The following is a 115,343-nucleotide window of genomic DNA, read 5'->3' as shown; positions in this document are numbered from 1 at the left end:
CCGCTGCAGCTTTATCAGCCGCGGCTTTTTCAGAGGCGGCTTTGGCTGCAGCCGCTTTCTCTGCCGCAGCCTTCTCGGCGGCGGCCTGTTTAGCCGCGTCCTGCTGTGCTTTCTTCTCAGCCTGCTGCTGCGCTTTTTTCGCCGCGTCGGCTTCAGCTTTCTTCTGCGCGTCTGCCGCAGCTTTCGCCTCGGCTTTCTTCTGCGCGTCCGCTGCAGCTTTCGCCGCTTCCGCTTCCGCCTGCTTTTTCGCATCAGCGGCGGCCTTGGCTGCGGCAGCTTCCGCTACTTTAGCCTGAGCATCCGCCTTCGCTTTTGCATCGGCGGCGGCTTTCGCAGCCGCTTCCTGCGCTTCTTTCGCCTGAGCGTCAGCCTTAGCTTTCGCCGCTGAAGCCGCTTTCTCTGCGGCTTCTTCAGCCTGCTTCTGCTGTTCTTTCGCTTCTTTAGCCGCTTCCTGAGCCTGCAGGCGGTCCTGCTCCAGCTGCTTCAGGCGCTCCTGCTCTGCGGCTTGTTTTTCACGCAGCTCTTCGGCCTGCTGCTGAGCCTGCTTTTCGCGTTGCTCTGCGGCGCGGCGCGAACTGGCCTGCTGCTGCTGCTGGCGGTTGTAGTTGTTAACGACCGCCCCAGGATCGACCATCACCGCATCAATAGAAGAGCCTCCTCCTCCACCGGATGAGGTATCCAGATGCTCATCGAACGAACTCCAGATCAGCAGCGCGATCAGAAAGATGTGCAGCACGACTGAAACTATGATGGCTCGTTTAAGCTTGTCGTTTTGTTCGGTTGCCTTTGACACTATCGGTTCCCAAAAACTGTTCGCCTGTTCCCGCTCTTCTCGCAGGCGACGAGCCTGTTTCTCTCGTCGCCTGCGTCCTGCGGGCGCACATATCTGAAGCGATTAAATAGGCTTGGTCATTAAGCCAACCGATTTAACCCCTGCGCTATGCAACAGGTTAAGCGCTTTAATAATTTCATCGTAAGGTACGTCCTTCGCACCGCCGATCAGGAACACCGTTTTCTCATTGGCCTCGAGTCGGCGCTTCGCTTCGGCAATAACCTGCTCCGGCGGCAGCTGCGACAGCGTTTCCTGGCCAACTTTCACGCTGTACTGCCCGACGCCGGAAACTTCAACGATCACCGGCGGTTCGTCGTTGCTTTTAACCGCCTGCGATTCGGTAGCATCCGGCAGGTCGACCTCTACGCTCTGCGTAATGATCGGCGCTGTTGCCATAAAGATCAGCAGCAGCACCAACAAGACATCCAGCAGCGGAACGATGTTGATCTCGGACTTCAGTTCGCGACGTCCGCGTCCACGTGCTCTGGCCATGGCTTACCCCTTATTGCTTTCGCTGCTGGTAAAAGCCTGACGGTGCAGAATCGCGGTGAACTCTTCCATAAAGTTGTCGTAGTTCAGTTCAAGTTTGTTCACCCGCTGGTTCAAACGGTTATAGGCCATTACCGCCGGGATTGCGGCAAACAGACCGATTGCCGTGGCGATAAGCGCTTCGGCGATACCCGGCGCAACCATCTGCAGAGTCGCCTGTTTCACCGCCCCGAGAGCGATAAAGGCGTGCATAATCCCCCAAACGGTACCAAACAGGCCGATATAAGGGCTGATGGAGCCGACTGTTCCCAGGAACGGGATATGCGTTTCCAGGGTTTCCAGTTCGCGGTTCATGGAGATGCGCATAGCGCGCGAGGCCCCTTCGACCACCGCCTCAGGCGCATGGCTGTTGGCGCGATGCAGGCGGGCAAATTCTTTGAAACCACTGTAGAAAATCTGTTCCGAACCGACCAGATTATCGCGACGCCCTTGGCTTTCCTGATACAGGCGAGAAAGCTCAATACCCGACCAGAACTTATCTTCAAAGGCCTCAGCCTCGCGGGTTGCGGTATTGAGGATACGCGTTCTCTGAATAATAATAGCCCAGGAAGCGATAGAAAAACCAATCAAAATCAACATGATAAGTTTAACCAGAAGGCTGGCCTTCAGGAACAAATCAAGGATATTCATGTCAGTCACTGCTTAAACTCCGCGACAATAGACTTGGGAAGCGCACGAGGCTTCATTAAGAGTGGATCAACGCACACAATGAGAACCTCAGCTTCGTTTAACACTGTATTCTCGGCGTTGACGATTCGCTGCGTGAAGACCAATGAGGTGCCTCGCATCGAAGATATTTCCGTCTGGATTTCGAGCATGTCGTCGAGTCTGGCGGGCGCAAAATATTCAAGCGTCATTTTGCGAACCACGAAGGCAACTCGCTCAGCCAACAAAACCTGCTGACTGAAGTGATGGTGACGCAGCATCTCCGTACGTGCTCTTTCATAAAAAGCGACGTAGCTGGCGTGGTAAACCACACCACCGGCATCGGTATCTTCGTAGTAGACCCGAACCGGCCATCGAAACATATACTTATTCATTCCTGCTGCCTCTTTGTTGGCTTCGTCCGCTCACGCCAGTCACTTACTCTTGTAAGCTCCCGGTGAGTTGCGTACCTGCCGCCGCGATGCATTGAGAATGCCGTTGTATATCGCGTTGTGTTCACTTTACATCCCGGTAATGCAAAAAAAGATTAGTGCTTTCAAACTTCGCTACTATACGCGCGGGAATCGTGGTTTGGAATGGGAGAAAGTAAACGGCGAGTAAATTTTTATGGGCTTATGCAAGCCCATGAGGTTACCAGAGTTCTCTTATACTTTTATCGTTCAAAAGAAGAAAAAGAAAAGCCCTGTAATGAGGACAATGTCAGCGATGAGTGGACAGAAAATCCCCTGCCAGAAGACGGCGCGCGGACGAAAGCCCACGCCGTGGATAACGCCGGCGCAAACGGCCCACATCAGCAGGAAACCATGCCAGATTTCAAGCTCGCTGGTTTTCGCCGCAAAGCGCGACGGGTCCCAGAAAATGCAGCCTGCCAGCAGCAGCGCCATCAGCAGAGAAAGCGCCCTGAGCGGGCGCTTATCCATTATCGCATAGATATATTTTATCATTCGTGTTGCCTCCTTGTTGGCTATGCCCGCTCACCCCAGTCGCTTACCACCGTAAGCTCCCGGGGATTCCCTGGCTTGCCGCCTCGATGCAACCCGACTGATTTCGTATATCGCGTTGCGATAACTATCATCAGTGTTCTTCTTTACCTGCTTTGGTGGCTTCCACGTGCTCAAGCGCCAGCGCGGTGATAACCCCAAAAGCACAGGCAAGAAGCGTTCCCAAAATCCATGCGAAATACCACATATATATAGCTCCTTACCTTAGTACAGCGAGTGGGTGTTCTTTTCGATGTCTTCTCTGGTGATGCGGCCAAACATTTTCCAGTAACACCAGCTGGTGTAGCCCAGAATAATCGGCACAAAGACAATCGCCACATAGGTCATCAGGTTCAGCGTCATCTGGCTGGAGGTCGCATCCCACATGGTCAGGCTAACGTTCATCATCGTGCTGGAAGGCATGATGAACGGGAACATAGCGATGCCCGCAGTCAGGATGATACACGCCAGCGTGATGGAGGAAGAAACAAACGCCAGAGCGCCCTTCTCCATACGTGAGGTCAGAATAGTCAGCAGCGGCAGCACGACGCCCAGCGCAGGGATCGCCCACAGCGACGGCATGTTATTGAAGTTGACCATCCACGCGCCGGCCTGACGAGCGACTTCTTTAGTCAGCGGGTTAGACGGCGCTGCGCGATCGATAACCGAGGTCACTACGTAACCATCGATACCGTAGACCACCCAAACGCCTGCCAGCAGGAAGCAGACCAGCGTCACCAGTGCCGCAACCTGTGAGGTTACGCGAGCGCGCAGGTGCAGTTCACCGACGGTACGCATCTGCAGATAGGTCGCGCCCTGGGTCAGGATCATCGCCACGCTAACCACGCCGGCCAGCAGACCAAACGGATTCAGCAGCTGGAAGAAGTTACCCGTGTAGTACAGGCGCATATATTCATCCATGTGGAACGGCACGCCCTGCAGCAGGTTACCGAACGCAACGCCGATCACCAGCGGCGGCACGAAGCTACCGATGAAGATGCCCCAGTCCCACATGTTACGCCAGCGGGTGTCCTCAATCTTCGAGCGGTAGTCGAAACCCACCGGACGGAAGAACAGAGACGCCAGCACCAGAATCATTGCCACATAGAAGCCGGAAAACGCTGCGGCATAGACCGTCGGCCAGGCGGCAAACAGCGCGCCGCCCGCGGTAATCAGCCATACCTGGTTTCCGTCCCAGTGCGGGGCAATGGAGTTGATCATGATTCGACGCTCGGTGTCATTACGACCGAGGAAGCGGGTGAGCATCCCCACCCCCATGTCGAAGCCATCGGTGACGGCAAAACCAATCAGCAGAATGCCGATCAGCAGCCACCAGATTAAACGCAATACTTCATAATCGATCATTTGACGACTCCTGTCTTAGCGTGCCGGCTGAGTAGTCGCGGAAGACTGCTCAAAATGGTAGCGACCGGTTTTCAGGCTGCTTGGGCCACGGCGTGCGAATTTGAACATCAGGTACAGCTCCGCCACCAGGAACAGGGTGTACAGACCGCAAATCAGCAACATCGAGAAGATCAGGTCAGCGGCGGTCAGCGAGGAGTTCGCCACGGCGGTCGGCAACACCTCACCTATCGCCCACGGCTGACGGCCATATTCAGCAACGAACCAGCCGGATTCGATGGCAATCCACGGCAGAGGAATCGCGTAAAGCGCGATGCGCAGCAGCCATTTTTTCTCGCCGACCTGATTGCGGATAACCGTCCAGAACGAGGCCGCAATGATACCCAGCATCAGGATGCCGCAGGCAACCATGATACGGAAGGCAAAGTACAGCGGAGCCACGCGAGGGATCGAGTCCTTCGTTGCCAGCGCAATCTGAGCTTCCGTCGCGTCGGAGACGTTAGGCGTATAGCGTTTCAGCAGCAGACCGTAGCCAAGGTCTTTTTTGATGCTATTGAATTCATCACGAACGGCCTGATCTTTCGAACCGGCACGCAGCTCTTCCAGCAGGGTGTAGGCTTTCATCCCGTTGCGAATACGCGCTTCGTGCTGCACCAACAGCTCTTTCAGACCGGTAACCTGCTTATCCACGGAGCGGGTGGCGATAATCCCCAACGCATACGGGATTTGAATCGCGAAGCGGTTTTGCTGCGCATCCTGATCGGGAATACCAAACAGGGTGAAGGCGGCTGGCGCCGGCTGCGTTTCCCATTCGGCTTCGATAGCCGCGAGTTTAGTCTTCTGCACGTCGCCCATTTCGTAACCGGACTCATCGCCGAGTACGATAACGGAGAGAATAGCGGCCATACCGAAGCTTGCCGCGATGGCGAAGGAGCGTTTAGCAAAGGCGAAGTCACGACCGCGCAGCATATAGTAGGAGCTGATGCCCAGCACGAACATCGCGCCGCAGACGTAACCAGAGGCGACGGTGTGGACAAACTTCACCTGAGCGACAGGGTTCAGGACCAGCTCGGAGAAGCTGACCATCTCCATACGCATGGTTTCGAAGTTGAAGTCCGAGGCGATCGGGTTTTGCATCCAGCCGTTAGCAACAAGGATCCACAATGCGGAAAGGTTGGACCCCAGAGCCACCAGCCAGGTCACCGCCATGTGCTGTACTTTGCCCAGACGATCCCAGCCGAAGAAGAACAGACCGACAAAGGTAGATTCAAGGAAGAAGGCCATCAGCCCTTCAATGGCCAGCGGCGCACCGAAGATATCGCCCACGTAGTGAGAGTAATAAGACCAGTTTGTCCCGAACTGGAACTCCATGGTCAAACCGGTTGCTACACCCAGCGCAAAGTTGATACCAAACAACTTGCCCCAGAATTTGGTCATATCTTTATAAATCTGTTTGCCGGAAAGGACGTAAACCGTCTCCATGATGGCCAGCAGGAACGCCATACCGAGCGTCAGTGGCACAAAAAGGAAGTGGTACATCGCGGTCAAGGCAAACTGTAAGCGCGACAGTTCGACTATATCTAACATCATGACTCCTTGCTCATCGCATGAAGACTCCGAGAGTGAACCCCGTTAGAAAGGGTCACACACATGCCCCAATACAAATTTATTTGCGCCCTTTCGCCGCACCCTTTCTTCCTTTAAGAGGAAACGGTAATGGTGAAAAGTTACAAACATGTTAAAAAAACACCCAAATTGATCCCGTGGTTATATTACGCTGCAAATCCCTTACAATAAATAGGTTTTTATTGAGATAAATTTGCGCTTTTCGACAGCGATCAATTTATAGCGAAAATACTGGTTTTCAGCCAATTTGATCGGCGACAATTTAACTCCATTTCTCATTTTTTTCCAACAGTTAAACATTGATTTAAATCAATTTTCATTTTGAATGTTAATTATGTTTACTATGTACAACGCTAGTAAACGGCAGGTTAAAGATATGTTTTGTGAAGGTGTCATCAGTTACTAAAAAATGATAGTCGATTTATTTAAAGCCGGATCGCCTTTTAAGCCGGGGAAACAGTGCCGGGTTGGCCACTATCGGCAAATAATGTCGCGTAGCTCACGGATTTTTTTTATCAAGTTATTACCCGTTTAATTTCTACTTATTTTATTTATCATTGTTTTTACTTACACTTAACACCGCAGGGAAACTATCGCCAAATCGACAAAATCGGGATACCGCCCCGCCGCCGGCTCCTCAGTTCCGCAAATGCGTAGCGCACCGCCGCTGATGGCGCAAAGAATAATTCCGCGCGTTGGCCTACCCTCTCGCCTTCAGCGCCTGCCAACACAAATGAATATATAACAGACGTTTTCGCTGTTATTACCTACATTAAAAAATGTATCTACCGAAAAACGTAATCCCCTTTGGAAATTTCTTCACGCCGTTTATCACATAATTAAAAAGCAATTCCGCGACGTTATTAAATATTTATTTCACCTCGGCGGTAAAATAACAGCCCGCCTATAAATATAAATTCATGCTTATTTAAAGCGCTGTTCATCGCCCGCACTCCGCAAACAAAAACGGAAGTAACCCTTTGATTAATATTGATTTAACAGGGATTATTCAAGTATAAAGCCATCGTTCTTTTCGATCGTCGGCGATCCCGAGGGTGGCTCAAAAAAACTAATCCGTGTTATTCGTATTATTACCGCTGAGCATCATAGCCGGCGTGATCGAAAAATTCGAGGATAGCAGAGAGGCTGGCGTAAAAAAGGCCACCGGAAGGTGGCCAACCATGTCGAAACTGGACCAGCCCCGGTCTATTCAATAGCAACCATCAAATAGCAGGGGCCGTTTATTACATTTACTTAATGATAGATTTCAGCGCTTCGCCGATATCTGCCAGGCTACGGACGGTTTTCACACCGGCCGCTTCCAGGGCAGCGAACTTCTCGTCAGCCGTACCTTTACCGCCAGCGATGATGGCGCCAGCGTGGCCCATACGCTTGCCTTTCGGCGCGGTCACACCGGCGATGTAACCTACCACCGGCTTGGTCACGTGCTCTTTGATGTAGGCTGCCGCTTCTTCTTCAGCGCTGCCGCCGATCTCACCGATCATCACGATCGCTTCGGTCTGCGGGTCTTCCTGGAACAGCTTCAGGATATCAATGAAGTTAGAACCCGGGATCGGGTCACCGCCGATACCGACGCAGGTAGACTGGCCGAAGCCGTAGTCAGTAGTCTGCTTAACCGCTTCATAGGTCAGCGTACCGGAACGGGAAACGATGCCCACTTTACCCGGCTGATGAATGTGACCCGGCATGATGCCGATTTTGCATGCGCCTGGGGTGATAACGCCCGGGCAGTTAGGGCCGATCATGCGTACGCCAGCTTCATCAAGCTTCACTTTCACGGTCAGCATATCCAGCGTCGGGATACCTTCGGTGATGGTGATGATCAGCTTAATGCCCGCATCAATAGCTTCCAGAATGGAGTCTTTGCAGAACGGAGCCGGTACATAGATAACGGTCGCGGTAGCGCCGGTTGCGTCAACGGCTTCGCGCACGGTGTTGAACACCGGCAGGCCCAGATGCGTGGTGCCGCCTTTGCCCGGCGTAACGCCGCCGACCATTTGCGTACCGTAAGCGATCGCCTGTTCGGAGTGGAAAGTCCCCTGGCTACCGGTGAAGCCCTGGCAGATAACCTTGGTATTTTTATCAATTAAAATGGACATTATTTCCCCTCCACTGCGGCAACAACCTGCTGTGCTGCGTCCGTCAGACTTTTCGCTGCAATAATATTCAGGCCGCTGTCAGCCAGTTTCTTCGCGCCCAGTTCGGCGTTGTTACCTTCCAGACGAACGACCACCGGAACGTTAACGCCAACTTCCTCTACCGCGCCGATGATGCCGTCGGCGATCAGGTCGCAACGAACGATACCGCCGAAGATGTTAACCAGTACGGCCTTAACATTGCTGTCGGAAAGGATGATTTTGAATGCTTCGGTAACGCGCTCTTTGGTTGCGCCGCCGCCAACGTCAAGGAAGTTAGCCGGTTCGCCGCCGTGCAGCTTAACGATGTCCATGGTGCCCATCGCCAGGCCTGCGCCGTTAACCATACAGCCAATGTTGCCGTCCAGAGCAACGTAGTTCAGCTCCCACTGCGCCGCCTGAGCTTCACGCGGGTCTTCCTGAGACTGGTCGCGCATTTCACGCAGATCCGGCTGACGGAACAGGGCATTGCCATCGGCGCCCAGCTTGCCGTCGAGGCAGATCAGGTCGCCCTGCTTAGTGATTACCAGCGGGTTGATTTCGATCAGCGCCAGGTCGCGCTCCAGGAAGATGGTCGCCAGGCCCATGAAGATTTTGGTGAACTGCTGAACCTGCTTACCTTCCAGACCCAGTTTGAACGCCAGCTCACGACCCTGGTAAGGCATCGGGCCCGCCAGCGGGTCGATGGCAATTTTGTGGATCAGGTGCGGAGTTTCTTCCGCCACTTTTTCGATTTCCACGCCGCCTTCGGTGGAAGCCATGAACACTACGCGACGGGAGCTACGGTCAACTACCGCACCAAGATAGAGCTCTTTGGCGATATCGGTCGCAGCTTCAACCAGGATCTGGTTAACCGGCTGGCCGTGCGCATCCGTCTGGTAGGTCACCAGGCGTTTGCCCAGCCAATGTTCAGCAAATGCGCGAATGTCTTCTTTGCTGTTAACTACTTTCACACCGCCCGCTTTACCGCGGCCACCAGCGTGAACCTGACATTTCACTACCCACGGACCCGCACCGATTTTTGAAGCGGCTTCTTCTGCTTCACGCGGAGTAGTACAGGCATAACCCACCGGCGCCGGTAAGCCATAGCGGGCAAACAGTTGTTTCGCCTGATATTCATGTAAGTTCATGTGTTCAGTCCATCCTTCAGGTAATCGTTATCATTTAGTCTGTAAGGCGATAAATCGCGGTTTACAGCGCTGATGATGTTTTTATTGGCCCGGTAAGCTGAACGCTGCCGGGCCATGTTCGCTACACGTCCAGCAGCAGACGAGTCGGGTCTTCCAGCAGCTCTTTAATCGCTACCAGGAAGCCTACCGATTCACGCCCATCGATCAGACGGTGGTCGTAGGAGAGCGCGAGGTACATCATCGGCAGAATTTCCACCTTGCCATTGACCGCCATCGGACGATCTTTAATAGCATGCATACCCAGAATTGCGCTCTGCGGTGGGTTGATGATTGGCGTAGACATCAGAGACCCGAAGACGCCGCCGTTGGTAATGGTGAAGTTACCGCCAATCAGATCTTCTACGGTCAGCTTGCCGTCGCGGCCTTTCACTGCCAGCTCTTTAATATTCTTTTCGATATCCGCCATGCCCAGCAGATCAACATCGCGCAGAACCGGCGTTACCAGGCCACGCGGCGTCGATACGGCCATGCTGACGTCGAAGTAGTTGTGATAAACCACGTCGTCGCCATCGATGGAGGCGTTCACTTCCGGATAGCGCTTCAGCGCTTCCACAACCGCTTTCACGTAGAAGGACATAAAGCCCAGACGGATGCCGTGACGTTTTTCAAACGCGTCGCCGTACTGCTTACGCAGATCCATAATCGGCTTCATGTTGACTTCGTTGAAGGTCGTCAGCATGGCGGTGGAGTTTTTCGCTTCCAGCAGACGCTCGGCTACGCGTTTGCGCAGGCGGGTCATCGGAACGCGTTTTTCAGAACGGTGGCCCAGTTGAGCAACCGGAGCAGCGGCCGCAGCCGGCGCTTTGGTTTCCGCTTTAGCCGGCGCTGCCGCCAGATGTTTTTCAACATCTTCACGGGTCAGACGGCCGCCAACGCCGGAGCCTTTAATCGCGCTCGCATCGAGGTTATGTTCAGCCAGCAGGCGACGGATCGCCGGGCTGAGCGCATCGTTGCTCTGCTCTTCCAGAGAAGCCTGCTGACGCTGAGCCGGGGTGGACTCTTTAGCATCGGCTTTCGCGCCGGACTCTTTGCCCGCGCTGTTGCCTTCGCGCAGACGACCAAGAATTTGACGAGAAAGCACGGTCGCGCCTTCATCTTCCAGCACTGCTTCCAGAATGCCGTCCGCTGATGCCGGTACTTCCAGTACCACTTTGTCAGTTTCGATTTCCACCAGCACTTCATCACGCTGGACGCTATCGCCCGGTTTTTTATGCCAGGTTGCAACGGTCGCGTCAGCTACGGACTCAGGCAGATCGGGAACCAGAATATCTACGCTACTCATTATGTATCCTTTAATTAATCGACGTTCAGCGCGTCATTGACCAGATCTTGTTGCTGTTTCTGGTGAACGGACATATATCCTACCGCCGGAGAGGCGGAGGCCGGGCGGCCTGCATAGCGCAGAGAGGCCCCAAATGGAATCACTTCGCGGAAGTGATGCTGGCTGCAGTACCACGCGCCCTGGTTGAGCGGTTCTTCCTGACACCAGACAAAATCATGCACCTGCGCATAAGGCTTCAGCGCTTCCTGTACCGCCTGATGCGGGAACGGATAGAGCTGCTCTACGCGCACGATAGCGACATCTTTTTGGTCGTTTTTACGACGCTGCTCCAGCAGGTCGTAATAAACTTTACCAGAGCACAGCACCACGCGCTTCACGGCTTTCGGGTCAAGATCGTCCACTTCGCCGATCGCCGGCAGGAAGGTGCCGTTTGCCAGCTCATCGAGGCTGGAAACCGCCAGCGGGTGACGCAGCAGCGATTTCGGTGACATCACCACCAGCGGACGGCGCATACCGCGCAGCGCCTGACGACGCAGCATGTGGTAAACCTGAGCCGGGGTCGACGGTACGCAGACCTGCATATTCTGCTCGGCGCAGAGCTGCAGATAGCGTTCCAGACGCGCGGAGGAGTGCTCCGGGCCCTGGCCTTCGTAGCCGTGCGGCAGCAGCATCACCAGGCCACACATCCGGCCCCATTTCTGCTCGCCGGAGCTGATGAACTGGTCAATAACAACCTGGGCGCCGTTGGCGAAGTCGCCGAACTGGGCTTCCCAGATGGTCAGAGTGCGCGGTTCAGCGGTGGCATAGCCGTATTCAAACGCCAGAACCGCTTCTTCAGAGAGCACGGAGTCCCAGACTTTAAAATGCTCCTGGCCGTTATGCACGTGCTGCAGCGGAATATAGGTTGAGCCGTTCACCTGGTTATGAATAACCGAGTGGCGGTGGAAGAAGGTACCGCGACCGGAGTCTTCACCGGACAGACGAATCGGAATACCCTCATCGACCAGCGTCGCATAAGCCAGGTTTTCCGCACCGCCCCAGTCAAACAGCTTCTCGCCGGCAGCCATCGCCTGACGATCGCCGTAGATTTTGGCGACGCGAGACTGCATTTCAATGCTTTCAGGCACGGTGCTGATACGCTTAGCCAGCTCCTGCAGGCGCTTCATCTCCACCTTGCTCGGGTAGCTCTCATCCCACTCGTGGTTGAGGTACGGCGACCAGGTAAAGGAGTGCAGGTTCATCGGACGCCACTCTTCTACCACGCATTCGCCGGCATCCAGCGCATCACGGTAGAGGTTAACCTGCTCGGTGGCGTCTTCCAGCGTCGACACTTTGTCCTGCTCCAGCTTGTCCGCATAGATTTTGCGTGGAGTCGGATGTTTTTTGATTTTCTGGTACATCAGCGGCTGGGTTGCGCTCGGCTCGTCGGCTTCGTTATGGCCGTGACGGCGGTAGCACACCAGGTCGATCAGAACATCGCGTTTGAAGGTATTGCGGAAATCCAGCGCCAGGCGGGTAACAAAAGCCACGGCTTCCGGGTCATCCGCGTTAACGTGGAAGATCGGCGCCTGAACCATTTTACCGATATCGGTGCAATACGGCGTAGAGCGCGCGTCCAGCGGGTTCGAGGTGGTGAAGCCCACCTGGTTGTTGATAACAATACGTACGGTACCGCCCACTTCGTAACCGCGGGCTTTCGACATGTTCAGCGTTTCCTGAACCACGCCCTGACCGGTTATCGCGGCGTCGCCGTGAATGGTAATCGGCAGCACTTTATTGCTGCTTGGCTCGTCCAGACGATCCAGACGGGCGCGCACGGAACCGATAACCACCGGGCTGACGATTTCAAGGTGCGACGGGTTAAACGCCAGCGCAAGGTGTACCAGACCGCCTTCGGTTTCCATATCGGAAGAGAAGCCCATGTGGTACTTCACGTCGCCGGTGCCGAGATGTTCTTTATGCTTGCCGGCGAACTCATCAAACAGATCCTGCGGCTTTTTACCGAGGACGTTGACCAGCACGTTCAGACGGCCGCGGTGCGCCATGCCCAGCACCACTTCGCGGGTGCCGCTTTTGCCAGCGTGGCGGATCATCTCTTTCAGCATCGGGATCAGCGCATCGCCGCCTTCCAGCGAGAAGCGTTTCGCGCCCGGGAATTTCGCGCCAAGGTAGCGTTCCAGACCTTCAGCGGCGGTCAGTTCGCTTAAGAAGCGTTTTTTCTCTTCAGCGGTAAAGCTGGCTTTCCCTGCTACCGATTCAATACGCTGCTGGATCCAGCGCTTCTCTTCAGTAGAGGTGATATGCATGTATTCCGCGCCGATAGCGCCGCAGTAGGTCTGTTTGAGCGCTGACAGCAGCTCGCCCAGCTTCATCGTATCTTTGCCGATGGCAAAAGAACCTACGTTATAACTTTCCTGGAAGTCGGCCTCGGTCAAATCGTGGTATGCCGGGTCTAAATCCGCCACTCTATCCTGTTTCCACAGTCCCAGCGGATCGAGATTCGCGTGCTGGTGACCGCGGAAGCGATAGGCGTTGATGAGCTGCAGGACTTTAACCTGCTTCACATTGGTGTCAGGGTCGGAAATCGAAGAAGTGTAACGTGAGGCATCCTTCGCCAATCGACGGAAATAATCACGCGTTTTGGAATGAAATTGATCCGGTTTGACTCCGGTGCCAGGTAACTGCTGGAACATAGAACGCCAGTTGGCGTCAACAGAGTCAGGATCGGTTAAGAAGTCTTCATAGAGCTGTTCTATCCAGCTCTGGTTCGAACCAGAGAGGTAAGAAGAGTCCAGCCAGGCTTTCATTGCGCCGTTCTGCATCGTGATCCCTTAAGCATTTATATGCTTATTTCGCCGTAGAAACTACCACGCACATGGATTGTACGTGCCGGGGTTCACTTGTTGCGGACGAGTTGTGGCTTCTGCATCCGCGAAGGAACCTTTAAAAACTGCCATTAATCTTCGGCGTTCAGGCTGCGGTTGCGTTAGCTGCCTTCACTTACCCCGGTCACATAGTTCACTATGCTCCCGGGGATGCGTTCAGTTGCCGCCTTACCTCGCTCTGAACGCCTTGATTACTGGTACATATTTGGCGGTTTTTAAAGATTTCCTGCCATCCCCTTCATACTTCAAGTTACATGTGCGTTGGCTTTCCTCACTCACCCCAGTCACTTACTTGAGTAAGCTCCTGGGGATTCGCGGCGTCGCCGCCTTCCTGTAACTCGAATTATTTAGGGTATTCATTTCCCGGCGGCACAAACGCTGCCGGGGCTACTGCTTCGGGTAGCCCGGATAAGCGATAGCGCCATCCGGGACAGACCGGGTTACTTACGCACTGCGCTGCAGCAGCATCGACTTGATATGGCCGATGGCGCGCGTCGGGTTCAGCCCCTTAGGACAAACACTGACGCAGTTCATAATGCTATGACAGCGGAATACGCTGAAAGCATCGCTCAACCCTTCCAGGCGGCTGTCGGTTTCGGTATCGCGGCTATCGATCAGGAAGCGATACGCCGCCAGTAAGCCTGCCGGGCCGACAAATTTGTCCGGGTTCCACCAGAAGGACGGGCAGGACGTTGAACAACATGCGCACAGAATACATTCGTACAGCCCGTCGAGTTTCTCACGCTGCTCTGGCATCTGCAGATGCTCACGAGCCGGAGGATTTTGCCCATTATTCAACAAGTAAGGCTTAATCTTCTCATATTGTGCATAGAATTGCCCCATGTCTACAACCAAATCGCGGATAACCGGTAAACCTGGCAGCGGACGGATAACAATTTTCTTACCCGGCTTATTCAGCGCGGAGATCGGCGTGATGCACGCCAGACCGTTTTTACCGTTCATGTTCAGACCGTCGGAGCCACAGACCCCTTCACGGCAGGAACGACGAAATGAGAGCGACGGGTCTTTTTCCTTCAGCTGCATCAGGGCGTCCAGCAGCATCATGTCGCGACCGTCTTCCGCTTCCAGGCTGTAATCCTGCATATGCGGAGCATCGTCAACGTCCGGGTTATAACGATAAATTGAAAACTCGAGTTTCATTTTCCTGTCTCCGCATTAATAAGTACGAATCTTCGGCGGGAATGCCGGGCGCAGCTTCGGTTCCATGTTGACGCTACGACGCGTCATGGCTTCCGACTCTGGCAGATACAGGGAATGGCACAGCCAGTTTTCATCGTCACGTTCCGGGAAGTCGAAGCGGCTATGCGCGCCACGGCTTTCGGTACGGAAGTTGGCAGAGACCGCCGTTGCGTATGCGGTTTCCATCAGGTTATCCAGCTCCAGGCACTCGACGCGCTGGGTGTTGAACTCGCTGGAGGTATCGTCAAGACGCGCATTTTTCAGACGCTCGCGGATCGCCTTCAGCTGCTCAAGCCCTTTCGCCATCGCATCGCCTTCGCGGAATACCGAGAAGTTGTGCTGCATACATTCCTGCAGCGCTTTGCGGATTTCGGCCGGGTCTTCGCCGTTACGGTTGCCGTTCCAACGGTTCAGGCGCGCCAGAGAAGCATCAACTTCTTCTTCCGTCGCGTCGCGAAGCTCGCCCTGCTCGGCGATAGATTCCTGCAGATGCACGCCGACCGCGCGGCCGAACACCACCAGGTCAAGCAGCGAGTTGCCGCCCAGACGGTTAGCGCCGTGGACCGATACGCAGGCAATTTCGCCGACGGCGAACAGCCCAGGGATAACGACATCTTCGCCCTGCTCGTTAACGGTCAGCGCCTGGCCGCTTACTCTGGTCGGAATACCGCCCATCATATAGTGGCAGGTTGGGATAACCGGAATCGGCTCTTTAACCGGGTCAACGTGCGCAAAGGTACGCGACAGTTCGAGGATACCCGGCAGGCGGGATTCGAGAACTTCTTTGCCCAGATGATCAAGCTTCAGCTTGGCGTGCGGGCCCCACGGACCATCGCAGCCGCGGCCTTCACGGATTTCGATCATGATGGAACGCGCCACCACGTCACGACCCGCCAGGTCTTTCGCATTTGGAGCATAGCGCTCCATGAAGCGTTCGCCGTGTTTATTCAGCAGATAGCCGCCTTCACCGCGGCAGCCTTCGGTGACCAGCACCCCGGCTCCGGCAATACCGGTCGGGTGGAACTGCCACATTTCCATATCCTGCACCGGAACGCCGGCGCGGATAGCCATCCCAACGCCGTCGCCGGTGTTGATGTGGGCGTTAGTGGTTGATTGATAAATACGACCTGCACCACCGGTAGCCAGCACGGTCGCACGGGCCTTGAAGTAGACCACTTCACCGGTTTCGATACACAGCGCGGTACAGCCAACGATCGCGCCGTCGGCGTTTTTCACCAGATCCAGCGCGTACCATTCGGAGAAGATAGTAGTGTGGTTTTTCAGGTTTTGCTGATACAGGGTATGCAGCAGGGCGTGGCCGGTACGGTCAGCCGCCGCCGCGGTACGTGCCGCCTGCTCGCCGCCGAAGTTTTTCGACTGGCCGCCAAACGGACGTTGATAAATGGTGCCATCTTCGAGACGCGAGAACGGCAGGCCCATATGATCCAGTTCGAGAATCGCTTCCGGACCGGTTTTGCACATATATTCAATGGCGTCCTGGTCACCAATATAGTCCGACCCTTTTACGGTGTCGTACATGTGCCATTCCCAGTTATCTTCATGGGTATTACCGAGCGCAACGGTGATGCCACCCTGCGCGGAAACGGTATGGGAACGAGTAGGGAACACTTTGGAGAGCAGCGCACAGGACTGGCCGCTCTGGGAAATTTGCAGCGCCGCGCGCATACCTGCGCCACCGGCACCAATCACAACAGCATCAAATTCTCTGACAGGCAATTTCATTACACACCCCACACCACAACAAATCCATAAAGAACGTAAGCCACCAGCGCAACAACGATAAGCAGTTGCAGAACCAGGCGCACAGCCAGTGGTTTAACGTAGTCCGTCAGTACCTGCCACATACCGATCCAGGCGTGGATCAGGATGGAGACGAGGGCCAACAGGGTGAAGACTTTAGTGAACGCGGAGGAGAAAAAACCCGTCCAGACTTCCCATGAAATTTCACCCGTGGTGGCAAAAAAGCCGACCATATAGATGATGTAGAGGGTCAGAACGATAGCGGTGGCACGAACCAGAATGAAGTCATGTACGCCGTTGCGTCCCAGTGCTGAGGCGTTGCTTACCATACGAGGACTCCTGCGAGAAGTGAAAGCACGACAGTAATAACAAAAGAAATCTTGGCGGAGCGTGTCCCTACTTCGAGGGTTTCTTCCAGGTAGCCAAAGTCCATCATCAGGTGGCGGATACCAACCACAGCGTGATAAGCCAATGCGGTCAGAATGCCCCACATAATGAATTTCACGAAGAAGCTATCCATAATGGATGCTGCAGTGAGGAAACCTTCGGGAGAGGAAAGACTGGTGCCCAGCAGCCAAAGCAGAATCCCGACCGCCACGAAGGTGATCACACCGGATACGCGATGGAGAATGGACGCTATCGCCGTGATTGGGAACCGGATCGTTTGCAGATCCAGATTGACAGGTCTTTGTTTTTTCACATTTCTTACCATGAATAACGCCCACATGCTGTTCTTATTGTTTCCTTCCTCCGGTCTGCTTGCGGGTCAGACAGCGTCCTTTCTATAACCTGTAGTCATGAATAACCCCCTTTCCAGGAGCGAAAACGTGACCAAACAACGCTGGGTGGCTCGGGATTGCAGGGTGTTCCGGAGACCTGGCGGCAGTATAGGCCGTTCACAAAATCATTACAATTAACCTACATATAGTTTGTCGGGTTTTGTCCCGAACAGTGATCAATATCACGATAACAACATTATTTTAAAATTTAATCACCTGATTTGACAAATATTAAACATTCTTGTTACAACCATCACCAGATAAATGCAATAATGCTCAAAAGTTATGGGGTCACTCTTTCACCTGAGAATAAGTTATGCAACAGTGTGACGGTATTGACCAATGTAATCAGGACGGTTATTAGTGGTATAACGATTTTCAAATTCGGGCTGCTAAAACGCTGATTTGCTGTTATTTCGTCGTAAACTGAAAACGTTCCATCAAGCGCCTTTGCTCTGTACCCTGCCAATTCCGCTGTCGCAGAGCTGTGTGCAACATAACAAACTGGTAACGTAATCAGGCACGAGCCGAAGGCAAATCCCCCCCGGCAGTCTTAAGCAATAAAGGCGCTAAGGAGACCATAAATGTCTGATGCAAAAGCAAAAATCACCCTAGGTGGTGATACTGCTATCGAACTGGATGTGCTAAAAGGCACGCTCGGCCAGGATGTTATTGATATTCGTAGTCTTGGTTCAAAAGGCGTATTTACCTTTGACCCTGGTTTCACTTCAACCGCATCGTGTGAATCTAAAATCACTTTTATCGACGGTGATGAAGGTATTCTGCTCCACCGTGGTTTCCCGATCGATCAGCTAGCGACCGAGTCCAACTACCTCGAAGTATGCTACATCCTGCTGAACGGTGAAAAGCCGGATCAGGCCCAGTACGAAGAGTTCAAAACCACCGTTACCCGCCACACCATGATCCACGAGCAGATTACCCGTCTGTTCCATGCGTTTCGTCGCGACTCGCATCCGATGGCGGTGATGTGCGGTATTACCGGCGCGCTGGCGGCGTTTTATCACGACTCCCTGGACGTTAATAATCCGCGCCACCGTGATATCGCAGCGTTCCGTCTGCTGTCCAAAATGCCGACAATGGCAGCCATGTGTTACAAATATTCAATCGGCCAGCCTTTTGTTTATCCGCGCAACGACCTCTCCTACGCGGGTAACTTCCTCAACATGATGTTCTCCACGCCGTGTGAAACCTATGAGGTAAATCCGGTACTGGAACGCGCAATGGACCGTATTCTGATCCTCCACGCTGACCACGAACAGAACGCCTCGACCTCAACCGTCCGTACCGCAGGCTCCTCAGGCGCGAACCCGTTCGCCTGTATCGCTGCGGGCATCGCCTCCCTGTGGGGACCTGCGCACGGCGGCGCAAACGAAGCGGCGCTGAAGATGCTGGAAGAGATCAGCTCCGTTGAACACATTCCGGAATTTGTTCGTCGCGCGAAAGATAAAAATGACTCTTTCCGCCTGATGGGCTTCGGCCACCGCGTGTACAAAAACTACGACCCGCGCGCCACCGTAATGCGTGAAACCTGCCATGAAGTGCTGAAAGAGCTGGGCACCAAAGACGATCTGCTGGAAGTGGCGATGGAGCTTGAGCATATTGCGCTCAACGACCCGTACTTCATCGAGAAGAAACTCTATCCGAACGTCGATTTCTACTCCGGTATCATCCTGAAAGCGATGGGTATTCCGTCCTCCATGTTTACCGTTATCTTCGCGATGGCGCGTACCGTAGGCTGGATTGCCCACTGGAACGAAATGCACAGCGACGGCATGAAAATTGCCCGTCCGCGTCAGCTGTACACCGGCTACGACAAACGCGATTTCAAGTGCGACATCAAGCACTAAGCCGAATACCGGCAACAAAAAACGCGCCTCAGGGCGCGTTTTTTTATGGCTGCGATATAGCCGCTATCTGAGCACCATTCAGGGCAGACGAAACGCCAGCTGAACGTCATTGAGGCTATCAAACGCCTGAGATGATTGCTGCTGCAGGCGCGGAAGATCGAGCTGATGCAGCAGTTGGGCAACGGGAGAGGACGAGCGGACCACCAGCACCGCGCTGGAAATCTCTTTGGCCAGCGCCTGCGCGGACGGATTATCCAGCGGACAAATGTTCAGCCCAACCTTATCCAGCGGAATCAGCGATGCTTGCTGATGCCAGACGCCGGTATCAATTTCGCCGAGAAAAACGGAGCGCGGCAGCAGGGTAAAATCCACCTCCACATACTCATAATCCGCCTCCGGGAACTGAGCTCGCGTCAGCCGCTGATGATCGCTGGAATGAAAATCGATGCCGACGCGCGGGCACCGGGCTAACGCCGCATCGGTTTTCTCCACCACCACCAGGCTACCCGGTCGATAGTAGCTTCCGTAGCCGACGTCAAAGAGTTCGAAACCCTGTCCGGCGGCATCCGCCATAAGCATTTGTGCGGAACCGGAAGAGAGCAGAACAATATCCACCGCATGGTGCTCAAAAGCAGCCAGGCGCGAACGCGCGCCGCGCAGGTAGCCGACGGTGGTGACCACTCCCCAGCATTCGGACTGCTGTACAAACGCGGAGGCCACCTGCGTCGCTTCGAGGGAGCCTCGCGGCGGCAGCAGGATATGCACCGGCGGCATGCGCGCGGCGTCCCAGAGCGTCGGGAAATCCCATGAGACGACAAAAGTCCCCTGGTGCCCGCGAGAGACGAGATTGACCGCGCCGTCTTTTTTCAGCTCCTGCAGCGCCTTTTGCACCGTACCAGAACCGATATCCAGCACCTCCTGAAACCAGGAGGTGGTCGGCAGACGGCCGGATAGCCCAAGCGAGATAATCGTGCGGGCAATAAATGCGACCGGAGAAAGCTGTTTCGCATCGTGCGCAATAACCGTCATTGTTTCCGTCAACTCTTACTGTTCCAGAAGCCGCAACGCCCGTTCGACGCTGTGGTTTTCATGCACCACGGCATTCAGCGCGCGAAGCACGCCGGCCGGCCGCTGCGCGCGGAAAATACGTCGTCCAAACATGACCCCTTTCGCCCCCGCCTGCATGGCATCGGCCGCCAACTGCAGCGTTGACTGCGGATCTTCGCCGCCCGCGCCTCCAGCCAGCAGCACCGGAGTATAGCAGGTGCTTGTTACCGCAGCAAAATCCTCCACCGAACCGGGCCAAAGCGCTTTCACCAGATCCGCGCCGATATCGGCGGCAATGCGGCAGTACATACTCATCACCCCGACACTAAGCGCGTCGGGATCGATGCCCTCCAGCGCCGAGCGGGGTTCGATAATCACCGCGATACCATATCGTTCACATTCGCGAACAATACGCGCGTTGCGCGCAATTTCCGCCTGTTCCAGCGCCGTATCCTTCTGACCGAGGTACATATAGGTCATCACTGCATCAATACCGCTGGCGGCCACCTCGCTAATTTCCGCTAGCTGCACCAGTACGCCTTCGCTACGGCCATCTTTTCCCGGCGTATAAATCGAACGCGCGTGGTTTTTCCAGTCGAGGTGCAGCACAAACCCCGGCCTGTCGCGCCCCATAAACGTCTTATCCACCAGCGGGATCATCCCCGGCGATACCATCACCCCATCCGCGCCGCGCAGCTGGGCAAATACGCTTTCAATATCCCCACGGGTTTTCAGCCCTGACGGTGGACCGGACATCACCCCGTGGGAGGCGGCCACTACCACCGCGTGCCCTGTTTCCGGGCGCAAAATACGACTTAAACGAACTGCCTTGCCGGTACGGGAATCCATCTTGCTCTCCTTCACAAAGTTGACTAAAAAAATAAAATGCAATTTGCAGCTTTCTGCAAATTGATCGTATATTAGCCACCAACACGATGTCAATGAATTATCCCTGAGCGCGTTCTCTCCGCCAGACCGCCAGGATGTTCTCTACAATTGTCAATGCAGGAGTCGGTATGCCGGACATTTCTCATCTCATTAGCGCCTTGAAAAATATATTGCCAGAACAGCAGGTACTGAGCGACCGCGAAACCCTTCAGGCCTCAAGCCACGATACCTGGCCACTGTCGACAAAGCTCAAGCGCTTAGGGTGCCATGATTACCAGGCGGACGTTGTGGTGAAGGTCACCGATGAGCAACAGATCCAGCAGGTGCTCGCGCTGGCGACGGCTAACGATACGCCGGTCACCCCTCGGGCCCTGGCTTCTTCGGTAACCGGACAGCCGCTACCCACGCGCGGCGGTATCGTTCTCGATCTCACCGGTATGACACATCAGCGTGCAATCAATACGACCAACCTGACCGTTGAGGTCTCCGCCGGATACAACGGCGGTCAGTTGGAAGATGAACTGCAGCAGATGGGCTGGACGCTGGGCCACTCGCCGCAATCGCTGTACCAGTCCAGCGTCGGTGGCTGGCTATCAACGCTGGCGACCGGCCAGTTCTCCTCTTACTACGGCGGGATTGAAGATCTCATCACCGCCTATACGGTTATCCTCGCAACGGGTGAAAAGGTGCGGCTGAAAGCCTCGCCGCGCGCGGCGATGGGGCCGGATCTACGCCAGCTATTTATCGGCGCCGAAGGAACGCTGGGCGTAGTAACCTCAGTGCAGCTCAAGATATTCCCGCTGCCGCAAACGCGTCTTTACGACACCCTGGAGCTGCCCTCCGTAGAAGCCGGACTGCAGATCATGCGCGAACAGGCGATGGCCGGGCTGCGCCCTTTCCTCCTCCGGCTGTACGATCCCACCGAAGCCCGCCACGCTATGCAAAATCCGGCTCAGGAAAAGCCGGTGATGTTTCTCGGCACTCAGGGCGTTGAGGCCGTTGCCCGTGCGGAAATGGACGCATTTATGACCCTTGTCCAGCGTCACGGCGGCAAATCGCTCGGTACTCAGGGCGTACTCCAGTGGATGGATCGCCGCTTCGACTTCTCAACGGTCGAAAAGCTGCTGGATTGCAGCGGCGGCTTTGCCGAAACCATCGAAGTCGCCCATACCTGGGATGGTATTGCCAGCCTGTATCACGACCTGAATCAAGCGCTGACGCCGCTGGCCGGCGAAGTTCTCTCGCATTTCTCCCACGTCTACCCGCAGGGGACCTCCATGTACATGATCCTTCTCGGACACGAAACCAACGACGCCGAGGCGGTAGACAAGCTTCGCACTATATGGCGGGAAGCGATGCGCGTCTGCCTGGCGCACAACGCCGAGCTCTCGCACCACCACGGCGGCGGACTGGTACGCTCACCCTATGCCCGAGAATCGCTTGGTTCGGCGCATATACTGCTGCGACGCGTCAAGCAGGCGCTCGATCCAAATGGCATTCTCAACCCTGGCAAACTGGGGCTATAACGCTTAATTGAGGGTCATCACCATGTGGTTTCTCGGCATTGATATTGGCACCACGCATATAAAAATTATCGGCATCGACGAAGAAGGTCAGCCGCTGGCGGTGAAGAAGTGCCGCACGCCCGTCCTCCAGCGCAACGGGCTGACCTTCCACGATGCGCAGTCGGTTTGGCAAACCGTGGCTGCGCTTATCATCGATTATTCCCGCAGCGAGGCCTGCGCCTGCGGCCCGCTGGCGGCGATATCCATCGGCACCTTCGGGCAGGAGGAGTCGGTGGCGGTCAATCGCTATGGTGACGTTATCTATCCATCGCTGGCGTGGTGGGAGAACTATCCTGTCACTGCGCTGCCCGACGACGTTCATCTCTGGCTGGATAGCCAGGAGCATTACGCTATTTCCGGGATGCGATCGCGCCCAAACCAGAGTCCGGAACGGCTGAGCTGGATACGCCAGCAGCATCCCGATCTCTGGAGGCAAACCGACCAGTGGGTAGATTTCGGCAGCTACACCATGTGGCGTCTAACCGGTGAATGGCGCTCCTGCACGTCGCAAATAACCCACTCGCAGTGCGTCGATTTACAATCGATGTACCTACATGAACCCACGCTGGATAAGCTCGGACTGCGCCCCGAAATTTTCCCGACTACGGTTAACACCGGCGAGCATTGCGGGGAGATCAGGCCTCAGGCTCTCCCCGGGGTGGCGCTGCATCCCGCGGCCTGCGTTTTTGCCGGCGGGCACGATCAAATTATTGCCGCCTGGGCTGTTCAGAGTCGCCAGCCCACTCACGTTTTCGATTCGATCGGCACCTCGGAATATCTGATGGTGCTGACGCCCCACTTCCCGGATACGCCCATCGCCTGGCAGCTTGGCGTGGATATCGAACGAACCTGGCAGCCGGGAGAATTTGTCATGGGCTGTGCGACTCCGTCGGGGAAAATCATTCAGACGCTGGCGGAACTGCTCTATCAGGGGGATTACGACCCGCTGTTTCGCGAGCTGCTCGAGGAGGCGCGCACGCCTGGCGTGTCGGTCTCGGTTAATGAAGACGAATCTCTGGGCCTGTTTTCACTGCACCATTTGCCTGCCGGTATTCAGCCGGCAAGCATCGTGCAGGCAACCTTGAACCATATCGCCGATCGCGCATTTCGACTGCTGACCATGATGTGCGAGATTGGCGCAATCCGCCCTCAGGATGCCGTGCTGATGGGCTCGCTATTCCAGCGCAAGGAGATGCTTGAGCACCGCAAACGCCGTTGGAAAATGCCGCTGTTCGTCAGCGAGCTCGCTGAACCGGTTGCCACGGGCGCCGCCATGATCGCTCGCGAAAGCTGGCTCATTACCACTCACCGGGAGAACCGCCTGTGAACGTGCTTATCGCCTCGCTGAATACGGCTATTGAACGTCTGCTGCTGGTCGACCAACAGCGTCCCGGAACGGTCCATCGCCTGCTGAACGATAAAACCCTGGCCGGCGGGAAAGGGGTAAACGTGGCGCGCGTTTTACGCCAACTTCAGCTACAGCTGGAAAACGCGCCGGAGCCCCTGCTGCTCGGTTTTCTTGGCGGCGCGACGGGTCGGCTATGCCGCGAGCTGCTGGCCGAGGAAGGGCTGGAGGGACGCTGGTGCGAGATTGCCGCGAGCACCCGCATCTGTGAGGTGGTGACGGAGCAAAAAGCACCGGACAAAGCCAGCGTCTACAACGCCGTTGGCCCGGCTATTCAGCCCGAGGAATACCGTCGTTTGTGGAGCATGCTGGCGACGGAGCTTCCTCGCGCCAGCGCCGTTGTCTGCACCGGTTCTCTGGCGCAGAACCTGACACCGGACGAGTACGGGCGCTGGATATCCCTGGCCCGCGAACATGGCGTCCTTTCGCTGCTCGATACTCACGGAGCAGCACTGCTGCAATCCGCCGCCGCGCTGCCCGACATCATCAAAATCAACCGCGATGAGCTGCGGCAGGCCAACGCAGAGACGGCGGACGACTTACCCAACCACTGGCTCGCACAGGGCGTGCGCTGCGTGATTATTACCGATGGACAGCAGCCAACCCAGGCGCTTACGCCGGACGGAAATTTTACAGTCGCCGCCCCCGCAGTGGCGACGCTCAGCGCGGTTGGCTCTGGCGATGCGTACTGCGCCGGGCTCATCGCCAGCCTGCTGGCCCGACCGCAGTCGGGCTGGGCGGCGCACCTGACGCTCGCGGCGGCCTGCGGCGCGGCCAATGCGGCCAGCTCAACGGCAGGCCTGGCCGCCGATGTCAGCCTTCATGTATTACAACAACGCTGCGCGGTACGCGCGGTACGCTCACCCGCTTAATAACGGAGTGTATTATGGTCAATCATGCCTCTATCTCAGCAAAAAACGCCTGGATGCGTAACGTTCTGTTGATCTCCATAGTGACCGCCGTCGGCGGGTTTCTGTTTGGTTTTGATAACGGCAGTATTTCCGGATCCGTAGGTTTTTTACAAAGTAAATTCACCCTTGATGCGAACGGTATCGGCTGGGTGACGTCGTCGATTATCGTGGGCTGTATCATCGGCGTAGCGCTGGCGGGACCGCTTTCCGATGCGGTAGGACGAAAAAAAGTTCTGCTGCTGACGGCGCTGATTTTTATTTTTGGCGTACTCGGTCAGGCCATAGCGACCTCGGCGGAGATGCTGGTGTGGTTTCGCATCCTCGTGGGGGTTGGTATTGGCGTGGAAACAACCATCGCGCCGCTCTACATCGCCGAGGTTTCTCCAGCGCACATTCGCGGTCGGCTGGTCTCGTTAAATCAGCTTTTTAACTGCGTGGGCAATCTGGCTATTTTTTCGATTGCGGCAATCATCGCCAGCAGCGCCAGCGAAGCGTGGAATATCGAATACGGCTGGCGGGTTATCTTCGCGACCGGCATCGCCCCGGCGGCGATCTTTCTGATCCTGCTGGCATGGGTGCCGGAAAGCCCACGCTGGCTGCTGCGCAAGGGGCATGATGCGAAAGGGCTCGATGTACTGCGGAAAATTAATCCGGATGAGGCAACGGCCAGGCAGCAGCTGGCGGCGATCAAATCCGCGTTACAAAACGAAAGCCAGTCCCGGCTGAGCGAGCTATTTACCCCGCGCCTGCGTAAAGCGCTGATCGTCGGCTTTTGCGTGGCGCTGTTTCAACAAATTACCGGGATTAACGCCATTTTTTACTACGCCCCGGAAATCTTTAAAACAGCGGGTGTGGATGTCAGCGGCGCGATGTCTTTTACCGTACTGATTGGCCTGACGCTGGTTATTTCGACCCTGCTCTCCATGTGGATCATTGATAGAGTCGGACGCCGTTCGCTGCTGATTTTCGGCTCTATCGGTATGACGATTGCGTTAACCTGTATTGGGATGCTGTTCCGCGCCAGCGAAGCGCACACCACCCTGCTACTGCTGAGTATTCTCGCCTATGTGGCTATTTTCGCCGTCTCTTATGGCACCGTGGCCTACGTCATCATCGCAGAAATATTCCCTATTCACATCCGCGGCGTGGCGGTTTCTATCGCAACGTTTGCCCTTTGGGGAGGCAACTTCTTCGTGTCGCGCTTTTTCCCGGTCCTCGTAGAAAATATCAGTGCGGCAGGTACATTCTTTATTTTTGCCGCAACATCGGCGGTCGCGCTAATTTTTGTCCTGACCATGGTTCCTGAAACTAAAGGCAAGACGCTGGAAGAAATAGAGCTCGAATTACACCGTAAATAGTCCTTAGCCCACGGCGGGAGCGTTTCACCGCCTGACACCCTGTACCGTATTTTACTTATATAAATAACACTATCCGGAGAACATTATGAGACCTGGAAAAATCCTACATCCGCAAATCGCCTCAGCGTTAGCCAGTTTAGGGCATGGCGACATTATATTAGTTACCGATGCCGGCGCGCCGATTCCCGCTAGCGCGAATCGCATCGATCTAGCCTTTTATTCCGGGAGCGTCAATCTTCTTGAAATTCTCGCCGTTCTGCGCAACGAAATTTTCATCGAAGAAGTTATTTTTGCCGATGAGGTCCCGGATAATAATCCAAAACTACTCACCCGTGTAACCGAGATATTTACCGGCAGCAGTGCGGACTTCACCTTGATTCCGCACAGAAATCTCGTTACCGATATTTATCCGCGGGCTAAAGTGACTATTCGTTCAGGTTCACTGATGCCCTGGGGAAACTTTGCGCTGGTCGCCAGCACCGATCCTGATGCCTGGTTCGATGACTCCATGAAAATCATCCCTGAATATATTGAACGCTCCCGGCGCATTATCGACAAGGCCGTACCCAAAATAAAAAAAATTTACTGATGGATGCCTGCACATGAATACAACACATCATATGAGTTATAAACTGTCCCTCATTGCCTCATTAGCGGGGTTGTTGTATGGTTTTGATTCCGCAGTTATCGCCGGGGCAATTTCTCATCTCAGTAAATATTTTTCACTCGATGCTATCGGTACCGGATGGGCGGTTTCTTCGGTCGTTTTAGGGTTTATGATAGGCGCGCTGAGCGGGCAGTTTATCAATAACTCTTTGGGGCGGAAAAAAGCATTACTGATCTCCGGGTTACTGGTTTTTTTAGCGGGGATATTCACCGCATTCCCCTATAACTTTACCCTGTTTATCCTGTTCAGAATCCTTGGTGGCGTCGGAGTGGGCCTGGGTTCGGCAACCGCCCCCGTGTATATCGGCGAAATATCGGCACAAGAAATACGCGGTAAAACGCTGGGTTTTTACCAGATGATGATCGCTTTCGGCATCCTGCTGGTCTATCTGGTAAATGCGCTGGTCGCCGCACAGGCGCCAGACCAGGCATGGGCGACCCAATATTCATGGCGCCTTATGTTAGGCGCGATGGCGCTTCCCGGCTGTTTGTTTATGATCCTTGTCTGCTTTTTGCCAGAATCCCCGCGTTGGCTAATGGGTAAAAACAGGGATGCCGAAGCAAATAAGATAATGAAATATATTAATGGCGAGGACTATGACTGTACCACTGCATTATCGGAAATTAAACGCTCATTTTCCGCTAGCGGGGCCGGTAGCTCAGGGGTAACCACCTCACTATTATCGAAAAAATACCGCCGGGTATCATTTACGATCCTCGCCATGGCGCTGCTGGCAAATCTTTGCGGCATTAACGCCGTCCTGTATTATGGCAACGTATTACTTGAAAATATTGGAATCGCGAACGAACGCACCGCCTATTATCAGCAAATTATTATCGGCAGCGCATTTTTTGCCGCTGCAGTATGGGCCGTATACCGGGTGGATAAATATGGTCGGCGTAAGCTCTTGATCGTGGGATCGTTTGTCTGCTTTGTATCGCTTATGCTGCTCGGAATTTTAATATGGATGGGCATCACCAGCATCTTTATGCTGGTTATTATGATTATCTATATTTTATTTTTTGGCGGAACCGTCGGACCTATTCTATGGATAATTATCCCGGAGCTATCACCAAACATTATTCGCGGTAAGCTGATGTCGTGGGCGACATTTTTAATCTGGAGCGGTAGCTTTATTGTCTCCCAGACCTTCCCGATGCTGATGGATAGCCGCGTGCTCAACGAGTGGTTCAACGGCAGTTTCCCTTTCCTGCTCTACGGATTGTGCTGCCTGCTATGGTTTTTACTCAATCTCTTCTGCGTAACGGAGACCAAAGATAAATCCCTTGAGCAAATCAGCGCCGAGATGAGCGCGGCCTGAATACGGCACGGCCAGCCCTCAAAAAACACGCTAACCCTGCCCGTCTACGCGCAGGGTTAGCAAGCGCTTTAAAGCTGGCAGCCGGGGCACCAGTAGAACGGTCGGGATGAGAGCATGGTTCTCTCGATAAGCGTGCCGCAGCGTTCGCAGGGCTCGCCGTCGCGGTGGAAAACCTTAAAACGAAACAGCGCCCCATGATGCAGATTGTCATCCACCTGGCCGCGGGTACTGTAGGATAAACGCGGGATCTCCAGCAGCGCCTGCGCCAGAGCATCAAGCTGCCCGTCCGTCAGCTCCGAGGCCTTGTGCCGCCCGGTCAACCCCACCTGCCAGAGGATTTCGACGCGCAGATAGTTGCCCAGCCCGGCGAGGAATGCCTGGTCCAGCAGCAGGCCGGAAAACTGACGCTGACGGAATTTTGCCGATAGCAGACGGGCCTTTACCTCTTCAGGCGTCAGGGTCATATCCAGCACGTCGGGGCCGACCCGGAGTAAGAAAGGGTGTACTGCCAACTGCGCCGGGGTCAATATTTCAATATCCGAAGCGCTGTAGAGCAGCACCGCCTTCTCCGCCGTCTGTAGCCTGACGCGCAAAATGCGGTTGGTCGACGGCTGCTCTCCTGCCGCCGCCACGCGCCACACGCCGTACAGCTGATTGTGGCTGTACAGCGTCAGCCCGCCGGAGAAATGCGTCAGCAGCGCTTTGCCGCGCGTCTCAATATGCGTCACCCGCTGGCCCACCAGCTCAGGCTGCCAGGGCTGCAGCTGCGGGAAGGCAAACCACACTTCGGTCAGGGGCTCGCCTTTAATCGCCAATTCCAGGCTGTCCGCCGCGCGGCGGATTTCCGGACCTTCCGGCATAATGTCGTCCTTCTGTTAGTGCGTCGCGCCGCCGGTAAGGCTGAGATCGTCGTCGTGGGTCAGAGCCACGGCAATCGCCGTTTCCAGCGCCGCTCGTATCGTTTCCAGCGCCATACTCGCCTCGCCGGGATGGGCCGCAGCCTGCTCCGGCAGATACGGAATATGAATAAAGCCGCCTTTTGCGCCAGCTTTACCCTGCAGCCGGTGCAGCAAACCGTACATCACGTGATTGCACACGAACGTCCCCGCCGTTTGTGATACCGATGCGGGAATGCCCTGCTGGCGCAGCGCGGCGACGATCGCTTTGATCGGCACGCTGCTAAACCAGGCGGTCGGACCGCCGGCCACGATCGGCAGATCGATCGGCTGCTGGCCCTTGTTATCCGGGATCCGCGCATCGTCGATGTTTATCGCCACGCGTTCAACGGTAATATCAGCCCGCCCTCCCGCCTGGCCAACGGCAAGGGTCAACGCGGGGTTGAGCTCATCCAGCGCGGCGTGAAGCACCGTCAGCGCCTCGTTAAAAACGCAGGGCAGCCGTCGCGCCACGACGCGCTCTCCGGCAATAATAGCGCCATCAAGTCGCTTTACCACTTCCCATGAAGGGTTAAGCGCTTCGCCGTCAAATGGCTCGAAACCGGTAATCAATACGCCAGCCATGCTCCCTTCTCCTCTCCCTGCATCGTCATCGTAGGTTGTCACTATCTGGCTACTCTTCCAACGCCGCGCTGACCTGAATGTTGCGTCCGGCAAACGCCGCGCGTAAACGGCGGGCAAACTCCAGCGCGTGCTCCCCGTCTCCGTGCAGACAAACGGTTTCAGCCATGACGTGCGCCCACTCGCCGGTCACGCTGCGCACCCGCTGGTGCTGCACCATCTCCAGCGTTTGCGCCAGCGCCTGCTCCTCGTCGGCAATCAACGCGCCGGGCTGTGAACGCGGCACCAGGCTGCCGTCGGCCAGATATCCCCGATCGGCGAAAACCTCCTGGCGGGTGGATAGCCGGTAATGCTGGCCTGCCCGAATCAGCTCGCTCCCCGCCAGCCCAATCAGCACCAGCCCGGGGTTAAAATCGCGAACGGCTCTGGCAATCGCATCCGCCAGCGGTGCCTCTTTTGCCGCCTGGTTGTACAGCATCCCGTGCGGCTTGACGTGCTGCAGATCGACGCCCTCGGCGCGGGCAATCGCGGCCAGGGCGCCAATCTGGTACAGCGTCTGGACGTAAACCGTCTCCGGCGGTAGCTGCATCGCGGTACGGCCAAAGTTTTGTCGGTCCGGATAACCCGGATGCGCGCCAATCGCAACGCCGTTTTTTAGCGCCTCGCGCACGCACTGATGCATCAGCAGCGCATCGCCGGCGTGAAAGCCGCAGGCGATATTGGCGGAAGAGATCAGCTGCAAAAGAGCGCTATCGTTGGCGCAGCCTTCGCCAAGATCGGCATTAAGGTCAATCTTCATCGTTAAGCCTCCACGCCAGCTGGTCCAGGTAACGCTGGCGGTCGGCGCGCGCTTTCAGCGCCTCCTCCAGCGAACAGGAAACAAAGTGAATCGGCTGACCCAACTGAATTTGCGCCAGCTGGTACATATCCGCCTCAATGATGCTCGCGATACGCGGATAGCCGCCGGTGGTTTGCGCATCGTTCATCAGCACAATCGGCTGGCCGCTATGCGGCACCTGCACCACGCCGGGCAGCAGGCCGTGAGAGAGCATTTCGCGATCGGTCGTGCGCGTAAGCGGCTGTCCCTGCAGGCGGTAGCCCATCCGGTTGCTCTGCGCGCTCAGCTGCCACGGCGAACGCCAGAAAGAGGCCTGCGAGGTACTGTCGAACTCATGATATTCCGGCCCGGGCAGCGCGCGAATGCGGTTGCCGATGGGCAGCTGTTTGACGCCCTGCGGGCCGCTGAAATGGCGGGACGGCTTGCCCGACGTCAGCCGATCGCCGTCCTTCAGGCGCCGCCCCTCCAGCCCGCCGATCCCGACCTTCAGGTCCGTGCTGCGAGAACCGAGCACCAGCGGCACGTCGATGCCCCCGGCCACCGCCAGATAGCTGCGGATGCCGTGCTGAGGGTTCTTTAGCACCAGATGCTGGCCGGCTTGCGCCGCCGTCCGCCAGCCGATCCAAACCGGCCTGCCGCCCACCGTCGCCTCACAGGCGGCGCCGGTCAGCGCAAACCAGCAGTCCTGTTCAAACTCAATATCCACCTGCCCAAGAGTGATCTCCAGAGCGGCCGCGTTGGCGTCATTCCCCACCAGCAGGTTAGCGATCGTCAGCGCCGGCTTATCCAGCGCGCCGCAGCGGCTGATGGCCGACCGACGCTGCCCTTCCCGGCCGCCATCCTGCACCGAGGTGTACATCCCTGCGCGAATCATCTTCAACATAGGCCCTCCTTTTGCGGCACGAAGCGTACTCTGTCCCCAGACCGCAGCAGCGCCGGCTCCTTGCGCTGCGCATCAAATAGCGCCAGCGGCGTCCGCCCCAGCAGCTGCCAGCCGCCGGGCGTCGCCAGCGGATAGATGCCGGTTTGCGCGCCGCCGATACCGACTGAACCCGCCGCGACCTGCAGACGCGGCTCCGCGCGGCGCGGCATTGCCAGCCGTTCCGGCAGGCCGCCGAGATAGGGAAAACCCGGCTGGAAGCCGAGGAACCACACCACATACTCCACCGACGAGTGCAGCTCGACCACCTGCTTCTCCGTCAGCCCGCAGTGGCGCGCCACCTCGGCGAGGTCAGGCCCCGCGTCTCCGCCGTAGATAACCGGGATCGCAATCTCCCGCGACTCAGGCTCAAGGGCTTCGCTCTCTTCCCACCAGCGCTGCAAACGTTCAATCGCATCCCACGCCATGAGCTGCGGGTGGCGCAGCACCACGGTGATATTATTCATGCCCGGTATAACGTCCACCGCATCTTCATGATCCACCAGCCGCTGGGCCAGGCGCCAGATGCGCTTTTGACTTTCCAGCGTAACCGGGGGCTCCAGCTCCAGAACTACCGCCGTTTCGCCTAGCAGATAACAACGCGCTCGCTGCACTTTTCTCTCTCCCTTCAGGCCGGGTTAGGGATATCAATAAACGTGACGTCCAGATCGGTATTTTCCGTCAGCCATTCGCTAAGGGCGCGAATGCCGCCGCGCTCGGTTGCATGGTGCCCGGCGGCATAAAAATGCAGCGACTGCTCGCGCGCCGAGTGAATGGTTTGTTCCGAAACTTCGCCGGTAATAAAGGCATCGACGCCAAAGCGCGCCGCGCTGTCGATAAAGCCCTGACCGCCGCCGGTGCACCACGCCACCCGCGAGACTTTTTCCGGCCCGGTATCGCCACACCACAGCGGTTTACGTCCCAGACGCGCTTCAACCCACGAGGCCAGCTCCAGGCCGGAGACCGGCATCGACAGTTCGCCCCACGGCACCAGGGGCTCAATCTCCCCCATAATGGTGATACCCAGCAGCTGGGCCAGCTGCGCGTTATTGCCCAGTTCAGGATGAGCATCCAGCGGCAGGTGCCAGCCGTAGAGGTTGATATCGTTGGCCAGCAGGGTTTTCAGGCGCTGGCGCTTTATGCCGCGGATAGCCGGCGCCTCTCCCTTCCAGAAATAGCCATGATGGACAATCACCGCATCCGCCTGCAGGCGCACGGCCTCATCCAGCAGCGCCTGGCTGGCGGTCACGCCGGTGACAATTTTTTGCACCGTCTCGCGTCCTTCCACCTGCAGGCCGTTCGGCGCATAGTCGCTGAACGTCGCGCTGTTAAGCTTTTCGTTAATGAGTTGTTCCAGTTCGCTATTTTTCATTGCCGCTCCATCAGGTCGTCAGGTTATCTGCGAAGATAACATAACGATAACCGCGCTGACCGTCGATAGCACGCTCGCGACGCCCTCTATTTTGACTTTTAGCTTAAAGCCGCAATTTGTCTACCCTCCCCATCGCGCATTCGTGTATATTTATGCACCATTACAGCATATTAAATAATCAGAAAGCCTTTAAGACCATGAATTCCACTACTAAAGCGCTATTCATGCAGGAAGATCGACTTTCGCTTTACGGCAGGAACTGAGCGTTACATGAATACACAATCATCGCAGCCACGCGCCATCTACTACGTCGTCGCGCTGCAAATCTGGGAATATTTCAGTTTTTACGGTATGCGGGCGCTGCTGATTTTGTATCTCACCAATCAGCTTAAGTATGATGATAACCACGCCTACGCCCTCTTCAGCGCCTACTGTTCCCTGGTTTACGTTACGCCGATCCTCGGCGGTTTTCTGGCTGATAAGCTGTTAGGCAACCGCATGGCGGTGATGATCGGCGCGCTGCTGATGGCTATTGGCCACCTGGTGCTCGGCGCCAGCGAAATCGCCCCCACCTTCCTCTACCTGTCGCTGGCCATTATCGTTTGCGGCTACGGACTGTTTAAGTCCAACGTCAGCTGCCTGCTCGGCGAGCTATACGAGCCGACCGATCCGCGTCGCGACGGCGGTTTCTCGCTGATGTACGCCGCGGGCAACATCGGCTCCATTATCGCGCCTATCGCCTGCGGATACGTGCAGGAAGAGTACAGCTGGGCGATGGGCTTCGCGCTGGCGGCCATCGGCATGATCGCCGGGCTGGTGATTTTCCTCTGCGGCAGCCGTCATTTTCGCCATACCTCCGGCGTCAACCGTCAGGCGCTGCGCGCCCGCCGCTTTATGCTGCCGAACTGGGGCTGGCTGCTGGTGCTGCTGGTGGCCGCCCCGCTGCTGATTACCGTGCTGTTCTGGCAGGAGTGGTCGGTCTATGCGCTGATTGTCGCCACCGTCATTGGCCTGGCGGTGCTGGCAAGAATCTATCTGCGGGCGGAAACCGCCAAACAGCGCCGGGATCTGCGGCTGATTATCATCCTGACCGGCTTCAGCCTGCTGTTCTGGGCCTTTGCCCAGCAGGGCGGCAGCTCCATCAGCCTGTACATCGACCGCTTCGTTAACCGCCATGTTATGCGCTACGAAGTCCCGACCGCGATGTTCCAGTCGGTGAACGCCTTTGCGGTGATGCTCTGCGGGATGGTTCTGGCGTGGCTGGTCAAAGAGAATATCAGCGGCAACCGCACCGTGCGCATCTGGGGCAAATTTGCGCTGGGCCTTGGCCTGATGAGCGCCGGTTTTTGTATCCTGACGCTGAGCGCCCGCTGGTCGGCAACCTACGGCCACTCCTCAATGCCGCTGATGGTGCTCGGGCTGGCGGTCATGGGCTTTGCCGAGCTATTTATCGATCCGGTGGCGATGTCGCAGATTACGCGGATTGAAATACCCGGCGTCACCGGCGTGCTGACCGGCATCTACATGCTGCTCTCCGGCGCCATCGCCAACTATCTGGCGGGGGTTATCGCCGACCAGACGTCGCAGGGTTCGTTCGATTCAGCCGGGGCGGCGCACTACGCGATTGAGGCCTACATCGACGTGTTCAGCCAGATTACCTGGGGCTCGCTGGCCTGCGTCGGCCTGGTGCTGGCAATCTGGCTCTATCACTCGCTGCGGGTCAGGACCCGCCGCCTGGCGCTGGAGTAGCGCCTTTGCTGGCGGCCTCCCAGGCGGCCAGCGTCTCCAGCCGCGCCTGCTTGTGATCGACCCGCGGGCGCGGATACGCCAGGGTTACGCCCTGCTTATCGGCCCAGACCCACGGCTGGTGCAGGGCCTTTTCCGGCACCGCTGCCAGCTCCGGCAGCCATTGGCGAATAAACTTTCCCGCTTTATCGAACTTCTCGCCCTGGGTCGTGGGGTTGAAGATGCGGAAATAGGGCGCCGCATCGGTCCCGGTAGACGCCGCCCATTGCCAGCCGCCGTTATTGGCGGCTAAATCGCCGTCGATCAGCTGGCTGATGAAATAGCGCTCGCCGGCGCGCCAGTCGACGCGCAGATCCTTCACCAGAAAGCTGGCAACAATCATCCGCAGTCGGTTGTGCATCCAGCCCGTTGCGTTGAGCTGACGCATAGCGGCATCGACAATCGGAAAGCCGGTGCGCCCCTCCTGCCATGCCTCCAGCCCCGGCTCATCGTCGAGCCACGCCACCCTGTCGGTCCAGGCGATAAACGGCCGCCCCTTGCACAGCGCCGGGTAGTAAACCATCAGGTGGCGATAGAACTCGCGCCAGATAAGCTCGTTGAGCCATACCGCCCCGCCCTCGCCGTCCAGCGCGCCGGGCTGCTCCGCCAGCAGACGATGCAGGCACTGGCGCGGCGAGAGCGCGCCAATCGCCAGGCACGGCGAAAGCCGGCTGGTGCCCTCCAGCGCCGGAAAGTCGCGCTGCTGGTCATAATCGGCGGCCTTCTGCTGGCAAAAAGCGCGCAGGCTGGCGATGGCCGCTTTTTCATCGCCGGCAAACAGCAGCGGGTCGAACGCCGTCTGCGGGTAGTCAATCTCCGGCAGGGCAGCCGGCGTCAGCGGCCCGTTTTTACGCACCTTCGGCGCCGCCACGCACTCCGGCAGCATCTCGCGCAGACGGCGGATAAAGGCATTTTTGAACGGCGTGAACACCTTATACATTTCACGACTGCCGGTCAGCACGCTGCCAGGCGCCAGCAGCAGGCTGTCGTCAAATCCCTGGCACACCACGCGGCCCAGCGTTTTCTCCACCGCCGCGTCGCGCTGGCGCTCATTGATTTCATACTGATAGTTGTAAAACAGATGGCTGACCTGCTGCTCCTCGCAGAACCTGGCCAGCAGCGCGACGCTGGCGGCAAAATCGGTCGCCTGCGCCACCTGCAGCGCGATACCGCGCTCGGCCAGCGCGACCTGCAGGCTGCGCAAATGGCTGACCATAAACGCCGCCTGACGCGGCGCCATCCCGTGCTGACGCCACTGTTCGGGCGTCGCGATAAATAGCGCCAGAACGTTGGCGTCGGGATCGCGGCAGGCCGCAGCCAGCGCCAGATTATCGTGAATGCGCAGATCCGCGCGAAACCAGACCAGATGGGTGGCCATAAAACTCCTGCTCTTAATAGCGTCTCGTTAGTCCTGCAACTCAGGCCAGGGGTTGAAATAGCGCTGGCCGGCGAGCCAGGGATCGGGAAATTCGCTCATATAGTGTTGGAGGAGGCTCACCGGCGCAAGCAGCGGCTGCTGGCCGCGGCGATATTCGTCAATCAGCGACGTCAGCTCCTGCTTCTGCTGTGCAGTCAAATGTTCGCGGAAGTAGCCCTGAACGTGCATCAGCACGTTGGTGTGATTGGCGCGAGTGGACGGATGGGCCAGCAGCTTCACCAGCCGCTCGCGATAGGCAACAAAAAACTCCTCCAGCGACGGCCAGCGGGCGATCTCCGCCACGAAGGGACCAATCTGGCGGTATTCAGGCTGTGAATGGGCCAGCAGCAACAGCTTATAGCGGCTGTGAAAATCCATCAGCCGGCCCCGGGTCAGCCCATCGCGGCGCAGATTATCCAGCTCGCGCAGGGTGTAAAGACGGGTTTTGTCATCATCCTCTAGCCAGTTATCGTTCATGACGGCTCCTTTATCGTTAAAGAGCTATCAGTGTAAGCCACAACGGGCGAAAAAAAACCGCCGGAAAACCGGCGGTTGCTTTGTCAGTCGACGGGATGGCGATCAGTAAAAATCAGCGGCGGCCTTTTCGGCCTGCGCCATCCATACCGGCTGTTCGCTGGTCTTCGCCCATACGCGGTGCAGCCAGCTGTAATAGCGGGCTCTGTCTTTCCAGAACAGCATCACCGGAAATGCCGCAACGCCGGCCACGACGGCGAAAGCGCGACGTAAGAAGACTACGTGAGCAGGATAAGTTTTGTATAACGCCATAATTTCTCTCCCTTATGTCAGGCCGGCAATTAACGCCGGTAAATTATCAATGTCTCTCTGCGCAAAATAATAGCGCTTTGGTTGTAATTTTACTACTCATCCGACCACTAAAAGCGGCTTATTTAGCCTTTATTTACATTCATCCGGTAATTGAGTTACAGAAAAGTTAAATTAATACTAACCATTAGTTAAATAATGGTCTTTGGCATTTTTATACTTTTTTTACACCGCCCCCGCCGATTTTTGCAAAATCTTTGCGCCGTAATTCCTATCCTGCGGGTAAATCGTAAATACACCCGGAGGTGGATTGTGAGTGCAGGCGTAATCGCTGGCGTGGCGCTGGTGTTCCTGTTGCTGGCTTATTTGGTTTATGCCCTGATCAACGCGGAGGCATTCTGATGGCCGCTCAAGGATTTTTACTTATCGCCAGCTTTATTGGGCTGGTGATGGTTCTGGCCCGCCCGCTGGGAACGGTGCTTGCCAGAATGATCGCCGATACCCCGCTGCCCGGCCTGGCCGGGATCGAACGCGGGATCTGGCGCGTCGCAGGTATTCGTTCACAGGAGATGAACTGGTATCAGTATCTCTTCGCCATTCTGCTGTTTAACGCCCTCGGGATGGCGGCGCTGTTTACGCTGCTGATGCTGCAGGGATCGCTGCCGCTTAACCCTCAGCATCTGCCCGGCCTCTCCTGGGACCTGGCGCTGAACACGGCGGTTAGCTTTGTCAGTAACACCAACTGGCAGGCCTACGCCGGTGAAACCACCATGAGCTATCTCAGCCAGATGGTGGGCCTGGCGGTGCAGAACTTCCTCTCAGCGGCAACCGGTATCGCGGTGATCTTCGCCTTCACCCGCGCCTGGTCACGCCAGCAGGTGAACACCCTCGGCAACGCCTGGGTCGACCTCACCCGCATCACGCTCTGGCTGCTGCTGCCGATCTCGCTGCTGCTCGCCCTGTTCTTTATTCAGCAGGGCGTGCCGCAAAATCTGCTGCCGTACCAGGCTTTCACCTCCCTGGAAGGCGTACGCCAGACGCTGCCGATGGGGCCGGTGGCGTCGCAGGAAGCCATTAAAATGCTGGGGACTAACGGCGGCGGATTCTTTAACGCCAACTCGGCGCATCCGTTCGAAAACCCGACGGCGCTAAGCAATATGGTGCAGATGCTGGCGATCTTCCTGATCCCGGCGGCGCTGTGCTTTGCCTTCGGTGAAGCGGTGGGCGATCGCCGTCAGGGCCGGGCAATTTTGTGGGCCATGACGCTTATCTTCATCGTCTGCGCGGCGGTAGTGATGTGGGCGGAAACCCACGGCAACCCGCATCTGCTGGCGCTTGGCGCCGATAGCAGCGCGAATATGGAAGGCAAAGAGAGCCGCTTTGGCATTTTAGCCAGCAGCCTGTTTGCGGTGGTGACCACCGCCGCCTCCTGCGGCGCGGTGAACGCCATGCATGACTCCTTTACCGCTCTGGGCGGCATGGTGCCGATGTGGCTGATGCAGATCGGCGAGGTGGTCTTCGGCGGCGTCGGATCGGGGCTGTACGGCATGCTGCTGTTCGTCATGCTGGCGGTGTTTATCGCCGGACTGATGATCGGCCGGACGCCGGAGTATCTGGGTAAAAAGATCGACGTGCGCGAGATGAAAATGATCGCCCTGGCGATCCTCGTTACCCCGACCCTGGTTCTGCTCGGCACCGCGCTGGCGATGATGACCGATGCCGGACGGGCAGCGATGTTTAACCCCGGTCCGCACGGCTTTAGCGAAGTGCTGTACGCCGTCACTTCGGCGGCCAATAACAACGGCAGCGCCTTCGGCGGCCTGAGCGCGGCCACCCCGTTCTGGAACCTGCTGCTGGCGTTCTGCATGCTGGTCGGTCGTTTCGCGGTCATCGTTCCGGTGATGGCGATTGCCGGCTCGCTGGTAGGCAAGAAAATTCAGCCCGCCAGCACCGGCACGCTCGCCACCCATGACGTGCTGTTTATCGGCCTGCTGATCGGGACCGTGCTGCTGGTTGGCGCCCTGACCTTTATCCCCGCGCTGGCGCTCGGCCCGCTGGCGGAACACTTCTCCTTACTTTAAGCGATGCGGAGCAACCTGTTATGAGTCGCAAACAATTAGCCCTGCTGGAGCCGACGCTGGTGCGCCAGGCGCTGCTGGACGCGGTGAAAAAGCTGAACCCTTCGGTGCAGTGGCGTAACCCGGTGATGTTCATTGTCTGGATCGGCAGCCTGGTCACCACCCTGCTCGCCATCGGCATGACCAGCGGACATATTGCCGGCAGCGCCGGTTTTACCGCCGCCGTGAGCATCTGGCTGTGGTTTACCGTGCTGTTCGCTAACTTTGCCGAAGCGATGGCGGAGGGGCGCAGTAAAGCCCAGGCCAACAGCCTGAAAGGCGTCAAAAAGACCTCATTCGCCCGTAAACTACGCGCCCCGCAGCACGATGCCCGGATCGACCATATTCCGGCCGAGGATTTGCGCAAAGGCGACGTGGTGCTGGTGGAAGCCGGCGATATCATTCCCTGCGATGGCGAAGTGATTGAAGGCGGCGCTTCGGTAGATGAGAGCGCCATTACCGGGGAATCGGCGCCGGTGATCCGCGAATCCGGCGGCGACTTCGCGTCGGTCACCGGCGGGACGCGCATTCTCTCCGACTGGCTGGTGATCCGCTGCAGCGTTAATCCCGGCGAAACCTTCCTTGACCGGATGATCGCGATGGTGGAAGGCGCCCAGCGGCGCAAAACGCCGAACGAGATCGCGCTGACGATCCTGCTGATCGCCCTGACGCTGGTGTTCCTGCTGGCCACCGCCACTATCTGGCCCTTCTCCGCATGGAGCGGCAATGCGGTCAGCGTAACGGTACTGGTGGCGCTACTGGTATGCCTGATCCCCACCACCATCGGCGGCCTGCTGTCGGCCATCGGCGTCGCCGGGATGAGCCGCATGCTGGGCGCGAACGTTATCGCTACCAGCGGGCGCGCGGTTGAAGCCGCCGGCGACGTTGACGTTCTGCTGCTGGATAAAACCGGCACCATCACCCTCGGCAACCGTCAGGCCTCGGCCTTCCTGCCGGCCCGCGGCGTGGAGGAGCGAACCCTCGCCGACGCGGCGCAGCTCTCCTCCCTGGCGGATGAGACGCCCGAAGGCCGCAGCATCGTGGTGCTGGCTAAACAGCGGTTCAATCTCCGCGAACGCGACCTGCAGTCGCTGCAGGCGACCTTCGTTCCGTTCACCGCCCAAACGCGGATGAGCGGCATCAACATCGATCAGCGCATGATCCGCAAAGGCTCGGTCGATGCCATTCGTCGCCACGTCGAGGCCAACGGCGGCCACTTCCCGGCGGACGTCGACAAACAGGTGGAAGAGGTCGCCCGCCTGGGCGCCACGCCGCTGGTGGTGGCCGAAGGCGAGCGCGTGCTGGGGGTTATTTCGCTGAAAGACATCGTCAAAGGCGGGATCAAGGAGCGCTTTGCCCAGCTGCGCAAGATGGGCATCAAAACGGTGATGATCACCGGCGATAACCGCCTGACCGCGGCGGCGATTGCCGCCGAAGCGGGGGTCGATGATTTTCTCGCCGAAGCCACGCCGGAAGCCAAGCTGGCGCTGATTCGCCAGTACCAGTCCGAAGGTCGGCTGGTGGCGATGACCGGCGACGGTACCAACGATGCCCCGGCGCTGGCCCAGGCCGACGTCGCGGTGGCGATGAACTCCGGTACCCAGGCGGCAAAAGAGGCCGGAAATATGGTCGACCTCGACTCCAACCCGACCAAATTAATTGAGGTGGTGCATATCGGTAAGCAGATGCTGATGACCCGGGGTTCGTTAACCACCTTCAGTATCGCCAACGACGTGGCGAAATATTTTGCCATTATTCCGGCCGCCTTTGCCGCCGTCTACCCGCAGCTCGCCATGCTCAACGTGATGCGCCTGCACTCGCCGTCATCGGCGATCCTCAGCGCGGTTATCTTTAACGCGCTGATTATCGTCTTCCTGATCCCGCTGGCGCTGAAGGGCGTGAGCTATCGCCCGCTGTCGGCATCGGCCATGCTGCGCCGTAACCTGTGGGTCTACGGTCTTGGCGGGCTGCTGGTGCCGTTTATCGGCATCAAAATCATCGATCTGCTGCTGACCCTGACCGGGTTGGTGTGAGGAAAATACCATGTCATTCATTCGTCCGGCCGTTGTGCTATTTATCCTGTTAACGCTGCTCACCGGCGGGCTCTATCCGCTGCTCACCACCGCTCTGGGGCAGTGGTGGTTCCCCCAGCAGGCGAACGGTTCGCCGATCCTCCTCAATGGCGAAGTGCGCGGCTCCAGCCTGATTGGGCAAAATTTTACCGCCGCAGGCTATTTCCAGGGACGTCCTTCGGCTATCGCCCAGACGGCGGACAGTCCGCTGGCGTCCGGCGGAAGCAACCTCGCCGCCAGCAACCCGGCGCTGGATAAAGCCATCAGCGAACGAGTCGCGGCGCTACGCCGCGCCAACCCGGACGCCAGCCCACGGGTGCCGGTGGAGCTGGTCACCGCCTCGGCGAGCGGGCTGGATAACGGCCTGACTCCGGCGGCGGCGCTGTGGCAGGTTCCGCGCATCGCCAAAGCCCGCAGTCTGAGCGCGGAGCAGGTCACCCGGCTGGTGAATGAGGCGACGCAAAAACCGCTGGTCAGTTTTCTCGGCCAACCTGTGGTAAATATACTGCAGCTGAATATGGCGCTGGATGCCCTGAAGGATAACTAAAAATGAGTGACGAGCCGCTGCGCCCGGACCCTGACCGTCTGTTGCAACACGCCGCCGACCCGCATCGCGGGAAGCTGAAGGTGTTCTTTGGCGCCTGCGCGGGCGTCGGTAAAACCTGGGCGATGCTGGCGGAGGCGCAGCGGCTGCGTGCCCAGGGGCTCGATATTCTGATTGGCGTGGCGGAAACCCACGGGCGTAAAGAGACGGCGGCGATGCTGGAGGGGCTGAGCACCCTCCCCCCGCGCCGTTTCTCCCACCGCGGGCGCTACGTTCAAGAATTCGATCTCGACGCCGCCCTGGCCCGCCGCCCGGCGCTGATTCTGGTCGATGAGCTGGCGCACAGCAACGCCCCCGGCTCACGCCACCCCAAACGCTGGCAGGACGTCGAAGAGCTTCTTGAAGCCGGAATCGACGTCTTTACCACCGTTAACGTCCAGCATCTGGAAAGCCTGAACGACGTGGTCAGCGGCATCACCGGCGTGCAGGTCCGCGAAACCGTCCCCGACCCGTTCTTTGATGCCGCCGATGACGTGGTGCTGGTCGATCTCCCGCCCGACGATCTTCGCCAGCGCCTCAACGAGGGGAAGGTTTATATCGGCGGCCAGGCCGAACGCGCCATCGAAAACTTCTTTCGCAAAGGTAACCTGATTGCCCTGCGCGAGCTGGCGCTGCGCCGCACCGCCGACCGGGTCGATGAGCAGATGCGCGCCTGGCGCGACCGCCAGGGTCAGGAGAAGGTCTGGCACACCCGCGACGCCATCCTGCTGTGCATTGGCCACAATACCGGCAGCGAGAAGCTGGTACGCGCCGCCGCCCGCCTGGCGGCCAGGCTCGGCAGCGTCTGGCACGCGGTCTACGTTGAAACCCCCTCGCTGCATCGCCTGCCGGAAGCCAGGCGGCGGGCGATCCTCGCGGCGCTCAGGCTCGCCCAGGAGCTGGGCGCGGAGACCGCCACCTTGTCCGATCCTTCGGAAGAGAAAGCGGTTTTGCACTACGCGCGGGAACATAACCTCGGCAAGATCGTTATTGGCCGTCAGCGTCAGCGCCGCTGGTGGGATCGGCAGGGTTTTGCCGACCGCCTGGCCCGCCACGCGCCGGACCTCGATCTGGTGGTTATCGCCCTTGATGAAAAGAGCGCTCCCCTGCCCGCTCGCGCCGGCGATAGCCGCACCACGATGGATAAGTGGCGTCTGCAGCTGCAGGGCTGCTGCGTCGCGGTGGCAATATGCGCGGTAATTACGCTCGTCGCCATGCAGTGGCTGGTGGCCTTTGAGGCCGCTAACCTGGTGATGATCTACCTGCTCGGGGTGGTGGTTATCGCCCTGCTGTACGGCCGCTGGCCGTCGGTGCTGGCGACGGTTATCAACGTCGTCAGCTTCGATCTGTTCTTTATCGCCCCGCGCGGGACGCTGGCGGTTTCCGACGTCCAGTATCTCCTGACCTTCGGAGTCATGCTCACCGTTGGCCTGGTGATCGGCAACCTTACCGCCGGCGTGCGCTACCAGGCCCGCGTGGCCCGCTACCGCGAGCAGCGCACCCGCCACCTGTATGAGATGTCAAAAGCGCTGGCGGTCGGGCGCAGCCGGGAAGATATTGCGCTGACCAGCGAGCGCTTTATCGCCTCTACTTTCCAGGCCCGCGGCCAGCTCCTGCTGCCCGACGATAGCGGAGCTCTACGCCCGCTGACCCAGCAGACGGGGCTCACCTCGTGGGATGATGCGATTGCGCGCTGGAGTTTCGATAAAGGCCAGCCCGCCGGCGCGGGTACCGATACGCTGCCCGGCGTTCCCTATCAGATTCTGCCGCTGAAAAGCGCCGCCCGCAGCTGGGGGCTGCTGGTGGTTGAGCCGGATAACCTGCGCCAGCTGATGATCCCCGAGCAGCAGCGCCTGCTGGAGACCTTTACCCTGCTGGTCGCCAGCGCCCTTGAGCGGCTGACGCTCACCGCCAGCGAAGAGCAGGCCCGGCTTAACAGCGAACGCGAAAGCCTGCGTAACTCCCTGCTGGCGGCGCTGTCGCATGATTTACGCACCCCGCTGACGATCCTCTTCGGTCAGGCGGAGATTCTGACCCTCGACCTGGCGAGCGAAGGATCGAAGCACGCGCCGCAGGCCAACGAAATTCGCCAGCACGTGCTCAACACCACCCGGCTGGTGAATAATCTGCTGGATATGGCGCGGATCCAGTCCGGCGGCTTTAATTTACACAAAGAGTGGCTCACCCTCGAAGAGGTGGTCGGCAGCGCGCTGCGGATGCTGGAGCCGGGTCTCGGCGGCCAGCATATTCAGCTGGCGCTACCCGACCCGCTGCTGCTGGTTCACGTTGACGGGCCGCTGTTTGAGCGGGTGCTGATCAATCTGCTGGAGAATGCGCTGAAGTACGCCGGACCGCAGGCGCAAATCGGCATTACGGCGCAGGCCGACGATCGCCAGCTGCTGCTCAACGTGTGGGATAATGGCCCGGGGATCCCCTTGGGCCAGGAGCAGGCTATCTTTGATAAGTTCGCCCGCGGTCATAAAGAGTCCGCGATCCCAGGCGTAGGGCTGGGGCTGGCAATCTGCCAGGCGATCGTCGAGGTCCACGGCGGCACCATCGCCGCGCAAACGCGCCCTGAGGGCGGCGCCTGCTTCCGTGTTACACTGCCGCGAGAAGCGCCACCGGAGCTGGATGAGTGGTGCGGCGACGCCTGACCTGACTGCAAGCACTAGCCGAGGAACCGTGATCAACGTTCTTATTATTGAAGATGAACATGCTATTCGTCGCTTTCTGCGCACCGCGCTGGAAGCCGACGGCATGCGCGTATTTGAAGCCGAAACGCTGCAGCGCGGTCTTCTCGAAGCCGCAACCCGCAAGCCTGACCTGACGATCCTTGACCTTGGCCTCCCCGATGGCGACGGCAGCGATTTTATTCGCGAAGTGCGCCAGTGGAGCCAGATGCCGATTATCGTGCTGTCGGCACGTACGGAAGAACAGGATAAGATTGCCGCGCTGGATGCCGGCGCCGATGACTATCTGAGTAAGCCGTTTGGCATTGGCGAGCTGCAGGCGCGGCTGCGGGTCGCGCTGCGCCGCCACGCCGGCGCCCAGGCCGATGAGCCCATCGTCCGCTTTTCCACTATCCAGGTTGATATCCCGGCGCGGCGTATCCTTCGCGGCGAGGAGGAAGTGCATCTGACTCCGATTGAGTTCCGCCTGCTGGCTGCGCTGCTGAATAATGCCGGCAAAGTGCTGACCCAGCGCCATCTGCTGAATCACGTCTGGGGGCCGAACGCGGTGGAGCACAGCCACTATCTGCGAATTTATATGGGGCATCTGCGGCAAAAGCTGGAGGTTGATCCCGCGCGGCCGCAGCATCTGCTGACCGAGACCGGCATTGGCTACCGGTTTATGCCGTAAATTCTTTTTCATTTATTTTTAATAAAAATAATTTTATTTGCAGAAAAAATCTCATTGCTGAGGAAATAATATTTCCCCGGCAACGAATCATTTCACCCTCATAATGTAACAAAAAATCAACTTAACAAGAACAACAAAGACAATCATAACAAGAACGCAACAAAAACCAGTCAAATATATTGCCATTGATCTGTTTTATTGATAAACTTCACGGAAACTATCAGTTTTACAAATAAAATGACTGCACTTTCAACAGAAAATGAAAGGAACGTTAAAAATGGAAAACAATAACCGACTAATGCCTCATATAAGGCGTACAACGCATATTATGATGTTCTCTCACCGCAATAGCTTCGATTTTCATTTCTTTAATGCCCGATAGTCTTCTGACTTCGGGCACTCAGTATGCAGGTCTTCCCGATCCCTTGTGATACGGGGGAATTCCTGCACTCCGCGTGGTGCTCACCCACATAAACCCTGAATTAACCATGACCGGATACGGTAGGGTTTATTGTATCTAAAAAAAGCAATTTACTGATTTTATTATCAGCGAGACGGTTTTGCTTTTTTTCCGGAGATATCAATTTCTCATGCGAGAAGTTGAGGGCCAGCCATTACCAAAAATAAAGAGTTAAAAAATGTCAAAATTAAAAATAGCCGTAAGTCGTCTCTGCCCGGATAGTTTTTCGACGCAGCGCAGCATCATTAATGTTAATGAAACAAGTTTTATTGATATTGCTGCAGTGGTACTTTCCATCAATGATATTGAAGAAGGAAAACTCGACGAAATCGATGCAACAGGCTACGGCATCCCGGTCTTCGTTACGACGCATGGCGAAGAGCGGGTGCCGGCGGAATATTTACCGCGTATATCGGGTGTTTTCGAACACAACGAAGCGCGCAGCGCATTCTACGGCCGCCAGCTGGAAACCGCAGCCAGTCACTATGAAACCCAGCTGCGTCCGCCTTTCTTCCGCGCCCTGGTCGACTATGTCAATCAGGGTAACAGCGCTTTTGATTGTCCCGGTCATCAAGGAGGCGAGTTTTTCCGGCGCCACCCGGCGGGAAATCAGTTCGTTGAGTACTTTGGAGAGACGCTTTTCCGCGCCGACCTGTGCAACGCCGATGTAGCCATGGGGGATCTGCTTATCCATGAAGGCGCGCCCTGCATCGCCCAGCAGCACGCGGCGAAAGTCTTTAACGCGGATAAAACCTATTTTGTCCTCAACGGGACGTCATCATCCAACAAGGTTGTGCTTAATGCCCTGCTAACGCCGGGTGACCTGGTGCTCTTTGACCGTAATAACCATAAATCCAACCATCACGGCGCCTTGCTACAGGCCGGCGCCACGCCGGTCTACCTGGAGACAGCGCGTAACCCCTATGGTTTTATCGGCGGGATTGACGCCCATTGCTTTGAAGAGGGCTACCTGCGCGAGCTTATTTGCGAAGTCGCGCCGCAGCGGGCCACGGACGCGCGCCCCTTCCGCCTGGCGGTCATTCAGCTTGGAACCTATGACGGTACTGTTTATAACGCCCGTCAGGTCGTTGATAAGATTGGCCATCTATGCGACTACATTCTGTTTGACTCCGCCTGGGTGGGTTATGAACAGTTCATTCCGATGATGGCCGATTGCTCTCCGCTGTTATTAGAACTGAATGAGAACGATCCGGGTATTTTGGTCACCCAGTCCGTGCACAAGCAACAGGCCGGCTTCTCCCAGACCTCGCAGATCCATAAAAAAGATAGCCATATCAAAGGACAGCCGCGCTACGTGCCGCATAAACGCATGAATAACGCCTTCATGATGCACGCCTCCACCAGCCCGTTCTACCCGCTCTTCGCGGCACTTGATATCAACGCCAAAATGCATGAGGGGATCGGCGGGCGTAACATGTGGATGAATTGTGTGGCGAACGGCATTGATGCGCGCAAGCTGATCCTCGATAACTGTCAGCATATTCGACCGTTTGTACCGGAAACGGTCGATGGAAAACCCTGGGCATCTTACCCCACCGCGCAAATCGCCAACGATCTGCGTTTCTTCCACTTTGTCCCCGGCGAACAGTGGCATGCATTCGAGGGCTACGCGGAACAGCAATATTTCGTTGATCCCTGCAAACTTCTGCTCACCACCCCAGGTATCAATGCACGCAGCGGCGAATATGATGACTTTGGCGTACCGGCAACCATTCTCGCCAACTTTCTGCGTGAAAACGGCATTGTCCCGGAGAAATGCGACCTCAACTCGATCCTTTTTCTGCTGACGCCTGCGGAAGATATGGCCAAGCTGCAGCAGCTCGTTGCCCTGCTGGTGCGTTTCGAAAGCCTGCTGGCGTCCGACGTGCCGCTGGCCGACGTTCTGCCATCAATCTACCGGCAACATGAAGCGCGTTATGCCGGTTACACCCTGCGCCAGCTGTGCCAGGAGATGCACGATCTGTATTCCCGCAACAATGTGAAACAGCTGCAAAAAGAGATGTTCCGCAAAACGCACTTTCCCCGCGTCAGTATGAATCCTCAACAGGCCAACTACGCCTATCTGCGCGGAGAGGTTGAGCTGGTTCGCCTTGGGGATGCGGAAGGAAGAATTGCGGCGGAAGGCGCACTTCCTTACCCACCGGGCGTTCTTTGCGTTGTCCCCGGCGAAGTCTGGGGCGGCTCAGCGCTGCGTTATTTCAGCGCGCTGGAAGAAGGGATCAATCTGTTGCCAGGTTTTGCACCTGAGTTGCAGGGTGTGTATATCGAAGAACTGGACGGCCGTAAGCAGGTATGGTGCTACGTCATTCAGCAATGCGCCCCCAGGCACGCTCTGCTGAAAGGGGAAAAACTATGAGCAAGCCTAAGTCCAACAAAATGGGCGTTGTCCAGCTCACTATTCTGACCATCGTGAATATGATGGGCTCCGGGATCATTATGCTGCCGACCAAGCTTGCGGAGGTGGGTACCATCTCGATCATTTCATGGTTGGTGACCGCCGTCGGTTCAATGGCGCTGGCATGGGCATTCGCTAAGTGCGGGATGTTCAGCCGTAAATCCGGTGGGATGGGCGGCTACGCCGAGTATGCGTTCGGTAAATCCGGCAACTTTATGGCCAACTATACCTATGGCGTTTCGCTGCTGATTGCCAACGTCGCAATCGCGATCTCCGCCGTCGGCTACGGCACCGAGCTGTTCGGCGCCGCGCTGTCGCCGGTACAGATCGGTCTCGCAACCATCGGCGTGCTGTGGCTGTGCACCGTCGCCAACTTTGGCGGCGCGCGCATTACCGGACAGATCAGTAGTATCACCGTCTGGGGGGTGATCATTCCGGTTGTCGGCCTGTGCGTCATCGGCTGGTTCTGGTTTAGTCCAACCCTCTACGCCAGCTCATGGAATCCGCACCACGTACCGTTCTTCTCGGCCGTTGGTTCTTCCATTGCGATGACGCTGTGGGCCTTCCTCGGGCTGGAGTCGGCCTGCGCCAACGCCGAAGTCGTGGAAAATCCGGAACGCAACGTGCCCATTGCGGTGCTGGGAGGTACGCTGGGTGCGGCGGTAATTTATATCATCTCAACCAACGTGATTGCCGGGATTGTGCCAAATATGGATTTAGCTAACTCCACGGCACCGTTCGGGCTGGCCTTCGCGCAGATGTTTACTCCGGAAGCAGGCAAGGTCATCATGGCCCTGATGGTGATGTCCTGCTGCGGTTCGCTGCTCGGCTGGCAGTTCACTATCGCCCAGGTCTTTAAATCATCGGCCGATGAAGGCTATTTCCCGAAAATCTTCTCTCGGGTCACAAAAGTGGACGCTCCGGTTCAGGGTATGCTGACCATCGTGATCATCCAGAGCGGACTCGCGCTGATGACTATCAGTCCGTCGCTGAACAGCCAGTTCAATGTACTGGTAAACCTGGCGGTAGTGACCAATATCATCCCGTATATTCTGTCGATGGCCGCGTTGGTGATTATTCAGAAAATGGCGAACGTCAATCCGGCGAAAGCCAAATCCGCCAACGTTGTGGCCTTTATCGGCGCACTGTATAGCTTTTACGCGCTCTACTCCTCCGGCGAAGAAGCCATGCTGTACGGCTCGATCGTCACCTTCCTCGGTTGGACGCTTTATGGTCTGGTATCGCCACGTTTTGAGCTGAAAAACAAACACGGCTGATACCTGGCGAACCCGGATTATCGGCGATGCGCAGGAGCGGCTGGTGAGGTAATCTGAGTACAGTGATATAAAAAAGGAGCCCTGCGGCTCCTTTTTCGTTTAGGCGTTTTTCAGCACTTCGCTGACAATTTCTACCGCCTCTTTCTCAATCTGCTTGCGATGCTCTTCGCCGAGGAAGCTTTCGCAGTAGATCTTGTAGGCGTCTTCCGTGCCTGACGGACGGGCGGCAAACCAGCCGTTATCGGTCATCACTTTCAGACCGCCGATCGACGCGCCGTTGCCAGGCGCGGCGGTCAGGCGAGCGGTGATTGGATCGCCCGCCAGCGTACTTGCGCTGACCATCTCCGGCGACAGCTTCGACAGCGCCGCTTTTTGCGCGGAAGTTGCCGATGCCTGCAGGCGGTTATAGCTCGGCGCGCCGAAGCGTGCGGCCAGCTCATCATAGTGCTGCTGCGGGTTTTTACCAGTGACGGCGGTGATTTCCGCGGCCAGCAGGCACATGATGATACCGTCTTTGTCGGTGGACCACGGCGTGCCGTCAAAACGCAGGAACGAAGCGCCCGCGCTCTCTTCACCGCCGAAGCCAAAGCTGCCGTCAAACAGGCCGTCAACGAACCATTTAAAGCCTACCGGCACTTCCACCAGCTTACGGCCAAGGTCACCGACCACGCGGTCGATCATCGCCGAGGAGACCAGCGTTTTGCCGACGGCAACCTCTTTGCCCCACTGCGGACGGTGCTGGAACAGATAGTTGATCGCCACCGCCAGATAGTGGTTCGGGTTCATCAGACCGGCCGGGGTAACGATGCCGTGACGGTCGTAATCCGGATCGTTGGCGAAGGCCAGATCAAACTTGTCGCGCAGCGCCAGCAGGCCGGCCATCGCACACTCGGACGAGCAGTCCATGCGGATGGCGCCGTCTTTATCCAGATGCATAAAGCGGAAAGTTTGATCGACATGATCGTTAACGATGGTCAGATTCAGCTTGTAGTACTCTGCGATGCGCTTCCAGTATTCAATACCGGAACCGCCCAGCGGATCGACGCCAAGCTTGAGGCCCGCTTTTTGAATCGCCGCCATATCGACGATATCCGCCAGCCCTTCAATAAACGGCTGAACCAGATCCTGCTCTTTCACGTGGCCGGAGGCCAGAGCAGCATCGAGGGAGATGCGCTTCACGCCCTGCAGGCCGGAAGCCAGCAGTTCGTTAGCCCGGTTCTCCACCACCTTGGTGACGTTGGTATCAGCCGGACCACCGTTCGGCGGGTTGTACTTGATACCGCCATCTTCCGGCGGGTTATGCGACGGCGTAATCACGATGCCATCCGCCAGCGGACCACCATTTTTGTTGTGCACCAGAATAGCGTTGGAAATCGCCGGCGTCGGGGTGAAGCCGTTGTTTTCCTGCACGATCACATCAACACCGTTAGCTGCCAGTACTTCCAGTACGGAAATAAAGGCCGGCTCGGAGAGCGCATGGGTATCCTTACCGACGTAGCATGGACCGGTAATACCGTTCTTCGCGCGATCTTCCGCAATTGCCTGAGCAATCGCCAGAATATGCTGCTCGTTGAAGTTATGGCGACCTGCGCTGCCGCGATGGCCAGAGGTCCCGAACTTCACCGCATGCTCCGCATTGCCTGCTTCCGGCTTCAGTACATAGTACTGGGCAGTCAGCTGGGCGACGTTAATCAAATCACTCTGTTGTGCAGGCTGCCCCGCACGCTTATCGATTGCCATTGCCTGATCCTTCTGATGCAAGGGTGAATAAAGCTAGATCGTGCCGCAAACCTTCTCAATCAACTCCGCGGGGAATTGCATTGACTGCATGATATGTTCAATCATGCTGCATTTACGGCCAGTATTGGTATTGGTAATCACCCACCACGGCGTGCCGGGGACCTGCTTAGGTTTGGTCTGATTGCCGCTTTTCAGCAGGATGCGGGCGTCTTCAGCGAAATAGGTACGCGTACGTCCGTGCAGAGACTCGGTGGCCGCAGCAAACGCTTTGCCGTCCAGCGAGTAAAGCGTCGTCAGTACCAGCATAAAACGGTTTACCGCGCGCTTTTGTTCGGCATATTCATCAGATAACAGCAGCTCGCGCACGGCGCGGACCTTATCCTTCACCGGATTCGCGGGCCTGGCCTCAACAACAGCGGTCGGAGCCGGAGCCGGCGCGGCTTTCGCGACGGAGGTGGCAGTCTGGGAAGCGGCGGAAAATTTCAGCATGCGCCGTAAAATGTCGGATGCACTCTCACCAATATGCTGGGTGTGGCTGGCAATATAGCGATAGAGATCATCATCAACTTCAATTGTTTTCATCTTAATCCAGTGCGATATCTTATTCTGAATACAAGTTGTCAGGATTATAAGGACAAATCCTAACCGCGGATAGCGTCAAACCAGGATGGCGGTAAAACTCAGATAGCTCTGGGTCTTGCAGCCGGATGGCAGAATGTCCAACATAATACCCTAACCCGACGGAGCGAAAAAAAGAACTTTGCCATGAAATTAAATAGCCGCGCGCAATCTGCACAAAATCCGCACAATAATTCCCCTGTGGTCCTGGTTCACGGTCTGTTTGGCAGCCTTGATAACCTCGGTATCCTCGCACGCGACCTGGTCGCCGACTACGATATTTTGCAGGTCGATATGCGCAATCACGGTCTTTCCCCGCGCGATCCGCAGATGACCTACGCCGCTATGGCTCAGGATCTGCTCGACACCCTTGACGATCTTCAGCTGGAAAAAGCGACCTTTATCGGCCACTCAATGGGCGGTAAAGCGGTGATGGCGCTGAGCGCCCTGGCCCCGGAACGCATCGACGGCCTGGTGGCTATTGATATCGCGCCGGTGGATTATCACGTCCGTCGCCATGACGAAATCTTTGCCGCCATTAACGCCGTGACCGCTGCCGGCGCCGCAACCCGTCAGCAGGCGGCGGCAATTATGCGCGAGCATCTGCAGGAAGAGGGAGTCATTCAGTTTCTGCTGAAATCCTTCGTTGACGGCCAGTGGCGTTTTAACGTGCCGGTCCTGTGGGATCAATATAGCCATATCGTCGGCTGGCAGCCGGTTCCCGCGTGGCCGCATCCGGCCCTGTTTATCCCAGGCGGCAACTCTCCCTACATGACCGATGAATATCGCGACGCGCTGCTGGCTCAGTTCCCTCAGGCCCGCGCGCACGTGATTGCCGGCGCAGGCCATTGGGTCCATGCGGAGAAACCGGAAGCGGTATTGCGCGCAATTCGCCGATATCTCTCCTCTTTAGCGGCATAACTGGCTAAAAACTGCCCGACCGCGCCGCAGAATGCCCGCGGTCGTTGGCGCAGCGGTTCGCCTGATGTATTATGGCGCGCTATCTGTGTCGGCAATGGCCCGACAACTCGTTTCCCCGAAGTCACTCTGAATCATGGCAAAAGAACAAACGGACCGTACGACATTAGATTTGTTCGCAACCGAGCGTCGCCCGGGTAGACCAAAGACCAATCCGCTTTCGCGCGACGAGCAGCTGCGCATCAATAAACGCAACCAGCTTAAACGCGACAAAGTTCGCGGCTTAAGGCGCGTGGAGCTCAAGCTCAACGCTGAAGCGGTTGATGCGCTCAACGAGTTAGCTGATGCCCGTAATATGAACCGTAGCGATCTGATTGAAGAGATGTTGATGAACCAGCTGGCAGCCCTGCATAGCCAGGGTAAAGTCTGAGAAACCTCAAAAACAACACTTTCATGTAGCAGAGTGTGCAGTCGGGTGTGATTGCTGTTTCCGCGCCCTTCCCTGTTCTGCTATGATTGCCGTTATCTGCGGGCATTACGCCACTACCACATCATTAAGTTTCAAGAGGTTATTTTACTCATGGCAATCATCGGCATCTTTTTTGGCAGCGACACCGGCAACACCGAAAATATTGCAAAAATGATCCAAAAGCAGCTTGGTAAAGATGTTGCTGATGTTCACGACATTGCCAAAAGCAGCAAAGAAGACCTGCAAGGTCATGATATTCTGCTGCTGGGCATCCCAACCTGGTACTACGGTGAAGCGCAGTGTGACTGGGATGATTTCTTCCCGACGCTGGAAGAGGTCGATTTCAACGGTAAGCTGGTAGCCCTGTTTGGCTGCGGCGACCAGGAAGACTACGCTGAATACTTCTGTGACGCGCTGGGTACCATTCGCGACATCATCGAACCGCGCGGCGCAACCATCGTCGGCCACTGGCCGACTGCAGGCTACCATTTTGAAGCCTCTAAAGGTCTCGCCGATGACGACCATTTCGTCGGTCTGGCTATCGATGAAGACCGTCAGCCTGAGCTGACCAACGAGCGCGTAGAGAAGTGGGTTAAACAGATTTCTGAAGAACTGCATCTCGAAGAAATCAAAAACGCCTGATCGTTAAACGGCGCTACCTTCGGGTATCGCCGTATTGATAGGTAAAAGCAATAAAACTAATAGCTACAAGTTTTTAACTTTTAATCACATATCTGTACAATGTCCTCTGATTTAACGAGGAGACGTGACACAGTTTGTAGCGTGTGCCTCGTTTTTGACAGCATACAAGGCTCGATGCTTGCGGTTTTCATTTCATCATGGCAGTTCTATAATGAGACGCATTACATCGGGTGATTCTCTGTATTACTTCCGCTAATGGAAGTAGATCGTTTAGCAACAGGACAGATTCCGCATGACTGACAACAATACCGCATTGAAGAAGGCTGGCCTGAAAGTCACACTTCCACGATTAAAAATTTTGGAAGTGCTGCAGGGGCCGGATAACCATCACGTCAGCGCGGAAGATTTATACAAACGCCTGATCGACATGGGTGAAGAGATCGGTCTGGCTACCGTTTATCGCGTACTGAACCAGTTTGATGATGCCGGCATTGTTACCCGCCATAATTTTGAAGGCGGTAAATCCGTTTTCGAACTGACGCAGCAGCATCATCACGATCACCTGATTTGCCTCGATTGTGGCAAAGTGATCGAATTCAGCGATGACTCCATCGAAGCGCGTCAGCGTGAAATTGCCCACCGTCACGGTATCCGCCTGACCAACCACAGCCTGTACCTGTACGGCCACTGTGCAGAAGGCGATTGCCGCGAAGATGAACACGCGCACGACGCGGTGGAAAAATAGTTTCCCGCAGCGTAAGCAGCAAAAAGCCAACCCGCAGGTTGGCTTTTTTTATGCCCGCAAATACGGAGTACGAGGGAAATCAGGGCCGGGTATTGTTGCTGCGGATCTCTTTCCAGATCTGGTCGCAGCGGGCTTTCACCGCCTGATCGTTGCCGGTGCGGGTCGCCAGGATACACTGCTGATAATCCAGCACGCGCACGCTTTCCTGATTAGCGAACTGCTGATGCTGCTTATCCTCTTTAAGAACGTTCAGCACGCTCTGGCACGCCTGAACTTTATCCGGATTCCCTTCTGCCGTATTGATGCAGGCGCTGTAGGCATCCTTCAATTTAGTATCTTCTTTTGGCGCCGGTGACTGCGTACAGGCCACCAGACCCGATGCCATGATGGCGATGAGCAATAGCTTCTTCATAATCAACCTCACGGGCTGGCGGCAGGCTTACGCCCGCCGCTGCGGCATCAGAAAATAGTGAACGGGGCAATAACCATAAACTTCACGTCGCGCTCATCCTGGAAGATGTTGCCGTAACCGCCGCTCCAGCTTGGAATATCGGAGTGGTTGTCGTACTGAGTGAAGTGGAGTTTGAACAGCGTTCCTTTCGCCCGGCCGTCCTGCACGGTATACATAGCATCGAGGCTGTAGGCCGACTCTTCCAGACGTTTGTCCGCGTTGTAGTACGCATCGGGCGTCGCCATTTTGCCTGGTTTCGCATCCCACGCGTAAACGTAAGACGCGCCAAACGCCCAGCCCGGCATATTCCAGTTTTTCATGTCGTACATGGCGCCGAAGAACACGGCTTTTTCGCCGTTGGCGTTGAAGTCTGAGCGGTTATCCCACCACACGTCCAGGCGACCGTTAGAGGATGCGTAGGTTGGAGTCATACGCTGCAGGAAGTAGCCCTGCTGACCTTCAGCCTTCACCCAGGTGCCTTCCAGACGCAGGTCCAGCACGTCGGCAACCTTGTAGCCAAAGGTTAGCGCCTGCAGCCAGGCGGTGCCGTCATAAATATCATTCGCGCCGCCGTTGCTGACCTTATCGCGGGTACCGTAGAACTGATAGCTGGTGCTTAACGGAGCGCCGGCGACGTCAAATTTATAGCTGGCCTTAGCAAAATACTGGTCGATATAGCCTTGAGCCTGGCCAAACGCGGCTTCCAGCACGAGGTCATTTTTAAAATCATATTTGGCTCCCAGAGAGTGCAGATAATCGACTTTCGTCTTCTTATCGTTCTGATAGAACTCATCCATCTCAATGTGCCACGGCGCTTTGTATTCGTTCGTCCACATGTAGGAGAAACTCAGCGCGCCAGAGTCGCCGTAATCAAAGTTGGCTCCGGCTTCGGCACCTTGATAAGTGCCCGGCATAAAGCTCCAGTGCGGAGCCAGCAGCGTTTGCCCGGTTGGCTGAATATAGCCAGCGCGCGCCCACGCCGGGCCATACTTAAATTTTGCCGCCGCTTTATAGAGGCTAATCCCGCTCTTGTCGCCGGAGTAATCTTCGTCGTAGGCTTTGTTTCTTGAGGAGAAGGCAATTTCGTTCGGGTGACCGCTTTCGCTGCTTTCCGCCATTTCAATTGCGGTAAAGGCAGCCACGTCAATACCAAACATATCGGCAGCATAGCCGGACTGGAAATCCAGGTTGGCGTTCCAGGTTGAATGCGAAAGGTTGGTTTTGTACTTATCGCCGTCGGTGACGTCTTTACGGTCGCGCTCACGCTGCCAGTAATAGATACCGCCGGTTAACGTGGAATCATCAATAAAACCTGCTGCGCTGGCCTGCGGAACAACGATCCAGCACGACATCGCGGTGACGGCGGCAATAGCCAGCGCCAGCGTACTACGTTTGCCACTAAACGTACGCATGTGCATATCCTCTTTGACGTTTTAAAACGCGGAGCCAAAGGCAAGCCGCGAAAATAAATAAGACTGCTAAAAAGCGGTGCGGTAAAAATCCGCATACCCACTCTGGATAGACTATTTTTCGTGACGCGAATTATCAATCTCTTTCGCCGACCAAATCTTAAGATTATGACAAAGCGCACATAATCTATGTCTTTTTGTTACAGCCTGGGATTTCGTACATTTAGCACGGAAGTATTTGCAAAATCAGGATAAAAGATGAGATGGAAACGCTTACAGCGGTTTTTTACACAAAAATAACAGACGGGCCAGGCGGGATATATTACAAGCTGTAAACAAGATTAATTCGCATCGCGAAAATAACCAAATGAGTCAGCTAAATGCGGAAATAAAAAAACGCCGCGCGATGCGGCGTTTTTGATGACGATGCGGCGACGCGGGTTTATGCGCCGATCTTCGCCCAGGTATCACGCAGGCCAACGGTGCGGTTGAACACCAGACGGTCGGCGCTTGCATAGCGGCTGTCGAGGCAGAAGTAGCCTTCACGCTCGAACTGCAGGGCCTTACCGGCCTGCGCCTGCGCCAGGCTCGGCTCGGCGAAGCCGTGCTTGATAACCAGCGATTCAGGGTTCATTACGGCAAGGAAGTCCTCTTCTGCGCCCGGATTCGGCACGCTGAACAGACGGTCGTACAGGCGAATTTCTACCGGCAGCGCGTGCGCCGCGCTCACCCAGTGGATAACGCCCTTCACCTTGCGGCCGTCCGCCGGATCTTTGCTCAGCGTATCGGCATCATAGGTGCAGAAGATAGTGGTGATATTGCCCTCTGCATCCTTCTCTACGCGCTCGGCTTTGATCACGTAGGCATTGCGCAGGCGAACCTCTTTGCCCAGCACCAGACGCTTGTACTGCTTGTTGGCTTCCTCACGGAAGTCAGCGCGATCGATCCAGATCTCACCGCTGAACGGCACGTCGCGGCTGCCCATCTCCGGCTTGCTCGGGTGGTTCGGCATGGTCACATTTTCACTGCCGCCCTGCGGATAGTTTTCGATAACCAGTTTTACCGGATCGATAACGGCCATTGCGCGCGGGGCGTTTTCGTTCAGATCTTCGCGAATGCAGGACTCCAGCGACGCCATTTCAATGGTGTTGTCCTGTTTGGTCACGCCGATGCGCTTACAGAACTCGCGAATCGATTCGGCGGTATAGCCGCGACGACGCAGGCCGGAAATGGTCGGCATACGCGGATCGTCCCAGCCCTCCACATGCTTCTCGGTCACCAGCTGGTTCAGCTTGCGCTTGGACATCACGGTATATTCGAGATTCAGGCGCGAGAATTCGTACTGGCGCGGGTGAACCGGGATGCTGATGTTATCCAGCACCCAATCGTACAGGCGACGGTTGTCCTGGAACTCCAGCGTACACAGAGAGTGCGTGATGCCTTCCAGCGCATCGCTGATGCAGTGGGTAAAGTCGTACATCGGGTAGATGCACCACTTGCTGCCGGTCTGATGGTGATCGGCGAATTTAATGCGGTACAGCACCGGGTCGCGCATAACGATAAACGGCGAGGCCATATCGATTTTCGCACGCAGGCAGGCTTTACCTTCCGCAAAACCACCGGCGCGCATTTTTTCAAACAGCGCCAGGTTCTCTTCTACGCTGCGATCGCGGTACGGGCTGTTTTTGCCCGGCGCTTTCAGCGAACCGCGGTATTCGCGAATTTCTTCCGCCGACAGTTCGTCAACGTATGCCAGGCCTTTATTAATCAGTTCAACGGCGTAGCTGTGCAGCTGGTCGAAATAATCAGACGAGTAGCAAACTTTCCCGGACCAGTGGAAACCTAACCACTGCACGTCGTTTTTAATCGACTCAACGTATTCGATATCTTCCTTCACCGGGTTGGTGTCATCGAAGCGCAGGTTGCATTGGCCTTGATAATCCTGAGCAATGCCGAAGTTCAGGCAAATCGATTTCGCGTGGCCAATGTGCAGATAACCGTTCGGCTCCGGCGGGAAGCGCGTATGAACGGTGGTGTGCTTACCAGTAGCCAGATCTTCATCAATGATCTGACGAATAAAGTTAGTTGGGCGGGCTTCTGCCTCACTCATCGTGGGTTCCTCAAAGCGTAAACAACGTATAACGGGACATGATCTTACAAGCAGGACGTGGAGACAACTATTAGTTACTGAAAATACGTATCTGAAGGAGATTATGGGGTCATTTGCTGCAAAAAAAAGCGGCGGAGGTTTCCCCCCGCCGCACAGGCATAAACTCTACTCAGGAGCCTTACTTGCCTTTAATCTCATACAGCGGCGTCTGGCCGGCGATAACTTTACCGGTCGCCAGAATCACCAGCGCGCTGTAATCATCGCTGTTGCTGCAGACTACCGGGCTAATCATCGAACGGGCGTTCGCGTTAAGGAAGTCCAGATCCATTTCCAGAATCGGCTGACCGGCCTTCACTTCCGCGCCCTCTTCCACCAGGCGTTTGAAGCCCTGGCCGTTCAGCGCGACGGTATCAATGCCCATATGGACGACGATTTCCGCACCGTTTTCCGTTTCCAGACAGAACGCGTGGTTGGTATTGAAGATCTTAACGATGGTACCCGCAGCCGGGGAGACAACGATCTTATCGGTCGGTTTCACCGCCACGCCGTCACCGACGGCCTTGCTGGCGAACGCTTCGTCCGGGACCTGCTCCAGCGCCACGATATCACCGGTAACGGGTGAAACCAGCGCGGCGATAGTTTTCGCGTTAGCCACAGCCTGCGGTTTCGCAGCCGCGGCGGCGACAGGCGCGCTGTCGGTTGCGGCGGCAGTAGCGGCTACCGGGCCACGTGCTACCACTTTTTTCATCTCATCACCGACGGACTCTGCTTTCGCACCGACGATAACCTGGATGGTTTGTTTGTTCAGTTTAACCACGCCGGAAGCGCCGAGGCGTTTACAGGCTGCATCGTTAACGCGCGCGGAATCCACAACGCTCAGACGCAGACGGGTAATACAGGCATCAATCGCCTTCAGGTTGTCAGTCCCGCCGACGGCCGCAATGTACTGCGTAGCCAGCTGAGTCAAACCTTCCTCGGTGTTGCTGTTGGCTTCCGAAGTCACCACGTCGTCAGTTTTATCTTCACGACCCGGCGTTTTCAGGTTGAACATGCGGATAACCGCGCTGAACAGCAGGAAGTAGATGAAGAAGAACACCACGCCCATGACAATCAGCATCCAGACGTTTTTGCTGGCTGCCGGCAGGCTGTACATCAGAACATAGTCAATGGCCCCTGCGGAGAAGGAGAAGCCCGCGTGGATACCCAGCGACGTTGCCACAAACAGGCTGATGCCGGTCAGGATGGCGTGCAGGAGGTACAGGAGCGGAGCCAGGAACATGAACAGGAATTCCAGCGGCTCGGTAACACCGGTCAGGAACGCGGTGATAGCGACCGACAGCAGCATACCGCCAACCATCGGACGACGCTCTTTCGGCGCAGCGAAGTACATCGCCAGCGCCGCACCCGGCAGACCGAACATCATGATCGGGAAGAAGCCGGACATGAACATCCCCGCGGTGCCGTCGCCGGCGTAGAAGCGGTTGATGTCGCCGTGGAACACCGCGCCTGCCGCGTTGGTGAACTCACCAATCTGGAACCAGGCAATGGTATTCAGCACCTGATGCAGACCGGTTGGGATCAGCAGACGGTTGATGAAACCGAAGATACCGGAACCCACCGCGCCCTCAGCCACGATCCACTCGCCGCCGGCGTGAATAGCGTGCTGTACCGGAGGCCAGACGTAGCCAAAGATGGCCGCCAGCACCAGGCAGAAGAAGCCGGTAGCGATAGGAACAAAACGTTTCCCACCGAAGAAGCTCAGGAAATCAGGCAGCTTAATGCCAGCCCAGCGGTTATAAACGGCACCGCCGACCAGACCGGTAATGATACCCGCCAGCACGCCCATGTTGATTTCAGGGTTGATGGTGACCATTGCTTTTGTTAATACGAAATAACCTACCGCACCGGCCAATGCCGCGGCGCCGGCGCTGTCTTTAGACCAGCTGGACGCCACGCCGATCGCAAAAATCAGCGCCAGGTTATCAAAGATCGCCCCGCCTGCCTGCGCGATGAACGCCACGTTAAGCAGATCGGGTTGACCGAATCGCAGCAGCAGCGCCGCGACGGGCAGCACCGCGATAGGGAGCTGTAACGCCCTACCGAGCCGCTGAAAGAAACCTAAAATATTCATCTTATTCCCCCTATGAGACCCCGATGAGGCTCACTCAAAGCCATTTTTTTATTGTGTAAAAAGGTCAGTTTTTTAACTTACCCGCAAAGTGTGTGAAAATTTAATTCGTATCGCAAATTAAACGCGTATTTTTTGTGACTATAATCACCAAATATCGTATTAACCCCTCCCCTGGACTGGCTAACAACGAAAACTTATTTTATCATTCAAAAAATCAACACGGATTGACCCGGTCGGCGTAGTTACTGCAATACTCTTCATAGAGTACTGGCGCCAATCCGCCAGGTTATAATTTAACTATAGAGGTGAAGAATGAGACTGATTCCCCTGGTAACAGCTGAACAAGTAGGCAAATGGGCTGCTCGCCACATCGTTAACCGCATTAATGCGTTCAAACCGACTGCGGACCGTCCGTTTGTACTGGGTCTGCCTACCGGTGGTACACCTCTTACCGCCTACAAAGCTCTGGTTGAGATGCACAAAGCGGGCCAGGTCAGCTTCGAACACGTTGTTACTTTCAACATGGATGAGTACGTTGGCCTGCCGAAGGAGCACCCGGAAAGCTATCATAGCTTTATGCACCGCAACTTCTTTGATCACGTTGATATTCAGGCAGAAAACATTAACCTGCTCAACGGTAATGCGCCAGACATCGATGCAGAATGTCGTCGCTATGAAGAAAAAATCCGCTCCTACGGCAAAATTAATCTGTTTATGGGCGGCGTAGGTAACGATGGTCACATCGCGTTCAACGAGCCGGCTTCTTCTCTGGCTTCCCGTACCCGTATTAAAACCCTGACCCATGACACCCGCGTGGCGAACTCCCGCTTCTTCGACGGCGACGTTGACCTGGTACCGAAATATGCGCTGACCGTTGGCGTTGGCACCCTGCTGGATGCCGAAGAAGTGATGATTCTGGTGCTGGGCCATCAGAAAGCGCTGGCGCTGCAGGCGGCGGTAGAAGGCAACGTCAACCACATGTGGACCATTACCTGTCTGCAGCTGCACCCGAAAGCAGTGATCGTTTGCGACGAGCCGTCCACCATGGAACTGAAAGTGAAGACGCTGAAATACTTCAACGAATTAGAAGCCGAAAACGTCAAAGGGCTGTAATCTGGTCCCGTCCTGCGGCTACCCCCGCGGGACATTTCTTTTTTTCTGATGCACAAAATCATTCAGGCGGCAGTAAAACGGTCAATTAACGGTCTGCTAAAGAGGCTGGCTTGAAGGATAGCGTGCGTAAACCGGGGGTCGTATGTATGCATTAACCCAAGGCCGGATCTATACCGGTCATGAAATTCTGGATGACCATGCGATAGTTATCGCTGATGGCCTTATCGAACGAATCTGTTCCCTGGCTGATTTACCGTCCGAGATTGAGCAACGCTCGGTCAACGGCGCCATTCTCGCCCCCGGTTTTATCGACGTCCAGCTGAACGGCTGCGGCGGCGTGCAGTTTAACGACAGCCCGGATGCGGTGACCGTCGAAACGCTGGAAATCATGCAGAAGGCCAACGAACGATCCGGCTGCACCAGCTATCTGCCAACGCTGATTACCTCCAGCGACGATCTGATGAAACAGGGCGTGCGCGTCATGCGCGAGTACCTGCAAAAATATCCTAACCAGGCGCTGGGCCTGCACCTTGAAGGCCCGTGGCTGAACATCGTAAAAAAAGGGACTCACAACCCGGACTACGTGCGTAAACCGGACGCCGCGCTGGTGGACTTCCTGTGCGAAAATGCCGATGTCATCACCAAGGTGACCCTTGCTCCGGAGCGCGTCGGGCCAGAAGTGATTCGCCAGCTGGTCAACGCCGGGATTGTCGTCTCCGCAGGGCACTCCAACGCCACCCTTAAGGAAGCCAAAATCGGTTTCCGCGCGGGCATCACTTTTGCGACCCATCTGTATAACGCCATGCCGTATATTACCGGTCGCGAGCCGGGCCTGGCGGGCGCTATTTTTGACGAGCCGGACGTTTACTGCGGTATTATCGTCGACGGTATGCACGTTGATTATGCTAACGTACGCAATGCGAAGCGCCTGAAGGGCGACAAGCTGTGCCTCGTAACCGATGCGACCGCGCCGGCGGGTGCCAATATTGAGCAGTTCATTTTTGCTGGTAAAACAATATACTACCGTAACGGACTGTGCGTAGATGAAAACGGTACCCTCAGTGGTTCTTCGCTGACCATGATTGAAGGCGTGCGTAATCTCGTTGAACATTGCGGTATCGCGCTGGAAGAAGTGTTGCGGATGGCAACCCTCTACCCTGCGCGTGCCATTGGCGTGGAAAAGCAGCTCGGCAGCATTGCGCCGGGAATGGTCGCTAACCTGACCGCCTTTACCCGCGACTATAAAATCATCAAGACCATCGTTAATGGTAACGAGGTCGTCACTGAGTAAGTAAAAGTATGACAGCAGGCGGACATGCTCAAATTGGTAACGTTGATCTCGTAAAACAGCTGAACAGCGCGGCCGTATACCGCCTGATTGACCAGCATGGCCCTATCTCGCGCATTCAGATCGCGGAACAAAGCCAGCTTGCCCCTGCCAGCGTGACTAAAATCACGCGTCAACTGATTGAACGCGGGCTGATCAAAGAAGTCGATCAGCAGGCCTCCACCGGAGGCCGCCGCGCCATCTCCATCATTGCGGAGACCCGCAGCTTCCAGGCCATCGGCATACGCCTCGGCCGCTACGACGCCACGCTGACCCTGTACGATTTAAGCAGCAAGACGCTGGAAGAGGAGCACTTCCCGCTGCCGGAACGCACCCAGGAAACCCTCGAACACGCGCTGCTGAACATCATCGCCGCCTTTAGCGAACGCTGCCAGCGCAAGATCCGCGAACTCATCGCCATCTCGGTGATTTTACCCGGCCTTGTCGATCCGGAAAGCGGCGTCATCCGCTACATGCCGCACATTCAGGTAGAGAACTGGGGTCTGGTAGAGGCGCTGGAAAAACGCTTTAAAGTCACCTGTTTTGTCGGCCATGATATCCGCAGTCTGGCGCTGGCTGAGCACTACTTTGGGGCAAGTCAGGACTGCGAGGACTCTATTCTGGTGCGCGTCCACCGCGGCACCGGGGCGGGAATCATCTCCAACGGACGCATTTTTATCGGCCGCAACGGTAACGTGGGCGAGATCGGCCATATCCAGGTCGACCCGCTCGGCGAACGCTGCCACTGCGGCAACTTCGGCTGCCTGGAGACCGTTGCCGCGAATGCGGCCATCGAACAGCGGGTGCGCCACCTGCTGGAACAGGGCTATCAGAGTCGCCTTAGCGTCGATGAGTGCAATATAAAAGCCATCTGCAAAGCCGCCAATAAGGGCGATACCCTGGCCTGCGAGGTTATCGAACACGTCGGTCGCCACCTGGGGAAAACCATCGCCATCGCCATTAACCTGTTCAACCCGCAGAAAGTGGTGATCGCCGGTGAAATCATCGAAGCCGAAAAGGTTTTGCTGCCGGCCATCGAAGGCTGTATTAACGCCCAGGCGCTAAAAGCGTTTCGTAAAAATCTGCCGGTGGTGCGTTCCACGCTCGACCATCGTTCGGCGATCGGCGCCTTTGCGCTGGTGAAACGCGCGATGCTCAACGGGATCCTGCTCCAGCGTTTGCTGGAAAGTTAGCGTATTCTGGTTCACGAATTTCTGCTTTTCTTCAACGATGTCGGACTGTCCATGACCATTCAAAACGTAATTTGTGATATTGACGGCGTGCTGATGCACGACAATGTGGCCGTACCGGGCGCTGCTGAATTTATCAAACGCATTCTCGAAAAAGATATGCCGCTGGTGATGTTGACCAACTATCCGTCCCAGACCGGCCAGGATCTGGCAAACCGCTTCGCCACGGCGGGCATTGACGTCCCGGATAGCGCCTTTTATACCTCAGCTATGGCGACCGCCGACTTTCTGCGCCGTCAGGAAGGCAAAAAAGCCTACGTTGTGGGTGAAGGCGCGCTGATCCACGAGCTTTATAAGGCTGGCTTCACCATCACCGACGTCAACCCGGATTTTGTCATCGTCGGCGAGACCCGCTCCTTCAACTGGGAGATGATGCACAAAGCGGCCTTCTTCGTGGCAAACGGCGCGCGCTTTATTGCCACCAATCCGGACACCCACGGCCGCGGCTTCTACCCGGCCTGCGGCGCGCTGTGCGCGGGCATTGAGAAGATCTCCGGCCGCAAGCCGTTTTACGTCGGCAAGCCGAGCCCGTGGATTATCCGCTCCGCGCTGAACAAGATGCAGGCGCACTCCGAGCAAACCGTGATTGTCGGCGATAACCTGCGTACCGATATTCTGGCGGGCTTCCAGGCCGGGCTGGAAACGATCCTCGTGCTGTCCGGCGTCTCGACGCTCGACGATATCGACAGCCTGCCGTTCCGGCCGTCGTGGATCTATCCGTCGGTCGCCGAAATTGATATTTTCTAAGCCAAACCACGTCCCAGGACGTGGTTTTTCATTTATCGCCGGCAATTAAAAAACCTCATCTAATAAAATCAGCTTATTTTTGAATATCCATCAATAAAGCCGCTCAAAACATGCTCTTTTTTTAATATTCAACAATCACAATTGCGTTTTTTCCTGTTAGCCCCGTAAATCCCTTGCACCGCCCTCTCCTTTGCGGCATTTTCTTAAGCACGCACTAAGACCTCGCAACAAGACGACGTCTGCACAACATCAAATACGACAGGGTAACGGAGAAGGCTATGTGTTCAATTTTCGGCGTACTGGATATTAAAACTGACGCGGTAGAACTGCGTAAAAAGGCACTGGAGCTTTCCCGCCTGATGCGCCACCGCGGGCCGGACTGGTCCGGCGTCTACGCCAGCGATAAAGCCATTCTGGTACATGAACGTTTGTCTATCGTTGACGTTAACGCCGGCGCTCAGCCGCTGTATAACCAACAAAAAACTCACGCCCTGGCGGTAAACGGCGAAATTTATAACCACCAGGCGCTGCGCGCAGAATACGGCGACCGCTATACCTTCCAGACCGGTTCAGACTGCGAAGTCATCCTCGCGCTGTATCAGGAAAAAGGTCCGGCCTTCCTCGACGATCTGCAGGGAATGTTTGCTTTCGCGCTGTACGACAGCGAGAAGGATGCTTATCTGATCGGCCGCGACCATATCGGTATTATTCCGCTGTATATGGGTCACGACGAACACGGTAACTTCTACGTCGCATCAGAAATGAAGGCGCTGGTTCCGGTGTGCCGCACCATTAAAGAGTTCCCGGCCGGCAGCTACCTGTGGAGCAAAGATGGCGAAATCCGCGAATACTACCAGCGCGACTGGTTTGATTACGACGCGGTAAAAGACAACGTTACCGATAAAAACGAACTGCGTCAGGCTCTGGAAGAGTCGGTGAAAAGCCACCTGATGTCCGACGTTCCTTACGGCGTGCTGCTTTCCGGCGGTCTGGACTCTTCGGTCATTTCCGCAATCACCAAAAAGTTCGCCGCCCGTCGCGTTGAAGATCAGGAGCGTAGCGAAGCCTGGTGGCCGCAGCTGCACTCATTTGCCGTCGGCCTTGAAGGGTCGCCGGATCTGAAAGCCGCGCAGGAAGTGGCCAACCATCTGGGTACCGTGCACCACGAGATCCACTTCACCGTGCAGGAAGGCCTCGACGCCATTCGCGACGTGATCTATCACATCGAAACTTACGACGTGACCACCATCCGCGCGTCGACCCCGATGTACCTGATGTCGCGTAAAATCAAAGCGATGGGCATCAAGATGGTGCTGTCAGGCGAAGGTTCTGATGAGGTCTTTGGCGGCTATCTCTATTTCCACAAAGCGCCGAACGCCAAAGAGCTGCATGAAGAAACCGTGCGCAAGCTGCAGGCGCTGCATATGTTTGACTGCGCCCGTGCGAACAAAGCGATGTCCGCGTGGGGCGTGGAAGCCCGCGTGCCGTTCCTCGACAAGCAGTTCCTCGACGTCGCGATGCGCATCAACCCGCAGGATAAGATGTGCGGCAACGGTAAAATGGAAAAGCATATCCTGCGCGAATGCTTTGAATCCTACCTGCCGGCAAGCGTGGCGTGGCGTCAGAAAGAGCAGTTCTCTGATGGCGTCGGCTACAGCTGGATCGATACGCTGAAAGAAGTTGCGGCCAAACAGATTTCCGACCAGCAGCTGGAAACCGCCGGCTTCCGTTTCCCGTACAACACGCCATCGTCGAAAGAGGCGTATCTGTACCGTGAAATCTTCGAAGAGCTGTTCCCGCTGCCAAGCGCCGCGGAGTGTGTCCCCGGTGGCCCGTCAGTCGCCTGCTCTTCGGCTAAAGCGATCGAATGGGATGAAACCTTCAAAACCATGAACGATCCGTCAGGACGCGCGGTAGGCGTGCACCAGTCGGCCTATAAATAATCACGCCAGACGACAAACGGACCCCGCGGGGTCCGTTTTTTTATGCCTTTATTTACGGCTTAAAAGCGATAAATAACCAATAATTGCCGATTATTCCACCACGCTGTTCGCAACCTAACCAAACAGTCACATTCCGGCGATTTTCCTTGAAAAAGAGGTTGACGCTCGCAGGCCCAATACGCATAATGCGCCCCGCAACGCCGATAAGGTAACGCGAAAAAAAAGATGGCTACGTAGCTCAGCTGGTTAGAGCACATCACTCATAATGATGGGGTCACAGGTTCGAATCCCGTCGTAGCCACCATCTTTTTTTGCGGGAGTGGCGAAATTGGTAGACGCACCAGATTTAGGTTCTGGCGCCGCAAGGTGTGCGAGTTCAAGTCTCGCCTCCCGCACCATTCACCGAAAGCGTTGCGCGGATGGGGTATCGCCAAGCGGTAAGGCACCGGTTTTTGATACCGGCATTCCCTGGTTCGAATCCAGGTACCCCAGCCATATTTCTTCGAGGTTAGCGGTTCACCGCGACGGTTATTGGGGTATCGCCAAGCGGTAAGGCACCGGTTTTTGATACCGGCATCCCCTGGTTCGAATCCAGGTACCCCAGCCATCGAAGAATATGATAAGATTTGGCTACGTAGCTCAGCTGGTTAGAGCACATCACTCATAATGATGGGGTCACAGGTTCGAATCCCGTCGTAGCCACCAGATAGGGAATTATTGATTCAGTTCGATAAATCCAAAAAAATTGTTGGGGTATCGCCAAGCGGTAAGGCTCTGGTTTCTGATACCAGCATTCCGAGGTTCGAATCCTCGTACCCCAGCCAATTTAAAAAAGTCGCTCACTTGTGAGCGCACCCGTTGGGGTATCGCCAAGCGGTAAGGCTCTGGTTTCTGATACCAGCATTCCGAGGTTCGAATCCTCGTACCCCAGCCACTTAGTAACAAAAAAGCTCGCTTCGGCGAGCTTTTTTGTTTTTATCGTCCGCCGTTTTCAGCGCACGCTAGCATCAAGCGCCTCCCCGGCTTCGCGCAGCGCAGGCCGGGGAGGTGCTTAGCTACAGCCCCAGCGCATACTTCAGCGCCTGACGCTTTAAAATGCCCGCCCGCGCCGCCGCCATCAGGCCGATATTGCGCAGCGCGCGCACCGGCGCCAGATCGTTGCTGAAGCCAACGTAAAACAGATCCATCCCCGACTGCATAATGAAATTATCGGCTCTCCGCCGCGTCTGATAGCGTTTGAGCACCGGCAGGCTGTCCCACTCCTCACCGCGATCCCGCGCGCGCGTTAAGACATCCAGCAGCGCATCAACGTCGCGATAGCCGAGGTTGACGCCCTGCCCCGCCAGCGGATGAATGGTATGCGCGGCGTCGCCCACCAGCGCCAGACCCGGCTGCACATACTGCAGCGCGTGGCGGCGGGTCAGCGGAAACGCGCCGGCGCTTAGCGGCGTGACATCGCCACAGCGCGACGGAAAGTGGCGCCCGATCTCCTGCCTGAGCTGCGCCATGCTCATCCCCTGCAGCTGACGAATTCGCGCGGGGGTGTCATACCAGACCAACGAGGCCCAGCGATCGAACAGCGGCAGAAACGCGCGCGGCCCGGACGGCGTAAACTGCTGCCAGGTGCTATCGCCGGGATCGTCGGAGCACTGGACGCTAATCAGCATGCAGGACTGCTGGTACTGCCACGCATGTACGCCAATACCGGCCAGCCGACGCACCTCGGAGTTTGCGCCGTCGGCGCCGATAACCAGCCGGGCCGCGCACTCGCCGCCGTCGCTCAGGCGCAATTGCGTATCCCCAGATTCGCGCAGCAGCGCCTGCAGCGAAACGCCAACCCGCAGCGTGACCTGCTCATGCGCTTCCAGAGCCTGCCACAGAGCAAGCTGCAGCACGTTATTCTCGACCATATAGCCCAGCTCAGACAGCGCCAGCTCCGCGGCATCGAAGGAGACGTGGGCCGCTTCCCACTCCCAGGTCTCGAGACGACGATAGGGATGCACGCGCATCGCGCGTATCGCCTCCCAGACGCCGAGGCTTTTCAACAGCCCGACTGAAGAAGAGCCGATCGCCGAAATGCGCACGTCCGGCGGTAGCGCCGGATCGAAGGCCGCGGGCGCGGCCTTCTCGATCACCGTCACCGTAAAACCGCGCTGCGCCAGCCCCAGCGCGAGGGCGCCGCCGACCATTCCACCGCCAATAATGGCGATATCCGTTGCGTGAGTTGTCATGGCAATTATCCTTAAAACCTCAATCCGTTCAGTTTACCGGATTTTCAGGCGCCCTGCGGCGATTACGCTCGCACTGGTCAGGGCACGACCAAAGCATTACAATATGCCCCCTGCAATCCTGGCTATACTCGTCGTTTTTCAAATTGCAGGTGCCCTGGCAGCGCCCGGTCCCCTGGCGAGCTGCGATTTTGCGGCCTGCCGCCTGCAATTCGAAATTCATAGAGCGTCTGTACCCGTCATTTTGGATATCTATAATTGAGCATGAGCATGTCGATGACAAAAAAACTCCATATTAAAACCTGGGGCTGTCAGATGAACGAATACGATTCATCAAAGATGGCCGATCTGCTGGATGCCACGCACGGGTATCAGCTCACTGAAATCGCGGAAGAAGCGGATGTACTGCTGCTCAATACCTGCTCAATCCGTGAGAAGGCCCAGGAAAAAGTCTTCCACCAGCTGGGCCGCTGGAAATTACTGAAAGAAAAAAATCCCAACCTGATTATCGGCGTCGGCGGCTGCGTCGCCTCGCAGGAAGGCAAGCTCATCCGTCAGCGCGCCCACTATGTCGACATTATTTTTGGCCCGCAGACGCTCCATCGCCTGCCGGAAATGATTAACTCGGTGCGCGGCAACCGCCGCCCGGTGGTCGACGTAAGCTTCCCGGAAATCGAAAAGTTCGACCGTCTGCCGGAACCTCGCGCCGACGGACCGACGGCGTTCGTCTCCATTATGGAAGGCTGCAACAAGTACTGTACCTACTGCGTGGTGCCCTATACCCGCGGCGAAGAGGTCAGCCGTCCTTCTGACGATATCCTGTTCGAAATTGCCCAGCTGGCGGCTCAGGGCGTCCGCGAGGTCAACCTGCTCGGACAGAACGTTAACGCCTGGCGCGGTGAAAACTACGACGGCACCACCGGCAGCTTTGCCGATCTGCTGCGTCTGGTCGCGGCGATCGACGGGATCGATCGCATTCGCTTCACCACCAGCCACCCGATTGAATTTACCGATGACATTATCGACGTCTATCGCGACACCCCGGAGCTGGTAAGCTTCCTGCATCTGCCGGTTCAGAGCGGCTCTGACCGCGTGCTGAACCTGATGGGGCGCACCCACACGGCGCTGGAATATAAAGGCATCGTTCGCAAGCTGTACGAGGCGCGGCCAAATATCCAGATCAGCTCCGACTTTATCGTCGGCTTCCCTGGCGAAACCAACGACGATTTCGAAAAGACCATGAAGCTGATTGCCGATGTAAATCTCGACGTCAGCTACAGCTTTGTCTTCTCCGCGCGGCCGGGGACGCCGGCGGCGGATATGGTCGACGACGTTCCGGAAAAAGATAAGAAACAGCGCCTGTATATTCTGCAGGAGCGCATCAACCAGCAGGCGATGGCCTGGAGCCGCAGGATGCTCGGCACCACCCAGCGTATTCTGGTCGAAGGGACCTCCCGCAAGAGCATTATGGAGCTCACCGGGCGCACCGAAAATAACCGGGTCGTCAACTTCGAAGGGACGCCGGATATGATCGGCAAGTTTGTCGATGTCGAGATCGTCGACGTCTACACCAACTCGCTGCGCGGAAAAATCGTGCGTACCGAAGAGGAAATGGGGCTGCGCATTGTGGAATCACCGCAATCCGTCATCGCGCGGACCCGTAAAGAAAACGATTCGGGCGTCACGCTTTATCAGCCTTAATCCGTTCAGGCCTGCCGGCTCCGGCAGGCCTTGTATTTCCTCTCCCGGACCCAATATTCATAGCAATGCTTGCGCCATATTCCCGTGACGTGAATAATTTCCTTACCCGCCGGGGTAACGCCTGCATGAAGGCGGGTATACCTTTTTACCGCCCGGCAAAACGCAGATAAGAGGAACAGCTTGAACACAGAAACCCGTGAAATCACCCTGGAGCCAGCGGACAACGCGCGCCTGCTTGGACTGTGCGGCCCGTTTGACGACAACATCAAACAGCTTGAGCGCCGGTTGGGCATCGAAATCAGCCGCCGTGACAATCACTTTAAGCTGACCGGACGCCCAATATGCGTGAACGCGGCTGCGGATATTCTGCGCAGCCTGTACGTCGATACCGCCCCAATGCGCGGGCAGATTAACGATATCGAGCCGGAACAGATTCACCTTGCCATCAAAGAGGCCCGCGTGCTGGAGCAGAGCGCCGAGAGCGTCCCGGAGTACGGCAAGGCCATTAATATCAAGACCAAGCGTGGCGTTATCAAGCCCCGTACGCCAAACCAGGCGCAGTACGTCGCTAATATTCTCGACCACGATATCACCTTCGGCGTCGGCCCTGCCGGGACCGGGAAAACCTATCTGGCGGTTGCCGCCGCGGTCGATGCTCTTGAACGTCAGGACGTGCGTCGTATTCTGCTGACCCGCCCCGCCGTTGAGGCCGGTGAGAAGCTGGGCTTCCTGCCGGGGGATCTGAGCCAGAAGGTCGACCCCTATTTGCGCCCGCTGTACGATGCGCTGTTCGAAATGATGGGCTTTGAGAAAGTTGAGAAACTGATCGAGCGCAACGTGATTGAAGTCGCGCCGCTGGCCTACATGCGCGGCCGTACGCTGAACGACGCCTTTATCATTCTCGATGAAAGCCAGAACACCACCATCGAACAGATGAAGATGTTCCTGACCCGTATCGGCTTTAATTCTAAAGCGGTGATCACCGGCGACGTCACCCAGATTGACCTGCCGCGCAGCACCAAATCCGGCCTCCGCCACGCCATCGAAGTTCTGGCGGAAGTCGATGAAATCAGCTTCAACTTCTTCAATAGCGAAGACGTGGTGCGCCACCCGGTGGTTGCCCGTATCGTCAATGCCTATGAAGCGTGGGAAGAAGCGGATCAAAAACGTAAAGCAGAACTGGCCGCCGAGCGCAAACGCGAAGCCCAGGAACAGGAGCAGAAATGAGTCAGGTCATTCTCGATTTACAGCTGGCTTGCGAAGAGAACGGCGGACTGCCGGATGAAGCGCAGTTTCAGCGCTGGCTGGATGCCGTGATCCCGCAGTTCCAGGAAGAGTCGGAAGTTACCGTTCGCCTGGTAGACGAAGCCGAGAGCCACGAGCTAAATCTGACCTATCGCGGCAAGGATAAGCCGACCAACGTCCTGTCATTCCCCTTCGAAGCGCCGCCGGGTATCGAGCTGCCGCTGCTCGGCGATTTGATCATCTGCCGCCAGGTGGTTGAGCAGGAAGCGAAAGAGCAGGAAAAACCGCTGGAAGCGCACTGGGCGCATATGGTTATTCATGGCAGCCTGCACCTGCTGGGCTATGACCATATCGTTGATGAAGAAGCGGAAGAGATGGAAAGCCTCGAAACAGAGATAATGCTTGCTCTGGGCTATGAGGATCCGTACATTGCCGAGAAGGAATAACCTGCCGCCGGCTTTGCCGGCGACTGGCCGCTATGCCGGGCGCTGAGTATACGCGCGACGTGCGACGATTTAACTAACATGAGAACCCACACGACGCCATGAGCGACGACAACTCACACAGTAGTGACACAGTAAACAGCAAAAAGGGATTCTTCTCCCTGTTACTCAGCCAGCTCTTTCACGGAGAACCGAAAAACCGTGATGAACTGCTGGCGCTGATCCGTGATTCCGGGCAGAACGATCTTATCGACGAAGATACGCGCGATATGCTCGAAGGGGTAATGGACATCGCCGACCAGCGCGTCCGCGATATTATGATCCCCCGCTCGCAGATGATTACCCTGAAACGCAACCAGACCCTGGACGAGTGCCTCGATGTCATCATCGAATCCGCCCACTCGCGTTTCCCGGTGATCAGCGAAGACAAAGATCACATCGAAGGGATTCTGATGGCCAAAGATCTGCTGCCGTTTATGCGCAGCGACTCCGAAGCCTTCAGCATGGAAAAAGTGTTACGCCCGGCGGTTGTCGTGCCTGAAAGCAAGCGGGTCGACCGCATGCTGAAAGAGTTCCGCTCCCAGCGTTATCATATGGCGATCGTTATCGATGAGTTTGGCGGCGTCTCCGGTCTGGTGACCATTGAAGACATCCTTGAACTTATCGTCGGTGAGATCGAAGACGAATACGATGAAGAAGAAGATATCGATTTTCGTCAGTTGAGCCGCCATACCTGGACGGTCCGCGCGCTGGCCTCCATTGAAGACTTCAACGAAGCCTACGGCACCCACTTCAGCGATGAAGAAGTTGATACCATTGGCGGACTGGTGATGCAGGCCTTTGGCCATCTGCCGGCTCGCGGCGAGTCTATCGACATTGATGGTTACCAATTCAAGGTCGCAATGGCCGATAGCCGACGTATTATCCAGGTACATGTCAAACTTCCTGACGACGCGCCGCAGCCGAAGCTGGAAGACTAATCACACGGGACGACTAACCTAAATGGTATTTGCCTCTCTTCTCGAACGCCAGCGCGTACGCCTGCTGCTGGCGCTACTATTCGGAGCCAGCGGAACGCTGGCTTTTTCTCCTTATGACATCTGGCCCGCGGCGATTATTTCGCTCATCGGCCTGCAGGGCTTAACCCTTAACCGTCGTCCTTTACAGAGCACCTGGATTGGTTTCTTCTGGGGCATGGGGTTGTTCGGCTCGGGGATTAACTGGGTCTACGTCAGCATCGCGCAGTTTGGCGGCATGCCTGGCCCGGTCAACGTGTTCCTCGTGGTGCTGCTGGCGGCGTATATGTCGCTGTACACCGGGCTGTTCGCCGGCCTGCTCTCCCGCCTGTGGCCGAAAACCAGCTGGCTGCGCGTCGCCATCGCCGCGCCGGTAGTCTGGCAAATCACCGAGTTCCTGCGCGGCTGGGTGCTGACCGGCTTCCCGTGGCTGCAGTTTGGCTACAGCCAGATTGACGGCCCGCTGAAGGGATTAGCCCCGATCGTGGGCGTCGAGGCGATTAACTTCCTGCTGATGGTGGTCAGCGGCCTGCTGGCGCTGGCCGTCGTCCGGCGCAGCTGGAAACCGCTGATCGTCGCCGCGGTGCTCTTCGCCCTGCCCTTCCCGCTGCGCTACATCCAGTGGTATCAGCTGCTGCCGGAGCGCGCGACCGAAGTGTCGCTGGTGCAAGGCGATATTCCTCAGGCCCTGAAGTGGGATGAAAAACAGCTGTTCAACACGCTGAAGACCTATCTGGATCTGACCCAGCCGCATATGGGCTCATCCCAGCTGATTATCTGGCCCGAATCCGCCATTCCGGATCTGGAGATCAATCAGCAGAATTTCCTCACCATGATGGATGACCTGCTGCGGTCGAAAAACAGTTCGCTGGTGACCGGCATCGTCGATGCCCGGCTGAACAAGCAGAATCGATACGATACCTACAACACCATTATTACGCTGGGCAAGAATAACCCTTACAGCTACGGCTCCACCGATCGCTACAACAAGAACCATCTGGTTCCGTTTGGCGAGTTTGTACCGCTGGAATCGATTCTGCGTCCGCTGGCGCCGTTCTTCGATCTGCCGATGTCCTCCTTCAGCCGCGGCCCGTACGTTCAGCCGCAGCTGGTGGCGCACAACCTGAAGCTGACGGCCGCCATCTGCTACGAGATCATTCTCGGCGAGCAGGTGCGCGATAATTTCCGCCCGGATACCGACTTCCTGCTGACCATCTCCAACGACGCCTGGTTTGGCAAGTCGATAGGCCCCTGGCAGCACTTCCAGATGGCGCGCATGCGGGCGCTGGAGCTGGCGCGCCCGCTGCTGCGCAGCACCAATAACGGCATTACCGCCGTCATTGGTCCTCGGGGGGAAATTCAGGACATGATCCCGCAGTTCACCCGCGCCGTGTTAACCACGAAGGTGACGCCGACGACGGGCCTGACCCCGTACGCCCGTACCGGCAACTGGCCGCTGTGGGCGCTGACCGCGCTGTTTGGTTTCGGCGCACTGCTGATGAGCCTGCGTCAGCGCCGCCGCTAAGCCCTTCTCCGCCCCGCCCCGGTGAGACGCATCGCCGGGGATTTTTCTCTTCCCGCCTAATCTGGCACGCCCATTGCTTAATATACTTACATCGCGCCGCTATGGCTGCTGGTACAACCGGGTTGCACCACAGGTAAACCTGCTGCGCGCTATTTTGGTGCAATGACCGATTTTTGCCTTTAAATGGTGCGGACCACTTCGCAAAAATAAACAATATAACAGCAAAATCTTTACATTAAGCCAAACTAAATGCTAACAAACACATACAAACGCTGCACTTAAAGGCAGCAGCGATAATAAAACACAGACACACTCACAATGGGCATCAATGGCGTCCCTGGCGCTGCGGATAAGGAGTTGGATATGCAATTACGTAAACTGGCCACAGCTATGCTGGTCATGGGTATGACCGCCGGCCTGGCGCACGCGGAAGATGCCGCACCGGCTACAGGCCAGAGCACTCTGGATAAAATTGCCAAAAACGGCGTGATCGTCGTTGGCCATCGCGAATCATCCGTACCGTTCTCCTACTACGATAACCAGCAGCAGGTCGTCGGCTACTCGCAGGATTACTCCAACGCCATTGTCGATGCTATCAAGAAGAAGCTGAACAAACCTGACCTGCAGGTAAAACTGATTCCGGTCACCTCGCAGAACCGTATTCCGCTGCTGCAAAACGGGACCTACGATTTCGAATGTGGCTCCACGACCAACAACCTGGAGCGGCAGAAACAGGCTGCTTTCTCTGACACCATTTTTGTCGTCGGCACCCGCCTGCTGGCGAAAAAAGGTGGCGCGATCAAAGACTTTGCTGACCTGAAAGATAAAGCCGTCGTGGTCACTTCCGGGACAACCTCAGAAATTCTGCTGCATAAGCTGAACGATGAGAAAAAAATGAATATGCGCATCATCAGCGCCAAGGATCACGGCGACTCCTTCCGTACTCTGGAAAGCGGCCGCGCGGTGGCCTTTATGATGGATGACGCGCTGCTGGCCGGCGAACGCGCTAAGGCCAAGAAGCCGGACAACTGGGAAATCATCGGCACGCCGCAGTCCCAGGAAGCCTACGGCTGTATGCTGCGTAAAGACGATCCGCAGTTCAAAACGCTGGTAGACGACACCGTCGCCAAGGCGCAGACCTCTGGCGAAGCGGCAAAATGGTTCGACAAGTGGTTCAAAAACCCAATCCCGCCGAAGAACCTGAATATGAACTTCGAACTCTCTGAAGATATGAAGGCGCTGTTCAAATCACCTAATGACAAGGCTCTTAACTAATTAAAAAAACAAGGGGCAGGACATCCTGCCCTCCCGATTGTTGTCACAGCACGGACAGACTATACGGTGGCTGGTCGTTCCCCAGCCGCCGCGAATACCGAAGTACGCTGGACAAGGATCTTCGAGGGTAGCGCTGCTACCCTTTTTTTTCCAGGAGTCATTTATGTCAATAGACTGGAACTGGGGGATATTCCTGCAACAGGCCCCGTTCGGCAACACCACCTATCTGGGCTGGCTATGGAGCGGCTTTCAGGTCACCGTCGCCCTGTCGGTTACCGCCTGGGTTATCGCTTTTCTCGTCGGCTCGCTCTTCGGTATTTTACGTACCGCGCCTAATCGACTGTTATCCAGCATCGGCACCTGCTACGTCGAACTGTTCCGTAACGTTCCGCTGATCGTGCAGTTCTTTACCTGGTACCTGGTCGTGCCGGAACTGCTGCCGGAAAATATCGGCATGTGGTTCAAGTCCGAGCTGGACCCAAATATTCAGTTCTTTATCTCCTCCATGCTCTGCCTCGGGCTGTTTACCGCCGCCCGCGTGTGTGAGCAGGTGCGGGCGGCGATCCAGTCGCTGCCGCGCGGGCAGAAAAACGCCGGGCTGGCAATGGGCCTCACCCTGCCGCAGACCTATCGCTACGTGCTGCTGCCCAACGCCTATCGGGTTATCGTCCCGCCGATGACGTCGGAAATGATGAACCTGGTAAAAAACTCGGCTATCGCCTCCACCATCGGGCTGGCGGATATGGCGGCGCAGGCGGGCAAGCTGCTGGATTACTCCGCCCACGCCTGGGAGTCGTTTACCGCAATTACCCTCGCCTATGTGTTCATTAACGCGGTGATTATGCTGATTATGTATGTGGTTGAGCGCAAAGTTCGCCTGCCGGGCAATTTGGGGGGCAAATAATAATGTACGATTTTGACTGGAGTTCCATCGTTCCATCCATGCCGTATCTGCTGGCAGGACTGGTCATCACCCTGAAAATTACCGTTATCGCCATCGTTATCGGTATTGTCTGGGGCACCCTTCTGGCGGTCATGCGTCTGTCGAGCTTTTTACCTCTGGCGTGGTTTGCCAAAACCTACGTCAACGTATTCCGCTCCATCCCGCTGGTGATGGTGCTGCTGTGGTTTTATCTGATTGTTCCCGGCTTTTTACAGAACGTGCTTGGCCTGTCGCCGAAGACCGATATCCGGCTCATTTCGGCCATGATTGCGTTCTCCATGTTTGAAGCGGCGTACTATTCGGAAATTATCCGCGCGGGAATCCAGAGCATCTCCCGCGGGCAGTCCAGCGCCGCGCTGGCGCTGGGGATGACCCACTGGCAGTCGATGAAGCTGATTATCCTGCCGCAGGCCTTTCGCGCGATGGTGCCGCTGCTGTTAACCCAGGGGATCGTCCTGTTCCAGGATACCTCGCTGGTCTATGTTCTGAGCCTGGCAGATTTCTTCCGCACCGCATCCACTATCGGCGAGCGTGACGGAACCCAGGTCGAAATGATCCTGTTCGCAGGTGCCGTTTATTTTGCAATTAGTCTCAGCGCATCGCTGTTGGTCAGCTGGTTGAAGAAAAGGACTGTGTAATGATTACCCTGAAAAACGTTTCAAAATGGTATGGTCACTTTCAGGTGCTGACCGATTGCTCCACGGAAGTGAAAAAAGGTGAAGTGGTAGTGGTTTGCGGGCCGTCCGGCTCGGGAAAATCAACGCTGATTAAAACCGTTAACGGCCTGGAGCCGATTCAACAGGGCGAGATAACCGTTGACGGCACCAGGGTGAACGATAAAAAAACCAACCTCGCCAAACTGCGCTCCCGCGTCGGGATGGTATTCCAGCACTTCGAACTGTTTCCGCATCTGTCGATTATCGACAACCTGACGCTGGCGCAGGTAAAAGTGCTCAACCGCGATAAGGCCGCTTCCCGCGCCAAAGGCCTGAAGCTGCTGGAGCGCGTGGGGCTTTCCGCCCACGCGGAAAAATATCCGGCGCAGCTTTCAGGCGGCCAGCAGCAGCGCGTCGCCATCGCCCGCGCGCTGTGCATGGACCCGATTGCCATGCTGTTTGACGAACCGACCTCGGCGCTGGATCCGGAGATGATCAACGAAGTGCTCGACGTCATGGTCGAACTGGCAAACGAAGGCATGACCATGATGGTCGTCACCCACGAAATGGGCTTCGCGCGCAAGGTCGCCAACCGGGTGATCTTTATGGATGAAGGGAAGATCGTCGAAGATGCTGACAAGGAAGCATTTTTCGCCAACCCGCAGTCCGAGCGCGCCAAAGACTTCCTCGCCAAAATCCTTCACTAACGGTCAGGCGCGCACGGGTCCGTGCGCGCTGTTCACGGCAATTCTCAACGCAATATTAAGGTTCGAACGGCCGGCGCTGGAACTGATCGTGGCCGCACTTCGGGCAGCGCGGCAGCACGTCCGGGGTGTAAACCGCCAGATGGTAGTGGCACTTCTCGCACACCAGATTGCCCAGCCCGACCACCTCGCCGCTATGGTACACGCCGTGGTGGTTCAGGTCCTGAAACACCTCGCGCCACTCCAGCTGGGTTTTATCCGTAATATCGGCCAGCTCCTGCCACAGGCTCTCCTTTATGACCCGCATAAATACGCTGTCCGTCAGCTCATCCTGGCTCTCTTCATAGCTGCGGGCAAACTCTTCCAGATCGCGCCTTACCGCCTTAGTCAGCGTCTCAACTTCGCGATGCGTTAACTCACCAGACTGGCTGATTTTCACCCGCGCCTGCTCCACCAGCGCGTCTATATCACGCTCTCCACTGCGTAACCGTTCGCTGAGCGTTGACACCAGCTCGCGGTAGAATTGAGCAACCTTGTTCATCATTTCGCCTCCAGTGTGGTTAACTTATTCTAATAATAGACGTTATCTGCCGGCTGCTTTGCCATCCAGGCCACAGAGTCGCTAAATATTCTCCGCCGCTTTTGCCGATGTTAATGTGCGAAAGGCTGTTTTGACGTGGGCGTTTGGGCTATGCTATGCCGATCTGAGATAACACATCCATTGGCTACATATGTAGCTGTATTGAAAACAGGACCACTGGCTGCCATGCAAGAGCAATACCGCCCGGAAGAGATAGAATCGAAAGTCCAGCTTCACTGGGACGATAATCGTACATTTGAAGTCACTGAAGACGAGAGCAAAGAGAAGTATTACTGCCTGTCGATGCTACCTTATCCTTCTGGCCGACTACACATGGGCCACGTGCGTAACTACACCATCGGCGATGTGATTGCCCGCTACCAGCGTATGCTCGGCAAAAACGTCCTGCAGCCAATCGGCTGGGATGCCTTCGGCCTGCCTGCAGAAGGCGCGGCGGTGAAAAACAATACGGCGCCGGCGCCGTGGACCTATGACAACATCGCCTACATGAAAAACCAGCTGAAAAAGCTGGGCTTCGGCTACGACTGGAGCCGTGAAGTGGCGACCTGCACCCCGGAATACTACCGCTGGGAGCAGAAGTTCTTCACCGAACTGTATAAAAAAGGCCTGGTGTACAAGAAAACCTCCGCGGTGAACTGGTGCCCTAACGACCAGACCGTTCTCGCCAACGAACAGGTTATCGACGGCTGCTGCTGGCGCTGCGATACCAAGGTTGAGCGTAAAGAGATCCCGCAGTGGTTTATCAAAATTACCGCCTACGCCGACGAACTGCTGAGAGATCTGGATAATCTGGATCACTGGCCGGATACCGTCAAGACCATGCAGCGCAACTGGATCGGCCGTTCTGAAGGGGTAGAAATCTCCTTCAACGTCAACGACTACGCCGACAAGCTGACCGTCTACACGACTCGTCCTGATACCTTTATGGGCTGCTCCTACCTGGCCGTAGCCGCGGGCCACCCGCTGGCACAGCAGGCGGCGGCCAATAACCCGGCGCTGGCTGCATTTATCGACGAATGCCGCAATACCAAAGTCGCAGAAGCTGAAATGGCGACGATGGAGAAAAAAGGCGTCGACACCGGCTTTAAAGCGATTCACCCGCTGACCGGCGAAGCTATTCCGGTATGGGCGGCCAACTTCGTGCTGATGGAGTACGGTACCGGCGCGGTGATGGCGGTTCCAGGCCACGACCAGCGCGACTATGAGTTTGCCAGCAAATATGGCCTCAACATCAAACCGGTTATCCTCGCGGCAGACGGCTCTGAACCTGACCTCTCCGGGCAGGCGATGACGGAAAAAGGCGTGCTGTTCAATTCCGGCGAATTCAGCGGGCTAAGCTTTGAAGCGGGCTTCAACGCCATCGCCGACAAGCTGGCGGCGATGGGCGTTGGCGAGCGTAAAGTGAACTACCGTCTGCGCGACTGGGGCGTTTCCCGTCAGCGCTACTGGGGCGCGCCGATCCCGATGGTTACCCTGGAAGACGGCACCGTAATGCCGACCCCGGAAGATCAGCTGCCGGTTATTCTGCCGGAAGACGTGGTGATGGATGGCATCACCAGCCCGATTAAAGCCGACCCTGAGTGGGCTAAAACCACCGTTAACGGCCAGCCTGCGCTGCGTGAAACCGATACCTTTGATACCTTTATGGAGTCCTCCTGGTACTACGCGCGCTACACCTGCCCGCAGTACGACCAGGGCATGCTGGACCCGGAAGCGGCGAACTACTGGCTGCCGGTTGATATTTATATCGGCGGTATTGAACATGCGATCATGCACCTGCTGTACTTCCGCTTCTTCCACAAGCTGATGCGCGACGCGGGCATGGTTAACTCTGACGAGCCGGCTAAGCAGCTGCTGTGTCAGGGGATGGTTCTGGCGGACGCGTTCTACTACGTCGGCGAAAACGGCGAGCGTAACTGGGTCTCCCCGGTTGATGCCACCGTCGAGCGCGACGAGAAAGGCCGTATCGTTAAAGCCTTCGATCCGCAGGGCCGCGAGCTGGTGTATACCGGCATGAGCAAAATGTCCAAGTCGAAGAACAACGGCATCGACCCGCAGGTGATGGTTGAACGCTACGGCGCGGATACCGTGCGTCTGTTCATGATGTTCGCCTCTCCGGCGGATATGACCCTCGAATGGCAGGAGTCCGGCGTTGAAGGGGCAAACCGCTTCCTGAAGCGCGTCTGGAAACTGGTTTACGAGCACACCACTCAGGGTCCGGCCATCGCCCTCGACGCTGCCAGCCTGAGCGAAGATCAGCAGGCGCTGCGTCGCGATGTGCACAAAACGATTGCTAAAGTCACCGATGATATCGGCCGTCGTCAGACCTTCAACACCGCGATCGCGGCGATCATGGAGCTGATGAACAAGCTGGCGAAAGCGCCGCAGGAAGGCGAGCAGGATCGCGCGCTGATGCGTGAAGCGCTGCTGGCGGTAGTGCGTATGCTCAACCCATTCACCCCGCACGCTTGCTTCACCTTATGGCGAGAGCTGGGCGGCGAAGGCGATATCGACAGCGCGCCGTGGCCGGTCGCCGACGACAGCGCCATGGTGGAAAATACCACTCTGGTCGTCGTCCAGGTTAATGGTAAGGTTCGTGGTAAAATTACCGTACCGGTAGATGCCACCGAAGATCAGGTCCGCGCCCGCGCGGGTCAGGAACATCTGGTCGCGAAGTATCTCGACGGCGTCACCGTACGTAAAGTGATCTACGTTCCGGGCAAACTGCTCAATCTGGTCGTTGGCTAAGCGCAGGAGGAAGCGTGCGATATCTGGCAACATTGTTGTTATCTCTGGCGGTGTTAATCACCGCCGGATGCGGCTGGCACCTGCGGAGTACTACCCAGGTCCCAACCGCAATGAAAACCATGATCTTCCAGTCGGGCGATCCGAATGGCCCGCTGAGCCGTTCGGTGCGTAACCAGCTGCGCCTGAACGGGGTTGAACTGATCGATGGCAGCACGCTGCGTAAGGATGTTCCTTCTCTGCGTCTGGAATCATCATCTATTCAGAAAGATACGGCCTCCATTTTCCAGGACGGGCGTACCGCGGAATACCAGATGGTGATGACGGTTCATGCCAGCGTGCTGATCCCGGGCCATGATATCTATCCGATCACGACGAAAGTCTACCGCTCGTTCTTCGATAACCCGCAGGCGGCGTTAGCGAAAGATGCCGAGCAGGATATGATAATCCAGGAGATGTACGACAAAGCGGCAGAGCAGCTGATTCGTAAGCTGCCAAGCGTCCACGTTGCGGATGTCGAAGCCACCAAAGGCGAGGAGAAGCCGGTCACCACGACCCCAGCCTCCTCCACCTCCGGCAATCGCGTCTCCACCACGCTGGGTAACTGATGATTCGGTTGTACCCGGAACAGCTCCGCGCGCAGCTCAATGAAGGGCTGCGCGCGGCCTATTTACTGCTGGGTGGCGATCCTCTGCTGCTGCAGGAAAGTCAGGATGCCATTCGCGAAGCCGCTGCCGTTCAGGGCTTTATCGAACACCATACCGCTACGATCGACGCCAGCACCGACTGGCACGCTCTCTTCTCGCTGAGTCAGGCCATGAGCCTGTTCGCCAGCCGTCAGACGCTGCTCCTGATCCTGCCTGAAAATGGCCCCAATGCGGCCATTAACGAACAGCTGGCGACGCTTATCGGCATGCTGCATGACGATTTGCTGCTGATTGTGCGCGGCAGTAAGTTGACCAAAGCGCAGGAGAACGCCGCCTGGATCACCGCCCTCGCCAGCCGCGCGGTACAGGTAAGCTGTCAAACGCCGGAATATGCCCAGCTGCCGCGCTGGCTCGCCGCGCGCGCAAAGCAGAACAATCTGCAGCTTGACGACGCGGCCAGCCAGCTGCTGTGCTACTGCTACGAAGGCAACCTGCTGGCGCTGTCGCAGGCGCTGGAGCGTTTGTCCCTGCTGTGGCCAGACGGCAAGCTCACGCTGCCGCGCGTAGAGCAGGCGGTAAACGATGCCGCCCACTTTACGCCGTATCACTGGGTCGATGCGCTGCTGGCAGGCAAAAGCAAGCGCGTGCTGCATATTCTGCAGCAGCTCCGGCTCGAAGGCAGCGAACCCGCAATCCTGCTGCGTACGCTGCAGCGAGAACTGCTGCTGCTGGTGAACCTGAAGCGCCAGTCGGCCCATACGCCGCTGCGCTCGCTGTTCGATAAGCATCGCGTGTGGCAAAACCGCCGGCCGCTGTTGACTGACGCGCTCACGCGCCTCGGTAGCGATCAGCTGCGTCAGGCCGTCACCCTGCTTACCCGCACAGAGCTCACCTTCAAGCAGGATTACGGAACCAGCATCTGGCCCGAGTTAGAGAGTCTTTCCTTATTGCTCTGCCACAAAGCGCTGGCGGACGTGTTTATTGATGGTTGATATGGCGCAGCTGCAGGCAATGTACGGTGGTACCTTCGATCCGGTGCATTACGGTCACCTCAAACCGGTCGAGATTCTGGCAAATCAGATCGGCCTGGGAAAAGTGATTATCGTTCCTAACAACGTGCCGCCGCATCGTCCACAGCCCGAGGCAACCAGCGCCCAGCGCAAGCATATGCTCGAACTGGCTATCGCTGACAATCCGCTGTTCGTGCTGGATGAGCGCGAACTGCAGCGCCAGACGCCCTCCTGGTCGGCGCAAACGCTGCAGGAGTGGCGCCAGGAGCAGGGGCCAAAGCCGTCGCTGGCATTTATCATCGGCCAGGACTCTTTGCTCACCTTCCCGACCTGGCACAACTACGCCAGCATTCTTGATAACGTGCACCTGATCGTTTGCCGCCGTCCGGGCTATCCGCTGGTAATGCAGCGCCCGGAGGACCAGCAGTGGCTTGATAAGCATTTAACGCACGATGTCGAGCAGCTGCACCGCCGTCCCGCCGGGGCTATCTATCTGGCGGAAACGCCGTGGTTTGATATTTCAGCCACCCTCATTCGCCAGCGGCTTGAACAAGGCGAATCCTGTGCCGATATGCTGCCGGCAGCCGTCCTGGATTACATCCATCAGCAAAAGCTTTATTGCTAACCCTCAGCGCGGGTGCCCGGCCAGCGCTCCCCTTTCGGCTCAGTGAGGATGATCATGAGATTATGGTTAGTTCGTCATGGCGAAACCCAGGCTAACGCCGCCGGTCTGTACAGCGGACGGGCCCCAACCCCCCTGACCGAACGCGGCGAGGCCCAGGCCAGCTGGCTTGGTCAACGCCTGCAGGCGGTTCCGTTCGACCGCGTTCTTTGCAGCGAGCTTGAGCGTACCCAGCGCACCGCCAGCCTGCTACTGGACGGCAGAGAGATCCCCCGCGAGATTATTCCTGGCCTCAATGAGATGTTCTTCGGCGACTGGGAAATGCGCCACCATCGGGATTTGCAGCACGAAGATGCGGAAAACTATGCCGCCTGGTGCGCGGACTGGCAGCACGCGGCGCCGACCAACGGCGAGAGTTTTCAGAATTTTGCCCGCCGGGTAGCGGTATTTAGCGAGGAGCTGGCGCAGTATCAGCATCTTGACCATCTGCTCATCGTCGGCCATCAGGGCGTGCTTAGCCTGTTAACCGCCCTGCTGCTGGAGATGCCAGCGGCGGCGATGTGGCATTTCCCCATCGAGCACGGCGCGTGGAGCATGCTCGATCTTCGCGCAGATTTCACCACGCTGCGGGTACTAAATAGCCGGGCCGTCTGGCGGGCGGAAGAAGAATTCAGCCCAGACCATTGACAGGTCAGAGCAGGCTGTTATTCTCCGCAGCCTGAAGGTATCCGCCATACAGATGTTTTACAAAAATGGCGATGCAATCGACGGCGATGGATGGGATGATAGCCGCCTCCAACGCCCGTTGGCAGACATTTATCCCGACTTCTTTATGAGTTCAGGTATACTGCCAGGCTGTTTATTATTGTCACTCTTCACTCACCCAGGGGGAACTCTTGCAGGGTAAAGCACTCCAGGATTTTGTTATCGACAAAATTGATGACCTGAAAGGTCAGGACATCGTAGCCATTGACGTTCATGGCAAATCCAGCATTACAGATTGCATGATTATTTGCACCGGCACGTCTACGCGCCACGTAATGTCCATCGCCGACCACGTGGTACAAGAGTCTCGCGCCGCCGGCATGCTGCCGCTGGGCGTTGAAGGCGAAAGCGCCGCCGACTGGATTGTTGTCGATCTTGGCGACGTCATGGTTCACGTCATGCAGGAAGAGAGCCGTCGTCTGTACGAGCTGGAAAAACTCTGGAGTTAATGCGTGAAGCTGCAGCTGGTGGCCGTTGGCACCAAAATGCCGGACTGGGTTCAGACCGGCTTTAGTGAGTATCTGCGTCGTTTTCCAAAAGATATGCCGTTCGAGCTGTTGGAAATCCCCGCCGGTAAACGCGGTAAAAATGCCGATATCAAGCGTATCCTCGAAAAAGAAGGGGAAATGATGCTGGCGGCGGCGGGTAAAAACCGCATCGTGACCCTGGATATTCCGGGGAAACCGTGGGATACGCCGCAGGTCGCGCGCGAGCTGGAGCGCTGGAAGCAAGATGGCCGCGATGTCAGCCTGCTGATCGGCGGCCCGGAGGGGCTTTCTCCGGCGTGTAAAGCCGCGGCGGAACAGAGCTGGTCGCTCTCCACCCTGACCTTGCCTCACCCGCTGGTACGCGTACTGGTTGCGGAGAGCCTGTATCGGGCGTGGAGTATTACAACCAACCACCCTTACCACCGTGAATAATGATGACCAGGGTAGACTAAGCAGCGAATGAAATTACAGAATTCTTTCCGCGACTATACGGCTGAATCCTCGCTGTTTGTGCGCCGGGCGCTGGTCGCTTTTTTGGGGATTTTGCTGCTTACCGGCATACTGGTTGCCAATCTTTATAACGTGCAGATAGTCCGTTACACGGACTATCAGACGCGCTCGAACGAAAACCGTATCAAGCTGGTTCCCATCCCGCCAAGCCGCGGCATTATCTATGACCGTAACGGCACGCCGCTGGCGCTGAACCGCACCATCTACCAGCTTGAAATGATGCCGGAGAAAGTCGATAACGTGCAGCAGACGCTGGACGCGCTGCGTAACGTCATTGATCTCACGGATGATGATATCGCCGCTTTTAAAAAGGAGCGCTCGCGTTCCCATCGCTTCACCTCTATTCCGGTCAAGGTTAACCTGACGGAAGTGCAGGTTGCCCGTTTCGCGGTCAACCAGTACCGCTTTCCCGGCGTCGAAGTTAAAGGCTATAAGCGCCGCTATTACCCCTACAACTCCGCCCTCACCCACGTTATCGGCTATGTCTCAAAAATTAACGATAAAGACGTCGATCGCCTGGATAAAGAAGGCAAGCTGGCTAACTACGCCTCAACCCACGATATCGGCAAGCTGGGTATCGAACGCTACTATGAAGACGTCCTGCACGGGCAGACCGGCTACGAAGAGGTAGAGGTCAACAACCGCGGCCGCGTCATTCGCCAGCTCAAAGAGGTACCGCCGCAGGCCGGGCGCGATATCTATTTAACCCTCGATCTCAAGCTGCAGCAGTATATTGAAACGCTGCTGGCCGGCAGCCGCGCCGCGGTGGTAGTGACCGATCCGCGCACCGGCAGCGTTCTGGCGCTGGTTTCCACCCCGAGCTACGATCCGAACCTGTTCGTTGACGGTATCTCCAGCAAGGACTACTCCGGGCTGCTAAACGATCCGAATACGCCGCTGGTCAACCGCGCCACCCAGGGGGTCTATCCGCCTGCCTCGACGGTGAAACCTTACGTTGCCGTCTCGGCGCTGAGCGCCAACGTTATCACCCGCAATACCAGCCTGTTCGATCCCGGCTGGTGGCAGCTGCCCGGTTCCGATAAACGCTACCGCGACTGGAAAAAATGGGGCCACGGGCACCTGAACGTGACCAAAGCGCTGGAAGAGTCTGCGGATACCTATTTCTATCAGGTTGCCTATGATATGGGCATCGACCGCCTGTCGGAATGGATGAATAAATTCGGCTACGGCCACTATACCGGCATCGACCTGTCGGAAGAGCGCTCCGGGAATATGCCCACCCGTGAATGGAAGCTGAAGCGCTTTAAAAAGCCCTGGTATCAGGGGGACACCATTCCGGTCGGTATCGGCCAGGGCTACTGGACCGCAACGCCGATTCAGATGAACAAGGCGCTGATGATCCTGATTAACGACGGCGTGGTAAAAGTGCCGCATCTGCTGCAAAGCACCGTGGAAGACGGCAAGCAGGTGCCGTGGGTTCAGCCGCACGAGCCGCCGGTCGGCGATATTCACTCCGGTTTTTGGGAGATAGCCAAAGACGGAATGTTCGGCGTTGCCAACCGCGGCAACGGTACCGCGCATAAGTACTTCGCCAGCGCGCCTTATAAAATCGCGGCGAAATCCGGTACGGCACAGGTCTTTGGCCTGAAGGCCAATGAAACCTATAACGCGCACAGAATCGCTGAGCGCCTGCGTGACCATAAACTCATGACGGCGTTTGCTCCTTACAACAACCCCCAGGTTGCCGTGGCGATCATTCTCGAGAACGGCGGCGCAGGCCCGGCGGTCGGTACGATTATGCGCCAGATTCTCGATCACATTATGCTGGGTGATAACAACACGAATCTGCCGAGTGAAAACCCGGCGGTGACGGCGGGGGAGGATCAATAATGACCGATAATCCAAACAAAAAATCGCTATGGGATAAAATCCATCTTGACCCGACGATGGTGCTGATACTGCTGGCGCTGCTGACCTACAGCGCGCTGGTTATCTGGAGCGCGAGCGGCCAGGATATCGGGATGATGGAACGTAAAATCGGCCAGATCGCGATGGGTTTCGTGATTATGATCGTCATGGCGCAAATCCCGCCGCGCGTTTATGAAGGCTGGGCGCCCTATCTCTATATATTCTGTATTATTTTACTGGTGGCGGTGGATGCCTTCGGCGCTATCTCGAAAGGCGCCCAGCGCTGGCTGGATCTCGGCATCGTTCGTTTCCAGCCCTCGGAAATCGCTAAAATCGCCGTTCCGCTGATGGTGGCGCGCTTTATTAACCGCGACGTTTGCCCGCCCTCGCTGAAAAATACCGCCATTGCGCTGGTGCTGATTTTCCTGCCGACCCTGCTGGTTGCGGCTCAGCCTGACCTCGGGACCTCTATTCTTATCGCCCTCTCCGGCCTGTTTGTGCTGTTCCTTTCCGGGCTGAGCTGGCGCCTGATCGGCGTAGCGGTGGTGCTGGTCGCCGCGTTTATCCCTATTCTGTGGTTCTTCCTGATGCACGACTATCAGCGTCAGCGCGTTATGATGCTGCTCGACCCGGAAACCGACCCGCTGGGCGCCGGCTATCATATTATTCAGTCTAAAATTGCTATTGGCTCCGGCGGATTGCGCGGGAAAGGCTGGCTGCACGGTACCCAATCGCAGCTGGAATTTTTGCCGGAACGACATACCGACTTTATCTTCGCGGTACTGGCTGAAGAGCTTGGGCTGATTGGCGTGCTGGTGCTTCTGGCGCTCTATATCCTGCTCATTATGCGCGGGCTGTGGATTGCCGCCCAGGCGCAAACCACCTTTGGCCGGGTAATGGCCGGTGGTTTAATGTTGATTTTATTCGTTTATGTCTTCGTAAATATTGGTATGGTGAGTGGTATTTTGCCAGTGGTGGGGGTACCGTTGCCGCTGGTCAGCTACGGGGGCTCAGCCCTGATCGTCTTGATGGCCGGGTTTGGTATCGTAATGTCGATCCACACCCACAGAAAAATGTTGTCGAAAAGCGTTTAAAGGGGTTCGCAATGCGTAAGCAATGGCTGGGGATCTGCATAGCAGCAGGGCTGCTGGCGGCATGTTCGGGTGAAGACGTTCAACAAAAAACCGTCAGCACACCGCAGCCGGCGGTATGTAATGGCCCAAGCGTAGAAATCAGCGGCGCCGATCCGCATTATGAAGCGCCGAATCCGACGGCGAATCAGGATTACGAACGCGACGGTAAAAGCTATAAAATCGTGCAGGACCCGTCTAATTTCACCCAGACCGGCCTGGCGGCGATTTATGATGCTGAGCCCAACAGCAACCTGACCGCATCCGGTGAAGCCTTCGATCCTACCCAGCTCACCGCTGCGCATCCTACGCTGCCGATCCCTAGCTACGCGCGTATTACTAACGTCGCCAACGGCCGGATGATCGTGGTGCGCATTAACGATCGCGGCCCGTACGGCAACGATCGCGTGATATCGCTTTCGCGCGCTTCCGCCGATCGCCTGAACACCTCGAATAATACCAAAGTGCGCATCGACCCGATCGTCGTCGCGCCGGACGGCTCGCTCTCAGGCCCGGGAATGGCCTGTACCACCGTCGCCAAACAAACCTATGCGCTACCGGCGCGTCCGGATCTGGACGGCGGCACCAGCGTCTCAGCCGATCAGCCGGTGCAAACCGACGTGCGCGCCATCAGCAACTCGACGCTGAAATCAGACGATAGCGTCGGCGCACCGGTCAACAGCAGCGGCTTCCTTGGCGCCCCGACGCCGTTGAATAACGGCGTGCTGGAAGGCAGTGAACCCGTCGCTCAGGCTGCGGCATCAACCGCGCCGGTCACCGCTCCCGGGTCCATCCAGGGCAGCGTTGCGCCAGCCGCCGCCGCGACGACTGCGGTTGCCGCCGCCTCTACCAGCTCCAGCGCTGCTGCCAGCGGTGATTATGTGGTGCAGGTTGGCGCCGTTAGCGACCAGGCGCGCGCCCGACAGTACCAGCAGCGCTTGAGCCAGCAGTTCTCGGTTCCCGGCCGCGTGGTGCAAAACGGCGCGGTGTGGCGTATTCAGCTGGGTCCATTCGGCAGCAAACCGCAGGCCAGTACCGTCCAGCAGCGCCTGCAAAGCGAAGCTCAGCTGCAGTCATTTATTACTCACGCCAACTAAACGCGTCGGACCGCCGTCCGTATCGCATTGGGCATGACAAAATCGTTAACAAAGTCATGCGCAATGTCGGATGCCGGTCCGCAGAGCATTTGTTATAGTAAGGCACTTTTTTAACTCCATCACGGATGCCGTTGTTCAGACCATGAAGATCTCTTTCACCGCACGTTTACTCGTTACGGCCCTCTCCGTTGCCGCGCTCTCCTCCGCAGCCCACGCCGATGACCTGAATCTCAAAACCATGATCCCTGGCGCGCCGCAGATTGACGCCGAATCCTGGATACTTATCGATTACAATTCAGGCAAAGTGCTGGCGGAAAATAACGCCGATTCACGCCGCGACCCGGCGAGTCTGACCAAAATGATGACCAGCTACGTTATTGGTCAGGCCATGAAAGCGGGTAAATTCAAAGAGTCCGATCTGGTCACCGTGGGCAACGACGCGTGGGCAACCGGTAACCCGGTATTTAAAGGCTCCTCCCTGATGTTCCTCAAACCAGGCATGCAGGTGCCGGTTTCTCAGCTGATCCGCGGCATCAACCTGCAGTCAGGGAACGATGCCTGCGTCGCGATGGCGGACTTCGTTGCCGGTAGCCAGGACGCTTTCGTCAGCCTGATGAACAGCTACGTCAACGCCCTCGGCCTGAAAAACAGCCACTTCCAGACCGTTCACGGCCTGGATGCCGAAGGTCAGTTCAGCTCCGCGCGCGATATGGCGCTGATTGGCCAGGCGCTGATCCGCGACGTGCCGAACGAATACACCATCTACAAAGAAAAAGAGTTCACCTTCAACGGTATCCGCCAGCTCAACCGTAACGGGCTGCTGTGGGATAACAGCCTCAACGTCGACGGTATTAAAACCGGCCACACGGATAAAGCGGGCTATAACCTCGTCGCATCGGCGACCGAAGGCCAGATGCGTCTGATCTCCGCCGTGATGGGGGGTCGCACCTATAAAGGCCGTGAATCAGAAAGCAAAAAGCTGCTGACCTGGGGCTTCCGCTTCTTTGAAACCGTGAATCCGCTGAAAGCGGGCAAAGAGTTCTCTTCCGAGCCGGCCTGGTTTGGCGATAGCGATCGCGCATCGCTGGGCGTCGATAAGGACGTGTATCTGACCATTCCGCGCGGTCGGATGAAAGATCTGAAAGCCAGCTACGTACTGAACAATACCGAGCTGCACGCACCGCTGCAGAAAAACCAGGTTGTCGGTACCATTAATTTCCAGCTGGACGGCAAAACTATCGATCAGCGCCCGCTGGTTGTGCTGCAGGAGATCCCGGAAGGCAATTTCTTCGGCAAAATGATTGATTACATTAAGTTAATGTTCCACCACTGGTTTGGTTAAAAATCGAACGCTTGAAAGTGTGATTTACATCCCCATATACTAACTATCAAAGTAACCTGATAACTCCCACATCTTGTGGGAGTTATTATTTTTTGTCGTAACACCGGAGCTGACATGAAAACCAAACTTAACGAACTGCTTGAATTCCCTACTCCATTTACTTACAAAGTAATGGGGCAGGCGTTGCCTGAGCTGGTTGATCAGGTGGTGGAAGTGGTACAGCGCCATGCGCCTGGTGATTACTCTCCGCAGGTAAAGCCGAGCAGCAAAGGTAACTACCACTCGGTTTCTATCACCATCAACGCCACCCATATCGAACAGGTCGAAACCCTGTACGAAGAGCTGGGTAATATCGAGATCGTCCGGATGGTGCTGTAACCCATCCCGTTACCCGGCCCCGCGCCGGGTAATCCCCTTCCCCGCTGTGATATACTCGCTGCCTTAAATCACTTATCTGTGCGGAGACGTTGTTTTGCAGCACAATAAAATCCTCATTCGGCAACTCGGCCTGCAGCCTTACGCTCCTGTCTCTCAGGCAATGCACGACTTTACCGACTCGCGCGATGAGACAACCCTCGATGAAATCTGGCTGGTTGAACATCATCCGGTCTTTACCCAGGGCCAGGCGGGAAAAGCGGAACACGTTCTGGTGGCGGGTGATATTCCGGTCATTCAAAGCGATCGCGGCGGCCAGGTGACCTATCACGGGCCGGGGCAGCAGGTGATGTACGTGCTGCTAAATCTCAAACGCCGCAAGCTGGGCGTGCGCGAACTGGTGACGCTGCTCGAGCAGACCGTGGTTAATACGCTGGCGGAGTATGGCATTGAATCCCATCCGCGTGCCGATGCGCCCGGCGTTTACGTCGGCGAGCAAAAGATCTGTTCGCTGGGCTTACGCATTCGCAAAGGGTGCTCATTCCACGGCCTGGCGCTAAATATCGCGATGGATCTCTCGCCGTTCCTGCGGATTAATCCCTGCGGCTACGCCGGAATGGAAATGGCGCAAATGCGCCAGTGGCAGCCCGAAGCGGTGCCGCAAATCGTGGCGCCGCGCCTGGTCGCCAACCTGCTGGCGCTGCTCAACAACCCGCCGCACGAGTACGTTCCCGCAGGGTAAATCCGCGCGTCCCGGCTTCCCGGGGCGCGTTTTGCGCCTGACTTTCGTTAAGCCATTATATTTGCAATTAATTGCCACAAACGGCGGCGTCGCTGACCGCTATACTTGCGCTATTCGCTATGACAGGAGGCGCAGAGTGGAAAAAAATCATCCGCAACCGGAACCCACCGAACGGCTCAACGATCGCCAGGTATTCCGCATTCTGCGTAATATTGATCTGAATTTACTGACTATTTTCGAAGCCGTATACGTGCACAAAGGCATCGTGAATGCGGCCAGGGTGCTGAATATCACCCCCTCGGCCATTAGCCAGTCGATGAATAAACTCCGCGCGCTGTTTCCCGACCCGCTGTTTATCCGCAAGGGTCAGGGGGTGACGCCGACCGCTTACGCGACGCACCTCCATCAGTACATCAGTCAAGGCATGGAAGCCTTCCTCAGCGCGCTGGATTTAACCGGTAGCCCGCATCAGCAGCGGGTCATCACCATCGCCACCTCGCCCACCGTCGGCGCGCTGGTCATGCCGACAATTGCGCAAGCCCTGAAGCCTCGCTTCCCGCAGGTGCTGCTGCATAATGTCGCCATTATCGACGCCACCAGCCAGCTCAATCAGCGCCAGGTGGATTTACTGATCGACAGCTACGCGCACAGCGGCCTGTCGATCGTGCATCACGTCCTGTTTCAGGATCGGGTGATGATGTATTGCCGTGAGGCGCATCCGGCGCTGGGTATGCCGTACAACGAAGAGCATCTTCGTCAGTACGAGTTTGCCCTGCTGCTGCCCGAGGGCCAGCGCTATGCGGCGCTGCACCGTCGGCTGCAGGAGCTGCCAGGGGAGCGCCGCTGCGGTTTTAGCAGCTACAATCTGTTAACTCAGGCAGCGCTGGTTAGCGCGAGCGATATGCTGGGGCTGATGCCGAAGCGAATGTTTTCGCTATTGGCCAAAACGTGGCCCCTGGCGGCGCTGGACTACCCGCCGCTCGCGGATGAAAATATCGATATTTCACTGCATTACAACAAACTCAGCGCCCAGGAACCGTTGCTAAATGAGGTCATTGAGGCGATTCGTCAGGCTTTTTAAACCATACCGCACGTGAGGGAAAGCATAAAACAACAACTATTTTACAATTTGCCGAACAGGTAGGCTGCTTTCTGTCCCATATCAATGGTATACTGCCTGTCCTTGATTCAAAAATAGTTGATAAATACAACATTTACTTGAATTAATTCGTTTTCCTTCGTACTCGCAACTGGAACACGCACGCTATGAGTAAACCCATTGTGATGGAACGCGGTGTTAAGTACCGCGACGCCGATAAAATGGCCCTTATCCCGGTGAAAAACGTGGCAACTGAGCGTGAAGCTCTGCTCAGAAAACCGGAATGGATGAAAATCAAACTTCCGGCTGACTCGTCCCGTATCCAGGGTATCAAAGCAGCGATGCGTAAGAACGGTTTGCACTCCGTGTGCGAAGAAGCTTCTTGCCCGAATCTTGCGGAATGCTTCAACCACGGAACGGCAACCTTTATGATCCTCGGTGCTATCTGCACCCGCCGCTGCCCGTTCTGCGACGTCGCGCACGGTCGTCCGGTGACGCCTGATGCTAATGAACCGCAGAAGCTCGCGCAAACCATCGCCGACATGGGCCTGAAGTACGTCGTCGTGACCTCCGTCGACCGCGATGACCTTCGCGACGGCGGTGCTCAGCATTTCGCCGATTGCATCAGCGCTATCCGTGAGAAAAGCCCGTCGATTAAGATTGAAACTCTGGTTCCGGACTTCCGCGGCCGTATGGATCGCGCGCTGGAAATCCTCAAGGTTACGCCGCCGGACGTCTTTAACCACAACCTGGAAAACGTGCCGCGTCTCTATCGCCAGGTACGCCCAGGCGCCGATTACAACTGGTCGTTAAAGCTGCTGGAAAACTTCAAAGAAGCGCATCCGGAGATCCCAACCAAATCGGGTCTGATGGTCGGTCTCGGCGAAACTAACGCTGAAATCGTTGAAGTTATGCGCGACCTGCGTCGCCACGGCGTCACGATGCTGACCTTAGGCCAGTATCTGCAGCCGAGCCGTCACCACCTGCCGGTACAGCGCTACGTTAGCCCGGACGAGTTCGAAGAGATGAAAGCCGAAGCGATGGCGATGGGCTTCACCCACGCCGCCTGCGGCCCGTTCGTCCGTTCGTCCTATCACGCCGATCTGCAGGCCAAAGGGATGGAAGTGAAGTAATTCACTCACAACCTCGACCGCTGCACGTTTCCCGCGTGCGGCGGTCAGCTCTCCTTCCGTTACGCCATCTTTTTGCCAACAGCGAATCCGCCGGCGCGGTTACAGTCAGTTGCATTTTTTCTGCCAATAACATTGCTGGATATAAAAAGAGGCCGCAACGATAATCGCTGCGGCCTCTTATCCGTGCAGGCTGACGCCTGGCGGCAGCCTGCTCCCGCTGTCGGGGAGCAGGCGTTTAATTACTCTTTATGAGAGAGCTTCTGTGCCGGAGTTTCTTCTTCCGCACTGGTTTTCTTCGCGCTATCGTCGTCGTTCATGGCTTTCTTAAAGCCTTTGATAGCCGAACCCAGGTCTCCACCCAGCGTACGTAGTTTTTTGGTACCAAACACTAAAATAATCAGTGCTGCGACAACCAGCAGTTTGGTAATACTAATCTCACCCATAGCTAACCTTCTTCTCTAAAACAATCTGCGAATACGCCATCATACACGCGAACAATTAACGGCTATTTGACGCGCGGACACAATAGCAATCTGTAACAAGGTGAATCAAGCTCTGTTTAAAAAAACGTCACAATAATTGCGGTGGCGCAAAGCGGCGGTTCTGCAGCACCGGCAAGCGCTCGCGCACCTGGCGAAGATAATCCACGGAAACGTCGGCAAAAATCATCTGCGGCCGGTCCGCCGCGCCGGCCAGCGTCGTGCCGAGCGGATCGATAATCCGGCTTTGGCCAATATTACGGCTGCCGCACTCGCCCGCCGCCACGATATAGCAGGTCGTATCCAGCGCCCGAGCGGCCAGCAGCGTCGCCCAGTGATGCTCCTTCATTGGCCCTCTTACCCATGCGGTGGGGAGAACCAGGATCTCGGCGCCGCTCAGCGCGAGGCTTAACGCCAGCTCCGGGAAGCGCAAATCATAGCAGGTCATCAGGCCAACCCGAACCCCGTCGACGTCAATCAGCGCCGGGATCTGCAGGCCGGCATCAACGCGCCGCGACTCCTGTATATTAAACGCATCGTATAAGTGTAGCTTCTGGTATTGCGCGATAACCTCGCCGCGGCGTATCGCCACCAGCGTATTAGCCGCTCGTCCCTCGCCAGAAGGTACGTGAATCGTCAAAATCGTGGTTAAGCCGTTATTACGGCTCTCCTCGCGCAGCAGCTGTAAGAAGCCGCCATCCACCTCCTGCGCCGATTTAACCGATAGATCAGGGTCGTTATCGTCACGCGCCAACAGCGCCTCGGGCAACACCAGTAGCGATGCTCCCTGCCCGGCGGCCTGAGCCATCAGCGCTACGCAGGTCAGCGCATTCGTCCGCCAGTCCGAGGTGACGGCAAATTGTCCAGCAGCAACCAGCATCTTAATCTCCCGTTCGCGAATTCATAGCCAGCGACGCATTTTGCGCGCTACACTCAATTCCCGGTATTAACCAAATAGCAGGGAATGAGAGTGTCACAACTACTTTTAGCCGTTTTTCTTGGCGGCGGCACCGGCAGCGTATTGCGCTGGTGGTTAGGCATGAAGTTTAATCCAATGCACCATGCCATTCCCGTTGGCACGCTAACGGCCAACCTGCTGGGCGCATTTATCATTGGTGCCGGTCTGGCCTGGTTTAACCGACTGACCGATATCGACCCGATGTGGAAGCTGCTCATCACCACCGGCTTTTGCGGCGGATTGACAACCTTCTCCACCTTCTCAGCGGAAGTGGTGTTTCTGCTGCAGCAGGGACGTTTCAGCTGGGCCCTGCTCAATATCCTGGTCAATCTACTGGGTTCATTCGCCATGACGGCAGCGGCGTTCTGGCTGTTTTCTCATGCCGCCAGTCGTTAAAAACAGGCAAAAAAAAACCCGCAAATTGCGGGTTTTTATATTCTACTGACGCGTTGCTTAGATAGCGTTTACGTTTGCAGCAGAAGGGCCTTTGGCACCGTTAGTGATTTCGAACTCTACGCGCTGACCTTCAGCCAGAGTTTTGAAACCGTTGGACTGGATTGCAGAGAAATGTACGAATACATCTTTGCTGCCATCTTCCGGAGTAATGAAACCGAATCCTTTGGACTCATTAAACCACTTAACGTTACCTTTAATCTTAGACATCAAAATTACCTTTATATGAAAAAAAGACACTGATACTGTGTCGCGATCCAGTACATCAATTGTGGTGCCTTTTGTCCAGTCGAACTTTGCTAAAAAGTGACAAAAGTCGCTATCTTTTTTAGTGGTTGCGCTTTAGTTATTGTTTTTCCACACAACATAGTGCTCATCTCTTTTATCACTAAGCTATTGCGGATTTAAAACTGAAAGCGTGCCCAGGCGAAGTAAACGTTACCGTTGTTATAGGTGCCGGGGATATAGGTCATCTGGAACGTCGCCGGGCCGTAGCCGATAGACGCCATCGGCAAAACCACCGGCAGCGGAATATAGTTCCAGTTATCGCGCGCGGTCACCCCGAGCGTATAGCCGAGTCCAAGATGAAAGTTATCGTCGGCGAGCGGACGCCAGGTTTTCTCCCAGCCGTAGCCGGCGATCGGTTCCCATTTGTTAAACGAGTCCTTAAACGCCATCAGATACAGGCCATGCCAGTTGCCTTTATCATCCCAGCGCGACACGCCGAAACCCGCCCCCCAGGGACGTTCGTTATACGCATCGGTTTTTTCTTTGTCATAGGCAAAACGGGCGTGCCAGGTGATCGCGGGAATATACAGGTCGTAGTGTTCAGGCTCCTGCCAGGTCTCAACGACGTTATCGCTTAAGGTGCTATAGCCATCGCGAATCGTCGAGCTGAATGACGCATTTGCTATCCCACTGGAGAGCAGCAGCCCGGAAAAACTGAGCAAAAACAGTACAACATAACGTAGTCTTAACACTTCTCAATTACCAATATCGATTTTAAAGCGGAATAAAGTAGCAAATATAATCTTAATATAACCTTAACGAAATACGGCAAAGTCTTGATTTACCGCCTACCAAATCGCAACAACCCTGCCCGTCGACTTTGTGATAGCGCCCCCGCACCGGCTGATGATTAGATAATTCTCATCAGTTTATTGATTTGCATCAGCATGTTTCGTCGATTTATTCGGCACATTCCCTGACTTAATTTTTGCACAACCTTATTTATCAGCAGATTCTTTGGGTTAATGGTTCAGGGGTAAAATAATGCTTACGCTAGTTGAGATCCTTATCGGGATTGTGGTCATTGTGGGCGTCGCCCGCTATATCATCAAAGGGTATTCCGCCACCGGCGTGCTCTTTGTTGGCGGTCTGACGCTGCTTATCGTCAGCGCGCTGATGGGACATAAAATTTTACCCGGCGAGGCGAAAAGCACGGGCTATTCCGCAACCGACATCATCGAATACATCAAAATTCTGCTGATGAGCCGCGGCGGCGACCTCGGCATGATGATCATGATGCTCTGCGGATTTGCCACCTACATGACGCATATCGGCGCCAACGACATGGTGGTCAAACTGGCCTCGAAGCCCCTGCGCTACATTAACTCCCCCTACCTGCTGATGATCGCCGCCTATTTTGTCGCCTGCCTGATGTCGCTGGCCGTCTCTTCGGCGACCGGCCTCGGCGTCCTGCTGATGGCAACGCTGTTCCCGGTGATGGTGAACGTCGGCATCAGCCGCGGCGCGGCGGCGGCCATTTGCGCCTCCCCGGCGGCCATTATCCTCTCCCCGACCTCCGGCGATGTCGTCCTGGCCGCGAAGGCCGCCGAAATGCCGCTCATCGACTTTGCCTTTAAAACCACGCTGCCGATCTCCATCGTGGCGATTGTCAGTATGGCGATTGCCCACTTTTTCTGGCAGCGCTATCTGGATAAAAAAGAGAACGCCTCCCACGAAATGCTCGATGTGAACGAGATAACCACTACCGCCCCCTCCTTCTATGCCATTCTGCCCTTCACGCCCATTATCGGCGTGCTGATTTTCGACGGGAAATGGGGCCCGGAGCTGCATATTATTGCCATCCTGGTTATCTGCATGCTGCTGGCGGCGGTGCTGGAATTCTGCCGCGGCTTTAACACCAAAAACGTCTTTAGCGGACTGGAAGCCGCCTATCGCGGCATGGCCGACGCCTTTGCCGGCGTGGTCATGCTGCTGGTCGCCGCCGGCGTTTTTGCCCAAGGCCTGAGCACCATCGGCTTTATCAATAGCCTGATTTCGATTGCGACCTCGTTTGGCTCCGCCAGCATCATTCTGATGCTGGTGCTGGTCGTGCTGACGATGCTGGCAGCCATGACAACCGGTTCAGGCAACGCGCCGTTTTACGCCTTCGTTGAGATGATCCCCAAGCTGGCGCACTCATCGGGTATTAACCCGGCCTACCTGTCGATCCCGATGCTGCAGGCGTCGAACCTCGGGCGTACCATTTCCCCCGTATCGGGCGTGGTGGTCGCCGTCGCCGGGATGGCAAAAATCTCGCCATTTGAAGTGGTGAAACGGACCTCGGTACCGGTTCTTGTTGGCCTGCTGGTGGTGATTATCGCCACCGAGATTCTGGTGCCCGGAACCACCGTTCAATAAACGTGAAAAGGCGCCAGCAGGCGCCTTTTTTATGCTTTAATAATTCGAGGAACTCATTACCATCCACTATCAGGAATAAAAATGTTCAGGAAGGATTTCGTCGCCATTGCCCTCTTGCTAACGGCAACTCAGGTCGGCGCTGAACCGCTCACCGCAACACAATACGGCGATTTCGACCGCTACGTTCTGGCCTTATCCTGGCAAACCGGTTTCTGCCAGAGCATGCATGACCGAAACCGCAGCGAGCCGGAAGAGTGCCGTCTGCAGCAGGAGACGGCCAACAAAACCGATCATCTTACCGTGCACGGCCTGTGGCCGGGCCTGCCGAAATCCATCGCCGCTCGCGGCGTGGACGATCGCCGCTGGATGCGTTTTGGCTGCGCCACGCGCCCGATACCCAATATGCCGGAAGTCAAAGCCGGGCGGAAATGCCAGGCAGCGGAAACCGGCCTGTCGCTGGAGATGGCCAATAAGCTCAACAGCGTGATGCCCGGTGCCGGCGGCAACTCCTGCCTTGAGCGCTACGAGTACGCGAAACACGGCGTCTGTTTTGGCTTCGATCCTGACAGCTACTTCGGCACGATGGTCCGCCTCGGCGGTGAAGTGAAGCGCAGCGCCCTCGGGACATTCCTGGCGCAACGCTACGGGCAGAGCATCAGCCGCGAGGACTTCGATGCGGCCATCGCCCAGGCCTACGGAAAACAGAGCGTTAAGGCGTTCAAGCTGACCTGCAACGGCAATCCGGCCTATTTAACCGAAATACAGATCGCCATTAAGGCCGCGGCTATCAATACGCCGCTCTCCGCCGATGCCTTCCTGCCCCAACCCCATCCGGGCAACTGCGGTAAGCAGTTTGTTCTGGATAAGGTCGGTAATTAATCATGCGGCGGCGCCAGCCGCCACAGAGGCTTCATTCGCGAATGAACGCCAGTAAATCCTGATTTATCTGATGCTTGTGGGTCGTGCAAATCCCGTGCGACCCGCCTTTATAGACGGTTAATCTGGCGTCTGGCAATATTTGCGCCGCCGCTTTACCGCAGGTTTCGAAAGGTACGATCTGGTCGTCATCGCCGTGGATAACCAGGGTCGGAATGGTCATCTTGCGCAGATCCTCGCGCAGATCGGTTTCCGAGAAAGCTTTGATACAGTCATAGAGCGCCTTAATCGATCCCTGCAGCCCCTGTTCGACAAACCCTTCGCGTACCGCTTTTGACTCTTTAGCCCCGTCCCGGTTGTAGCCGTAGAACGCGGCGGTCAGCTCATAGAAGAACGCGCCGCGATCCTCGATAACGCCCTCTCTGATGCCGTCAAATACCTCTTTGGGCACGCCATCCGGGTTAAAATCCGTGCGGATCATTATCGGCGTCACGGCGCTGATAAGCACCGCTTTTGCCACTCTTTCGGTCCCGTGGCGCCCGATATAGCGCGCCACCTCGCCACCGCCGGTCGAATGGCCGACGTGCACCGCATCGCGCAGGTCGAGATGTGCCGTCAGCTGAGCCAGATCGTCAGCATAGCGATCCATGTTGTGGCCGTCCCAGGGCTGGGCCGATCGGCCATGACCACGGCGATCGTGCGCTATCGCCCGAAATCCGTTATCGGCCAGAAACAGCATCTGATCTTCAAAAGCGTCAGCCGTTAGCGGCCAGCCGTGGCTAAATACAACCGGCTGCCCGCTCCCCCAGTCTTTAAAATAGAGATAGCTGCCGTCATCGAGAGTAAGTTTGTCAAAACCGCTCATAGAGTCCTCCTGCATGTATTGGAAAGGACGTGCCTGATATCGCCTAAAAAGGATAAGACAATTTTTCTTACTGCGACGGCAGCAGCATAAATTTCATATGATGCCGTTCGCGATCGTTGCTTAATGTGCGTTTAATCACTTCAAACCGCCGACAAGTCTCAGTATGATGGGAAGACATTAACCCTTGCCATTTTCGGTGAGGGTTTTCTTTTACGGACAGGTTCCTGGATAACATGGAGTACGCAATGACCAGACCCGCAATCATCATCAATGAGTTCGATGCCGAACGCATCGACAGACTGCTCGAGCAGCCGGCGTTCGCCAGTTCACCGGTCGCCGATGCGCTGAACGACGAGCTGGATCGCGCACAAATGCTGGCGCCGGAAGCGATGCCGCATGATGTCGTCAGCATGAACAGCACCGTCAGATTCCGTGATTTGTCCAACGGCGAAGAGCGCGTGCGGACGCTGGTTTTCCCCTCGCAGGTAACCGATAGCGCCACCCAGCTTTCGGTACTCGCCCCCGTCGGCGCCGCGCTGCTGGGCCTGAAGGTCGGCAGCGCCATTCACTGGGAATTACCGGGCGGCGCCTCTGCGCACCTCGAAGTCCTGGAACTGCTGTACCAGCCTGAAGCCGCGGGTGAATTTCACCGCTAACCCTCCCGCCGCCTGAGGCGTTCTGCGCTTTATTCAGAGGATGTCTTCGCATCCTCTTTCTGCCCCTCCCTGCTCTGACAAACTTTTACGCCGCCCTGAGCCTCAGCTGACAGTTTTGCGACCTGAATGGCACAATATCTTCGTATAATATGTTGATATAGAAACAGTCGAACAAGGAGGAATGCATATGTATAAAACAATCATTATGCCGGTTGACGTTTTTGAGATGGAGTTAAGCGACAAAGCCGTCCGCCATGCGGAGTTTTTGGCCCAGCAGGACGGAATTATTCACCTGCTCCACGTATTGCCAGGCTCATCCAGCTTCACCATGAGTCGATTCACCGCCGACCTGCGCCGCTTTGAAGAACATCTGCAGCATGAGGCGGAAACGCGGCTAACCACCATGGCCGGGCACTTCAGCATCGATCCCTCACGAATTAAAAAGCACGTACGCTTCGGCAACGTGCGGGATATGGTGAACGAGCTGGCTAACGAAATTAACGCCGACGTGGTCGTCATTGGTTCACGCAATCCGTCTATCAGCACCCATTTGCTCGGTTCTAATGCCTCGAGCGTCATTCGCCACGCGCATATCCCGGTAATGGTTGTCCGATAAGCGGGAGACGCCGCTCGCCTGCCGACGGCGTGAAGAAAGGCGATAAAAAAAGAGGCTACCGGTGGGTAGCCTCTTTGCTGTGCAGGTCGATCTTACTCTCTTTTATTATGCGGTTTTTGTCCGAATCAGATAATCGAACGAGCTCAGGGATGCTTTTGCCCCTTCGCCGGCGGCGATAATAATCTGCTTGTACGGTACGGTGGTGCAGTCGCCCGCCGCGAACACGCCTTTGACGTTAGTTTCGCACTTCGCATCGATGATAATTTCACCCATCCGATTACGTTCAATCGCGCCTTCCAGCCAGGTGGTATTAGGCAGCAGACCAATCTGTACGAAGATCCCCGCCAGCTCGACGTGATGCTCATCACCGCTCAGCCGATCGCGATACTGCAATCCGGTCACTTTACTGCCATCGCCGACCACTTCCGTGGTCTGCGCGTTAAGAATGATATCGACGTTTTTCAGGCTGCGGACTTTGTCCTGCAGCACCTGGTCCGCCTTCATTTCAGGCGCGAATTCCAGCAGCGTAACGTGTTCCACCACGCCCGCCAGATCGATTGCCGCCTCGACGCCCGAGTTACCGCCGCCGATCACCGCCACGCGCTTGCCTTTAAACAGCGGGCCGTCGCAGTGCGGGCAGTAGGTCACCCCTTTCGTCCGGTACTGGTCTTCTCCAGGCACGTTCATGTTACGCCATTTAGCGCCGGTGGCGATGATGATACTGCGCGCCTTCAGCACCGCGCCGGAGGCGGTTTCAATCTGATGCAGGCCGCCTTCTACCGCCGCCGGAATCAGTTTCGACGCGCTCTGTGAGTCAATGACGTCGACATCATATTCATTGACGTGAACCTTCAGCGCCCCGGCCAGCTTCTGACCTTCGGTTTTAGGTACCGAAATGTAGTTTTCGATATCCACGGTATCCAGCACCTGGCCGCCGAAACGTTCGCCCATCAGGCCGGTACGAATCCCTTTACGCGCCGAGTAAACCGCCGCCGCCGCACCGGACGGGCCGGAGCCGACAATCAGCACGTCGTAAGCATCACGCTTGTTCAGCTCTTCTGCGGCACGTTTCTCCGCGCCGGTGTCAACTTTCGCGACGATCTCCGCCAGCGTCATGCGCCCCTGGCCAAACTCCTTGCCGTTGACAAAGACCGCCGGAACGCCCATCACGTTACGATCGGTAATCTCATTCTGGAACGTCCCGCCGTCAATCGCCGTATGCTTAATGCGCGGGTTCAGCACCGCCATCAGGTTCAGCGCCTGCACCACGTCCGGGCAGTTATGGCAGGTGAGCGAGTAGTAGGTTTCAAACTCAAAATCACCGTCAAGGTCGCGGATCTGTTCCAGCAGGGCCTGGGTCTCTTTCGACGGATGACCGCCGGTCCACAGCAGCGCCAGAACCAGAGAGGTAAACTCATGCCCCAGCGGAGAACCGGCAAAGCGCGGCCCCTGGGTAGAACCTGGATTAGTTATCAAGAAAGACGGTTTGCGCACGGCGAGCGTGTTGTCTTCTTTAAACGTCACTTTCTCAGACAGCTCAGCGATTTCCGCCAGCAGCTCTTTGATTTCTGCCGATTTAGCGCTGTCGTCCAGCGTAGCAATCAGCTCAACAGGTTTGGTCAGTTTCTCAAGGTAGGCCCTGAGCTGGGTTTTCATATTTGCGTCGAGCATCTCGTTATCCCTCTCTTAAAACGTCATCATGCAAGCGGCCTCACGGCTGCCTGAATGCGGCTTGCATCATGGGGTTTGGAAGAAAAACGGGCGTAATAAAACACCCGTTATTCGGTATCAATTTCCCTTTGGATTTCGCGTCAGGGCAAAGCGGCTAGCCTGGGGATCCCCGGGAGCTTACATAAGTAAGTGACCGGGGTGAGCAGGTGACGCCAACGCCGCCATGGCGTGAAAGACATGGAAATTTTAGATTTTGCCGACCAGGTCCAGGGACGGAGCCAGAGTCGCATCGCCTTCTTTCCATTTAGCCGGGCAAACTTCGCCTGGGTGAGAAGCAACGTACTGAGCTGCTTTCACTTTACGCAGCAGGTCAGACGCATCGCGGCCGATACCTTCAGCGGTAACTTCGATCGCCTGAATGATGCCCTGCGGGTCAACGATAAAGGTGCCGCGGTCGGCCAGGCCCTGGTCTTCACGCATGTTTTCGAAGTTACGGGTCAGGGCGCCAGTCGGGTCACCAATCATCGCATACTTGATTTTAGCGATGGTGTCAGAGCTGCTGTGCCATGCTTTGTGAGTAAAGTGGGTATCGGTGGAGACGGAATAGACGTCTACGCCCAGTTTCTGCAGCTCTTCGTAATGGTCAGCAACGTCACCCAGTTCAGTCGGGCATACGAAGGTGAAGTCAGCCGGATAGAAGAAGAAAACGCTCCAGCGGCCTTCGGTATCTTTCTCGGTAACTTCGATGAATTCACCGTTTTTGAACGCCTGGTTTTTGAAAGGTTTGATTTTAGTGTTAATTAAGGACATCTATACTTCCTCCGTGTTTTCGTTGAGGTCTAAGGTAACTAATTTTTCCTGACCCGACCAATGCGTTTGCATTATCAAATCAATAAGCAATATCTAACAACCGCAACAAGACAACTTTGTGAACCCGTCGGGACAAGTCGCGCCGCCGAACGCACCCGCTAAGCCGATAAAGTAAAAAGGCCGCCCTCTCAGGCGGCCCTATTACCTGAAATACCCGCAGGTAGCTTCAGCGCCAGGCAAGCTGGCTATGCGTTGCGCTCTACATTACCTTAATGTAACAGCATGGGCGATTACACCACCCGCCTCAGCAAAGGGCAATCTGCCCGGGCGCAGGTCTTGCCTATAGCTGCGATAGGTTCCATCATCTGCTGTGCCTTATACATTGATTTCACAAGGAATAATCATGTTAAAACGTCTGCTTTTCCTGAGCCTTTTGCCCCTTTGCAGCTATGCAGAAGATCTCCCTGCCCCCGTAAAAGCGATAGAAAAACAGGGTATTACCATCATTAAACCCTTCGAAGCGCCGGGCGGAGTGAAAGGCTGGCTGGGTAAATATCAGGATATGGGCGTCGCTATCTATCTGACGCCTGACGGCAAGCACGCCATCTCCGGCTACATGTATGACGAAAACGGCACCAATCTTAGCGAACAGCTGTTCCAGAAAGAGCTCTATACTCCGGCGGGCCAGCAGATGTGGAAGCAAATGGAGGCCGCCAGCTGGCTGCTTGACGGCAAAAAAGAGGCGCCGATTATCCTGTACGTCTTCGCCGATCCCTTCTGCCCGTACTGCAAGCAGTTCTGGCAACAGGCTCGACCTTGGGTGGAGTCGGGGAAAGTGCAGATTCGCACGCTGCTGGTAGGCGTTATCAAACCGGAAAGTACGCCGGTGGCCGCCGCCATTCTCGCCAGCCGCGATCCGGCAAAAACCTGGCACGATTACGAAAAATCGGCCGGGAAAATGAAAGTTGAGATCCCGGCGGACATCCCGGCGGAAAAAATGCGCATCCTCAACCAAAACCAGCAGCTGATGGATCGGCTAGGGGCTAACGCCACGCCGGCTATTTACTATATGAATAAAGAAAATATGCTGCAGCAGGTTGTCGGCTTACCGGAAGCGGATAAGCTCCAGGTGATGATGGGCGAAAAATAAAGCGTCCCGTCAGACCCTTTTTAGCCGGACTACTCGCCCAAAAAGGGTCTGGCTAAATCACTTTTCGTCGTATACATTCAGAGTCATTAATAAAACCGGCCTTAAATAATTCAGCCCATCAATCGCTACGCAAATTAAATATAATAAAAAAATAGAATAAAAAGATAATAATTCGCACCAGACACAGCAACGGACAGGATGCTAGCAATGGCTAAACTTTACGAACTTAAAAAGTTCGATCTTAACCTACTGGTTATTTTTGAATGTATCTATCAGCATTTAAGTATAAGCCAGGCCGCAGGAACCTTATTTATTACCCCTTCAGCCGTCAGCCAGTCGCTGCAGCGCCTGCGCAATCAGCTCAACGATCCGCTGTTTATCCGCACCGGTAAAGGGATGAGCCCCACCACCCTGGCGGTTAACCTTCATCATCATCTGGAAAAAAATCTCAACCAGCTTGAGCAGACGATCAATATCGTCCACGGCGCCGAACTGAGAAAACGCTTTGTTATCTACAGCCCGCAGTTTTTCCTCTCGCCCTCCTCCGCAACGCTCATCAGCACGCTCTACCGTGACCCCAACCTGCAGGTGGAGCACCACGACCTTCAGCTCGCCTCGGAGTCGGCGGAGAGCCTGCTCGCCTACCGCAAAGCCGATCTGATTTTTAGCCTTTCACCGCTTGCCAGCCCGACCACCGTATGCCTGCCGTTTCAGGAAATAGAGATGGTGCTGGTCTGCCGGCAGAATCATCCGCGAATAGCCGAATTCACCTCCGCAGAAGCCATTGCGCGGGAGAGCTTTACTGACTATCTGACCAAAGAGGCGGGGATGCAGGCGGTTGACTACTGGCTTGAGAAACTGTTCCCCGAACGAAATATTGCCTTCAGCAGCGACTCACACATTGCCATCCTCAATATTATTAGCCAGACTGATTTTATCGGCTTTATGCCAAAAATTGCGTCAACCCCGCAGCTCTTCGACCTCAGGCTGAGAATAATACCTGCTCCGGCGGATATTCCCCGGGCGATGATTCATATGATTTATAATCGGGTGCAGATGGACCACCCTGTTTTAGCCTCTCTTATTAAAGAGGCGGCATTATAATAAAAGTGGCCGCCGTTAATTATCGACCACGTGAATATCCGCACATAAATCAGAAAAATAAAATAGCGAAAACAGCCATCGGAGAAAATTAATGGTCGGCTTAAAACGTCCGGCGACCATCAATTCTCTCAGCGACCCGACGCCGGCGCGCTACAGCTGGCGCAGACGCTCCGCGGCGGCCAGCAGGGTTGCCGGCTGCTTGGCAAAGCACAGCCGAATCAGCCTGTGCGGGAACGGATCGGCGCAGAACACCGACAGCGGGATCGCCGCCACGCCGATTTCAGTCGTCAGCCAGCGGCAAAAGCTGACGTCGTCGAGATCGGAAACCGCGCTGTAGTCTGCCAGCAGGAAGTAGGTGCCCTCGCAGGGTAATATCTCCAGGCGACTGGCGCGCAGGGCCTCGATAAACAGGTCGCGACGCTGCTGATAGAACGCAGGCAGCTGACGATAGTGCTCCGGTTCGTGACGCAGCATATCGGCGATGGCCAGCTGCGCCGGCGTGTTCACCGAGAACGTCAGATACTGATGCACTTTACGCAGCTCGGCGCTGATCGCCGCAGGCGCGACGCAGTAGCCGACCTTCCAGCCGGTCATATGGAAAGTTTTACCAAAGGAAGAGACCGCTACCGCCCGCTCGCGCAGTTGCGGATGGGCCAGCACGCTGGCGTGTCCCTGCGCCGCAAAGCAGATATGCTCGTAGACTTCATCGCTGACCACGTAAATCTCACGCTCGGCAATCGCCTGCCACAGCGCGGCGAAATCCTCATGCTGCCAGACCGTCGCCGACGGGTTGTGCGGGGTATTGAGGATCACCAGCCGGGTACGCTCGCTCAGCGCGGCGGCAAACTCCTGCCAGTCAACGCGAAAATGCGGCGGCTGCAGGGCAATGCGCTTCAGCACGCCGCCGGAGAGCTCAACCGCCGGGGCATAGCTGTCGTAGCTCGGGTCAAAGCAGATCACCTCATCCCCGCTACGCACCAGGGCGGTAATGGCCGCATACAGGGCCTCGGTTGCGCCCGCCGTAACGGTCACATCGCTGTTGGCGTCCGGTCGGTAGCCGTAAAGCTCGGCGGTTTTATCGGCGATGGCTTCGCGCAGCGCCGGTACGCCGGTCATCGGGGCGTACTGGTTGGCGCCCTGGGCGACATGAAAAGCCAGTCGCTCCTGCAGGTAGCGCGGCCCGTCAAAATCCGGGAAGCCTTGTGAAAGATTTATCGCCTGATGCTGCTGCGCAAGAGCGCTCATCTGGCTAAAAATAGTGGTGCCCAGTGAAGGGAGTTTACTCTCAGGAATCAGTGGCTTATTGCTCATTTTGTTATTACCGATTGTAATGCTGTTGTTGAAGCCACTATAACACGATGTTAATATTTGGCAATCGAGACGCTTAGACGTCTATATGCGCCGTTATGCAAAAAAGCCGCAACGCGCTTTGCGCAATGACGTGTATAAATGATGATGTCAGGCCGGCTATGGTCTGCCGCCACCATCAATGCGGCGTAACGCCCACTCTGGAGAAACCATGATCCGCGCCATCGTGACCGATATTGAAGGTACCACCAGCGACATTCGCTTCGTACATAACATTCTGTTTCCGTACGCCCGTGAACGATTAGCAGGCTTCGTGACCGCCCAGCAGTACGCTGAGCCGGTCAAAACGATCCTTGATAACCTCCGCCACGAAATCGCCGCTCCCGCTGCCAGCACCGCCGAGCTTATCGATACGCTATTTGCCTTTATGCAGGAGGATCGCAAATCCACCGCGCTGAAGGCGCTGCAGGGGATTATCTGGCGCGATGGCTACCTTAACGGCGACTTTACCGGCCATCTGTATCCCGATGTTCTGCCGGCGCTGGAAAAGTGGAAGTCGCAGGGAATTGATTTATATGTATATTCCTCAGGCTCGGTCGCTGCGCAGAAATTGTTATTTGGCTACAGCGACGAAGGTGATATTACTCATCTGTTCAACGGCTATTTCGATACTCTGGTAGGCGCGAAGCGCGAAGCGCAGTCCTACCGCAACATTGCTGAACAGCTGGGTCACCACCCTGCCGCCATCCTGTTCCTTTCCGATATCCATCAGGAGCTGGATGCCGCCGAGGAGGCCGGTTTTCGCACCCTGCAGCTGGTACGCGGCGATCGCGACCCCGCCAGCCATCATCCGCAGATTCAGCGTTTTGACGACATTCATCCGGAGCAAATACCTGCATGAGCGCATTAACGATTTTTTCTGACCAGGACGCCGGGAACGCCATCTGGCACAGCACCGACGCCGACGAAATTCAGCAGCAGCTAAAGGCGAAAGGCGTACGCTTTGAGCGCTGGCAGGCCGACCGCGATTTAGGCGTCGCGCCAACGCCGGAAACGGTGCTTGAGGCCTACCAGCACGCGATTGATAAGCTGGTTGCCGAAAAGGGTTACCAGAGCTGGGACGTTATCAGCCTGCGCGCGGACAACCCGCAGAAAGAGGCGCTGCGCGCGAAGTTTCTCAACGAGCATACCCACGGCGAGGACGAGGTGCGTTTCTTCGTCGAGGGTGCCGGGCTGTTTTGCCTGCATATCGGCAATGAGGTGTTCCAGGTGCTGTGCGAGAAGAACGATTTAATCTCCGTCCCCGCCGACACGCCGCACTGGTTTGATATGGGCTCGGAACCGAACTTCACCGCCATCCGAATTTTCGATAACCCGGAAGGCTGGGTGGCGAAGTTTACCGGGGATGATATTGCCGACGCCTACCCACGGCTGGCGTAATCTCCTTCATCCAGCCCGGCGGCCCTGCGCCGCCGGGCTGCCGTTCAGGGCAACGCGTCCGCGCTGATAAACGCCGGCGGATCGAACGCGGTAATGGGCGGCAGCGCCTCGCGCCACGGGACAATCTCGACCCAGCAGCTCTGCGCGCTACAGCCCTGGCCCAGCCGCGAGCTGCCGCGATCTTCGGTCAGCACGTTCGGATTACCGTGCTTATCCAGGGAGCCTTTTTCGCTGGGGTCCAGCGGATCGTACCAGGCGCCGGTGGCCATCTGCACTACCCCCTGGCGGATCCCTTCGCTGAGATGCACCCCGGCCAGAATCGCTCCGCGGGCGTTATGCACCTTCACCACGCTGCCTTCGGTTACTCCCCGCGCCTGCGCATCCTGCGGATGCATCCACAGCGGCTCGCGCCCCTGAATTTTGGTCGCCCGGCTGACGCTGCCATGATCGTACTGGCTGTGCAGACGCGTGCGCGGCTGGCTGGACAGCAGATGCAGCGGCCAGCGGCTGGCCTCTTCCCGCTGCCAGCTCGCTTCCTCTTCATCCCACCACGGATGGCCCGGGCACTCGCGGTAGCCGAAGTCGGCGACGGTTTGCGAGAAGAGCTCAATCTTGCCGGACGGCGTGGAGAGCGGAGAGCCCAGCGGGTCGGCGCGAAAATCGGCCAGGAAGACCTGCGGCTGCTCCGGCGCGCTGTACTCCAGCACCCCCTGCTGCCAGAAATCCTCAAACGACGGCAGCTCAATGCCCTCTTCCCGGGCCCGCGGGCGCGACTCATCATAAATATGCCGCAGCCACTGCCCGACGCTGCGCCCTTCGCTGAAGCGCTCGCCGCAGCCCAGCCGGGCGGCAAGATCGCAGAAAATCGCGTAGTCGTCGCGGGCCTCGGCAACCGGCGGGATCTGCGCGCTCATGGCAATCATAAATCCGTCATGCCCGCCGCTGCCGATATCCTCCCGCTCCAGGGAGGTGGTCACCGGCAGCACAATGTCGGAAAACTTCGCCTGCGCGGTCCAGTACTGCTCATGCACCACCACCGTTTCCGGCCGTCGCCACGCCTCGCAGAGCTGGTTAAGGTCCTGATGATGGTGAAAAGCATTGCCCCCCGCCCAGTAGACCAGGCGGATATCAGGGTAGCGCAGATGCTGGCCATCAAACTCATATTCGCCGCCGGGGTGCAGCAGCATGTCCGCCAGCCGGGCCACCGGGATCGCGCTGTTAACCGCATTTTTCCCCGCCGGCAGACGGGGGCCGGAAAAGGCTTTGCGCGCCGCGCCCGCCAGGTTGGTACAGGCGTAGCCGAAGCCCAGCCCTCCGCCCGGGGTGCCAATCTGCCCCAGCAGCGCGGTCAGGGCGACCGTTGCCCAGTAGGCCTGCTCCCCCTGGCGGGCGCGCTGAATGGACCAGGAGATATTGACCATCGTGCGCTGGCTGGCCATGTCGCGCGCCAGGGAGACAATCTGCTCCGCGGAAATCCCCACGATCGCCGCCGCCCAGCGCGGCGTTTTTGCCACCCCGTCACGCTCTCCCAGCAGATAGGCGCGGTAGGGAGCAAAGCCCACCGTGTGGCTGGCCACAAAGTCACTGTCGTACAGGGATTCGGTAACCAGGACGTAGCACAGCGCCAGCAGCAGCGCGGTATCGGTCCCCGGACGCACCGCCAGCCACTGCGCGGAGTCGACGGCGCTCAGATCGTTGCTGACCGGGCTGATATTGATAAAGCGCGTGCCGTTGGCCTGCATCTTCTCCAGCCAGTGCTTCAGCATATGGTCGTTGGCGCCGCCGCCGTTAACCTGAGAGTTACGCAGCGGCAGGCCGCCAATCGCCACGAACAGCTGACACTCCCGCGCCAGCTCAGAGAAGTGCGTATGCTGACGATGCAGCGGGCTAAGCGGCCCCAGCACATGCGGCAAAATACGCTCGCCGGCGGCGCTGCTGTAGGTATTGGTACTGGCGGTGTAGCCGCCGAAAGATTTCAGGAAACGATGCAGCTGGCTCTGGGCGTGATGAAAACGCCCGGCGCTGGCCCAGCCGTAGGAGCCGCCGTATATGGCTTCGTTCCCGCAGCGCGCCTTCACCGAAGTGAGTTCACGGGCCAGCAGGTCGAGGGCGACCTCCCAGCTCACCTCTACAAAGGGCTCTTTGCCGCGACCTTCCCGCGACGCGGGGCCATTTTTCAGATAGCCGGCCCGCACCGCCGGACGACGAATGCGCGTTTTGCTGGTGACCGCATCGGTGAGGGACTGACCGATGCGCGAGGGATTTTTATCCCAGGCGACCGGTACGACGGCATCAATGGCGCCATCGCGGGTTTGCACCTGCCAGGTTCCCCAGTGCATCACCGCCAGATTATGTTGTTTATTCATGTTGCCCGTTTTTTTGTCACCCGATAAAGGCCGCTATAATAAGTCGGGAGCTGGCTGAAGATAAAATGCCGATGACACTATAATATCCTGTCACTTTAGCCGATAACCATCCGCATGACGCGAGCCCTGGGTTATATTCACCATATCCCACCATAAATATAGCCATCATTAAGCAGCAATTACCGTTTGCAATAAAAGTCAGCGCGTTTACCTTATACCCACAATATAAATACGGCTTAATTTCAGCATCATGAAATATTTTCAGGTTATAGCGGGTAAAATTAAGTTTTCCTGCCCTATTCCGTCGATATACCATTATTGGTATAACTTAGACATATTTTGTATTTGAGGTTGCGTGGTCGTTATTGTCATGCTACGAATCCGCAAACACCTTTATCACAGGACTATAATAAGAATGTCGCAGAGAATAAAATTACTGCCCGCCGCACTGGGTCTGATGACGCTCGTCTCCGTCAGCGCCTCCGCCGCAGAGCCCCTGTCGCTGCAGGGGAAAACCATCGGCGTCGCCGTTGTCGGCACCCAGCACTTCTGGGATCGCGAAGCCTATAAAGGCGCCACCGAAGAGGTTGAAAAACTGGGTGGTAAAGTCATCGGCGTCGACGGCGGTCGTGATAATCAGGTACACGCCAATAACCACGATATTTTATTATCACGCAAGGTCGATGCCGTAATTAGTATTCTCGGCGACAGCGCCGTTGAACCTAAATTTAAAGCGCTGCGCGATGCCGGCATCCCGGTATTTACCGTGGACCACGTGTCTAAATACTCCGTCAATAACACGACCTCCGACAACTACACCCTGGGTTCAACCATTGGCCGCTATATGGCCGATGAATTAGGCGGCAAAGGTAACGTTGCGGTATTTAATGCATTCTCCAGCTCGCTGCGAATTTGCGGCATCCGCTACGACCAGTGGAAATATGTCCTTAAGGATTATCCGGATATTCATATTATTCAGCCGGAGCTGGCCGAACAGTTTGCCAACTCTCCGGAAGATGCGCGTAAGAAAACCCTCGAACTGCTCAGCCAGTATCCGAAAGGCAAACTGGATGCCATCCACGTCGCCTGCTGGGATCAGCCGGCCATCGGGATCGTGCAGGCTCTGGAAGAGACCGGACGCGACAAAGACGTGAAGGTCACCGCCATCGATGCCGGCCCGGAAACGCTGGAGATTATGGCCGAACCCGGCAGCCCGTTCGTCGCTAACGTCGCTCAGCAGCCGCACCTGATTGGCCAGACGTCGGCCGACAACGTCGCGCACTACTTCGCTAAACAGGCTCTGCCGCTGCAAACCTTTATTCCGGTGGTCCCGGTGAAGGGCCCGCAGGAAGCGAAAGCGGTCTACAAACAGCTGGGATATGGCGAACTGCAGTGATTAATCAACCCCTCGGCGGGGAGCGCCCCGCCGCTGGTCTGGTCATGAGCCAGATCGGCAAAAGCTTTGCCAACGTGACTGCATTAAATGCGGTCACGCTGCTTCTTAACCCCGGTGAAATTCACGGTCTGATCGGCGAAAACGGGGCCGGAAAATCCACCCTGATCAAGATCCTTGCCGGCGTGTACCAGGCCGATAGCGGCAGCGCCACCCTCGATGGCGCGGCGATCCCGTTCGGCAACCCTGCGGCCATTGAAGCAATGGGCATCCGCGTTATCCACCAGGAACTCAACCTGATTGCCCACTTCACGGTGGCGGAATCCGTTTTTCTCGGCCAGGAGTATCGCCACCGCTGGGGCGCGCTGGACAGAAAGCGCATGAACGCCGCCACCGAGGCCTTTTTCCGCGATAGCTGGCAGCTGAGCATTAACCCGCGGCGGCTAATTCGCGATCTCAGCCTTGCCGAACGTAAGCTGGTGCAAATCGCCCGGGCGCTGATCGACGGCGCCGCGAAGCTGGTGGTCTTTGATGAACCCACCGCGCCGCTGGAAGCGCAGGAGGCCAGCCTGGTCTCCTCGGCGATCCTGCGCCTGCGCGAGCAGGGGATAGCCATTCTCTATATTTCCCACTATCTGAACGAAATCGCCGCCCTCTGCGATCGCGGAACCGTTCTGCGCAACGGCGAGGTGGTGGGCTACCCTGACCGCTCGCTGCTGCAGGATACCGATGCGCTGATCAAAATGATGGTCGGCCGGGAAATAGAGCAGCTCTATACCCCGCGCCAGTCCGCGCCGCCTGAAGCCGACGCCAGCACGCCGCTGCTGTCGGTGCGCGGGCTCGGCGACGGCCATCAGCTGCGCGACATTACCTTTGATATCCAGCCCGGAGAAATCGTCGGCGTCGCCGGCCTGCTGGGCGCCGGGCGGGACGTGCTGGTCGACCTTCTCTACGGCCTGAAGCGCGTGGACAGCGGCGTGATTAGCATCGACGGTCAGCCGAAGCGCATACGCACGCCGAAGCAGGCGATTCGCGCCGGCATGGCGCTGGTGCCCCGCGACCGCCGCCATCAGGGGCTGATCCTCCCCTTCACCACCGCCGATAACATTAATCTGGCCTCCCTGTCGGACACCGCCACCTTCGGCTGGGAACACCGAGGGCTGGCGCTGGAGAAAGCCCGCAGCTGGATTGAGCAGCTCTCTATCCGCCCCGGCCGCCCGGAGCTGCCGGTGCGGCTGATGAGCGGCGGCAACCAGCAAAAGGCGATTCTGGCCCGCTGGCTGGGCACCGATGCGCGGCTTTTTATTCTCGATGAACCGACCCTCGGGGTCGATATCGGCGCCCGCAGCGATATCTATCAGCGAACCCGCCAGCTGGCGGATCGCGGACGCGCGGTGCTGGTCTCCTCCAGCGATGCGCCGGAGCTGCTGGGGCTATGCGATCGGATCCTCGTGATGTGGCGCGGCGAGCTGGTGGCGAATCTCACCACCCAGGGGCTGACGCTCGACGCCCTGCTGGCAACGATTAACGGTGGACAGGAACAACAGTTATGAGTACGGGTATCCAACGCCGCGGCCTGCCGGGCATAACGACGCTTATCGAAAAATTTCCGCTGATTCTCTTCTTTGCCCTGCTGGTCTGGCTTAGCCTCCAGTCGCCCTTCTTTTTAAGCTGGCAGAATATCAGCATGATGCTGGTGCAGAGCGTGCCGCTGGCCATTCTCTGCTTCGGACTGGTTTGCGTGATTGCCGTCGGCGGCGATGACGTGGTCACCGGCGGGATCGACCTCTCGCTTCCCGCCATCGCGGTGCTCG

Annotated in this window: 105 protein-coding genes, 7 tRNA genes and 2 pseudogenes (2 of these 114 cut by a window edge); 70 read left to right on the top strand and 44 right to left on the bottom strand. The window is 56.6% G+C overall.

Annotated elements, in window-relative coordinates:
- The 16 genes from tolA to sdhC form a co-directional block, all read right to left on the bottom strand.
- On the bottom strand, positions 1-793 hold the 5' portion of the coding sequence (gene tolA, locus NWP14_RS10640) for a cell envelope integrity protein TolA (protein ID WP_095095176.1). 530 nt of this gene lie to the left of the window's left edge; the window shows 793 of its 1,323 coding nt (coding positions 1-793); it begins with the start codon at positions 791-793; the stop codon falls past the left edge of the window.
- 102 nt (positions 794-895) lie between these two features.
- On the bottom strand, positions 896-1,324 hold the full coding sequence (gene tolR / locus NWP14_RS10635) for a colicin uptake protein TolR (protein ID WP_015367661.1): 429 nt from the start codon (positions 1,322-1,324) through the stop codon (positions 896-898).
- A gap of 3 nt (positions 1,325-1,327) precedes the next feature.
- Positions 1,328-2,020: a Tol-Pal system protein TolQ gene (gene tolQ / locus NWP14_RS10630; RefSeq protein WP_095095173.1), complete on the bottom strand. Its 693-nt coding sequence runs from the start codon at positions 2,018-2,020 to the stop codon at positions 1,328-1,330.
- The gene (ybgC, locus tag NWP14_RS10625) at positions 2,017-2,421 is read right to left on the bottom strand and encodes a tol-pal system-associated acyl-CoA thioesterase (protein WP_041144642.1); all 405 of its coding nucleotides are present in this window, start codon (positions 2,419-2,421) and stop codon (positions 2,017-2,019) included. The genes tolQ and ybgC overlap by 4 nt, the downstream gene beginning before the upstream one ends.
- Positions 2,422-2,706: 285 nt before the next feature.
- Positions 2,707-2,991: a cyd operon protein YbgE gene (gene ybgE, locus NWP14_RS10620; RefSeq protein ID WP_095095170.1), complete on the bottom strand. Its 285-nt coding sequence runs from the start codon at positions 2,989-2,991 to the stop codon at positions 2,707-2,709.
- Positions 2,992-3,121: 130 nt separating this feature from the next.
- Positions 3,122-3,235 (bottom strand): cytochrome bd-I oxidase subunit CydX, encoded by a 114-nt coding sequence (gene cydX / locus NWP14_RS10615; RefSeq protein WP_004100325.1) that lies wholly within the window; start codon positions 3,233-3,235, stop codon positions 3,122-3,124.
- A gap of 17 nt (positions 3,236-3,252) precedes the next feature.
- Complete coding sequence (gene cydB, locus NWP14_RS10610) at positions 3,253-4,392, bottom strand: cytochrome d ubiquinol oxidase subunit II (protein ID WP_331850537.1); 1,140 nt, start codon at positions 4,390-4,392, stop codon at positions 3,253-3,255.
- 15 nt (positions 4,393-4,407) lie between these two features.
- Entirely contained in the window at positions 4,408-5,976 is a 1,569-nt protein-coding gene (cydA, locus tag NWP14_RS10605; protein WP_095095162.1) for a cytochrome ubiquinol oxidase subunit I, read from the bottom strand.
- 1,289 nt (positions 5,977-7,265) lie between these two features.
- Positions 7,266-8,135 carry a succinate--CoA ligase subunit alpha gene (gene sucD, locus NWP14_RS10600; RefSeq protein ID WP_041144638.1) on the bottom strand — a complete coding sequence of 290 codons (870 nt, stop codon included), beginning with the start codon at positions 8,133-8,135 and terminating at the stop codon, positions 7,266-7,268.
- Positions 8,135-9,301 carry an ADP-forming succinate--CoA ligase subunit beta gene (gene sucC, locus NWP14_RS10595; RefSeq protein ID WP_095095160.1) on the bottom strand — a complete coding sequence of 389 codons (1,167 nt, stop codon included), beginning with the start codon at positions 9,299-9,301 and terminating at the stop codon, positions 8,135-8,137. The genes sucD and sucC overlap by 1 nt, the downstream gene beginning before the upstream one ends.
- A gap of 121 nt (positions 9,302-9,422) precedes the next feature.
- Positions 9,423-10,643: a 2-oxoglutarate dehydrogenase complex dihydrolipoyllysine-residue succinyltransferase gene (odhB, locus tag NWP14_RS10590; protein ID WP_095095157.1), complete on the bottom strand. Its 1,221-nt coding sequence runs from the start codon at positions 10,641-10,643 to the stop codon at positions 9,423-9,425.
- A gap of 14 nt (positions 10,644-10,657) precedes the next feature.
- Positions 10,658-13,465 carry a 2-oxoglutarate dehydrogenase E1 component gene (sucA, locus tag NWP14_RS10585; RefSeq protein ID WP_045854500.1) on the bottom strand — a complete coding sequence of 936 codons (2,808 nt, stop codon included), beginning with the start codon at positions 13,463-13,465 and terminating at the stop codon, positions 10,658-10,660.
- Positions 13,466-13,972: 507 nt separating this feature from the next.
- Positions 13,973-14,689, bottom strand: coding sequence for a succinate dehydrogenase iron-sulfur subunit SdhB (gene sdhB / locus NWP14_RS10580; protein WP_095095154.1), 717 nt, complete (start codon positions 14,687-14,689; stop codon positions 13,973-13,975).
- Positions 14,690-14,704: 15 nt separating this feature from the next.
- Positions 14,705-16,471: a succinate dehydrogenase flavoprotein subunit gene (sdhA, locus tag NWP14_RS10575; RefSeq protein ID WP_095095151.1), complete on the bottom strand. Its 1,767-nt coding sequence runs from the start codon at positions 16,469-16,471 to the stop codon at positions 14,705-14,707.
- A complete protein-coding gene (gene sdhD / locus NWP14_RS10570) occupies positions 16,471-16,818 on the bottom strand; it encodes a succinate dehydrogenase membrane anchor subunit (protein ID WP_041144632.1) in 348 nt (115 codons plus the stop codon). Before sdhD ends, sdhA begins: the two co-directional genes overlap by 1 nt.
- Complete coding sequence (gene sdhC / locus NWP14_RS10565) at positions 16,812-17,216, bottom strand: succinate dehydrogenase cytochrome b556 subunit (RefSeq protein WP_045854497.1); 405 nt, start codon at positions 17,214-17,216, stop codon at positions 16,812-16,814. The genes sdhD and sdhC overlap by 7 nt, the downstream gene beginning before the upstream one ends.
- 636 nt (positions 17,217-17,852) lie before the next feature.
- On the opposite strand from sdhC, the gene gltA reads away from it, so the two are divergent.
- The gene (gene gltA, locus NWP14_RS10560) at positions 17,853-19,136 is read left to right on the top strand and encodes a citrate synthase (RefSeq protein WP_095095145.1); all 1,284 of its coding nucleotides are present in this window, start codon (positions 17,853-17,855) and stop codon (positions 19,134-19,136) included.
- A gap of 78 nt (positions 19,137-19,214) precedes the next feature.
- On the opposite strand, the gene NWP14_RS10555 is transcribed toward gltA, so the two are convergent.
- Both NWP14_RS10555 and NWP14_RS10550 read right to left on the bottom strand, forming a co-directional pair.
- Positions 19,215-20,165 carry a YhfZ family protein gene (locus tag NWP14_RS10555; RefSeq protein ID WP_375215294.1) on the bottom strand — a complete coding sequence of 317 codons (951 nt, stop codon included), beginning with the start codon at positions 20,163-20,165 and terminating at the stop codon, positions 19,215-19,217.
- Between the two features lie 15 nt (positions 20,166-20,180).
- Positions 20,181-21,032 (bottom strand): class I fructose-bisphosphate aldolase, encoded by an 852-nt coding sequence (locus NWP14_RS10550; RefSeq protein WP_375215293.1) that lies wholly within the window; start codon positions 21,030-21,032, stop codon positions 20,181-20,183.
- A gap of 167 nt (positions 21,033-21,199) precedes the next feature.
- Here NWP14_RS10550 and NWP14_RS10545 point away from each other — a divergent pair, with 167 nt between their 5' ends.
- The 6 genes from NWP14_RS10545 (at position 21,200) to NWP14_RS10520 (ending at position 28,298) form a co-directional block, all read left to right on the top strand.
- Positions 21,200-22,597 (top strand): FAD-binding oxidoreductase, encoded by a 1,398-nt coding sequence (locus tag NWP14_RS10545; protein ID WP_375215292.1) that lies wholly within the window; start codon positions 21,200-21,202, stop codon positions 22,595-22,597.
- Between the two features lie 22 nt (positions 22,598-22,619).
- Entirely contained in the window at positions 22,620-23,963 is a 1,344-nt protein-coding gene (locus NWP14_RS10540) for an L-fuculokinase (RefSeq protein ID WP_375215291.1), read from the top strand.
- The gene (locus NWP14_RS10535) at positions 23,960-24,913 is read left to right on the top strand and encodes a PfkB family carbohydrate kinase (protein ID WP_346431874.1); all 954 of its coding nucleotides are present in this window, start codon (positions 23,960-23,962) and stop codon (positions 24,911-24,913) included. Before NWP14_RS10540 ends, NWP14_RS10535 begins: the two co-directional genes overlap by 4 nt.
- A 14-nt stretch (positions 24,914-24,927) precedes the next feature.
- A complete protein-coding gene (locus tag NWP14_RS10530; protein WP_346431875.1) occupies positions 24,928-26,310 on the top strand; it encodes a sugar porter family MFS transporter in 1,383 nt (460 codons plus the stop codon).
- Between the two features lie 85 nt (positions 26,311-26,395).
- Positions 26,396-26,899 carry an RbsD/FucU domain-containing protein gene (locus tag NWP14_RS10525; protein ID WP_375215290.1) on the top strand — a complete coding sequence of 168 codons (504 nt, stop codon included), beginning with the start codon at positions 26,396-26,398 and terminating at the stop codon, positions 26,897-26,899.
- 13 nt (positions 26,900-26,912) lie between these two features.
- Positions 26,913-28,298: a sugar porter family MFS transporter gene (locus tag NWP14_RS10520; protein ID WP_331850545.1), complete on the top strand. Its 1,386-nt coding sequence runs from the start codon at positions 26,913-26,915 to the stop codon at positions 28,296-28,298.
- Positions 28,299-28,366: 68 nt separating this feature from the next.
- Here NWP14_RS10520 and nei read toward each other — a convergent pair whose 3' ends face one another.
- From nei to NWP14_RS10490, 6 genes are read right to left on the bottom strand one after another with little or no spacing between them, the layout of a single operon-like run.
- Positions 28,367-29,158: an endonuclease VIII gene (nei, locus tag NWP14_RS10515; RefSeq protein WP_331850546.1), complete on the bottom strand. Its 792-nt coding sequence runs from the start codon at positions 29,156-29,158 to the stop codon at positions 28,367-28,369.
- Between the two features lie 15 nt (positions 29,159-29,173).
- Complete coding sequence (gene pcp, locus NWP14_RS10510; RefSeq protein ID WP_346431878.1) at positions 29,174-29,818, bottom strand: pyroglutamyl-peptidase I; 645 nt, start codon at positions 29,816-29,818, stop codon at positions 29,174-29,176.
- Positions 29,819-29,867: 49 nt separating this feature from the next.
- Positions 29,868-30,614: a 5-oxoprolinase subunit PxpA gene (gene pxpA / locus NWP14_RS10505; protein WP_375215289.1), complete on the bottom strand. Its 747-nt coding sequence runs from the start codon at positions 30,612-30,614 to the stop codon at positions 29,868-29,870.
- Positions 30,604-31,536, bottom strand: coding sequence for a 5-oxoprolinase subunit PxpC (gene pxpC / locus NWP14_RS10500; protein ID WP_375215288.1), 933 nt, complete (start codon positions 31,534-31,536; stop codon positions 30,604-30,606). The genes pxpA and pxpC overlap by 11 nt, the downstream gene beginning before the upstream one ends.
- The gene (pxpB, locus tag NWP14_RS10495) at positions 31,530-32,186 is read right to left on the bottom strand and encodes a 5-oxoprolinase subunit PxpB (RefSeq protein WP_331850549.1); all 657 of its coding nucleotides are present in this window, start codon (positions 32,184-32,186) and stop codon (positions 31,530-31,532) included. Before pxpB ends, pxpC begins: the two co-directional genes overlap by 7 nt.
- Positions 32,187-32,200: 14 nt before the next feature.
- On the bottom strand, positions 32,201-32,944 hold the full coding sequence (locus NWP14_RS10490; protein ID WP_095095125.1) for a type 2 GTP cyclohydrolase I: 744 nt from the start codon (positions 32,942-32,944) through the stop codon (positions 32,201-32,203).
- 270 nt (positions 32,945-33,214) lie between these two features.
- On the opposite strand from NWP14_RS10490, the gene dtpD reads away from it, so the two are divergent.
- Entirely contained in the window at positions 33,215-34,693 is a 1,479-nt protein-coding gene (dtpD, locus tag NWP14_RS10485) for a dipeptide permease DtpD (protein WP_375215287.1), read from the top strand.
- On the opposite strand, the gene phrB is transcribed toward dtpD, so the two are convergent.
- The 3 genes and pseudogenes from phrB to NWP14_RS10470 all read right to left on the bottom strand — a co-directional run bounded on the left by phrB (position 34,665) and on the right by NWP14_RS10470 (position 36,932).
- Entirely contained in the window at positions 34,665-36,107 is a 1,443-nt protein-coding gene (phrB, locus tag NWP14_RS10480) for a deoxyribodipyrimidine photo-lyase (RefSeq protein ID WP_375215286.1), read from the bottom strand. The genes dtpD and phrB overlap by 29 nt on opposite strands.
- A 27-nt stretch (positions 36,108-36,134) precedes the next feature.
- Positions 36,135-36,623: pseudogene (locus tag NWP14_RS10475) on the bottom strand (YbgA family protein); the annotation flags it as partial.
- Between the two features lie 102 nt (positions 36,624-36,725).
- The gene (locus tag NWP14_RS10470; RefSeq protein WP_095095114.1) at positions 36,726-36,932 is read right to left on the bottom strand and encodes a DUF2517 family protein; all 207 of its coding nucleotides are present in this window, start codon (positions 36,930-36,932) and stop codon (positions 36,726-36,728) included.
- A gap of 309 nt (positions 36,933-37,241) precedes the next feature.
- Here NWP14_RS10470 and kdpF point away from each other — a divergent pair, with 309 nt between their 5' ends.
- The 9 genes from kdpF (at position 37,242) to potE (ending at position 49,214) form a co-directional block, all read left to right on the top strand.
- Positions 37,242-37,331 (top strand): K(+)-transporting ATPase subunit F, encoded by a 90-nt coding sequence (kdpF, locus tag NWP14_RS10465; RefSeq protein WP_015584874.1) that lies wholly within the window; start codon positions 37,242-37,244, stop codon positions 37,329-37,331.
- Positions 37,331-39,010: a potassium-transporting ATPase subunit KdpA gene (gene kdpA, locus NWP14_RS10460; RefSeq protein WP_375215285.1), complete on the top strand. Its 1,680-nt coding sequence runs from the start codon at positions 37,331-37,333 to the stop codon at positions 39,008-39,010. The genes kdpF and kdpA overlap by 1 nt, the downstream gene beginning before the upstream one ends.
- Before the next feature lie 20 nt (positions 39,011-39,030).
- Positions 39,031-41,079, top strand: a complete 2,049-nt coding sequence (kdpB, locus tag NWP14_RS10455) for a potassium-transporting ATPase subunit KdpB (RefSeq protein WP_095095108.1) — start codon at positions 39,031-39,033, stop codon at positions 41,077-41,079.
- 10 nt (positions 41,080-41,089) lie between these two features.
- A complete protein-coding gene (kdpC, locus tag NWP14_RS10450; RefSeq protein ID WP_095095105.1) occupies positions 41,090-41,665 on the top strand; it encodes a potassium-transporting ATPase subunit KdpC in 576 nt (191 codons plus the stop codon).
- Between the two features lie 2 nt (positions 41,666-41,667).
- Positions 41,668-44,355 (top strand): two-component system sensor histidine kinase KdpD, encoded by a 2,688-nt coding sequence (gene kdpD, locus NWP14_RS10445; RefSeq protein WP_375215284.1) that lies wholly within the window; start codon positions 41,668-41,670, stop codon positions 44,353-44,355.
- A 28-nt stretch (positions 44,356-44,383) separates the two neighbouring features.
- Positions 44,384-45,061, top strand: coding sequence for a two-component system response regulator KdpE (gene kdpE / locus NWP14_RS10440; RefSeq protein WP_095095103.1), 678 nt, complete (start codon positions 44,384-44,386; stop codon positions 45,059-45,061).
- A 277-nt stretch (positions 45,062-45,338) separates the two neighbouring features.
- Entirely contained in the window at positions 45,339-45,443 is a 105-nt protein-coding gene (gene speFL / locus NWP14_RS10435) for a leader peptide SpeFL (protein ID WP_143350131.1), read from the top strand.
- 256 nt (positions 45,444-45,699) lie between these two features.
- The gene (speF, locus tag NWP14_RS10430) at positions 45,700-47,898 is read left to right on the top strand and encodes an ornithine decarboxylase SpeF (RefSeq protein ID WP_375215283.1); all 2,199 of its coding nucleotides are present in this window, start codon (positions 45,700-45,702) and stop codon (positions 47,896-47,898) included.
- Positions 47,895-49,214 (top strand): putrescine-ornithine antiporter, encoded by a 1,320-nt coding sequence (potE, locus tag NWP14_RS10425; RefSeq protein ID WP_095095101.1) that lies wholly within the window; start codon positions 47,895-47,897, stop codon positions 49,212-49,214. The genes speF and potE overlap by 4 nt, the downstream gene beginning before the upstream one ends.
- 99 nt (positions 49,215-49,313) lie before the next feature.
- Here the strand turns inward: potE and pgm are convergent, their stop codons facing one another.
- Together pgm and seqA are read right to left on the bottom strand one after the other, a co-directional pair.
- Positions 49,314-50,954: a phosphoglucomutase (alpha-D-glucose-1,6-bisphosphate-dependent) gene (gene pgm, locus NWP14_RS10420; protein WP_095095097.1), complete on the bottom strand. Its 1,641-nt coding sequence runs from the start codon at positions 50,952-50,954 to the stop codon at positions 49,314-49,316.
- 33 nt (positions 50,955-50,987) lie between these two features.
- Positions 50,988-51,536 (bottom strand): replication initiation negative regulator SeqA, encoded by a 549-nt coding sequence (gene seqA / locus NWP14_RS10415; RefSeq protein ID WP_095095093.1) that lies wholly within the window; start codon positions 51,534-51,536, stop codon positions 50,988-50,990.
- Positions 51,537-51,719: 183 nt separating this feature from the next.
- Here seqA and ybfF point away from each other — a divergent pair, with 183 nt between their 5' ends.
- The 4 genes from ybfF to fur all read left to right on the top strand — a co-directional run bounded on the left by ybfF (position 51,720) and on the right by fur (position 54,346).
- Entirely contained in the window at positions 51,720-52,493 is a 774-nt protein-coding gene (gene ybfF / locus NWP14_RS10410; RefSeq protein WP_375215282.1) for an esterase, read from the top strand.
- Between the two features lie 133 nt (positions 52,494-52,626).
- Positions 52,627-52,920, top strand: a complete 294-nt coding sequence (gene ybfE / locus NWP14_RS10405; RefSeq protein ID WP_095095086.1) for a LexA regulated protein — start codon at positions 52,627-52,629, stop codon at positions 52,918-52,920.
- A gap of 150 nt (positions 52,921-53,070) precedes the next feature.
- Positions 53,071-53,601 (top strand): flavodoxin FldA, encoded by a 531-nt coding sequence (fldA, locus tag NWP14_RS10400; protein WP_148250773.1) that lies wholly within the window; start codon positions 53,071-53,073, stop codon positions 53,599-53,601.
- 292 nt (positions 53,602-53,893) lie between these two features.
- On the top strand, positions 53,894-54,346 hold the full coding sequence (gene fur / locus NWP14_RS10395; RefSeq protein ID WP_095095083.1) for a ferric iron uptake transcriptional regulator: 453 nt from the start codon (positions 53,894-53,896) through the stop codon (positions 54,344-54,346).
- Positions 54,347-54,425: 79 nt separating this feature from the next.
- Here the strand turns inward: fur and chiQ are convergent, their stop codons facing one another.
- Both chiQ and chiP read right to left on the bottom strand, forming a co-directional pair.
- Positions 54,426-54,758 carry a ChiQ/YbfN family lipoprotein gene (gene chiQ / locus NWP14_RS10390; protein ID WP_095095080.1) on the bottom strand — a complete coding sequence of 111 codons (333 nt, stop codon included), beginning with the start codon at positions 54,756-54,758 and terminating at the stop codon, positions 54,426-54,428.
- A 47-nt stretch (positions 54,759-54,805) separates the two neighbouring features.
- Positions 54,806-56,209, bottom strand: coding sequence for a chitoporin (gene chiP / locus NWP14_RS10385; RefSeq protein WP_375215281.1), 1,404 nt, complete (start codon positions 56,207-56,209; stop codon positions 54,806-54,808).
- Positions 56,210-56,272: 63 nt separating this feature from the next.
- On the opposite strand from chiP, the pseudogene NWP14_RS10380 reads away from it, so the two are divergent.
- A pseudogene (locus NWP14_RS10380) lies at positions 56,273-56,458 on the top strand (methionine synthase); the annotation flags it as partial.
- Positions 56,459-56,648: 190 nt separating this feature from the next.
- Here NWP14_RS10380 and glnS read toward each other — a convergent pair.
- Together glnS and nagE are read right to left on the bottom strand one after the other, a co-directional pair.
- The gene (gene glnS, locus NWP14_RS10375) at positions 56,649-58,316 is read right to left on the bottom strand and encodes a glutamine--tRNA ligase (protein WP_095095074.1); all 1,668 of its coding nucleotides are present in this window, start codon (positions 58,314-58,316) and stop codon (positions 56,649-56,651) included.
- A gap of 178 nt (positions 58,317-58,494) precedes the next feature.
- Complete coding sequence (gene nagE, locus NWP14_RS10370; protein ID WP_095095072.1) at positions 58,495-60,447, bottom strand: PTS N-acetyl glucosamine transporter subunit IIABC; 1,953 nt, start codon at positions 60,445-60,447, stop codon at positions 58,495-58,497.
- A 312-nt stretch (positions 60,448-60,759) separates the two neighbouring features.
- On the opposite strand from nagE, the gene nagB reads away from it, so the two are divergent.
- From nagB to NWP14_RS10310, 12 genes are all read left to right on the top strand, one after another.
- Positions 60,760-61,560, top strand: a complete 801-nt coding sequence (gene nagB, locus NWP14_RS10365; protein ID WP_045854476.1) for a glucosamine-6-phosphate deaminase — start codon at positions 60,760-60,762, stop codon at positions 61,558-61,560.
- Positions 61,561-61,702: 142 nt separating this feature from the next.
- Positions 61,703-62,851: an N-acetylglucosamine-6-phosphate deacetylase gene (gene nagA, locus NWP14_RS10360; RefSeq protein WP_095095069.1), complete on the top strand. Its 1,149-nt coding sequence runs from the start codon at positions 61,703-61,705 to the stop codon at positions 62,849-62,851.
- Positions 62,852-62,859: 8 nt separating this feature from the next.
- Positions 62,860-64,080 (top strand): N-acetylglucosamine repressor, encoded by a 1,221-nt coding sequence (locus NWP14_RS10355; protein ID WP_095095066.1) that lies wholly within the window; start codon positions 62,860-62,862, stop codon positions 64,078-64,080.
- A gap of 51 nt (positions 64,081-64,131) precedes the next feature.
- Positions 64,132-64,884, top strand: coding sequence for an HAD-IIA family hydrolase (locus NWP14_RS10350; protein WP_015584887.1), 753 nt, complete (start codon positions 64,132-64,134; stop codon positions 64,882-64,884).
- 278 nt (positions 64,885-65,162) lie between these two features.
- On the top strand, positions 65,163-66,827 hold the full coding sequence (gene asnB, locus NWP14_RS10345; RefSeq protein WP_095095060.1) for an asparagine synthase B: 1,665 nt from the start codon (positions 65,163-65,165) through the stop codon (positions 66,825-66,827).
- A 227-nt stretch (positions 66,828-67,054) separates the two neighbouring features.
- A tRNA-Met gene (locus NWP14_RS10340) sits at positions 67,055-67,131 on the top strand.
- A gap of 9 nt (positions 67,132-67,140) precedes the next feature.
- Positions 67,141-67,225 (top strand) — tRNA-Leu (locus tag NWP14_RS10335).
- Between the two features lie 22 nt (positions 67,226-67,247).
- A tRNA-Gln gene (locus NWP14_RS10330) sits at positions 67,248-67,322 on the top strand.
- Between the two features lie 37 nt (positions 67,323-67,359).
- Positions 67,360-67,434: transfer RNA gene (locus NWP14_RS10325), tRNA-Gln, on the top strand.
- Between the two features lie 21 nt (positions 67,435-67,455).
- A tRNA-Met gene (locus tag NWP14_RS10320) sits at positions 67,456-67,532 on the top strand.
- 44 nt (positions 67,533-67,576) lie between these two features.
- Positions 67,577-67,651, top strand: a tRNA-Gln gene (locus NWP14_RS10315).
- 35 nt (positions 67,652-67,686) lie between these two features.
- Positions 67,687-67,761, top strand: a tRNA-Gln gene (locus NWP14_RS10310).
- Positions 67,762-67,882: 121 nt separating this feature from the next.
- On the opposite strand, the gene ubiF is transcribed toward NWP14_RS10310, so the two are convergent.
- Complete coding sequence (ubiF, locus tag NWP14_RS10305) at positions 67,883-69,058, bottom strand: 3-demethoxyubiquinol 3-hydroxylase (RefSeq protein ID WP_375215280.1); 1,176 nt, start codon at positions 69,056-69,058, stop codon at positions 67,883-67,885.
- Between the two features lie 273 nt (positions 69,059-69,331).
- Here ubiF and miaB point away from each other — a divergent pair, with 273 nt between their 5' ends.
- From miaB to NWP14_RS10260, 9 genes are all read left to right on the top strand, one after another.
- The gene (miaB, locus tag NWP14_RS10300; protein ID WP_095095054.1) at positions 69,332-70,756 is read left to right on the top strand and encodes a tRNA (N6-isopentenyl adenosine(37)-C2)-methylthiotransferase MiaB; all 1,425 of its coding nucleotides are present in this window, start codon (positions 69,332-69,334) and stop codon (positions 70,754-70,756) included.
- 180 nt (positions 70,757-70,936) lie between these two features.
- Positions 70,937-71,983 carry a PhoH family protein gene (locus tag NWP14_RS10295; protein ID WP_095095051.1) on the top strand — a complete coding sequence of 349 codons (1,047 nt, stop codon included), beginning with the start codon at positions 70,937-70,939 and terminating at the stop codon, positions 71,981-71,983.
- The gene (gene ybeY, locus NWP14_RS10290; protein WP_041144593.1) at positions 71,980-72,447 is read left to right on the top strand and encodes an rRNA maturation RNase YbeY; all 468 of its coding nucleotides are present in this window, start codon (positions 71,980-71,982) and stop codon (positions 72,445-72,447) included. Before NWP14_RS10295 ends, ybeY begins: the two co-directional genes overlap by 4 nt.
- Positions 72,448-72,545: 98 nt before the next feature.
- Complete coding sequence (gene corC, locus NWP14_RS10285) at positions 72,546-73,424, top strand: CNNM family magnesium/cobalt transport protein CorC (RefSeq protein ID WP_095095048.1); 879 nt, start codon at positions 72,546-72,548, stop codon at positions 73,422-73,424.
- 22 nt (positions 73,425-73,446) lie between these two features.
- Positions 73,447-74,985, top strand: a complete 1,539-nt coding sequence (lnt, locus tag NWP14_RS10280) for an apolipoprotein N-acyltransferase (protein WP_375215279.1) — start codon at positions 73,447-73,449, stop codon at positions 74,983-74,985.
- Positions 74,986-75,348: 363 nt separating this feature from the next.
- On the top strand, positions 75,349-76,260 hold the full coding sequence (locus NWP14_RS10275; protein WP_095095041.1) for an amino acid ABC transporter substrate-binding protein: 912 nt from the start codon (positions 75,349-75,351) through the stop codon (positions 76,258-76,260).
- A gap of 163 nt (positions 76,261-76,423) precedes the next feature.
- On the top strand, positions 76,424-77,164 hold the full coding sequence (locus tag NWP14_RS10270; RefSeq protein ID WP_095095039.1) for an amino acid ABC transporter permease: 741 nt from the start codon (positions 76,424-76,426) through the stop codon (positions 77,162-77,164).
- A gap of 2 nt (positions 77,165-77,166) precedes the next feature.
- On the top strand, positions 77,167-77,841 hold the full coding sequence (gene gltK, locus NWP14_RS10265; RefSeq protein ID WP_041144588.1) for a glutamate/aspartate ABC transporter permease GltK: 675 nt from the start codon (positions 77,167-77,169) through the stop codon (positions 77,839-77,841).
- Positions 77,841-78,566 carry an amino acid ABC transporter ATP-binding protein gene (locus NWP14_RS10260; protein ID WP_041144587.1) on the top strand — a complete coding sequence of 242 codons (726 nt, stop codon included), beginning with the start codon at positions 77,841-77,843 and terminating at the stop codon, positions 78,564-78,566. The genes gltK and NWP14_RS10260 overlap by 1 nt, the downstream gene beginning before the upstream one ends.
- Before the next feature lie 55 nt (positions 78,567-78,621).
- On the opposite strand, the gene NWP14_RS10255 is transcribed toward NWP14_RS10260, so the two are convergent.
- Positions 78,622-79,104, bottom strand: a complete 483-nt coding sequence (locus NWP14_RS10255) for a zinc ribbon-containing protein (protein WP_095097976.1) — start codon at positions 79,102-79,104, stop codon at positions 78,622-78,624.
- Positions 79,105-79,329: 225 nt separating this feature from the next.
- On the opposite strand from NWP14_RS10255, the gene leuS reads away from it, so the two are divergent.
- From leuS to lipA, 15 genes are all read left to right on the top strand, one after another.
- A complete protein-coding gene (gene leuS / locus NWP14_RS10250) occupies positions 79,330-81,912 on the top strand; it encodes a leucine--tRNA ligase (protein WP_346431886.1) in 2,583 nt (860 codons plus the stop codon).
- 14 nt (positions 81,913-81,926) lie between these two features.
- A complete protein-coding gene (gene lptE / locus NWP14_RS10245; protein ID WP_095095033.1) occupies positions 81,927-82,517 on the top strand; it encodes an LPS assembly lipoprotein LptE in 591 nt (196 codons plus the stop codon).
- A complete protein-coding gene (gene holA, locus NWP14_RS10240; protein ID WP_095095030.1) occupies positions 82,517-83,548 on the top strand; it encodes a DNA polymerase III subunit delta in 1,032 nt (343 codons plus the stop codon). The genes lptE and holA overlap by 1 nt, the downstream gene beginning before the upstream one ends.
- The gene (nadD, locus tag NWP14_RS10235; RefSeq protein ID WP_189339814.1) at positions 83,541-84,191 is read left to right on the top strand and encodes a nicotinate-nucleotide adenylyltransferase; all 651 of its coding nucleotides are present in this window, start codon (positions 83,541-83,543) and stop codon (positions 84,189-84,191) included. Before holA ends, nadD begins: the two co-directional genes overlap by 8 nt.
- Positions 84,192-84,245: 54 nt before the next feature.
- Positions 84,246-84,875, top strand: a complete 630-nt coding sequence (locus tag NWP14_RS10230; protein ID WP_331850563.1) for an adenosylcobalamin/alpha-ribazole phosphatase — start codon at positions 84,246-84,248, stop codon at positions 84,873-84,875.
- Between the two features lie 209 nt (positions 84,876-85,084).
- Positions 85,085-85,402 (top strand): ribosome silencing factor, encoded by a 318-nt coding sequence (gene rsfS, locus NWP14_RS10225; protein ID WP_004859547.1) that lies wholly within the window; start codon positions 85,085-85,087, stop codon positions 85,400-85,402.
- A gap of 3 nt (positions 85,403-85,405) precedes the next feature.
- Positions 85,406-85,873, top strand: coding sequence for a 23S rRNA (pseudouridine(1915)-N(3))-methyltransferase RlmH (rlmH, locus tag NWP14_RS10220; RefSeq protein ID WP_041144581.1), 468 nt, complete (start codon positions 85,406-85,408; stop codon positions 85,871-85,873).
- Between the two features lie 27 nt (positions 85,874-85,900).
- Positions 85,901-87,802 carry a peptidoglycan DD-transpeptidase MrdA gene (gene mrdA, locus NWP14_RS10215; protein WP_095095025.1) on the top strand — a complete coding sequence of 634 codons (1,902 nt, stop codon included), beginning with the start codon at positions 85,901-85,903 and terminating at the stop codon, positions 87,800-87,802.
- Positions 87,802-88,914 carry a peptidoglycan glycosyltransferase MrdB gene (mrdB, locus tag NWP14_RS10210; protein WP_095095022.1) on the top strand — a complete coding sequence of 371 codons (1,113 nt, stop codon included), beginning with the start codon at positions 87,802-87,804 and terminating at the stop codon, positions 88,912-88,914. Before mrdA ends, mrdB begins: the two co-directional genes overlap by 1 nt.
- A gap of 11 nt (positions 88,915-88,925) precedes the next feature.
- Complete coding sequence (gene rlpA / locus NWP14_RS10205) at positions 88,926-90,047, top strand: endolytic peptidoglycan transglycosylase RlpA (protein WP_095095019.1); 1,122 nt, start codon at positions 88,926-88,928, stop codon at positions 90,045-90,047.
- Positions 90,048-90,189: 142 nt separating this feature from the next.
- The gene (gene dacA, locus NWP14_RS10200; protein ID WP_045854459.1) at positions 90,190-91,389 is read left to right on the top strand and encodes a D-alanyl-D-alanine carboxypeptidase DacA; all 1,200 of its coding nucleotides are present in this window, start codon (positions 90,190-90,192) and stop codon (positions 91,387-91,389) included.
- A gap of 114 nt (positions 91,390-91,503) precedes the next feature.
- The gene (gene ybeD / locus NWP14_RS10195) at positions 91,504-91,767 is read left to right on the top strand and encodes a DUF493 family protein YbeD (RefSeq protein WP_041144576.1); all 264 of its coding nucleotides are present in this window, start codon (positions 91,504-91,506) and stop codon (positions 91,765-91,767) included.
- Positions 91,768-91,861: 94 nt separating this feature from the next.
- Complete coding sequence (lipB, locus tag NWP14_RS10190) at positions 91,862-92,506, top strand: lipoyl(octanoyl) transferase LipB (protein ID WP_095095015.1); 645 nt, start codon at positions 91,862-91,864, stop codon at positions 92,504-92,506.
- Positions 92,507-92,642: 136 nt separating this feature from the next.
- A complete protein-coding gene (locus tag NWP14_RS10185; RefSeq protein ID WP_346431890.1) occupies positions 92,643-93,587 on the top strand; it encodes a YbeF family transcriptional regulator in 945 nt (314 codons plus the stop codon).
- A gap of 185 nt (positions 93,588-93,772) precedes the next feature.
- A complete protein-coding gene (lipA, locus tag NWP14_RS10180) occupies positions 93,773-94,738 on the top strand; it encodes a lipoyl synthase (protein WP_095095009.1) in 966 nt (321 codons plus the stop codon).
- A gap of 239 nt (positions 94,739-94,977) precedes the next feature.
- Here lipA and tatE read toward each other — a convergent pair whose 3' ends face one another.
- Both tatE and NWP14_RS10170 read right to left on the bottom strand, forming a co-directional pair.
- On the bottom strand, positions 94,978-95,181 hold the full coding sequence (gene tatE, locus NWP14_RS10175; protein ID WP_076944924.1) for a twin-arginine translocase subunit TatE: 204 nt from the start codon (positions 95,179-95,181) through the stop codon (positions 94,978-94,980).
- A gap of 127 nt (positions 95,182-95,308) precedes the next feature.
- Positions 95,309-96,097, bottom strand: a complete 789-nt coding sequence (locus NWP14_RS10170; protein ID WP_095095006.1) for a deaminated glutathione amidase — start codon at positions 96,095-96,097, stop codon at positions 95,309-95,311.
- Positions 96,098-96,187: 90 nt separating this feature from the next.
- On the opposite strand from NWP14_RS10170, the gene crcB reads away from it, so the two are divergent.
- Positions 96,188-96,571: a fluoride efflux transporter CrcB gene (crcB, locus tag NWP14_RS10165; protein WP_045854454.1), complete on the top strand. Its 384-nt coding sequence runs from the start codon at positions 96,188-96,190 to the stop codon at positions 96,569-96,571.
- Positions 96,572-96,628: 57 nt separating this feature from the next.
- Here the strand turns inward: crcB and cspE are convergent, their stop codons facing one another.
- Both cspE and pagP read right to left on the bottom strand, forming a co-directional pair.
- On the bottom strand, positions 96,629-96,838 hold the full coding sequence (gene cspE, locus NWP14_RS10160) for a transcription antiterminator/RNA stability regulator CspE (protein ID WP_004859511.1): 210 nt from the start codon (positions 96,836-96,838) through the stop codon (positions 96,629-96,631).
- Positions 96,839-97,032: 194 nt separating this feature from the next.
- Positions 97,033-97,608: a lipid IV(A) palmitoyltransferase PagP gene (gene pagP / locus NWP14_RS10155; protein ID WP_095095003.1), complete on the bottom strand. Its 576-nt coding sequence runs from the start codon at positions 97,606-97,608 to the stop codon at positions 97,033-97,035.
- 292 nt (positions 97,609-97,900) lie between these two features.
- Here pagP and dcuC point away from each other — a divergent pair, with 292 nt between their 5' ends.
- Positions 97,901-99,274: an anaerobic C4-dicarboxylate transporter DcuC gene (dcuC, locus tag NWP14_RS10150; protein WP_375215278.1), complete on the top strand. Its 1,374-nt coding sequence runs from the start codon at positions 97,901-97,903 to the stop codon at positions 99,272-99,274.
- Between the two features lie 81 nt (positions 99,275-99,355).
- Positions 99,356-100,153: a ribonuclease I gene (gene rna, locus NWP14_RS10145; protein ID WP_375215277.1), complete on the top strand. Its 798-nt coding sequence runs from the start codon at positions 99,356-99,358 to the stop codon at positions 100,151-100,153.
- A 31-nt stretch (positions 100,154-100,184) separates the two neighbouring features.
- Here the strand turns inward: rna and NWP14_RS10140 are convergent, their stop codons facing one another.
- Complete coding sequence (locus NWP14_RS10140; RefSeq protein ID WP_095094994.1) at positions 100,185-101,015, bottom strand: alpha/beta fold hydrolase; 831 nt, start codon at positions 101,013-101,015, stop codon at positions 100,185-100,187.
- Positions 101,016-101,260: 245 nt separating this feature from the next.
- Here NWP14_RS10140 and rnk point away from each other — a divergent pair, with 245 nt between their 5' ends.
- Both rnk and uspG read left to right on the top strand, forming a co-directional pair.
- Positions 101,261-101,671, top strand: coding sequence for a nucleoside diphosphate kinase regulator (gene rnk / locus NWP14_RS10135; protein ID WP_095094991.1), 411 nt, complete (start codon positions 101,261-101,263; stop codon positions 101,669-101,671).
- Between the two features lie 187 nt (positions 101,672-101,858).
- Positions 101,859-102,287: a universal stress protein UspG gene (gene uspG, locus NWP14_RS10130; RefSeq protein WP_045854448.1), complete on the top strand. Its 429-nt coding sequence runs from the start codon at positions 101,859-101,861 to the stop codon at positions 102,285-102,287.
- Positions 102,288-102,392: 105 nt separating this feature from the next.
- On the opposite strand, the gene ahpF is transcribed toward uspG, so the two are convergent.
- Both ahpF and ahpC read right to left on the bottom strand, forming a co-directional pair.
- Positions 102,393-103,958, bottom strand: a complete 1,566-nt coding sequence (gene ahpF, locus NWP14_RS10125; protein WP_095094988.1) for an alkyl hydroperoxide reductase subunit F — start codon at positions 103,956-103,958, stop codon at positions 102,393-102,395.
- A 246-nt stretch (positions 103,959-104,204) separates the two neighbouring features.
- Complete coding sequence (gene ahpC, locus NWP14_RS10120; RefSeq protein WP_095094985.1) at positions 104,205-104,768, bottom strand: alkyl hydroperoxide reductase subunit C; 564 nt, start codon at positions 104,766-104,768, stop codon at positions 104,205-104,207.
- 403 nt (positions 104,769-105,171) lie between these two features.
- Between ahpC and dsbG the strand changes: the two genes are divergently transcribed.
- Both dsbG and NWP14_RS10110 read left to right on the top strand, forming a co-directional pair.
- Positions 105,172-105,918: a thiol:disulfide interchange protein DsbG gene (dsbG, locus tag NWP14_RS10115; RefSeq protein WP_375215276.1), complete on the top strand. Its 747-nt coding sequence runs from the start codon at positions 105,172-105,174 to the stop codon at positions 105,916-105,918.
- Positions 105,919-106,125: 207 nt separating this feature from the next.
- Entirely contained in the window at positions 106,126-107,022 is an 897-nt protein-coding gene (locus NWP14_RS10110) for a LysR family transcriptional regulator (RefSeq protein ID WP_095094979.1), read from the top strand.
- A gap of 150 nt (positions 107,023-107,172) precedes the next feature.
- Here the strand turns inward: NWP14_RS10110 and NWP14_RS10105 are convergent, their stop codons facing one another.
- Entirely contained in the window at positions 107,173-108,318 is a 1,146-nt protein-coding gene (locus tag NWP14_RS10105; protein WP_166646131.1) for a pyridoxal phosphate-dependent aminotransferase, read from the bottom strand.
- A gap of 223 nt (positions 108,319-108,541) precedes the next feature.
- Here NWP14_RS10105 and mtnC point away from each other — a divergent pair, with 223 nt between their 5' ends.
- Entirely contained in the window at positions 108,542-109,231 is a 690-nt protein-coding gene (mtnC, locus tag NWP14_RS10100; RefSeq protein ID WP_095094973.1) for an acireductone synthase, read from the top strand.
- On the top strand, positions 109,228-109,770 hold the full coding sequence (locus tag NWP14_RS10095) for an acireductone dioxygenase (protein WP_095094970.1): 543 nt from the start codon (positions 109,228-109,230) through the stop codon (positions 109,768-109,770). Before mtnC ends, NWP14_RS10095 begins: the two co-directional genes overlap by 4 nt.
- 44 nt (positions 109,771-109,814) lie before the next feature.
- Here NWP14_RS10095 and NWP14_RS10090 read toward each other — a convergent pair whose 3' ends face one another.
- Positions 109,815-112,136, bottom strand: coding sequence for a molybdopterin-dependent oxidoreductase (locus tag NWP14_RS10090; protein ID WP_375215275.1), 2,322 nt, complete (start codon positions 112,134-112,136; stop codon positions 109,815-109,817).
- Between the two features lie 415 nt (positions 112,137-112,551).
- Between NWP14_RS10090 and NWP14_RS10085 the strand changes: the two genes are divergently transcribed.
- The 3 genes in view from NWP14_RS10085 to NWP14_RS10075 are tightly spaced (at most 44 nt apart) and all read left to right on the top strand, a layout consistent with a single transcriptional unit that may run on beyond the window.
- On the top strand, positions 112,552-113,532 hold the full coding sequence (locus tag NWP14_RS10085) for a sugar ABC transporter substrate-binding protein (protein WP_331850570.1): 981 nt from the start codon (positions 112,552-112,554) through the stop codon (positions 113,530-113,532).
- A gap of 44 nt (positions 113,533-113,576) precedes the next feature.
- Positions 113,577-115,082 (top strand): sugar ABC transporter ATP-binding protein, encoded by a 1,506-nt coding sequence (locus tag NWP14_RS10080; protein ID WP_375215413.1) that lies wholly within the window; start codon positions 113,577-113,579, stop codon positions 115,080-115,082.
- On the top strand, positions 115,079-115,343 hold the 5' end (the start) of the coding sequence (locus tag NWP14_RS10075) for an ABC transporter permease (protein WP_375215274.1). Its footprint extends 725 nt past the window's final position; only the first 265 of its 990 coding nucleotides appear in the window; it begins with the start codon at positions 115,079-115,081; its stop codon lies beyond the right edge, outside the window. The genes NWP14_RS10080 and NWP14_RS10075 overlap by 4 nt, the downstream gene beginning before the upstream one ends.

It is taken from the genome of Klebsiella sp. C349492, from assembly GCF_042055345.1.
Taxonomy (GTDB): domain Bacteria; phylum Pseudomonadota; class Gammaproteobacteria; order Enterobacterales; family Enterobacteriaceae; genus Klebsiella; species Klebsiella scottii.
This window is presented reverse-complemented; position numbering and strand designations above follow the sequence as displayed.

Excerpts from the sequence above, each read along its gene's own strand:
- tolR (WP_015367661.1), bottom strand. The coding sequence starts at position 1,324 with ATGGCCAGAGCACGTGGACGCGGACGTCGCGAACTGAAGTCCGAGATC.
- ybgC (WP_041144642.1), bottom strand. The coding sequence starts at position 2,421 with ATGAATAAGTATATGTTTCGATGGCCGGTTCGGGTCTACTACGAAGAT.
- ybgE (WP_095095170.1), bottom strand. The coding sequence starts at position 2,991 with ATGATAAAATATATCTATGCGATAATGGATAAGCGCCCGCTCAGGGCG.
- cydX (WP_004100325.1), bottom strand. The coding sequence starts at position 3,235 with ATGTGGTATTTCGCATGGATTTTGGGAACGCTTCTTGCCTGTGCTTTT.
- cydB (WP_331850537.1), bottom strand. The coding sequence starts at position 4,392 with ATGATCGATTATGAAGTATTGCGTTTAATCTGGTGGCTGCTGATCGGC.
- cydA (WP_095095162.1), bottom strand. The coding sequence starts at position 5,976 with ATGTTAGATATAGTCGAACTGTCGCGCTTACAGTTTGCCTTGACCGCG.
- sucD (WP_041144638.1), bottom strand. The coding sequence starts at position 8,135 with ATGTCCATTTTAATTGATAAAAATACCAAGGTTATCTGCCAGGGCTTC.
- sucC (WP_095095160.1), bottom strand. The coding sequence starts at position 9,301 with ATGAACTTACATGAATATCAGGCGAAACAACTGTTTGCCCGCTATGGC.
- odhB (WP_095095157.1), bottom strand. The coding sequence starts at position 10,643 with ATGAGTAGCGTAGATATTCTGGTTCCCGATCTGCCTGAGTCCGTAGCT.
- sucA (WP_045854500.1), bottom strand. The coding sequence starts at position 13,465 with ATGCAGAACGGCGCAATGAAAGCCTGGCTGGACTCTTCTTACCTCTCT.
- sdhB (WP_095095154.1), bottom strand. The coding sequence starts at position 14,689 with ATGAAACTCGAGTTTTCAATTTATCGTTATAACCCGGACGTTGACGAT.
- sdhA (WP_095095151.1), bottom strand. The coding sequence starts at position 16,471 with ATGAAATTGCCTGTCAGAGAATTTGATGCTGTTGTGATTGGTGCCGGT.
- sdhD (WP_041144632.1), bottom strand. The coding sequence starts at position 16,818 with ATGGTAAGCAACGCCTCAGCACTGGGACGCAACGGCGTACATGACTTC.
- sdhC (WP_045854497.1), bottom strand. The coding sequence starts at position 17,216 with ATGTGGGCGTTATTCATGGTAAGAAATGTGAAAAAACAAAGACCTGTC.
- gltA (WP_095095145.1), top strand. The coding sequence starts at position 17,853 with ATGTCTGATGCAAAAGCAAAAATCACCCTAGGTGGTGATACTGCTATC.
- NWP14_RS10555 (WP_375215294.1), bottom strand. The coding sequence starts at position 20,165 with ATGACGGTTATTGCGCACGATGCGAAACAGCTTTCTCCGGTCGCATTT.
- NWP14_RS10550 (WP_375215293.1), bottom strand. The coding sequence starts at position 21,032 with ATGGATTCCCGTACCGGCAAGGCAGTTCGTTTAAGTCGTATTTTGCGC.
- NWP14_RS10545 (WP_375215292.1), top strand. The coding sequence starts at position 21,200 with ATGCCGGACATTTCTCATCTCATTAGCGCCTTGAAAAATATATTGCCA.
- NWP14_RS10540 (WP_375215291.1), top strand. The coding sequence starts at position 22,620 with ATGTGGTTTCTCGGCATTGATATTGGCACCACGCATATAAAAATTATC.
- NWP14_RS10530 (WP_346431875.1), top strand. The coding sequence starts at position 24,928 with ATGGTCAATCATGCCTCTATCTCAGCAAAAAACGCCTGGATGCGTAAC.
- NWP14_RS10525 (WP_375215290.1), top strand. The coding sequence starts at position 26,396 with ATGAGACCTGGAAAAATCCTACATCCGCAAATCGCCTCAGCGTTAGCC.
- NWP14_RS10520 (WP_331850545.1), top strand. The coding sequence starts at position 26,913 with ATGAATACAACACATCATATGAGTTATAAACTGTCCCTCATTGCCTCA.
- nei (WP_331850546.1), bottom strand. The coding sequence starts at position 29,158 with ATGCCGGAAGGTCCGGAAATCCGCCGCGCGGCGGACAGCCTGGAATTG.
- pcp (WP_346431878.1), bottom strand. The coding sequence starts at position 29,818 with ATGGCTGGCGTATTGATTACCGGTTTCGAGCCATTTGACGGCGAAGCG.
- pxpA (WP_375215289.1), bottom strand. The coding sequence starts at position 30,614 with ATGAAGATTGACCTTAATGCCGATCTTGGCGAAGGCTGCGCCAACGAT.
- pxpC (WP_375215288.1), bottom strand. The coding sequence starts at position 31,536 with ATGTTGAAGATGATTCGCGCAGGGATGTACACCTCGGTGCAGGATGGC.
- NWP14_RS10490 (WP_095095125.1), bottom strand. The coding sequence starts at position 32,944 with ATGAAAAATAGCGAACTGGAACAACTCATTAACGAAAAGCTTAACAGC.
- dtpD (WP_375215287.1), top strand. The coding sequence starts at position 33,215 with ATGAATACACAATCATCGCAGCCACGCGCCATCTACTACGTCGTCGCG.
- phrB (WP_375215286.1), bottom strand. The coding sequence starts at position 36,107 with ATGGCCACCCATCTGGTCTGGTTTCGCGCGGATCTGCGCATTCACGAT.
- NWP14_RS10470 (WP_095095114.1), bottom strand. The coding sequence starts at position 36,932 with ATGGCGTTATACAAAACTTATCCTGCTCACGTAGTCTTCTTACGTCGC.
- kdpA (WP_375215285.1), top strand. The coding sequence starts at position 37,331 with ATGGCCGCTCAAGGATTTTTACTTATCGCCAGCTTTATTGGGCTGGTG.
- kdpB (WP_095095108.1), top strand. The coding sequence starts at position 39,031 with ATGAGTCGCAAACAATTAGCCCTGCTGGAGCCGACGCTGGTGCGCCAG.
- kdpC (WP_095095105.1), top strand. The coding sequence starts at position 41,090 with ATGTCATTCATTCGTCCGGCCGTTGTGCTATTTATCCTGTTAACGCTG.
- kdpD (WP_375215284.1), top strand. The coding sequence starts at position 41,668 with ATGAGTGACGAGCCGCTGCGCCCGGACCCTGACCGTCTGTTGCAACAC.
- speFL (WP_143350131.1), top strand. The coding sequence starts at position 45,339 with ATGGAAAACAATAACCGACTAATGCCTCATATAAGGCGTACAACGCAT.
- speF (WP_375215283.1), top strand. The coding sequence starts at position 45,700 with ATGTCAAAATTAAAAATAGCCGTAAGTCGTCTCTGCCCGGATAGTTTT.
- potE (WP_095095101.1), top strand. The coding sequence starts at position 47,895 with ATGAGCAAGCCTAAGTCCAACAAAATGGGCGTTGTCCAGCTCACTATT.
- pgm (WP_095095097.1), bottom strand. The coding sequence starts at position 50,954 with ATGGCAATCGATAAGCGTGCGGGGCAGCCTGCACAACAGAGTGATTTG.
- seqA (WP_095095093.1), bottom strand. The coding sequence starts at position 51,536 with ATGAAAACAATTGAAGTTGATGATGATCTCTATCGCTATATTGCCAGC.
- ybfF (WP_375215282.1), top strand. The coding sequence starts at position 51,720 with ATGAAATTAAATAGCCGCGCGCAATCTGCACAAAATCCGCACAATAAT.
- ybfE (WP_095095086.1), top strand. The coding sequence starts at position 52,627 with ATGGCAAAAGAACAAACGGACCGTACGACATTAGATTTGTTCGCAACC.
- fldA (WP_148250773.1), top strand. The coding sequence starts at position 53,071 with ATGGCAATCATCGGCATCTTTTTTGGCAGCGACACCGGCAACACCGAA.
- fur (WP_095095083.1), top strand. The coding sequence starts at position 53,894 with ATGACTGACAACAATACCGCATTGAAGAAGGCTGGCCTGAAAGTCACA.
- chiQ (WP_095095080.1), bottom strand. The coding sequence starts at position 54,758 with ATGAAGAAGCTATTGCTCATCGCCATCATGGCATCGGGTCTGGTGGCC.
- chiP (WP_375215281.1), bottom strand. The coding sequence starts at position 56,209 with ATGCGTACGTTTAGTGGCAAACGTAGTACGCTGGCGCTGGCTATTGCC.
- glnS (WP_095095074.1), bottom strand. The coding sequence starts at position 58,316 with ATGAGTGAGGCAGAAGCCCGCCCAACTAACTTTATTCGTCAGATCATT.
- nagE (WP_095095072.1), bottom strand. The coding sequence starts at position 60,447 with ATGAATATTTTAGGTTTCTTTCAGCGGCTCGGTAGGGCGTTACAGCTC.
- nagB (WP_045854476.1), top strand. The coding sequence starts at position 60,760 with ATGAGACTGATTCCCCTGGTAACAGCTGAACAAGTAGGCAAATGGGCT.
- nagA (WP_095095069.1), top strand. The coding sequence starts at position 61,703 with ATGTATGCATTAACCCAAGGCCGGATCTATACCGGTCATGAAATTCTG.
- NWP14_RS10355 (WP_095095066.1), top strand. The coding sequence starts at position 62,860 with ATGACAGCAGGCGGACATGCTCAAATTGGTAACGTTGATCTCGTAAAA.
- NWP14_RS10350 (WP_015584887.1), top strand. The coding sequence starts at position 64,132 with ATGACCATTCAAAACGTAATTTGTGATATTGACGGCGTGCTGATGCAC.
- asnB (WP_095095060.1), top strand. The coding sequence starts at position 65,163 with ATGTGTTCAATTTTCGGCGTACTGGATATTAAAACTGACGCGGTAGAA.
- ubiF (WP_375215280.1), bottom strand. The coding sequence starts at position 69,058 with ATGACAACTCACGCAACGGATATCGCCATTATTGGCGGTGGAATGGTC.
- miaB (WP_095095054.1), top strand. The coding sequence starts at position 69,332 with ATGACAAAAAAACTCCATATTAAAACCTGGGGCTGTCAGATGAACGAA.
- ybeY (WP_041144593.1), top strand. The coding sequence starts at position 71,980 with ATGAGTCAGGTCATTCTCGATTTACAGCTGGCTTGCGAAGAGAACGGC.
- corC (WP_095095048.1), top strand. The coding sequence starts at position 72,546 with ATGAGCGACGACAACTCACACAGTAGTGACACAGTAAACAGCAAAAAG.
- lnt (WP_375215279.1), top strand. The coding sequence starts at position 73,447 with ATGGTATTTGCCTCTCTTCTCGAACGCCAGCGCGTACGCCTGCTGCTG.
- NWP14_RS10275 (WP_095095041.1), top strand. The coding sequence starts at position 75,349 with ATGCAATTACGTAAACTGGCCACAGCTATGCTGGTCATGGGTATGACC.
- NWP14_RS10270 (WP_095095039.1), top strand. The coding sequence starts at position 76,424 with ATGTCAATAGACTGGAACTGGGGGATATTCCTGCAACAGGCCCCGTTC.
- gltK (WP_041144588.1), top strand. The coding sequence starts at position 77,167 with ATGTACGATTTTGACTGGAGTTCCATCGTTCCATCCATGCCGTATCTG.
- NWP14_RS10260 (WP_041144587.1), top strand. The coding sequence starts at position 77,841 with ATGATTACCCTGAAAAACGTTTCAAAATGGTATGGTCACTTTCAGGTG.
- NWP14_RS10255 (WP_095097976.1), bottom strand. The coding sequence starts at position 79,104 with ATGAACAAGGTTGCTCAATTCTACCGCGAGCTGGTGTCAACGCTCAGC.
- leuS (WP_346431886.1), top strand. The coding sequence starts at position 79,330 with ATGCAAGAGCAATACCGCCCGGAAGAGATAGAATCGAAAGTCCAGCTT.
- holA (WP_095095030.1), top strand. The coding sequence starts at position 82,517 with ATGATTCGGTTGTACCCGGAACAGCTCCGCGCGCAGCTCAATGAAGGG.
- nadD (WP_189339814.1), top strand. The coding sequence starts at position 83,541 with ATGGTTGATATGGCGCAGCTGCAGGCAATGTACGGTGGTACCTTCGAT.
- NWP14_RS10230 (WP_331850563.1), top strand. The coding sequence starts at position 84,246 with ATGAGATTATGGTTAGTTCGTCATGGCGAAACCCAGGCTAACGCCGCC.
- mrdA (WP_095095025.1), top strand. The coding sequence starts at position 85,901 with ATGAAATTACAGAATTCTTTCCGCGACTATACGGCTGAATCCTCGCTG.
- mrdB (WP_095095022.1), top strand. The coding sequence starts at position 87,802 with ATGACCGATAATCCAAACAAAAAATCGCTATGGGATAAAATCCATCTT.
- rlpA (WP_095095019.1), top strand. The coding sequence starts at position 88,926 with ATGCGTAAGCAATGGCTGGGGATCTGCATAGCAGCAGGGCTGCTGGCG.
- dacA (WP_045854459.1), top strand. The coding sequence starts at position 90,190 with ATGAAGATCTCTTTCACCGCACGTTTACTCGTTACGGCCCTCTCCGTT.
- ybeD (WP_041144576.1), top strand. The coding sequence starts at position 91,504 with ATGAAAACCAAACTTAACGAACTGCTTGAATTCCCTACTCCATTTACT.
- lipA (WP_095095009.1), top strand. The coding sequence starts at position 93,773 with ATGAGTAAACCCATTGTGATGGAACGCGGTGTTAAGTACCGCGACGCC.
- tatE (WP_076944924.1), bottom strand. The coding sequence starts at position 95,181 with ATGGGTGAGATTAGTATTACCAAACTGCTGGTTGTCGCAGCACTGATT.
- NWP14_RS10170 (WP_095095006.1), bottom strand. The coding sequence starts at position 96,097 with ATGCTGGTTGCTGCTGGACAATTTGCCGTCACCTCGGACTGGCGGACG.
- cspE (WP_004859511.1), bottom strand. The coding sequence starts at position 96,838 with ATGTCTAAGATTAAAGGTAACGTTAAGTGGTTTAATGAGTCCAAAGGA.
- dcuC (WP_375215278.1), top strand. The coding sequence starts at position 97,901 with ATGCTTACGCTAGTTGAGATCCTTATCGGGATTGTGGTCATTGTGGGC.
- rna (WP_375215277.1), top strand. The coding sequence starts at position 99,356 with ATGTTCAGGAAGGATTTCGTCGCCATTGCCCTCTTGCTAACGGCAACT.
- NWP14_RS10140 (WP_095094994.1), bottom strand. The coding sequence starts at position 101,015 with ATGAGCGGTTTTGACAAACTTACTCTCGATGACGGCAGCTATCTCTAT.
- rnk (WP_095094991.1), top strand. The coding sequence starts at position 101,261 with ATGACCAGACCCGCAATCATCATCAATGAGTTCGATGCCGAACGCATC.
- uspG (WP_045854448.1), top strand. The coding sequence starts at position 101,859 with ATGTATAAAACAATCATTATGCCGGTTGACGTTTTTGAGATGGAGTTA.
- ahpF (WP_095094988.1), bottom strand. The coding sequence starts at position 103,958 with ATGCTCGACGCAAATATGAAAACCCAGCTCAGGGCCTACCTTGAGAAA.
- ahpC (WP_095094985.1), bottom strand. The coding sequence starts at position 104,768 with ATGTCCTTAATTAACACTAAAATCAAACCTTTCAAAAACCAGGCGTTC.
- dsbG (WP_375215276.1), top strand. The coding sequence starts at position 105,172 with ATGTTAAAACGTCTGCTTTTCCTGAGCCTTTTGCCCCTTTGCAGCTAT.
- NWP14_RS10110 (WP_095094979.1), top strand. The coding sequence starts at position 106,126 with ATGGCTAAACTTTACGAACTTAAAAAGTTCGATCTTAACCTACTGGTT.
- mtnC (WP_095094973.1), top strand. The coding sequence starts at position 108,542 with ATGATCCGCGCCATCGTGACCGATATTGAAGGTACCACCAGCGACATT.
- NWP14_RS10095 (WP_095094970.1), top strand. The coding sequence starts at position 109,228 with ATGAGCGCATTAACGATTTTTTCTGACCAGGACGCCGGGAACGCCATC.
- NWP14_RS10090 (WP_375215275.1), bottom strand. The coding sequence starts at position 112,136 with ATGAATAAACAACATAATCTGGCGGTGATGCACTGGGGAACCTGGCAG.
- NWP14_RS10085 (WP_331850570.1), top strand. The coding sequence starts at position 112,552 with ATGTCGCAGAGAATAAAATTACTGCCCGCCGCACTGGGTCTGATGACG.
- NWP14_RS10080 (WP_375215413.1), top strand. The coding sequence starts at position 113,577 with ATGAGCCAGATCGGCAAAAGCTTTGCCAACGTGACTGCATTAAATGCG.